The sequence below is a fragment of the Lactobacillus sp. C449L genome, assembly GCF_059900815.1.
In genome coordinates this window covers 402,741-518,083 of sequence record NZ_JBWXGA010000001.1, presented here as the reverse complement: position 1 = coordinate 518,083, position 115,343 = coordinate 402,741, and the positions used below count along the sequence as shown (strand labels likewise).

107 protein-coding genes, 2 tRNA genes, 1 other RNA gene and 1 pseudogene (2 of these 111 cut by a window edge) are annotated in these 115,343 nt (G+C 36.2%); 85 read left to right on the top strand and 26 right to left on the bottom strand.

Annotated elements, in window-relative coordinates:
- A protein-coding gene (locus tag AC2JF9_RS02470) for an SH3-like domain-containing protein (protein ID WP_500725388.1) crosses the window boundary here: on the top strand, positions 1 to 81 show its 3' portion. The gene continues 1,485 nt to the left of window position 1, outside the view; the window shows 81 of its 1,566 coding nt (coding positions 1,486–1,566); its start codon lies off the left edge, out of view; it ends in the stop codon at positions 79 to 81.
- Between the two features lie 24 nt (positions 82 to 105).
- On the opposite strand, the gene AC2JF9_RS02465 is transcribed toward AC2JF9_RS02470, so the two are convergent.
- Complete coding sequence (locus tag AC2JF9_RS02465) at positions 106 to 558, bottom strand: Fur family transcriptional regulator (protein WP_500725172.1); 453 nt, start codon at positions 556 to 558, stop codon at positions 106 to 108.
- Between the two features lie 96 nt (positions 559 to 654).
- Positions 655 to 2,091 (bottom strand): APC family permease, encoded by a 1,437-nt coding sequence (locus tag AC2JF9_RS02460; protein WP_500725170.1) that lies wholly within the window; start codon positions 2,089 to 2,091, stop codon positions 655 to 657.
- Between the two features lie 167 nt (positions 2,092 to 2,258).
- Between AC2JF9_RS02460 and AC2JF9_RS02455 the strand changes: the two genes are divergently transcribed.
- The 6 genes from AC2JF9_RS02455 (at position 2,259) to arcC (ending at position 10,803) form a co-directional block, all read left to right on the top strand.
- On the top strand, positions 2,259 to 3,785 hold the full coding sequence (locus AC2JF9_RS02455; RefSeq protein WP_500725169.1) for an LBA0864 family S-layer associated protein: 1,527 nt from the start codon (positions 2,259 to 2,261) through the stop codon (positions 3,783 to 3,785).
- Between the two features lie 892 nt (positions 3,786 to 4,677).
- Complete coding sequence (gene argF, locus AC2JF9_RS02450) at positions 4,678 to 5,733, top strand: ornithine carbamoyltransferase (protein ID WP_500725168.1); 1,056 nt, start codon at positions 4,678 to 4,680, stop codon at positions 5,731 to 5,733.
- Between the two features lie 26 nt (positions 5,734 to 5,759).
- Entirely contained in the window at positions 5,760 to 7,112 is a 1,353-nt protein-coding gene (locus tag AC2JF9_RS02445; protein WP_500725166.1) for an MATE family efflux transporter, read from the top strand.
- On the top strand, positions 7,112 to 8,746 hold the full coding sequence (locus tag AC2JF9_RS02440) for an amidohydrolase (protein ID WP_500725165.1): 1,635 nt from the start codon (positions 7,112 to 7,114) through the stop codon (positions 8,744 to 8,746). Before AC2JF9_RS02445 ends, AC2JF9_RS02440 begins: the two co-directional genes overlap by 1 nt.
- A 3-nt stretch (positions 8,747 to 8,749) precedes the next feature.
- Positions 8,750 to 9,841, top strand: coding sequence for an agmatine deiminase (aguA, locus tag AC2JF9_RS02435; protein WP_500725163.1), 1,092 nt, complete (start codon positions 8,750 to 8,752; stop codon positions 9,839 to 9,841).
- A 14-nt stretch (positions 9,842 to 9,855) separates the two neighbouring features.
- Entirely contained in the window at positions 9,856 to 10,803 is a 948-nt protein-coding gene (gene arcC / locus AC2JF9_RS02430) for a carbamate kinase (RefSeq protein ID WP_500725161.1), read from the top strand.
- Positions 10,804 to 10,901: 98 nt separating this feature from the next.
- Here the strand turns inward: arcC and AC2JF9_RS02425 are convergent, their stop codons facing one another.
- On the bottom strand, positions 10,902 to 11,672 hold the full coding sequence (locus AC2JF9_RS02425; RefSeq protein WP_500725160.1) for a MurR/RpiR family transcriptional regulator: 771 nt from the start codon (positions 11,670 to 11,672) through the stop codon (positions 10,902 to 10,904).
- A 9-nt stretch (positions 11,673 to 11,681) separates the two neighbouring features.
- Complete coding sequence (aguA, locus tag AC2JF9_RS02420) at positions 11,682 to 12,773, bottom strand: agmatine deiminase (protein ID WP_500725159.1); 1,092 nt, start codon at positions 12,771 to 12,773, stop codon at positions 11,682 to 11,684.
- Between the two features lie 435 nt (positions 12,774 to 13,208).
- Between aguA (AC2JF9_RS02420) and AC2JF9_RS02415 the strand changes: the two genes are divergently transcribed.
- From AC2JF9_RS02415 to AC2JF9_RS02385, 7 genes are all read left to right on the top strand, one after another.
- Entirely contained in the window at positions 13,209 to 13,565 is a 357-nt protein-coding gene (locus AC2JF9_RS02415; protein WP_500725157.1) for an MmcQ/YjbR family DNA-binding protein, read from the top strand.
- Positions 13,566 to 13,818: 253 nt separating this feature from the next.
- On the top strand, positions 13,819 to 14,850 hold the full coding sequence (locus AC2JF9_RS02410; protein ID WP_500725155.1) for a sugar-binding transcriptional regulator: 1,032 nt from the start codon (positions 13,819 to 13,821) through the stop codon (positions 14,848 to 14,850).
- Positions 14,851 to 14,902: 52 nt separating this feature from the next.
- The gene (gene gap, locus AC2JF9_RS02405; protein WP_500725154.1) at positions 14,903 to 15,919 is read left to right on the top strand and encodes a type I glyceraldehyde-3-phosphate dehydrogenase; all 1,017 of its coding nucleotides are present in this window, start codon (positions 14,903 to 14,905) and stop codon (positions 15,917 to 15,919) included.
- Between the two features lie 101 nt (positions 15,920 to 16,020).
- Positions 16,021 to 17,232: a phosphoglycerate kinase gene (locus AC2JF9_RS02400; protein ID WP_500725153.1), complete on the top strand. Its 1,212-nt coding sequence runs from the start codon at positions 16,021 to 16,023 to the stop codon at positions 17,230 to 17,232.
- Positions 17,233 to 17,256: 24 nt separating this feature from the next.
- Complete coding sequence (gene tpiA, locus AC2JF9_RS02395; RefSeq protein ID WP_500725151.1) at positions 17,257 to 18,012, top strand: triose-phosphate isomerase; 756 nt, start codon at positions 17,257 to 17,259, stop codon at positions 18,010 to 18,012.
- 482 nt (positions 18,013 to 18,494) lie between these two features.
- Positions 18,495 to 19,106 (top strand): hypothetical protein, encoded by a 612-nt coding sequence (locus AC2JF9_RS02390; RefSeq protein ID WP_500725150.1) that lies wholly within the window; start codon positions 18,495 to 18,497, stop codon positions 19,104 to 19,106.
- A 333-nt stretch (positions 19,107 to 19,439) separates the two neighbouring features.
- Positions 19,440 to 21,008 (top strand): ATP-binding cassette domain-containing protein, encoded by a 1,569-nt coding sequence (locus AC2JF9_RS02385; protein WP_500725149.1) that lies wholly within the window; start codon positions 19,440 to 19,442, stop codon positions 21,006 to 21,008.
- 33 nt (positions 21,009 to 21,041) lie between these two features.
- Here AC2JF9_RS02385 and AC2JF9_RS02380 read toward each other — a convergent pair whose 3' ends face one another.
- Together AC2JF9_RS02380 and AC2JF9_RS02375 are read right to left on the bottom strand one after the other, a co-directional pair.
- Positions 21,042 to 21,563, bottom strand: coding sequence for an LURP-one-related/scramblase family protein (locus tag AC2JF9_RS02380; RefSeq protein WP_500725148.1), 522 nt, complete (start codon positions 21,561 to 21,563; stop codon positions 21,042 to 21,044).
- Positions 21,564 to 21,574: 11 nt separating this feature from the next.
- Positions 21,575 to 22,450: a Cof-type HAD-IIB family hydrolase gene (locus tag AC2JF9_RS02375; RefSeq protein ID WP_500725146.1), complete on the bottom strand. Its 876-nt coding sequence runs from the start codon at positions 22,448 to 22,450 to the stop codon at positions 21,575 to 21,577.
- A gap of 200 nt (positions 22,451 to 22,650) precedes the next feature.
- Here AC2JF9_RS02375 and AC2JF9_RS02370 point away from each other — a divergent pair, with 200 nt between their 5' ends.
- From AC2JF9_RS02370 to tsaE, 3 genes are read left to right on the top strand one after another with little or no spacing between them, the layout of a single operon-like run.
- Positions 22,651 to 23,346 carry a uracil-DNA glycosylase gene (locus AC2JF9_RS02370; RefSeq protein WP_500725144.1) on the top strand — a complete coding sequence of 232 codons (696 nt, stop codon included), beginning with the start codon at positions 22,651 to 22,653 and terminating at the stop codon, positions 23,344 to 23,346.
- A 9-nt stretch (positions 23,347 to 23,355) separates the two neighbouring features.
- The gene (gene pta / locus AC2JF9_RS02365; RefSeq protein ID WP_500725142.1) at positions 23,356 to 24,348 is read left to right on the top strand and encodes a phosphate acetyltransferase; all 993 of its coding nucleotides are present in this window, start codon (positions 23,356 to 23,358) and stop codon (positions 24,346 to 24,348) included.
- Positions 24,341 to 24,817, top strand: coding sequence for a tRNA (adenosine(37)-N6)-threonylcarbamoyltransferase complex ATPase subunit type 1 TsaE (tsaE, locus tag AC2JF9_RS02360; protein ID WP_500725141.1), 477 nt, complete (start codon positions 24,341 to 24,343; stop codon positions 24,815 to 24,817). Before pta ends, tsaE begins: the two co-directional genes overlap by 8 nt.
- Before the next feature lie 41 nt (positions 24,818 to 24,858).
- Here tsaE and AC2JF9_RS02355 read toward each other — a convergent pair whose 3' ends face one another.
- Entirely contained in the window at positions 24,859 to 25,392 is a 534-nt protein-coding gene (locus AC2JF9_RS02355) for a 3'-5' exonuclease (RefSeq protein ID WP_500725140.1), read from the bottom strand.
- Positions 25,393 to 25,490: 98 nt separating this feature from the next.
- Here AC2JF9_RS02355 and murB point away from each other — a divergent pair, with 98 nt between their 5' ends.
- The 11 genes from murB (at position 25,491) to AC2JF9_RS02300 (ending at position 37,474) form a co-directional block, all read left to right on the top strand.
- A complete protein-coding gene (gene murB, locus AC2JF9_RS02350; RefSeq protein WP_500725387.1) occupies positions 25,491 to 26,390 on the top strand; it encodes a UDP-N-acetylmuramate dehydrogenase in 900 nt (299 codons plus the stop codon).
- A 39-nt stretch (positions 26,391 to 26,429) separates the two neighbouring features.
- Entirely contained in the window at positions 26,430 to 27,275 is an 846-nt protein-coding gene (gene cdaA / locus AC2JF9_RS02345; RefSeq protein WP_500725139.1) for a diadenylate cyclase CdaA, read from the top strand.
- Positions 27,272 to 28,246 (top strand): CdaR family protein, encoded by a 975-nt coding sequence (locus tag AC2JF9_RS02340; RefSeq protein WP_500725138.1) that lies wholly within the window; start codon positions 27,272 to 27,274, stop codon positions 28,244 to 28,246. Before cdaA ends, AC2JF9_RS02340 begins: the two co-directional genes overlap by 4 nt.
- Before the next feature lie 26 nt (positions 28,247 to 28,272).
- Positions 28,273 to 29,625 carry a phosphoglucosamine mutase gene (gene glmM, locus AC2JF9_RS02335; RefSeq protein ID WP_500725136.1) on the top strand — a complete coding sequence of 451 codons (1,353 nt, stop codon included), beginning with the start codon at positions 28,273 to 28,275 and terminating at the stop codon, positions 29,623 to 29,625.
- Between the two features lie 203 nt (positions 29,626 to 29,828).
- Positions 29,829 to 31,640 carry a glutamine--fructose-6-phosphate transaminase (isomerizing) gene (gene glmS, locus AC2JF9_RS02330; protein WP_500725135.1) on the top strand — a complete coding sequence of 604 codons (1,812 nt, stop codon included), beginning with the start codon at positions 29,829 to 29,831 and terminating at the stop codon, positions 31,638 to 31,640.
- Between the two features lie 120 nt (positions 31,641 to 31,760).
- Positions 31,761 to 32,576, top strand: a complete 816-nt coding sequence (locus AC2JF9_RS02325) for a Cof-type HAD-IIB family hydrolase (RefSeq protein WP_500725134.1) — start codon at positions 31,761 to 31,763, stop codon at positions 32,574 to 32,576.
- 24 nt (positions 32,577 to 32,600) lie between these two features.
- Positions 32,601 to 33,038 carry a CopY/TcrY family copper transport repressor gene (locus tag AC2JF9_RS02320; protein WP_500725132.1) on the top strand — a complete coding sequence of 146 codons (438 nt, stop codon included), beginning with the start codon at positions 32,601 to 32,603 and terminating at the stop codon, positions 33,036 to 33,038.
- A 35-nt stretch (positions 33,039 to 33,073) separates the two neighbouring features.
- Positions 33,074 to 33,787 carry a hypothetical protein gene (locus AC2JF9_RS02315; RefSeq protein ID WP_500725131.1) on the top strand — a complete coding sequence of 238 codons (714 nt, stop codon included), beginning with the start codon at positions 33,074 to 33,076 and terminating at the stop codon, positions 33,785 to 33,787.
- Between the two features lie 205 nt (positions 33,788 to 33,992).
- Complete coding sequence (locus tag AC2JF9_RS02310) at positions 33,993 to 35,513, top strand: glycosyltransferase (protein ID WP_500725129.1); 1,521 nt, start codon at positions 33,993 to 33,995, stop codon at positions 35,511 to 35,513.
- A gap of 135 nt (positions 35,514 to 35,648) precedes the next feature.
- Entirely contained in the window at positions 35,649 to 37,046 is a 1,398-nt protein-coding gene (locus AC2JF9_RS02305; RefSeq protein WP_500725127.1) for a DHA2 family efflux MFS transporter permease subunit, read from the top strand.
- Between the two features lie 2 nt (positions 37,047 to 37,048).
- On the top strand, positions 37,049 to 37,474 hold the full coding sequence (locus AC2JF9_RS02300; RefSeq protein WP_500725126.1) for a MarR family winged helix-turn-helix transcriptional regulator: 426 nt from the start codon (positions 37,049 to 37,051) through the stop codon (positions 37,472 to 37,474).
- 52 nt (positions 37,475 to 37,526) lie between these two features.
- Here AC2JF9_RS02300 and guaB read toward each other — a convergent pair whose 3' ends face one another.
- Positions 37,527 to 38,672, bottom strand: coding sequence for an IMP dehydrogenase (guaB, locus tag AC2JF9_RS02295; RefSeq protein ID WP_500725125.1), 1,146 nt, complete (start codon positions 38,670 to 38,672; stop codon positions 37,527 to 37,529).
- Positions 38,673 to 39,022: 350 nt separating this feature from the next.
- On the opposite strand from guaB, the gene AC2JF9_RS02290 reads away from it, so the two are divergent.
- The 5 genes from AC2JF9_RS02290 to AC2JF9_RS02270 all read left to right on the top strand — a co-directional run bounded on the left by AC2JF9_RS02290 (position 39,023) and on the right by AC2JF9_RS02270 (position 44,358).
- Positions 39,023 to 40,009, top strand: a complete 987-nt coding sequence (locus tag AC2JF9_RS02290) for an ABC transporter ATP-binding protein (RefSeq protein ID WP_500725124.1) — start codon at positions 39,023 to 39,025, stop codon at positions 40,007 to 40,009.
- Positions 40,002 to 40,799, top strand: coding sequence for an ABC transporter permease (locus tag AC2JF9_RS02285; RefSeq protein WP_500725123.1), 798 nt, complete (start codon positions 40,002 to 40,004; stop codon positions 40,797 to 40,799). The genes AC2JF9_RS02290 and AC2JF9_RS02285 overlap by 8 nt, the downstream gene beginning before the upstream one ends.
- Positions 40,800 to 40,801: 2 nt before the next feature.
- Positions 40,802 to 41,584, top strand: a complete 783-nt coding sequence (locus AC2JF9_RS02280) for an ABC transporter permease (protein WP_500725122.1) — start codon at positions 40,802 to 40,804, stop codon at positions 41,582 to 41,584.
- Between the two features lie 476 nt (positions 41,585 to 42,060).
- Positions 42,061 to 42,432 carry a cupredoxin domain-containing protein gene (locus tag AC2JF9_RS02275; protein ID WP_500725120.1) on the top strand — a complete coding sequence of 124 codons (372 nt, stop codon included), beginning with the start codon at positions 42,061 to 42,063 and terminating at the stop codon, positions 42,430 to 42,432.
- Positions 42,433 to 42,453: 21 nt separating this feature from the next.
- Positions 42,454 to 44,358 carry a copper-translocating P-type ATPase gene (locus AC2JF9_RS02270; RefSeq protein WP_500725119.1) on the top strand — a complete coding sequence of 635 codons (1,905 nt, stop codon included), beginning with the start codon at positions 42,454 to 42,456 and terminating at the stop codon, positions 44,356 to 44,358.
- 65 nt (positions 44,359 to 44,423) lie between these two features.
- Here AC2JF9_RS02270 and AC2JF9_RS02265 read toward each other — a convergent pair whose 3' ends face one another.
- The 3 genes from AC2JF9_RS02265 to AC2JF9_RS02255 are packed head-to-tail and all read right to left on the bottom strand — an operon-like array spanning position 44,424 to position 46,641.
- Positions 44,424 to 45,143, bottom strand: coding sequence for an ABC transporter permease (locus AC2JF9_RS02265; RefSeq protein ID WP_500725117.1), 720 nt, complete (start codon positions 45,141 to 45,143; stop codon positions 44,424 to 44,426).
- On the bottom strand, positions 45,143 to 45,874 hold the full coding sequence (locus tag AC2JF9_RS02260) for a multidrug ABC transporter permease (RefSeq protein ID WP_500725115.1): 732 nt from the start codon (positions 45,872 to 45,874) through the stop codon (positions 45,143 to 45,145). Before AC2JF9_RS02260 ends, AC2JF9_RS02265 begins: the two co-directional genes overlap by 1 nt.
- 2 nt (positions 45,875 to 45,876) lie before the next feature.
- On the bottom strand, positions 45,877 to 46,641 hold the full coding sequence (locus AC2JF9_RS02255) for an ABC transporter ATP-binding protein (protein WP_500725114.1): 765 nt from the start codon (positions 46,639 to 46,641) through the stop codon (positions 45,877 to 45,879).
- A 291-nt stretch (positions 46,642 to 46,932) separates the two neighbouring features.
- Here AC2JF9_RS02255 and AC2JF9_RS02250 point away from each other — a divergent pair, with 291 nt between their 5' ends.
- Positions 46,933 to 47,247 (top strand): GrpB family protein, encoded by a 315-nt coding sequence (locus tag AC2JF9_RS02250; RefSeq protein WP_500725386.1) that lies wholly within the window; start codon positions 46,933 to 46,935, stop codon positions 47,245 to 47,247.
- Positions 47,248 to 47,402: 155 nt separating this feature from the next.
- Here the strand turns inward: AC2JF9_RS02250 and AC2JF9_RS02245 are convergent, their stop codons facing one another.
- The 4 genes from AC2JF9_RS02245 to AC2JF9_RS02230 all read right to left on the bottom strand — a co-directional run bounded on the left by AC2JF9_RS02245 (position 47,403) and on the right by AC2JF9_RS02230 (position 53,479).
- Positions 47,403 to 50,165: an FtsX-like permease family protein gene (locus AC2JF9_RS02245; protein WP_500725112.1), complete on the bottom strand. Its 2,763-nt coding sequence runs from the start codon at positions 50,163 to 50,165 to the stop codon at positions 47,403 to 47,405.
- Between the two features lie 9 nt (positions 50,166 to 50,174).
- Positions 50,175 to 50,876, bottom strand: a complete 702-nt coding sequence (locus AC2JF9_RS02240; RefSeq protein ID WP_500725111.1) for an ABC transporter ATP-binding protein — start codon at positions 50,874 to 50,876, stop codon at positions 50,175 to 50,177.
- A gap of 52 nt (positions 50,877 to 50,928) precedes the next feature.
- Positions 50,929 to 51,747 (bottom strand): Cof-type HAD-IIB family hydrolase, encoded by an 819-nt coding sequence (locus AC2JF9_RS02235; RefSeq protein WP_500725110.1) that lies wholly within the window; start codon positions 51,745 to 51,747, stop codon positions 50,929 to 50,931.
- 127 nt (positions 51,748 to 51,874) lie between these two features.
- Positions 51,875 to 53,479, bottom strand: a complete 1,605-nt coding sequence (locus AC2JF9_RS02230) for an APC family permease (RefSeq protein WP_500725385.1) — start codon at positions 53,477 to 53,479, stop codon at positions 51,875 to 51,877.
- A gap of 262 nt (positions 53,480 to 53,741) precedes the next feature.
- Between AC2JF9_RS02230 and AC2JF9_RS02225 the strand changes: the two genes are divergently transcribed.
- From AC2JF9_RS02225 to ssrA, 12 genes and pseudogenes are all read left to right on the top strand, one after another.
- Positions 53,742 to 54,470 carry a YebC/PmpR family DNA-binding transcriptional regulator gene (locus AC2JF9_RS02225; protein ID WP_500725109.1) on the top strand — a complete coding sequence of 243 codons (729 nt, stop codon included), beginning with the start codon at positions 53,742 to 53,744 and terminating at the stop codon, positions 54,468 to 54,470.
- Positions 54,471 to 54,594: 124 nt separating this feature from the next.
- Positions 54,595 to 55,569 carry a competence type IV pilus ATPase ComGA gene (gene comGA, locus AC2JF9_RS02220; RefSeq protein WP_500725108.1) on the top strand — a complete coding sequence of 325 codons (975 nt, stop codon included), beginning with the start codon at positions 54,595 to 54,597 and terminating at the stop codon, positions 55,567 to 55,569.
- Positions 55,535 to 56,539 (top strand): type II secretion system F family protein, encoded by a 1,005-nt coding sequence (locus AC2JF9_RS02215; protein WP_500725106.1) that lies wholly within the window; start codon positions 55,535 to 55,537, stop codon positions 56,537 to 56,539. Before comGA ends, AC2JF9_RS02215 begins: the two co-directional genes overlap by 35 nt.
- 12 nt (positions 56,540 to 56,551) lie before the next feature.
- Positions 56,552 to 56,902 (top strand): competence type IV pilus major pilin ComGC, encoded by a 351-nt coding sequence (comGC, locus tag AC2JF9_RS02210; RefSeq protein WP_500725105.1) that lies wholly within the window; start codon positions 56,552 to 56,554, stop codon positions 56,900 to 56,902.
- Positions 56,874 to 57,317 (top strand): pilus assembly FimT family protein, encoded by a 444-nt coding sequence (locus AC2JF9_RS02205; protein ID WP_500725104.1) that lies wholly within the window; start codon positions 56,874 to 56,876, stop codon positions 57,315 to 57,317. The genes comGC and AC2JF9_RS02205 overlap by 29 nt, the downstream gene beginning before the upstream one ends.
- A complete protein-coding gene (locus AC2JF9_RS02200; protein ID WP_500725103.1) occupies positions 57,304 to 57,576 on the top strand; it encodes a hypothetical protein in 273 nt (90 codons plus the stop codon). Before AC2JF9_RS02205 ends, AC2JF9_RS02200 begins: the two co-directional genes overlap by 14 nt.
- Before the next feature lie 73 nt (positions 57,577 to 57,649).
- Positions 57,650 to 58,045: a competence type IV pilus minor pilin ComGF gene (locus tag AC2JF9_RS02195; RefSeq protein WP_500725102.1), complete on the top strand. Its 396-nt coding sequence runs from the start codon at positions 57,650 to 57,652 to the stop codon at positions 58,043 to 58,045.
- A 198-nt stretch (positions 58,046 to 58,243) separates the two neighbouring features.
- Positions 58,244 to 59,245: a class I SAM-dependent methyltransferase gene (locus AC2JF9_RS02190; protein ID WP_500725100.1), complete on the top strand. Its 1,002-nt coding sequence runs from the start codon at positions 58,244 to 58,246 to the stop codon at positions 59,243 to 59,245.
- 43 nt (positions 59,246 to 59,288) lie between these two features.
- Positions 59,289 to 60,473 (top strand): acetate/propionate family kinase, encoded by a 1,185-nt coding sequence (locus AC2JF9_RS02185; RefSeq protein ID WP_500725098.1) that lies wholly within the window; start codon positions 59,289 to 59,291, stop codon positions 60,471 to 60,473.
- Positions 60,474 to 60,573: 100 nt separating this feature from the next.
- Positions 60,574 to 61,044: pseudogene (locus AC2JF9_RS02180) on the top strand (HIT family protein).
- Entirely contained in the window at positions 61,037 to 61,843 is an 807-nt protein-coding gene (locus AC2JF9_RS02175) for a Cof-type HAD-IIB family hydrolase (RefSeq protein WP_500725097.1), read from the top strand. The pseudogene AC2JF9_RS02180 and the gene AC2JF9_RS02175 overlap by 8 nt, the downstream one beginning before the upstream one ends.
- 75 nt (positions 61,844 to 61,918) lie before the next feature.
- Positions 61,919 to 62,285: a transfer-messenger RNA gene (ssrA, locus tag AC2JF9_RS02170) on the top strand.
- A 320-nt stretch (positions 62,286 to 62,605) separates the two neighbouring features.
- Here the strand turns inward: ssrA and AC2JF9_RS02165 are convergent.
- Positions 62,606 to 63,004 carry a hypothetical protein gene (locus tag AC2JF9_RS02165; protein ID WP_500725096.1) on the bottom strand — a complete coding sequence of 133 codons (399 nt, stop codon included), beginning with the start codon at positions 63,002 to 63,004 and terminating at the stop codon, positions 62,606 to 62,608.
- A 152-nt stretch (positions 63,005 to 63,156) separates the two neighbouring features.
- On the opposite strand from AC2JF9_RS02165, the gene AC2JF9_RS02160 reads away from it, so the two are divergent.
- The 3 genes from AC2JF9_RS02160 to AC2JF9_RS02150 all read left to right on the top strand — a co-directional run bounded on the left by AC2JF9_RS02160 (position 63,157) and on the right by AC2JF9_RS02150 (position 67,283).
- On the top strand, positions 63,157 to 63,930 hold the full coding sequence (locus AC2JF9_RS02160) for a MurR/RpiR family transcriptional regulator (RefSeq protein ID WP_500725095.1): 774 nt from the start codon (positions 63,157 to 63,159) through the stop codon (positions 63,928 to 63,930).
- An 82-nt stretch (positions 63,931 to 64,012) separates the two neighbouring features.
- The gene (locus AC2JF9_RS02155) at positions 64,013 to 65,461 is read left to right on the top strand and encodes a glycoside hydrolase family 1 protein (protein ID WP_500725094.1); all 1,449 of its coding nucleotides are present in this window, start codon (positions 64,013 to 64,015) and stop codon (positions 65,459 to 65,461) included.
- A complete protein-coding gene (locus AC2JF9_RS02150) occupies positions 65,454 to 67,283 on the top strand; it encodes a glucose PTS transporter subunit IIA (RefSeq protein ID WP_500725092.1) in 1,830 nt (609 codons plus the stop codon). The genes AC2JF9_RS02155 and AC2JF9_RS02150 overlap by 8 nt, the downstream gene beginning before the upstream one ends.
- Positions 67,284 to 67,413: 130 nt before the next feature.
- Here AC2JF9_RS02150 and AC2JF9_RS02145 read toward each other — a convergent pair whose 3' ends face one another.
- Positions 67,414 to 68,274, bottom strand: coding sequence for a LysR family transcriptional regulator (locus AC2JF9_RS02145; protein WP_500725091.1), 861 nt, complete (start codon positions 68,272 to 68,274; stop codon positions 67,414 to 67,416).
- 144 nt (positions 68,275 to 68,418) lie between these two features.
- On the opposite strand from AC2JF9_RS02145, the gene glpK reads away from it, so the two are divergent.
- The 6 genes from glpK to AC2JF9_RS02115 all read left to right on the top strand — a co-directional run bounded on the left by glpK (position 68,419) and on the right by AC2JF9_RS02115 (position 75,473).
- Positions 68,419 to 69,930: a glycerol kinase GlpK gene (gene glpK / locus AC2JF9_RS02140; protein ID WP_500725090.1), complete on the top strand. Its 1,512-nt coding sequence runs from the start codon at positions 68,419 to 68,421 to the stop codon at positions 69,928 to 69,930.
- 27 nt (positions 69,931 to 69,957) lie between these two features.
- Positions 69,958 to 71,697: an FAD-dependent oxidoreductase gene (locus tag AC2JF9_RS02135; protein ID WP_500725088.1), complete on the top strand. Its 1,740-nt coding sequence runs from the start codon at positions 69,958 to 69,960 to the stop codon at positions 71,695 to 71,697.
- A 211-nt stretch (positions 71,698 to 71,908) separates the two neighbouring features.
- Positions 71,909 to 72,877, top strand: coding sequence for a mannose-6-phosphate isomerase, class I (manA, locus tag AC2JF9_RS02130; protein ID WP_500725087.1), 969 nt, complete (start codon positions 71,909 to 71,911; stop codon positions 72,875 to 72,877).
- Between the two features lie 24 nt (positions 72,878 to 72,901).
- Positions 72,902 to 73,297 carry an SdpI family protein gene (locus AC2JF9_RS02125; protein ID WP_500725086.1) on the top strand — a complete coding sequence of 132 codons (396 nt, stop codon included), beginning with the start codon at positions 72,902 to 72,904 and terminating at the stop codon, positions 73,295 to 73,297.
- A complete protein-coding gene (locus tag AC2JF9_RS02120; RefSeq protein WP_500725085.1) occupies positions 73,294 to 74,025 on the top strand; it encodes a winged helix-turn-helix domain-containing protein in 732 nt (243 codons plus the stop codon). The genes AC2JF9_RS02125 and AC2JF9_RS02120 overlap by 4 nt, the downstream gene beginning before the upstream one ends.
- Positions 74,022 to 75,473, top strand: a complete 1,452-nt coding sequence (locus AC2JF9_RS02115) for a sensor histidine kinase (RefSeq protein ID WP_500725083.1) — start codon at positions 74,022 to 74,024, stop codon at positions 75,471 to 75,473. The genes AC2JF9_RS02120 and AC2JF9_RS02115 overlap by 4 nt, the downstream gene beginning before the upstream one ends.
- A gap of 44 nt (positions 75,474 to 75,517) precedes the next feature.
- On the opposite strand, the gene AC2JF9_RS02110 is transcribed toward AC2JF9_RS02115, so the two are convergent.
- Positions 75,518 to 76,384 carry an SPFH domain-containing protein gene (locus tag AC2JF9_RS02110; protein WP_500725082.1) on the bottom strand — a complete coding sequence of 289 codons (867 nt, stop codon included), beginning with the start codon at positions 76,382 to 76,384 and terminating at the stop codon, positions 75,518 to 75,520.
- 47 nt (positions 76,385 to 76,431) lie between these two features.
- Entirely contained in the window at positions 76,432 to 78,624 is a 2,193-nt protein-coding gene (locus AC2JF9_RS02105; RefSeq protein WP_500725080.1) for an LTA synthase family protein, read from the bottom strand.
- Between the two features lie 140 nt (positions 78,625 to 78,764).
- Here AC2JF9_RS02105 and AC2JF9_RS02100 point away from each other — a divergent pair, with 140 nt between their 5' ends.
- From AC2JF9_RS02100 to AC2JF9_RS02085, 4 genes are all read left to right on the top strand, one after another.
- On the top strand, positions 78,765 to 79,379 hold the full coding sequence (locus AC2JF9_RS02100; protein WP_500725078.1) for a VanZ family protein: 615 nt from the start codon (positions 78,765 to 78,767) through the stop codon (positions 79,377 to 79,379).
- Positions 79,380 to 79,469: 90 nt separating this feature from the next.
- Entirely contained in the window at positions 79,470 to 80,813 is a 1,344-nt protein-coding gene (locus AC2JF9_RS02095; protein WP_500725077.1) for a glucose-6-phosphate isomerase, read from the top strand.
- A gap of 251 nt (positions 80,814 to 81,064) precedes the next feature.
- Positions 81,065 to 82,453, top strand: coding sequence for an MFS transporter (locus AC2JF9_RS02090; RefSeq protein WP_500725075.1), 1,389 nt, complete (start codon positions 81,065 to 81,067; stop codon positions 82,451 to 82,453).
- Between the two features lie 266 nt (positions 82,454 to 82,719).
- Positions 82,720 to 83,808, top strand: a complete 1,089-nt coding sequence (locus tag AC2JF9_RS02085) for a PTS sugar transporter subunit IIC (protein WP_500725073.1) — start codon at positions 82,720 to 82,722, stop codon at positions 83,806 to 83,808.
- Positions 83,809 to 83,918: 110 nt separating this feature from the next.
- Here the strand turns inward: AC2JF9_RS02085 and pgmB are convergent, their stop codons facing one another.
- Genes pgmB through AC2JF9_RS02070 form a run of 3 tightly spaced genes read right to left on the bottom strand, consistent with a single transcriptional unit; the run spans position 83,919 to position 89,095 of the window.
- Positions 83,919 to 84,578, bottom strand: a complete 660-nt coding sequence (gene pgmB / locus AC2JF9_RS02080) for a beta-phosphoglucomutase (RefSeq protein WP_500725072.1) — start codon at positions 84,576 to 84,578, stop codon at positions 83,919 to 83,921.
- Complete coding sequence (locus AC2JF9_RS02075) at positions 84,559 to 87,378, bottom strand: alpha-L-rhamnosidase (RefSeq protein WP_500725070.1); 2,820 nt, start codon at positions 87,376 to 87,378, stop codon at positions 84,559 to 84,561. Before AC2JF9_RS02075 ends, pgmB begins: the two co-directional genes overlap by 20 nt.
- Positions 87,379 to 87,391: 13 nt before the next feature.
- Positions 87,392 to 89,095, bottom strand: coding sequence for a glycoside hydrolase family 3 protein (locus tag AC2JF9_RS02070; protein WP_500725069.1), 1,704 nt, complete (start codon positions 89,093 to 89,095; stop codon positions 87,392 to 87,394).
- Positions 89,096 to 89,287: 192 nt separating this feature from the next.
- Here AC2JF9_RS02070 and AC2JF9_RS02065 point away from each other — a divergent pair, with 192 nt between their 5' ends.
- The 5 genes from AC2JF9_RS02065 (at position 89,288) to AC2JF9_RS02045 (ending at position 94,814) form a co-directional block, all read left to right on the top strand.
- A complete protein-coding gene (locus AC2JF9_RS02065; protein WP_500725068.1) occupies positions 89,288 to 90,298 on the top strand; it encodes an AraC family transcriptional regulator in 1,011 nt (336 codons plus the stop codon).
- Between the two features lie 163 nt (positions 90,299 to 90,461).
- Positions 90,462 to 91,661, top strand: coding sequence for an MFS transporter (locus tag AC2JF9_RS02060; protein ID WP_500725067.1), 1,200 nt, complete (start codon positions 90,462 to 90,464; stop codon positions 91,659 to 91,661).
- 46 nt (positions 91,662 to 91,707) lie between these two features.
- The gene (locus tag AC2JF9_RS02055; RefSeq protein ID WP_500725064.1) at positions 91,708 to 92,688 is read left to right on the top strand and encodes an alpha/beta hydrolase; all 981 of its coding nucleotides are present in this window, start codon (positions 91,708 to 91,710) and stop codon (positions 92,686 to 92,688) included.
- A 198-nt stretch (positions 92,689 to 92,886) separates the two neighbouring features.
- Entirely contained in the window at positions 92,887 to 94,350 is a 1,464-nt protein-coding gene (locus AC2JF9_RS02050) for a GH39 family glycosyl hydrolase (protein WP_500725063.1), read from the top strand.
- A gap of 287 nt (positions 94,351 to 94,637) precedes the next feature.
- A complete protein-coding gene (locus AC2JF9_RS02045) occupies positions 94,638 to 94,814 on the top strand; it encodes a hypothetical protein (protein WP_500725062.1) in 177 nt (58 codons plus the stop codon).
- A 239-nt stretch (positions 94,815 to 95,053) separates the two neighbouring features.
- On the opposite strand, the gene AC2JF9_RS02040 is transcribed toward AC2JF9_RS02045, so the two are convergent.
- Positions 95,054 to 96,070: a serine hydrolase domain-containing protein gene (locus AC2JF9_RS02040; protein ID WP_500725061.1), complete on the bottom strand. Its 1,017-nt coding sequence runs from the start codon at positions 96,068 to 96,070 to the stop codon at positions 95,054 to 95,056.
- 211 nt (positions 96,071 to 96,281) lie between these two features.
- Between AC2JF9_RS02040 and AC2JF9_RS02035 the strand changes: the two genes are divergently transcribed.
- The 3 genes from AC2JF9_RS02035 to AC2JF9_RS02025 all read left to right on the top strand — a co-directional run bounded on the left by AC2JF9_RS02035 (position 96,282) and on the right by AC2JF9_RS02025 (position 97,334).
- A tRNA-Glu gene (locus AC2JF9_RS02035) sits at positions 96,282 to 96,353 on the top strand.
- Positions 96,354 to 96,361: 8 nt separating this feature from the next.
- Positions 96,362 to 96,433: transfer RNA gene (locus AC2JF9_RS02030), tRNA-Gln, on the top strand.
- 268 nt (positions 96,434 to 96,701) lie between these two features.
- Positions 96,702 to 97,334, top strand: a complete 633-nt coding sequence (locus AC2JF9_RS02025; protein WP_500725059.1) for a MucBP domain-containing protein — start codon at positions 96,702 to 96,704, stop codon at positions 97,332 to 97,334.
- A gap of 186 nt (positions 97,335 to 97,520) precedes the next feature.
- On the opposite strand, the gene AC2JF9_RS02020 is transcribed toward AC2JF9_RS02025, so the two are convergent.
- The gene (locus AC2JF9_RS02020) at positions 97,521 to 98,873 is read right to left on the bottom strand and encodes a MurT ligase domain-containing protein (protein ID WP_500725058.1); all 1,353 of its coding nucleotides are present in this window, start codon (positions 98,871 to 98,873) and stop codon (positions 97,521 to 97,523) included.
- 147 nt (positions 98,874 to 99,020) lie between these two features.
- Between AC2JF9_RS02020 and AC2JF9_RS02015 the strand changes: the two genes are divergently transcribed.
- From AC2JF9_RS02015 to AC2JF9_RS01930, 18 genes are all read left to right on the top strand, one after another.
- Complete coding sequence (locus AC2JF9_RS02015; protein ID WP_500725057.1) at positions 99,021 to 99,620, top strand: thymidine kinase; 600 nt, start codon at positions 99,021 to 99,023, stop codon at positions 99,618 to 99,620.
- Positions 99,621 to 99,637: 17 nt separating this feature from the next.
- Positions 99,638 to 100,726, top strand: a complete 1,089-nt coding sequence (prfA, locus tag AC2JF9_RS02010; protein WP_500725056.1) for a peptide chain release factor 1 — start codon at positions 99,638 to 99,640, stop codon at positions 100,724 to 100,726.
- Positions 100,719 to 101,567, top strand: coding sequence for a peptide chain release factor N(5)-glutamine methyltransferase (gene prmC / locus AC2JF9_RS02005; RefSeq protein WP_500725055.1), 849 nt, complete (start codon positions 100,719 to 100,721; stop codon positions 101,565 to 101,567). Before prfA ends, prmC begins: the two co-directional genes overlap by 8 nt.
- Positions 101,567 to 102,571: an L-threonylcarbamoyladenylate synthase gene (locus AC2JF9_RS02000; protein ID WP_500725053.1), complete on the top strand. Its 1,005-nt coding sequence runs from the start codon at positions 101,567 to 101,569 to the stop codon at positions 102,569 to 102,571. Before prmC ends, AC2JF9_RS02000 begins: the two co-directional genes overlap by 1 nt.
- 82 nt (positions 102,572 to 102,653) lie before the next feature.
- The gene (gene upp / locus AC2JF9_RS01995; RefSeq protein ID WP_500725052.1) at positions 102,654 to 103,283 is read left to right on the top strand and encodes a uracil phosphoribosyltransferase; all 630 of its coding nucleotides are present in this window, start codon (positions 102,654 to 102,656) and stop codon (positions 103,281 to 103,283) included.
- A 117-nt stretch (positions 103,284 to 103,400) separates the two neighbouring features.
- Positions 103,401 to 104,114 (top strand): F0F1 ATP synthase subunit A, encoded by a 714-nt coding sequence (gene atpB / locus AC2JF9_RS01990; protein ID WP_500725384.1) that lies wholly within the window; start codon positions 103,401 to 103,403, stop codon positions 104,112 to 104,114.
- Between the two features lie 18 nt (positions 104,115 to 104,132).
- Positions 104,133 to 104,357 carry a F0F1 ATP synthase subunit C gene (gene atpE / locus AC2JF9_RS01985; RefSeq protein ID WP_500725050.1) on the top strand — a complete coding sequence of 75 codons (225 nt, stop codon included), beginning with the start codon at positions 104,133 to 104,135 and terminating at the stop codon, positions 104,355 to 104,357.
- 46 nt (positions 104,358 to 104,403) lie between these two features.
- Positions 104,404 to 104,916 (top strand): F0F1 ATP synthase subunit B, encoded by a 513-nt coding sequence (gene atpF, locus AC2JF9_RS01980; protein WP_500725048.1) that lies wholly within the window; start codon positions 104,404 to 104,406, stop codon positions 104,914 to 104,916.
- Complete coding sequence (gene atpH, locus AC2JF9_RS01975) at positions 104,916 to 105,464, top strand: ATP synthase F1 subunit delta (protein WP_500725047.1); 549 nt, start codon at positions 104,916 to 104,918, stop codon at positions 105,462 to 105,464. The genes atpF and atpH overlap by 1 nt, the downstream gene beginning before the upstream one ends.
- 14 nt (positions 105,465 to 105,478) lie before the next feature.
- Positions 105,479 to 106,990 (top strand): F0F1 ATP synthase subunit alpha, encoded by a 1,512-nt coding sequence (gene atpA / locus AC2JF9_RS01970; protein ID WP_500725046.1) that lies wholly within the window; start codon positions 105,479 to 105,481, stop codon positions 106,988 to 106,990.
- Between the two features lie 10 nt (positions 106,991 to 107,000).
- Positions 107,001 to 107,963 carry a F0F1 ATP synthase subunit gamma gene (locus AC2JF9_RS01965; RefSeq protein WP_500725045.1) on the top strand — a complete coding sequence of 321 codons (963 nt, stop codon included), beginning with the start codon at positions 107,001 to 107,003 and terminating at the stop codon, positions 107,961 to 107,963.
- A 23-nt stretch (positions 107,964 to 107,986) separates the two neighbouring features.
- Entirely contained in the window at positions 107,987 to 109,426 is a 1,440-nt protein-coding gene (gene atpD / locus AC2JF9_RS01960; protein WP_500725044.1) for a F0F1 ATP synthase subunit beta, read from the top strand.
- Positions 109,427 to 109,437: 11 nt separating this feature from the next.
- Positions 109,438 to 109,875 (top strand): F0F1 ATP synthase subunit epsilon, encoded by a 438-nt coding sequence (locus tag AC2JF9_RS01955; RefSeq protein ID WP_500725043.1) that lies wholly within the window; start codon positions 109,438 to 109,440, stop codon positions 109,873 to 109,875.
- A 77-nt stretch (positions 109,876 to 109,952) separates the two neighbouring features.
- Positions 109,953 to 110,183: a DUF1146 family protein gene (locus tag AC2JF9_RS01950; RefSeq protein ID WP_500725042.1), complete on the top strand. Its 231-nt coding sequence runs from the start codon at positions 109,953 to 109,955 to the stop codon at positions 110,181 to 110,183.
- A gap of 82 nt (positions 110,184 to 110,265) precedes the next feature.
- Positions 110,266 to 111,255, top strand: a complete 990-nt coding sequence (locus tag AC2JF9_RS01945; RefSeq protein WP_500725041.1) for a rod shape-determining protein — start codon at positions 110,266 to 110,268, stop codon at positions 111,253 to 111,255.
- 18 nt (positions 111,256 to 111,273) lie between these two features.
- Entirely contained in the window at positions 111,274 to 111,567 is a 294-nt protein-coding gene (gene yidD / locus AC2JF9_RS01940) for a membrane protein insertion efficiency factor YidD (RefSeq protein WP_500725039.1), read from the top strand.
- An 8-nt stretch (positions 111,568 to 111,575) separates the two neighbouring features.
- Positions 111,576 to 111,803 (top strand): DUF2969 domain-containing protein, encoded by a 228-nt coding sequence (locus AC2JF9_RS01935; protein WP_500725038.1) that lies wholly within the window; start codon positions 111,576 to 111,578, stop codon positions 111,801 to 111,803.
- Positions 111,804 to 111,819: 16 nt separating this feature from the next.
- Positions 111,820 to 113,013 carry an FtsW/RodA/SpoVE family cell cycle protein gene (locus AC2JF9_RS01930; RefSeq protein WP_500725037.1) on the top strand — a complete coding sequence of 398 codons (1,194 nt, stop codon included), beginning with the start codon at positions 111,820 to 111,822 and terminating at the stop codon, positions 113,011 to 113,013.
- 57 nt (positions 113,014 to 113,070) lie between these two features.
- On the opposite strand, the gene AC2JF9_RS01925 is transcribed toward AC2JF9_RS01930, so the two are convergent.
- Positions 113,071 to 113,529, bottom strand: coding sequence for a universal stress protein (locus tag AC2JF9_RS01925; protein ID WP_500725036.1), 459 nt, complete (start codon positions 113,527 to 113,529; stop codon positions 113,071 to 113,073).
- 704 nt (positions 113,530 to 114,233) lie between these two features.
- Positions 114,234 to 115,343 carry the 3' portion of a replication-associated recombination protein A gene (locus AC2JF9_RS01920; protein WP_500725035.1) on the bottom strand. 207 nt of this gene lie beyond the right edge of the window, so only the last 1,110 of its 1,317 coding nucleotides appear in the window; the start codon falls outside the window, past its right edge; the stop codon is at positions 114,234 to 114,236.

Here is a 115,343-nt window from a genome sequence, read left to right as displayed (position 1 = left end):
GGTATCTCCGTAAGTAACGGTCAGCTATATGTCAATTTAGCTCAACGGGCTGAGTTATTAGTAAGTATGAGAATTGACTAATTTGAGTAAAAAAATAAGAGCCTTTCAGCTCTTATTTTTTTCGATTTTTTTTTGACAATCTGGACAAATACCGAATATTTCAAGGTGACTAGTCGAAGTAACAAAACCAGTCTGTTTTTCAGCTTCTGCGCGCATATGGTTTTCAACCGTTTCAAAATCCGGATAATAAACATCGGCAATTTTACCACATTGTTTACAAATAATGTGAAAATGCGGTTCAACAAAATAATCATAATGAAGAGAATCATCACTATTTTTAATTTCGACGACTATACCGGCGTCAACAAGTTTATTTAAAGTATTGTAAACCGTTGCCCGATAGGTTGGTTCGCTACCACTGATAGCTTCAAAAATATTGGCAGCCGTGGGATGATTATGGTTTGACATAATGTATTGTAGGATTTTCAGCCGTGGTTTTGTTACTTTCAAATTATGTTCACGCAGTAAATCTTCGGCTTTATTAAGATAGTCTGACACAGTTTTATCTCCTCATAGTTATACCCATAGTTTAGCATTAAACGGCATAAAAAAACCGTCTTTTACAAGACGGTTTTGATAACTTGGTTGATATTATTATGCTTTTGCGTCTTGATGACGTTTAATTGTTGGTAAAATCATTCCAAGTAACAGTAAAACAATTGGCGTAGCAATATTCAAGCCTAAAGTAAACGGATCGGTTGAGTACATGCCCATTAAACAACAAGCAATTGTAACAATTAAGCCCCAGACGCCAAGAGTATATGCTAAACCTTGGTGTTTGGTCATTTCGTAATTTTGGCCATTGTGGAATTTAGATGCTTGTCGACGTAAGGCGATGTAAGCAAGAAATACCCAAAGGTAACGCATTGGCATTACAATAGAATTTAATTTGATCAGCTGGGCCATAACTGCTTGAGCGTTGGGCATAACGGCTTGAAGTACAATTAAACCACCTGATAAGCAGACAACCATCCAAATACCGTTAATGTAAGCACCATGCTTGTTAACTTTTAACAACTTCTTGGGAATGTAATCCTTAGCTTCTTTACTACCTAAGAGAATTCTCAAAGGAGCATCAATACTGATTACTAAAGCAGAAAACTGACCGATTACGTTGCACCATGAGTAGATGTACATGAATAAGCCACCAACGCCATAATAGTCTCCTAATTTTCTAAAGGCCATGTATGGTCCATTAGAAATGTACTCGTTCAGGTTTGCATTAACAACCTTAGGATCAAACATTAATGCTAACGCAATTGTTCCTAAAATTGCAGAAATCATTACCATGGCAGCTAGACCAAGCATTGACTTAGGGAAGTTGCGGGAGGGATCCTTCAATTTGTTAACATATGGCGAAATTTTTTCAGCACCACCAACTGCAAACACTAAGATGGATAAAGAAGTAAAGTACTTGACATTGAAATCAGGTACAAAGTTTCTCCAATTCCAGTTAATGCTGTTAAGGCCAGCATGAGGATTAATCATTGGTGCCGCATACATCATGATGATAAACAGAATCGACATGATAAACATTGAAGATCCAGCAATTGTTGACAGAGTCTTAATAACCGGAACTCCGCGGCTAGCAACCCAACAGAAGAACAGGAATACAACCAATGTTGCTAGCTGCGTCCAAGTTGTAGGTAAGCTATCGTACCAGTTTGTGTTACCAAAGATACCCCAAGCCATACCTCTTAAGCCGCCTGTACCTTTACTTGAAATGTAAACGACGTGCACAGCCCAGAAAGTCCAACCAGCGTAATATGCCCATTTTGGACCCATAGTAGCATTGATCCATGAGGCTACACCACCTTCAGAATTCTGGAACACTGAACCAAGTTCACCGACCATTAATGCGTACGGAATGAAAAACAAAAGGAAAATAATAATCCAACTGAGAATAACTTTTGTACCATCAAAATAGATGAACCCATTGACAACATTACCAAAGCTCCAAACAATGGAGAAGGCCATAGTTGCTAGTGTGGGCCACATCATTTTTTTGGAATTTTCTTGCGATTGCTCCATAATTCTAATACTCCCTAAATTAAAAAACATAATAACCCCAACATTGTAACCCATACATTGGCAAAAAGCCATTTTTTTTAATCTAACTGACTAGAGTCGAAGAAAGTGTTGATTTAACAACTTAAAAGTGTGAAACTAGATGTGTTGCTTTGAAAGGTGGAGTTAGATTGAAGAAAACACTTAATTATAAACTGCTAATTGCTGGCTCGTTAGCTGCAATTGGCTTATTTGTCGGGGGTAATAATTCACCTGTATGCGCTAAAAACTATCGTAAAGCTGTGACTAAAATTGCTGGTGATGATAACTATGCTGTTTATCATCATGCTTCTAAGAAAGGACCATCAGGTAAATTCACTTCAACTAAGTACTTTAAACATGCTCAAATTCAATCAAAGAAATCAGTTTCTACGAAAAAAGGCACTTTTTGGAAAATTATTGTCGATGGCCGTCCGGTAGGTTGGGTAAATCAGAACTATTTTGCTAAAAATAAAATTTCTGTAGTCAACAAAGTTAGCTTAGTTCAAAACGACAGTTTTTCATTTAATACTAGAGACGCAATTAACTACGTTACTGATAGTACAGGTACTGCAGTTGATGCAAAAAAAGTCAATGTATCTCAAGTAAATATTAGTTCGGCAACTCCTGGTCAAACTACGGTAGAATACAGTTATGGTAATGCTAAAGCGAATGTTGATGTGACTGTTCGCTCTGATAAAAATGAAGGTGTAACCAGAACTATCAAGAAGCCAATGCCGGGACCAAACGAAGTGACTACCTGGAAAGGCAGCTCAAAATCAACTTCAAGAAATTGGAATGCTGCTCATAATTTTACATTTGAAACCAGACCAAATACATTTAAAGCCAACGGCCTAATTTTGAAAACTAAGTTTTTCCAGCCACGTTTTGTTAGTCTTGATTATGGCAAAGCTGCCGATAAGATGGGACAAGTCGGCGTGATTCCAGAAGGAATTACAGTTCGTGGTTCAAGTTTTACCGTTGCTGTTTTTAATTCGAGTAGTGATCAATACGGCCATCTAGTTTCTTATGACTTAGACCACCTTAATAAGTATGCCGCTCAAAATTTGCCAGGGTTAAAATGGTCAAAGTTTAAGCAATATGCAGCCCATATTAAAGTAAGTCCATATATCAAATTAGGACACGGGCAAGCAATTGGTTCATCAGCTAACTATATTTATGTAATTGCCAATGATAATTTATCTAAAAACTCAAATGCTTCTGAAGAAATTTATCAAATTCGAAAATCAGATATGATGGTTAACCAGATATGGAGTTTTAAGATTCGCAATGGTTCGTCACCGCGTTATATTCACAATGCCACTTTCCCCGATGATAACACTATGTATTGCTTATTCCATAATGGTAGAAATAATTGTTATGAATATTGGAAAGTCACTCGTGATGGTGACACTTGGACACCAGAAGAAGTTGGTGCAACCAAGGGTAACTTTGTAGGTAATCAATCTCCTGTCCAAGGTTTTACTTATGATCAAAAACATGACCAGTTTTATATTGGATTCAATGATTATATTTTTAAAGTTGCAAAAGATGGTACATATAAGAAAACCCACCGCTTTAATGTCCGCCGAGAAATTGAAGGCTTGTCAATTTCTGGTAATAAGATCTATGTAGAATTTGCTCAACGCGGAGAGCTAACTGCCGGTAAAACTAAATAAAAAAGAAAACCAGCTTGATGTGAAGCTGGTTTTTATATGGAAATGGGGTATTGGTGGATCATTAATTTTAGGTTTTTTTTGGCTCAGTTATTTCTGCATTAGCAATTACATCTTTATTCGATATTATTTGGCCAATTGTGCCATGGGCTTGTCAGGTTCGGCTTATGCTATTTTGGCAATCTGGGATTAGTAGAGAACTTCAAATTTTTCCAGCTTTTGAATATATAATTCCAGTAATTATCACAACTATATTCATTTTTTTAGCCAATAGGTACTTTAACAATTGGCAGGGTACAAAGAGTAATGAATAATACTGCTGAATTGCAATACTGTTTTGATGCCGACTAAATAATACAGTCGATTTCATAAAAAAACAAGTTATTAAACATAACTTGTTTTTTTATAAAATGCATGATGGGTCCTCTGAGAGTCGAACTCAGATTTTAAGAACCGGAATCTTACGTGCATCCACTCACAAGAGTCCAAATAACAGGTAGATTTTAGCTTAATCTAGAAAAAAGTTTTATGTGACTTTTATAAATATCAAGATAATGAGAAAAGTAATAGTTACAGAGCAAAGCCAATTAACAGCATATCAGATATTCGTAGTTAATAATAGAAAACTAAGAATCAACTCGTTCAATTTGGTTAGTTTTTATATGCTACTAAAATTATGAAACAAATAATCAAAAAAGTTTGTGGCAACTACGTTATTAATAAAATAATGCTAAAAAACAATGTTGATGCTATGTAATGTGTTTCAGAAAATGAAACACTCTTTCTTCGAAAAAATCATTAAATCATAAATACTGAATTTAGTTTCGAAAGCGCTTTTTTGAATGTATATTGGAAATGAAAAAAATAATAGAATATTCAAAAAGGAGATTCTGACATGGAAAAAAGAGATTACATTGATACCTATACATATTCAAAAAAAGAAATGCAATTTATGGTTGATTTAGGTTTGAAAATTAAAGAATCAATAGTAAATGGGTATTATCCTCAGCTCTTAAAAAATAAAAATCTAGGAATGATCTTTGAACAAACTTCGACACGTACACGTAATTCTGCTGAAGCAGCAATGTCCGAATTAGGAGGTCACGCTCTTTATTTGGCACCTGGTCAAATTCAATTGGGGGAAGATGGACATGAAACTCTGGATGATACAGGTCACGTTTTGGGTCGTTTGCTTGATATCATTGGAGCACGAGTTAATCATCACGAAGAAGTGGAAGGACTAGCAAAATACTCTAAAGTACCAGTAGTGAATTTTATGAGTGATAAGAGTCATCCGACTCAGGCTTTAGGGGACTTGATAACCATTGAAGAACATTTACCAGAAGGTAAAAACCTTGAAAATGTGAAACTGGTTTTTGTAGGTGATGCTACTCAAGTTGCGATTTCAACAATGTTTTTCTGTGCCCAGATGGGAATGGAATTTGCTCAATATGGTCCGAAGTCAAATCAAATGCCATTGGATGTATTAGAACATGCTAAAAAGATTGCTAAAGAAAATGGTGGAACAATAGAAATTTCAGACAATGAAGAAGTTCTTAAGAACGCAGATTTTATTTATACTGATGTCTGGTATGGTCTTTACGACAAAGAGCTACAAAAAGATGAGTATATGCAAGTCTTCTATCCAAAATATCAAGTTAATGACGAATTACTTGGAAAAACAGATAATCGGGATGTTAAATTTTTACATTGTCTACCAGCCAATCGAGGAGAGGAAGTTACAGATTCAGTTCTTGATGGAAAACACTCAATAGCTTGGGATCAAGCTGAAAATCGGAAAACAGCTATGCGAGCAATTTTTGTTTATTTGCTTAATCCATGTATGAAATCAGCATCAGAAGCTTTAAGCGAAAAATATGAAGGTGAAATAGATGAAATGCTTTCAAAAGAACCATATAGAAATAATGGAGAATTGGGTATTAAATACTGACTTTCAAAAGAATGTAGGTGCAAATTATGCAAACTAAAGTTTCCGAAAAGAATGAGTTCGAAACTAAAAACATTAATCGTTTATTCTTAAAATATGGTTTTGTTACGCTCGCAGGAATGTTTGCTCAGTGCATAATGGTAATACTTGAAGCGGTTATTATGGGCAACGGGCTGGGAGCAGTTGGTCTCGCAACAATTAGTATTATTATGCCTCTTGAATTAGTTAATGATGCTATTGGAACTGGACTAGGTATAGGCGTTTCTACTATAGCGGCCCAATATAAAGGACAAGGAAAAGATAAGAAGGCACGTAAGATATGGAATGACGGTTTTTGGTTTACTTTAATTTTTTCGCTTATTTTAGCTATTTCAATTGCTGCTTTCGCCAAACCTGTAGCAGTTGCTTTAGGAGCAAAAGGACCAGTTATAGAAATGGCAACGCAGTTTATACGCGTATTTATGATTAGTTACCCATTTTGTTTCGTTGGACAAATAGGCATACCAATGCTAAGAGTTGATGAAAAGCCAGGAATGGCGAGTTGGATAACTGCTATTGCAGCTGTTATAGCAATTTGTGAACTTTATTGGGGAATTTTCATTGCACATATTGGAATTATTGCCTCAGCTATCTATTACGGTTTAAGCATTGGTATCTTCTGTTTATCGTTCATTCCATTTTTTAATCAAAACAATAAATATCATTTATCGCTCGATTTTAAATTTAATTGGAAAGATTTGAAGAGAGCCATAATACTTGCAATGCCATTTATCCTAATTACTTTGTCTAGCGCTGTGTATAACTGGGTAATGAATGTAGTTTTAGGACATTTTGGAAATAACAATGATATAGCGGCATTTGGTCTCATTAATGGATATATTTTTTACGTTTTAAACATGATTACCACTAGTTTGATGCAAGGAATGCAACCCATTGCCAGTGACAATTACGGAGCTAAATTAAATTCGCGTTTAGCTCAACTACTTAAAATAAGCGTGCTTTCAAATACTATATCAGTAGGAGTTTTAACAGTAATTTTTGCTGTTTTTGCTCGGCAGATTACATCAATTTTTACTTCAAGTGCGACAATTGTTAACCTTACTGCTAGTTCAGGACTCATTGTAGTGGGGCTCACAGCTTTTGGTTCTGCAGTAAATATGATGTCCGGTTACTATGAAGCAATTGGTAAAGCTGGAATTTCAACATTTCTAGGAGTTCTAAAATTTTTGATATGCGCTAGTCCACTTGCACTGTTGCTTGCTTATACAGTTGGCGTAAAAGGAATTTGGTTTGCACAACCAATTGCCGACATTATTTCTTTCATTGTAGCAATCGGTTTTCTAATGAGAGAAATAAGGAACGACAAGAAAGAAGAACTGTAATGATTTATGCTGACAAGATTGTAAAAAGTAATCAAATCTGGACAGGCAATACTGATGAAACTATTTACGGTGGAATTGCAATTAAGAAAAACCGAATTATCTATATTGGGTTTCAAAACTTAAATGATTACATTGGTCCAGAAACAAACATTTTAGATTTTGGCGATGATTTAATAATACCTGGCATTCATGATGCTCATGTTCATATGCTGATGACTGCTTTGATGCATTCAGGAAAATGCCCTGCTCTTTATAATACTAATTCTGAAAAAGAATGTGCAGAGATTGCTTGTCAATATTATAAGCCAAAGAATCTAATTGGCGGTTGGCTTATCGGAATGGGATGGTATCAGCTATTGTGGAAGAATAAAACTTTACCTACAAAAGATAGTTTAGATGAATATTTTCCTAATACACCGGTATTTCTAATTGATTCAAATGCTCATACTGCTTGGTTAAATTCTGAAGGTCTGAAAACACTAGGATTCAATAAAGAAAATTCTGAGAACAACGAAAATATCAGAAAGTTTGAAAACGGTGAGTTAACCGGGATTATTGGCGAAGCCACGTTTATGAGAATAGCAAGTAAAATTCTTACTTCTGATGAAACAGCCACAGCTGAATTGTTTATTGATACTATGCAAGAAATGAACAAATTAGGAATTACACAAATTGATGATGTTGCAAGTAGTGCTGTAGCTGATTCAGATCAGATTGCTGATCATAGTTGGAAGAAACTTGAAAATGAAAATAAACTAACTGTCCGAGTTAATTTGTATCCAACCTTATTAGATGATTTTACGAGGATACATCAAATGACTATCGAGTGTGGTAGAGCAGAAAATGATTCAATGCTGGGAGTAGCTGGTTTTAAATCGTTTTTTGACGGAGTTTCAAGCATGCATACAGCGTTTTTATCAAAACCATATAGTGATGCAAAGTCATCAAATGATGTTGGTCATTTAACGGTCGAACCTTCTGTAATGGAAAGAAGAGCCTTAAAAGCCGCAAAAGTAGGCTATAACATCAAAATTCATGCTATAGGAGATGGCGCAGTTTCGAAAGCCTTGGACATTTATGAAAACGTTGAAAAAGAGTTAGGCGAAGGTATGCTCAAAAACGTTCAGTTTAATATTGAACATCTGGAGAATATTGAAGAAAAAGATATTGAAAGATTAAGAGATTTACATGTTATTGCATCGGTTCAACCTGCGCATACTTTAATTGACCCACGAGGAGAAGAAGCCGATCTTGGAACGCTTCGAATTAAAATGATGTGGCCTTTTAGGCATTATCTGGCAAGGGGAGTTAAAATCGCTTTTGGAACGGATTCTCCAGTAGTTGATTTTAATCCTTTTGAAAGCATTTATAATGCAGTTACCCGAAAATCGATAAACGGAGGTAATGCTTGGGAAGTCCAAAATAGCATAAGTATTTCAGAGGCATTGAAAGCTTACACTTCTGGATCAGCCAGTTGTTCAAGCCGTCAAAAAGATGTAGGAACACTTGAAGTTGGCAAATTAGCTGACTTAGCAGTATTAAATGAAAATATTTTAAAAGTAGCACCAGATTTGCTGCTCAACACTAAAGCAGTTATGACAATGGTTAACGGAAATATAGTATATAGGAGATAAAAAATGAAAACTTTAAAATCAAGTCCAAAGAGTGATGGTTATAGAATGCCGGCTGAGTTTGAATCTCATAGAGGAGTTTATATTCTTTGGCCAGAGAGACCTGATAACTGGAGAAATGGTGGAAAACCAGCTCAAAAAACGTTTGTTGATGTTGCTACCGCAATATCAAAATTTGAACATGTGACGGTAGGAGTAAATGATGATCAATACGAAAATGCCGTAACTATGCTTCCTGATAATATTGAAGTTATTGAGATGTCAAATAATGATTCATGGATACGTGATTGTGGGGCTACATTTGTTAAAAATGACAAGGGAGACATACGCGCTGTAGATTGGCATTTTAATGCCTGGGGTGGCTTAGTTGATGGCTTGTATTTCCCTTGGGACAAGGATGATCACATTGCTCAGAAAATGGCGGAGCTTGAACACGTTGATCGCTATCGTCTAGACGATTTTACCCTTGAGGGTGGTTCAATTCATACTGATGGCGAAGGAACTTTAATTACTACCGAAGAATGTCTTTTATCAAAAGGAAGAAATCCGCAGTTATCTAAGCTCCAAATTGAAAAAGTTTTGAAAGAATATTTAGATTTGGAGAAAGTGATTTGGCTTCCGAAAGGAATTTATTTAGATGAAACAAATGGTCATGTGGATAATATTGCTAACTTTGTTTCGCCTGGTCATGTTGTATTAGCTTGGACTGATGATAAGAGTGATCCGCAATATGCTGCTTCAAAGGCTGATTTGGATGTGTTAGAAAATACTACTGATGCAAAAGGGCGAAAAATAAAAGTTACAAAGTTATATTTACCTAAACCGGTTAAAATTACTAAGAAAGAATCGGAAGGAGTAGATGCTGTAGATGGAACACTTCCTAGAATTGAGGGTGATCGCCTAGCTGCTTCTTACGTTAATTACTATACAGCTAATGATGGAATTGTATTTCCGACGTTTAATGATCCAAATGATGAGAAGGCTAAGATAACTTTACAAAAATGCTATCCAGATCGCAAAGTAGTAGGAGTTCCAGCACGAGAAATTATTCTTGGGGGTGGAAATATTCACTGTATTACTCAGCAAGTACCTAGATAGGAGAAGTGGAAGATATGTCTGCTAAAATTTTAGTGGCTTTAGGTGGGAACGCAATTTTAACAAAAGATGCAAGTGCTAAAGCTCAGAGAGAAGCACTCAGAAAAACTAGTAAACAACTAATTAAGTTTGTTTTAAATGGGGATAAATTGATTATTGCACACGGAAACGGTCCCCAAGTTGGGAATCTTTTGTTGCAACAAGCTGCTGGTTCTACCAAAGAGAATCCTCCAATGCCTATTGATACAGCTGTAGCTATGACTGAAGGGAGTATTGGGTATTGGCTGCAAAATGCTCTTGATGAACAACTAGCTCAAAATCATTTATCTCAAGAGGTTGCAACAGTTGTAACGCAAGCAATAGTTGATCCTAATGACCCATCGTTTAAAAATCCTACAAAGCCAATCGGACCATTTTATACTAAAAAAGAAGCTGAAAAAGTAAAAAAAGAAAATAGCAATTTTATTTTAGTAGAGGATTCTGGAAGAGGATATAGAAGAGTTGTACCGTCTCCTATGCCTATAGTAATAAAAGAGAGTAATATTATTAAAGCAATTATTGAATCTGGAAATATTCCTGTTGCTGTGGGCGGTGGTGGCATGCCTGTGGTAAAAGAAGGATGTCGACTAGTAGGAAGGGAGGCAGTAATAGATAAAGATTTTGCTTCTGAAAAACTCGCAGAACTAACTAATGCAGATAAGTTTATCATTTTAACAGCAGTGGATAATGTTTATATAAACTATAATCAACCTAGTCAAGAAAGCCTTGGTAAAATAAAAGTTGCTAAGATAAAAGAGTACCTTAAACAAAATCAATTCGCTAAAGGATCAATGCTACCGAAAATTCAGGCAGCAATTGCCTTTGTTGAGAAAAGTAAAAATCCAAAAGCTGAAGCTGTAATTACATCTTTGGAAAATGTCGAAAACTATTTAAACTATGGCGAGGGAACTATTATAACAAAATAAAAAGCTGTATTAATACGTATTTGTTAAGCTTAAAAATTATACTAATGTATATTTATCCTAAAAAAGCATAATGTCTCACTGGCAATATGCTTTTTTATCTAGTTATTATATATATATTGGTAAAGTACTAGTTCCATAATTATAGCTACAGAAGTTCTTGAGCCAATGTCGATATCATTAATCCTTAGGCAATCTGTGAATAAATAGAAATTTATATCACTGAGATTTTGAATTGTGTTATTATCGGCTCCTGTTATAGACACAATTAATGGAGTACTATCTAATTTTATCAAATCGCTAATTAATTCAATGAATTCCTTGTTTTCACCATTAAAACTCATTATAAACACAATACTATTTTTGCTTATTTCCTTTGAAATTACCTTACGGTAATTATAGTCGGACGGAAAAAACACCCTGAACCCAGCCATAGAATAAATGAATTTAATATACTCAACCAAGTGCTTGGTTGTATCTTTGGCAAAAAAATAAATATCAGGTTTTTGCTTTAATTTGTCGGCTACTAATTTTAATTGTTTATTCTTTATAACTCGAATAGTTTCTTCAATATTTTTTAAATAACTTTCCCGATATGATAGATTCTCAGTGAAAAAAATATTTTTGTTTGGATTTTCTTTTTCAGTAATCAAAGTGAATTTGATTACTGTTGCAAATTCGCTATAACCTGAAAAACCAATTTTTCTGACGAATCTTATAAAGGTGGCTGGCGAAACATAAGCCATAGCTGCTACTACTCTAATACTTTTGCCAGTAATTTCTTCCATATTAGAGATAACAAATTCGAAAAGTTTATGCTCATTTTCAGTGAGGTCCTTTAAGTGTGAACCGACTATTTCAAAAAAATTCATTTTGACCTCCTAAAAAATGGGAATTGCTTTTATGATAGTATGAAGGCCACCTCCACCGATTAAAATTTCTCGAACCGGAAATGGAATAATCTTTCTTTCAGGGTATAAACTTTTGAGTTTTTCTTCGGCTATTTTATCTTGAGGATCACCAAACTGGGGGAAAATAATTGCACGATTCAAAGTAATATAATTAATGTATGTAGCAGTTAGAATTTGTCCAATCGTTCTGGCCATTAAACCATTAATTAAGTCGATACCTTCAGATTCTTTTGCAGTCAATTTTTGAGCTTGAGGAATTTGAAATTTATTTATTTTGAGTTTTCTTCCTTTTGCGTCGGTAGTGTGACTAAGAATATCGAAAGCTTCTTCACAAGCAGGAAAAAGTTCACTATTTTGGTCATCAGTCCATGTCATAGCTATTTCTCCTGGTTTAATAAAAGAAACCATATTATCAATATCTCCACCCGTTTCATCAAGAAAATAACCGTGCTTTAGCCAAATGATTTTTTCAGCCCCTAAATACTGTTCTAATATTGTAGATACGAACTTCTTTGATAAGCCGTTATTTCTATCTTCGGCTAAAAGAACATCTTCAGTTGTGATTACTGTTCCTTCGCCATCCGTGATTACTGAGCAGCCTTCAAGGACATGATCAATCGAATAATAATCAATGCGAAGAAGGCTGGCCACCTTAATAGCTAATTGATCATCTTTGTCCCAAGGAAAATATAAACCATCGATTAGGCCACCATACGCATTAAATTTAAAATTAACTGCTCGAATTCGTCCGTGATTATTTTTGACAAAAATTGGTAGTGTATCTTGTGCCCATGCATCATCAGATGACATTTCGAGCACTCTAGCATATTTTCCTACCTTGTTTTTTGCATTTAAATATTGATTTTCGTTAACGAGCATTGTTATAGGCTCAAATTTACTGATTATCTTGGCTAGCTTGGTAAAAGCTCTTTGAACAGGTTTAGCCCCGTTTCGCCAATTGTCAGGTCTTTCTGGCCATATCATAAAGATTTCCCTTTGAGGAGCATAATCTGGAATCATTTGATATTTATCTTTTTTTGGAGTTGATTGTCTAATTTCCATATATTTTCACATTTCCTAAACAAGTAGATATTTCTATTTTACTTCATCAATAAATAATAGAGTACTTATTTATTTTAGATATGTAAACTAAAGGAGTGGTAAATAGCTTGAAAAAGCTATTTACCACTCCTAACATTTTTATAGAAGTGGGCCCCCTGAGAGTCGAACTCAGATTTTAAGAACCGGAATCTTACGTGCGATCCATTACACTAAGGGCCCAAATAACACAACAGATAGTATACCAAAAAACTGTTAGAGTTAAAATCTTTTTGCAAAAAATAAGCTATTAGAAAGGGTAAATAGTCTTAATTCGTAGTAAAAGATATTTTTTTAATAAAAGTTGCAATATAAAATAGCTAATGAAGTTTCTGTATGGTAAATTCACTTTAGCTCAGTGCTTATTTAAAGACAATTAAAAGAAAGTAAAGGTATAAGATGGATAATTTGTTACAAGAGTTTATTCAATATGCAAAATCATTAAAAGGAGCTGATGTTTATTATCGTGATGACTGGCAGTGCTATTATTTTTCCTTGCTGGGTAAGTGTTTTGGAATGATGTTACCCGACAAAATCACTTTAAAAGGAGATCCAGATGAAAACCTTATTTTACGCAAACAATATCATGATGTTATTCCAGGATATTATGCGAATAAGGTCCATTGGAATAGTATTAAATTGGATACCGATGAGCTCACTCCAGATAATATTAAAAAAATGATTAACACTTCATATAATCTGGTGTATCAAAAACTTTCAAAAAAGGATCAAAAACAAATTGATGAAGAAAGTTGAAGACCTTACAGACAAAGACACTTATAAATGTAATTTTTAAAAAAAGTATGGATCTTTAAGTAAAATAATGTCAGTATTAAATACTTTTGTTTTACTTGAATTATTTAAATGAGGTTGATATACTATAGATGTCGATTGAGGAATGGGAGATTTTAATATAGCTAAATCTACGTTTCTCATATATTTTTAGACAATCCGGGACGTTTTTTGACAAATGATGGGTCGCAAGTGTCCCGGAAGAAAGAGAGAATAAATGTACTCGCAAATTCCAGTGCTTGAAGCTCTCGTTCCTGACATTTTAAAGGTTTTTCGCCAAAGGTATCTTATCCTTGAGCAAATTTCGCATAATGCACCAATTGGTCGTAGAAGTGTAGCTCAGTCTTTAGGACTTTCTGAAAGAAATGTACGAACTGAAACCGAGTATCTTCGTGAACTTGGTTTAATTGAAATTAAGAGTTTTGGCATGTTCATGACGGAAAAAGGACAGAAGATACTGCAAGATGCAGCTCCTCTAGTTGATCGTCTGTTTAATGCTCGCGAAACTGAAATCAATCTTGCGCAAAAATTAGGTATTGAACGGACAATTATTGTTCCTGGTGATAGTGATTTGCAAGAGTTGGTTTATGAAAGAATGGGTGAAGAGTTGAATTCAGCTTTGGACCTACTCTTACCGCTTGGGCATTCGATTATTACAGTGTTAGGCGGTGAAGCCCTTGCAAAGTCAGCTAGAAATTTGTCTAAAAGGCTAAGTAAAAATCGGCAGTTGGAATTTGTACCTGGTCGTGGGGCCCTGGGCGAAAATGTTGCTATCCAAAGCAATACAATTGTTCAGGAGATGGCGGCTGTGACTGGTGGCAGATATAAGACTTTATATTTACCAGAACAAGTTTCCACGGAAGCTTACAAGTCACTAATTCGTGAATCAACAGTAGCTGATGTACTTGAAGATATTTCAAAAACTGATGTCGTAATTCACGGAATCGGGCTAGCTCATGATATGGCACGCAGAAGAGGATATGATTCAATTCGTTTATCGGAACTGCGTGAAAAAAAAGTCGTCACCGAGTGTTTCGGGTGTTTCTTCGATGGCGAAGGTAAGATTGTCGATCGTGTGCAACAGGTTGGCTTACGGTTCGAGAATCTAAACAAAATACCTCACATATTTGCTTTTGCTTGTGGTAGCCGTAAGGCCAAAGCAATTAAAGCATATATGCCTAATGCTCCTCATCAAACCTGGTTAATAACTGATGAAGGAGCCTCAAAGATGATTTTAAAGGAGAAATAATTCTCATTTAAAATAAATAGATGTTTATAGTTCTTAAGGAGGACTTTAGAATATGACAGTTAAAATTGGTATTAACGGCTTTGGCCGTATCGGTCGTTTAGCATTTCGCCGTATTATGGACTTAGGCGAAAAGTCAAAGGATATTGAAGTTGTTGCAATCAACGACTTAACTACTCCAGCACTTTTGGCTCACTTATTAAAGTATGATTCAACTCATGGTACTTTTGACCACGAAGTTTCAGCTACTGAAGATTCAATCGTTGTAGATGGTAAAAAGTACCGTGTTTACGCAGAACCTCAAGCTCAAAACATTCCTTGGGTTAAGAACGATGGCGTTGACTTTGTTCTTGAATGTACTGGTTTCTACACTAGCAAAGCTAAGTCACAAGCTCACCTTGATGCTGGTGCAAAGAGAGTTCTTATTTCAGCACCTGCTGGTAACGACTTGAAGACTATTGTTTACTCAGTAAATGATGATACTTTAGATGCAAGCGATACAATTGTTTCAGCTGGTTCATGTACTACTAACTCTTTGGCACCAATGGTTGATGCTTTGCAAAAAGAATTTGGTGTTAAAGTAGCTACTATGACTACTATTCACGCTTACACTTCAACTCAAATGCTTTTGGACGGACCTGTTCGTGGTGGTAACATGCGTGCTGCTCGTGCTGCTGCAGTTAACATTATTCCTCACTCAACTGGTGCTGCAAAGGCTATTGGCCTTGTTGTTCCAGAATTGAATGGTAAAGTTAACGGTCACGCACAACGTGTTCCTGTTACTGATGGTTCATTAACTGAATTAGTTTCAATCCTTGACAAGAAGGTTACAGCTGATGAAGTTAACTCAGCAGTTAAGAAATATGAAAGTCCTTCATTCGCTTACAACGATGACGAAATCGTTTCAAGTGATGTTGTTGGTATGACTGCTGGTTCAATCTTTGACCCAACTCAAACTATGGTAACCACTGCTGGTGACAATCAATTAGTTAAGACTGTTGCTTGGTACGACAATGAATACTCATTCACTTGCCAAATGGTTCGTACTTTGTTGAAATTTGCTACTCTTTAATCTATAAATTGATTACTGTTAGTAGTAAAGAGAAGGCGGAGGGAGATTCTTCCTTCCGCCTTTTTTTCAAGAGAAAATAATTAAGTTATCGGAGGATATAGATGGCTAAATTAATCGTTTCAGACCTTGATGTGAAAGATAAAAAGGTTTTAGTTCGTGTTGATTTTAATGTTCCTATTAAGGATGGTGTGATTGGTGACGATAACCGTATCGTTGCGGCTCTACCAACTATTAAGTACATTATTGAAAACGGTGGTAAGGCTATTTTGCTTAGCCACTTAGGTCGGGTTAAATCAGATGCTGATAAAAAAGAGCTATCGCTTAAGCCGGTTGCTGAGCGCTTAAGTGAATTGTTGAAGAAACCTGTGACTTTTGTTCCTGCAAACGAAGGAAAAGAAGTTGAAGATGCAATCAACAAGATGCAGGACGGCGATGTTGTTGTTCTTGAAAACACACGGTTCCAAGATATTGACAATGACTTTGGTAAACGTGAAAGCAAGAACGATCCAAAATTGGGTGAGTACTGGGCATCTCTTGGTGATATGTATGTTAATGATGCGTTTGGTACTGCTCACCGGAGTCACGCTTCCAATGTTGGTATTGCTGAAGCAATGAAGAAGGCTGGTAAACCTGCAGCAGCTGGCTACTTGATGGAAAAAGAAATCAAGTTTTTAGGTGATGCTGTAGCTAACCCAGTTCACCCATTTGTTACTATCCTTGGTGGAGCTAAAGTTTCTGATAAGATTGATGTTATTACCAACCTGATTCCTAAATCAGATCACATTTTAATTGGTGGTGGTATGGCTTACACTTTCTTAGCCGCACAAGGTCACGAAATTGGTAAATCTTTGTTCGAACCTGATAAGGTAGAACTTGCTAAGCAATTGCTCAAAGAGGCTAATGGTAAGATTGTATTGCCTGTTGATAACTTGGCAGCAACTGAATTTTCAAATGATGCTGCTCGTAAAGTAGTAGAAGGTGATATTCCTGAAAACATGATGGGACTGGACATTGGTCCTAAGACTGTTGAAAAATTCAAGGATATTCTCAAGGACGCTAAGACAGTTGTTTGGAATGGGCCAATGGGTGCCTTTGAAATGTCAAACTTCGCAGAAGGTACTTTAGAAGTTGGTAAAGCTTTAGCTGAATTGAAAGATGCTACTACAATCATCGGTGGTGGTGATTCAACTGCTGCTGCTAAGCAATTAGGTATTGCTCCTAAGATTACTCATATTTCAACTGGTGGTGGAGCATCTCTTCAATACCTTGAAGGCAAGGAGTTACCTGGAATTGCCTGCATTTCAGATAAATAAGCTATAGGAAAGGACGTCGATTAAATGCGTACACCAATTATTGCTGGTAACTGGAAGCTTAATATGAATCCAGAGCAAACTGCTGAATTCGTTTCCGCTGTTAAAGGTAAGTTGCCAGCCGCAAGTGAAGTAGAATCATTGATTTGTGCACCAGCCGTTGACCTTGATGCTTTGAGAAAAGCTGCTCAAGACTCTGAATTACGTGTTGGTGCTGAAAATGCCTACTTCGAAGATGAAGGTGCTTTTACTGGTGAAACATCACCTAAAGTTCTTAATGAAATGGGTATTAACTACTGTATTATTGGTCACTCAGAGCGTCGTGGTTATTTCCACGAAACTGATGAAGACATCAATAAGAAAGCTAAGGCTTTATTGGCTAATAATGTAACCCCAATTGTTTGCTGTGGTGAGTCACTTGAAACTCGAGAAGCTAATAAGCAAGAAGAATGGGTTGTTGGTCAAATTAAGGCTGATTTAGAAGGTTTAGCAGCTGATCAAGTTTCTAAACTTGTTATTGCCTACGAACCAATTTGGGCAATTGGAACCGGTAAGACTGCTAGTTCAGATCAAGCCGAAGAAATGTGCAAGACTATCCGCGACACTGTTAAGGACTTGTACAATGAAGAAACTGCTGAAAACGTTCGTATTCAATACGGTGGTTCCGTAAATCCAGGTAACGTTAAAGAGTTAATGGCTAAGCCTGATATTGATGGCGGTTTAGTCGGTGGTGCATCACTCAAGCCAGATTCATACTTAGCTTTAGTTAATTACCAAAACTAATTTTTAACTGTACTAATAAAAAGTCTCTGCTAATTGCAGAGGCTTTTTTGATTGAAAAATAATTTATTTTTAAATAAATCTTCATTAATTGCTGGTAATTTTCAATTTAAAGAATACACTGAAATAAATGGTTTAAGAAAGAAGGCACCATTATGAAAAAAATAAAACTATTGCGTTGCTTGCAACAGCTATTACCTTATTTTCAGCTGCGAGTTATATAGTTGTCAAACCTACACAAGCAGAGGCAGTAAGTGCTAAACAAGAAGTGATGCTTAAGGCAAACCCAAACACCGGTGAAATTTATGATCAGTTCTTTAGATCAGCGGAATTGGCTCAAAAATATCACGACTATCATTTCGCGGATTTAAACTATCATTCTGTCACCGTCAATTAGAAAAATACTAATATAAGATAAAGAGTTCATTTTTGTGAGAAAACTGGTATAATACTTAATTATCTTAGGGTCACAGGAGGCCAAAAATATGAAAAGTAGAAAAATTATTACACTGCTTGCTGCCGCTGCCGTTACTTTGACTTCTGCTACAACTGTAGTAGCTAATCAACCATCGCAAGCTCAAGCTGCCAGTGTCAAGAAGAGCAAATATGGCTTTGCTAAGTCATTTACTTTCCCCACAACTTGGCGTGGCAAATGGTATAGCACTAATAACTTGACTCCAAGTCCAATGAACATTCAAAAGTCTGCTTTTGATACACCGTGGACAAATGAACATGTAAAAACTGTCAAGATTGGTAAAGTTAAGGGGACTAATAAGTACCCGTGGCAAATGTCTAAGACCTGGAAACAAAAGAATGCAGATATTTTTGCAAAATATGCTAGGGTAACGACTAAGAAGATGGACGGCAATAAGTGGACAGTTGTGAGTCCAGTCGATAAAAAGTCAACTAAAGAAGGCTATGCATTCATTGTTAAGAATGAAACTGTTGATGGAAAAAATATAGCAGTTTTATTCCAAGCAAATCCTCAAGATGGCAAAGTTAGAAACCAATTCTTCACTTCTGAAGAGTTAGCTAAAACTTACGCTACGTATGAGTTTAAGGATATGACATACAGTAAAATCAATCCTAGAGAATAGTCTATTAGTATAGAAACTGTAACTACTGTAAATGGTAGTTACAGTTTTTTTGTAAAGAAGAAAGTTGTAAAAGTATTGAAAGTACTTTTCAACCAGTTTGGTCAAAATATGAATTCGATTACCTTTGCCATTATTTTCTTGTACATGCCATAAATGTAATTTCAGTATCAAGTTAATGAGCATAAGCAGGCTACGACTTAATAGTAAAAATTACAGTAATCATAAATCATTTCTTATAATTTCATGGTTTAATCCCACATCATATAAGTTTGACATCAATTAAAAAACTTAGTAAAATTAAAATTATATTAAAATTAAAAGAAGGAGGATAAAATGAGTCGATACATAAAGAGGCATATTATTTCAGTTGCAAGTGCTTGTCTCTTGTTACTATTTAATTCCTTACTTCAAGTTTTTGCTGCCACTAAAATGGCCGAACTTGCTAATTACTTAATTGCGAAAAATGTTAAACGTTTTGGTCAAGTTCTAATATTGATATTTGTGCTTTGGTTAATTTCATTCATTATCTCTTTTCTGGAAAATTATGTACAAGAAAATGTAACGCAAGATATTCTAAGTGATATTCGCAAGGATATAGCTGCGAGTTTAATTACCATTCCGCAAAGTAAATTTAAACAAAAACCTGCAGATTACTATGAATCTTACCTTCAAAATGATGTAAATTTGATTCAAAAAGAAGGAGTAAATACTTTCTTTTTAATTATTAAATTTAGTGGTAACGCAATTTTTTCTTTAATTGCTTTGTATGTTTATAGTTATATTTTATTTATTACTGCAATTTTGTTGGTTGCTTTAATTGTAGTGGTTCCGCGATTTTTAAAAAGATATCTTACGACCGGTGTTGAAGAGATTTCTCGGGCAAACGAGAAGTTTTTAAAGTACTCCAGCAGTGGTCTTCACGGTTATGAAACGCTTTATGCCTTTAATGCTCTTAGAGAAATTAAGAAATTAGTTGAAAAGGGTTCTTCAGCATTAAAGAAAGCTAATGTTCATAACACGGTTAGACGTTCTTTTGTTGACATTATAACTGGTGTAATCAATATCGGAAGTCAATTGCTTATTCTTGGTATCACTGGCTTTCTACATTTTCAAGGTGAATTAAGTGCTGGAGCAATCCTATCAACTGCTGAACTGGCTACCAAGGTTTTTGATTCCGCGGGAATTATTAATCGATACTTTGCTCAACTACTTTCAACGTCCAGTATTTTTAAAAAATTCGCAAATCTTAGCAATCAAGCTGAAAGTGAACCAAAGCCTTTTAACCAGACAGTATTTTCAGTTTGTTTTGATTCACTTGAGTTTAAAAATGTATCGTTCACATATTCAAATACAGATAAAAAAATTCTATCTGATTTTTCCTATATTTTTACAAAAGGCAATTTATATAAACTGAATGGCGAATCGGGCCGGGGAAAATCTACGCTACTAAAGCTTGCAACACATCAACTTTTACCAGATAAGGGTACAATTTTACTTAATGGAGTAGATATTAACACAATTCCGCAACATATTATTAATTCAATCATTATTTGGGTGCCACAGGTTATTAGTATTTTTCCTCAATCAATTGACTATAATATTGCGCTTGGACGAAAAGTCGATGCCAAACAAATAATTCAAGCCAAGCAAAGTTTTGGTATAAATGACCACTGGAGCTATGATTCCCTGTCAGGTGGCGAAGAGCAGCGCGTTGCCCTAGCTAGACTTATTGACACAAAAGGTAAATTGATATTGCTTGATGAGAGTTTTTCCAGCATTGACTTGGAAACTACTCAAGAACTAATGAAAAGTCTCCTTAGTCAAGTTGACTCCTTGATTTTGATTTCCCATAGAAATGAAGAAATCTCAGGCTATTCATTTGAAAATTTATCGATGAATTAGTGTATATAAAAAGCATCCTATTGGGATGCTTTTTTAGTTAAACTTCACTTTGTAATTTTGACCAATTGGCGGAAAAGTTGGAAGCTGAAGAGGAGTAGTATGCCATTGGGTAAATAAGGTTGCGCATAACAGAATAAAGGGGACATCTTCGGGACGAACAATATCGCAAGTCAAAACTACCCCCATTTTTTTAACGTCTGTGTTGACGGTAGCAACTCGTTTAACGCCAGATAAAAACTTGTAACTACCTTGTTTAATACTTCCTGTAACAAGGTAGTTTAAGCGAGTAATATAAAAGAGATTGGAAACTTTAGTGTTGAGCCTTTTGACTTTAACTAATGAATGGTTAACGACGTCAATTGTATATGACGAAACGAATCCGTTACCATCAGAATACAGGCGGCCAATTTCAATTCCACAAGGGTCTTTTAAATAAAGGGTATGATTTGGATTGTCTAGATTCCCTTGGATAATAAATTGAACTTTGCCTTTTTCATTAACTACCGGTATTTGGCCATACTCTTGTTTTTGAGTTAATTCCAACAAATAGCGCATTTCCAGCACCTCTATTCTTTAGCATTTTCGCTAATAAATTTTCTTAATATATAAGCTACTCCATCCTCGTCGTTGGTTTTGGTTTGAACTTGGGCTAACTTCTTAATTAGTGGAATGGCATTACCCATTGCCACGCCAGTACCAGCATCTCTAATCATACTTTCGTCGTTAAGATTATCGCCTATAGCAGCAACTTCTTCACGCTTTATACCTTTCTTTTGGGCGTAATCAAGTAATGCTGGGCCTTTTTGCGCCTTAATGTCATTAATTTCAATGTTAGCAGGGGAACTAGAAGTAATAACAACATCGCCAAGAGCCATGATTTCTTTTTTAGCGTCAGAAAAAGCTTCAGGACCTTTAGCATCAAAGGCGATTATCTTCATGATTTCTATTTTTGGATTGCTAAAAAGTTCGTTAAAATCTTTCACATAAGTCATGCTAAGCATAGCATTGCTGCCAGCAGCAGTGGCCACAGCTTTTTTGAAAGACAAGCCGTGATTTAAAGCAACAAGTCCTCGGGCGAGATTAACAACCCGTTTACTGATATTCTTAGAATAAATTAGTTTCTCGGCGACAAGGTCATAATAAATGTGATGTCGATCTAAAATTTCAGCAATTTGCTGAGCTTTAGCACGAGGAAGCTCATGTTTGACTTGTAAATGCTCATTGGTATCAAAAACTAAAGCACCATTGATATTGATAAAACCAGTTTTTAAGCCATATTTTTGCATTGCATCTCGAGATTGCTGAGGTGTTCGTCCAGTCGCAACTAGAAACTCAATACCATTTTCTTGGGCTTGACGAATCGCTTTGGCATTTTCTTGTGATACAACCAAATTGGTGTTAAGTAATGTTCCATCAAGGTCACAGGCTACTAATTTAATCAAGGTGAAAACAAACCCCTTTCTCAAACTGTTTATTACTTTTCTTTACATATCATCTTAACATATAAGCCGAAAATGCAGATTGCTATTTTTAGTTTCTGTTGAATAACAGCTAAAGCAACCAGTAAATATCGCAGATTCTCTCCAAACTTAATTAATTTCATGATACCATAAAGGCTAGTGAAAGAGAGGGTGTCTAAATAATGAAAAAGTTAATTGGCAATGATTGGGATGAGGTCTTAGCTCCTGTATTTAAAAGTAATGAATATCATGAACTACATGAATTTTTAAAAAAAGAATATCAAACCAAACAAGTATTTCCCGACATGTATCATATTTTCACTGCCTTTAAACTAACTCCATTTGCCAAAACAAAAGTGGTTATTTTAGGACAAGACCCTTATCATAATCCTGGTCAAGCAACTGGAATGAGCTTTGCAGTGATGCCGGGAGTAAATTTACCCCCGTCTTTACAAAATATTTACAAAGAACTATATGATGATGTGGGTTGCGTGCCGGTAAATCATGGTTATTTAAAAAAATGGGCTGACCAGGGTGTGCTACTTTTAAATGCTGTTTTGACAGTTCCATATGGTCAAGCCAATGGGCATCAGGGTAAAGGCTGGGAGAAGGTCACTGATGCCGCTATTCAAGCATTGAGTGATCGAGGTAGAGTGGTTTTTATTTTATGGGGACGTTTTGCGCAAAACAAAATCGCTTTAATTGACCAAGATCGAAACTTTGTGATTAAATCAGCTCATCCTAGTCCTTTTTCTGCTGATCGCGGTTTTTTTGGTTCGAGGCCGTTTTCACGTTGTAATGAAGCGCTGAGAAATTCTGATGAAACACCAATAGATTGGCAATTGCCCCAAGAAGTTAGTCAATCTGATTTAGCTTAGGTGATAGATATGAGTATTTTTGAATTATTAAAAAATAAAGTGAAGAGTGCAAACAAGACTTATCGAGTTGTTTTTCCAGAAGGAAACGATGCCCGAATTTTAACAGCTGCGGCTAATTTGGTTAAGGACAAAGTCATTGAGCCGGTTCTGCTTGGTGATCAAAAAATGATTGCTGAACTTGCTAGTCAAGAACACTTGTCTTTAGCAGACGTTGAGGTAATTGATATTGCTAGCTATTCTCATACTGACGAAATGGCGAAATGTTTTCTTCAAGCTCGTGGAAAAGAAATTGCAAAATCAGAAATTGTCAAAACACTACAAAACCCCAATTATTTTGGCACTATGATGGTTAAAATGGGACAAGCTGACGGAATGGTATCCGGAGCTGCTCATTCGACCGCTGATACAGTACGTCCTGCTCTGCAACTAATCCATACTGCTAAAGGAATGAAACGCGTCTCTGGCAGTTTTATTATGGAACGAAATAATGAAAAATATGTGTTTGCCGACTGTGCGATTAATATTGATCCAGATGCTGAGACTTTAGCTGAAATTGCCTATCAATCTGTTACAACGGCTAGAATGATTGACATTGAACCTCGCGTGGCCTTTTTGAGTTTCTCAACTAAAGGTTCAGCTCAGGGTGAAATGGTCGAAAAAATTGTAAAAGCAAAAGAGATTTTTAAGCAAGAGCATCATGATATATTGGCTGATGGTGAATTACAGTTTGATGCGGCTTTTGTTCCAGATGTTGCAACCAAAAAAGCCCCAGACTCTGAAATTAAAGGTAGGGCAAATGTCTTTATTTTTCCAGAATTGCAATCGGGCAATATTGCGTACAAAATAACTCAGCGTTTAGGCAACTTTACTGCGATTGGGCCAATTCTACAAGGAATAGCTAAACCAGTTAATGATTTATCGCGTGGCGCAAGTAGTAAAGATGTCTATAATATGGCTATTTTAACAGCTGCGCAAGCTCTTTTAGAGGACAAAAATGATTAAATTGAAAGTGAATTCTTCTGACGAGATGAAAAAAGTTGGCGCTGCAATTGGATTAACAGCTAGACCACATGACTTGTTGCTGCTGAATGGTGATTTAGGAGCTGGCAAAACGACTTTGACGCAAGGGATCGGTCAATCCTTGGGCGTAAAGCGTCCAGTAAAAAGCCCGACTTTTACCATTGTTCGCGAATATCAGGAAGCCAAGTTACCAATTTATCACATGGACTTTTACCGTTTAGAAAATGATGATTTGTCTTCAATTGATCTCACCAGCTACTTAGCCCAGCCTGGATTGGTGGTAATTGAATGGCCTGAAATAATTAAGGCTGATCTTCCCGATGCATACCTACAGGTGGTAATTAGGAGAGTAGATGACAGTTGGGATTCAACTAAAAGAACGGTCGAATTTAGACCACAAGGTAAGCGTAGCGAATCATGGACAAATGAGATTTTAAATAAGTTGAAATAAAAAGGAACCGAACTAGTTCAGTTCCTTTTTTGATAGGATCCTTACACTTGATAAACCAAGTTTTTAAGTGCCTCATCGCCAAATTCTTTGTTTTGAGCAATAAGTATACCGGCACAAGCTTCACTGTCGCTTAATGCGTTGTGGTGGTGCCATAGTTCTACATTCAATGCATCAGAAACAGTGTCCAGCTTATGATTTGGTAAATCAGGTTCAAAGAGTTTACTTGATTGCAAAGTATCAATAACAAAGTAGTGCGGTTCCTGAATGTCATAGCGAGCTAAACTCTGGCGCATTACATTGGTATCAAAGCGGGCGTTATGGGCACAAACAAGCATTCCGGGCTGATACAAGGCCTTGATTTGAGGCCAAACTTCCGCCATTGTTGGCGCATCTTTTACGTCGTTTGCAGTAATATCGTGAACCTGAATATTGCGAGCATCAAAAGGCATTTGCGGATTGATTACAGTGTAAAAACGGTCAACAATTTTATTATTCCGCACCATTACCAGGGCAAGCGAACACGCGCTTTCAGGATGACGATTTGCGGTTTCAAAGTCCATTGCGATAAAGTTCATTTTTTCTCCTTTAAAACTTAATTTTAGTATAACATAGGATGAAGCAAGCAATTGAATGCGGTAAAATAAAAAGAAGATATAAAAAGGGAGTTTTAATTTTGGGGTTAATTGATCTAGCAAAAGATGGAATTGAAATTAAAAAGCAAGTACCGCTAAGCAAATATACGTTTACCAAAACTGGTGGACCTGCAGAATACCTAGCTTTTCCACGAAGTCAAGATGAACTTGAAAAGCTAGTCAAATATGCAGAAAGTAATGATATGCCTTTAACGGTAATTGGCAATGCTTCTAATCTAATTATTCGAGATGGTGGTATTCCGGGACTAGTTCTTATTCTTACCAAAATGAAAGCAATTAGAGTTAATGATAATATGGTAACAGCGCAAGCAGGAGCTAGAATCATTGATACTGCATTTACTGCAGCGAGGTATGGTTTAAGTGGAATGGAGTTTGCTGCAGGAATTCCTGGCAGTATTGGTGGTGCTGTTTTTATGAACGCGGGCGCGTATGGCGGGGAAGTTAGTCAGGTAACTAAGTCAGTTATGGTTCTAACGCGCAAAGGAGAATTTAAAGAGTACTCTAACAAAGAAATGGAGTTTTCTTACCGTCATTCTTTGGTTCAGGAAAATGATGCTATCGTAATTTCAGTCACTTTTAAATTGCAACATGGTCAAAAAAGTAAAATTCTTGCTGAAATGAACTACCTTAATGCTTTACGTCAATATAAGCAGCCTTTAGAGTATCCATCTTGTGGTAGTGTATTTAAGCGACCCGATGGGCATTTTGTTGGTCCGATGATTATAGCTGCTGGTTTGCAAGGAAAACAAATTGGCGGAGCTCAAGACTCGCTTAAGCATGCAGGCTTTATTGTTAATAAAGGCGGCGCAACCGCCACTGATTATCTCGATTTAATTCATTTAATTCAAAAGAAAATTAAAGAAAAATTCGGGTTAGATCTTCAAACTGAGGTTAGAATAATTGGAGAACATGCTGATTAAAATCAACAATTTCGCGGGTAAATATAGAGAGGAGAATCTATGGAGTCGAATTTTTCAAATCTATTCACTTGGAGCAATCTATCGACTATTCTTGACGTACTAATCATTTGGTTTTTGGTTTATCATTTGGTTATTTTAATTAGAGGGACAAAAGCAGTTCAGCTAGCCAAAGGAATAGTACTGATTTTTATCGTACGTATTATTGCTGGTTTTTTACAACTACATACGACAACTTGGTTAATTGATCAAATTGTTTCGTGGTCAGTTGTTGGAATTATCGTCATTTTTCAGCCTGAAATTAGACGTGGGTTGGAGCACTTAGGTCGGTTACCAATTTTTGGTGGTCGTGAAGACAGTGAACGAGATGAGTCAATCCGGTTCATTAAGGAACTTGATAAGGCGATTCAGTATATGTCTAAAAGAAGAATTGGTGCTTTAATTACCATTCAGCAGGAAACCGGTCTTGATGATTATATTGAAACTGGAATAAAGTTAAACGCACATGTTACCGGGGAGCTTTTAATAAACATCTTTATTCCGAATACACCACTGCATGATGGCGCCGTGATTATTAATAAAGATCATGAAATTGCAGTAGCAGCAGCTTATTTACCTTTATCAGATAGTAGTATGATTCCGAAGCGTCTAGGTACAAGGCACAGGGCAGCGGTTGGCATTTCGGAGGTTACGGATGCAATTACCATTGTTGTATCTGAAGAAACCGGTGGTGTTACAATTACGCGTAATGGTCGATTTTTATTAGATATGACTCGCGAAGAATATATGAAGTATCTAACCGCTGAACTTGTTCCTAAGAAGAATGAAAGCGAAACTTGGTATCAGAAGATTGTGCGCAAGATTTGGAAGTGGGGTGCTGACCGATGAGAGACTTTTGGAAAAGACCATGGTTTATTCGCCTTGTTTCGCTGCTGATTGCTGTTCTTTTGGTAATTTATGTTCATGACACACAAGGGGGTTTTTTAACCCAAGGACAGTCTGATCGAACTAGGCAATCCGCTAACAAGACGCAAACCATTAGCGTTCCCTTACAGGTTTCAGTTGATACTGATAAATATTATGTAGTTGGTTACCCGGAAAAAGTAAGTCTTACTCTCGAAGGCTCGAGTGCTTTAGTTACCTCAGCTGTTAATACCCAAAATTTTCGGGCATACATTGATTTAACCAGTAAAAAAGTTGGGAAGCATAATGTTAAAGTACGCGTAACGGGATTAAGTAAACAAATTTCTTATCTTATTAATCCACGAACTGTAAATGTTAATATCCAAAAAAGAAAATCGACCACTATGCCTATACAGATAGAGTATAATAAAAATGCGTTAGCTCCTGGATATAAATTAGGTCACACTAGTGTTTATCCTCAGCAAGTAGAAGTTACCGGAGCCCGCAGTGAAGTGGAACAAATTGATCAGATAGTTGCTAAGGTAGCGCTGCCTAATGGAATTGATCATAACTATGAACGCCAAGTTAGCTTAATTGCGCAAGATCGTAAAGGCAGACAGCTAAACGTTGTCATTGAACCAGCTACTGCTAAAGTATCAATTCCAGTTACGGTTGCAAAAAAGTCTGTAAAAATTGAATTAGAACCTAAACATGAAAAAACGAATAAAATATACTCTTTAACTGTAAAAAATGATTATGTTACTATATATGGATCCGAAGAGGATTTGGCAAAAATCAAGAAGCTAAAAGTTCCGGTGAATCTTAGTGACATCGTTTCTTCGACGACAAAGACTGTCAACCTGGATTTACCAAAAGGAGTAGTTAAGGCTAATCCAAATCAAATAGCAGTAGAAATTAAAGTTGAAAATTCAAATAATAAGACGGTAAAAAACTAAAAATGAAAGAGAAAGGTTGTTATTAAATGTTGAAATATTTTGGTACCGATGGAGTTCGTGGTGTGGCTAATCAAGACTTGTCACCAGAATTAGCGTTTAAATTAGGACGTGACGGCGGGTATGTTCTAACTCGTAATAAGGCTAAAGACGAACAGGCAAAAGTTCTTGTTTCTCGAGATACTCGTATTTCGGGTCAAATGCTTGAACTTTCTTTAATTTCTGGGTTGCTGTCAGTTGGAATTGAAGTATTAGAAGTAGGCGTAATTACTACACCTGGTCTTTCTTACTTAGTTCGTGCACAAGGTGCCGATGCCGGCGTGCAAATTTCGGCTTCACATAATCCTGTTGAAGACAACGGGATTAAGTTTTTCGGCAGTGACGGTTTAAAACTTTCCGACGAAATGGAGGAAGAAATTGAAAAACTGATTGATGCCAAAGAAGATACTTTACCGCGTCCATCTGCTGAAGGGCTGGGCTCGTTAACTGATTTCCATGAAGGCAGTGCTAAATACCTGCAGTTCATTGAAAACACGATTCCAGAAGATTTAGATGGCATTAAAGTGGTCATTGATGGTGCCAACGGTGCTGCCAGTAACCTAATTTCGCGTTTATTTGCTGATTGCGGCGTTGAATTTACTACAATTGCTACTCACCCAAACGGCTTGAATATCAATGACCATTGCGGTGCGACTCATACCAAAAAGTTGCAAGAAGAAGTGGTTAAACAAGGTGCGCAATTAGGTCTTGCATTTGATGGAGATGCTGATCGCTGTATTGCCGTTGACGAAAATGGTAAAGAAATTGATGGTGATCACATCATGTATGTCCTAGGAAGCTATATGGAAGCAGGCGGTCGTTTGAAAAACGACACTATAGTTACTACGGTAATGAGTAATCTTGGCTTTACTAAGGCACTTGAAAGACGAGGTATTAAGAATATTCGTACTCAAGTTGGTGATCGCTATGTTTCTGAAGAAATGCGAGCTCATGGTTATAATCTTGGTGGTGAACAATCTGGGCACGTTATCATGAGCGACTATCACAATACTGGTGATGGGATGCTAACTGGTTTGCAGTTAATGGTTGTGATGAAAAAAACTGGTAAGAGCCTTACTGAGTTGTTAGAAGATTTCAAGGATTACCCACAGTGTCTTGTTAATGTTCCGGTTACCGATAAAAAGAGTTGGAAAGAACATCAACCGATTCTTGATGTTATTAAAGAAGTTGAAGCTGATATGGCTGGTGATGGCCGGGTACTTGTTCGTCCTTCAGGAACCCAATCACTTTTGCGGGTGATGGCTGAAGGCCCAACTCAAGCAGAAACTGATGCCTATGTTAAACGCATTACTGATGTCGTAGAAAAAGAAATGGGCGCTTAAACTTAAAATTTCAAATTTAAAAGGAGCAGGAAAAAATTTCCGGCTCTTTTTTGTATGTACTAGTGGTTCGGCAATATAGTATATACCAATTTATAAAATAGTGTCTTGACCAATTATCAAAAATAAACTATCATTCCTAACATAACTTAAAAAATATAAAAGCCCAATAATTTAAAATAGGGCTATACCAAAAGGAGAAAAATATGTGCGGAATTGTCGGAATTATTGGTAAGCCAGCTAGAAACGTTGTATTAAGTGGACTTACAAACTTGGAGTATCGTGGTTACGATTCAGCAGGAATTTACTTAAATGATTTAAAAGGTAACGAATTTTTAACTAAGACGACTGGTCGCATTCAAAACTTGAAAGCCAAAATGACGCCTGATGAAGAAGGGCTAGTTGGAATTGGACATACTCGATGGGCAACGCATGGTAAACCAACTGAAACTAATGCTCATCCTCAGTTTGATGAAACCCAACGCTTTTACATGGTCCATAATGGAGTTATTGAAAATTACCAAGAAATTAAAGATAAATACCTAGAAAATGTGCCATTAAAGTCAGATACTGATACCGAGGTAATTGTACAACTCGTTAGTAAGTTGGCTCGAGAAGATAACATAGACGCTTTTTCAGCGCTTAAAAAAGCCCTATCACTGATTAAAGGATCATATGCAATTTTATTGGTTGATAACACTAAGCCTGACCATATTTTTGTAGCCAAAAATAAGTCTCCTTTGATGTTAGGTCTTGGAAATGGCTTTAATGTCGTTGCCTCCGATGCGCTTTCTGTATTAGATCAAACAAAAACTTTTGTGGATTTGCAAGATGGTGAAGTTGGGGACATTACCAAAACAAACTATGAACTTGAAAAAATAACTGGTCAAAAAGTTGGAGTAAAGCCCTATAAACTAGACATTGATTCGAACGCTGCTTCAAAGGGAACGTATGAATTTTACATGCTTAAAGAAATTTGTGAGCAGCCTAATGTATTGCGGCATTTAGATCAATATTACTTAGATAAAAATGGCGAACCAAAGGTGAATGAAGATATTATTGATGCACTTGCTAGGGCTGACCGTTTGTATATTTTTGCCGCAGGGACAAGCTATCATGCCGGCTTAGTGGGTAAGGCTCTTTTTGAAGAATTTACGGGTATTCCAACTGAAGTTGGCTTTGCCTCAGAAGCTGGCTATCATTTTCCAATGATGTCTAAAACGCCATTGTTCATTTTTCTTTCTCAGTCAGGTGAAACAGCAGATTCTCGAGTTGTTTTACAAGAAGCAATTAAACGCAAAATTCCAAGTTTGACCTTAACCAATGTACCTAATTCAACGCTCGCACGCGAAGCAAATTATGCGATGTCGCTTGAAGCCGGACCTGAAATTGCTGTTGCTTCAACTAAAGCGTACACGGCTCAAATTGCGGTAGAGGCAATTTTGGCAAAAGCGCTAGGTGAAAGGCTCGGTAAAAAAGCAGCGCTTGATTTCAAGTTAAGAGAAAATCTTGCTCTGGCTGCTGAAGGCGCCGAACAGGTGATTTCAGGCAAAGAAAAAATTGAACAGTTAGCAAGGCAGTATTTAATACCATCACGTAATGCTTTTTATATTGGACGCGGGATTGACTATCCGCTAGCATTAGAAGCTGCTCTCAAGCTTAAAGAGGTCTCTTACATTCAAACTGAAGGTTTTGCAGCTGCTGAGTTAAAGCATGGTACGATCTCATTAATTGAAAAAAATACGCCGGTAATTGGGTTAATTAATGATCCAGTAACCGCCGACTTAATGCGGGGCAACATCCAGGAAGTAATCTCACGGGGGGCAAGTGTTATTACAATTGCAAGCAAGACCTTAGCTACTTCGGGAGACGACATTATTTTGCCAGATATTAATTATTATCTAACTCCGTTAATCAGCGTAGTGGCAGCACAATTATTCGCTTATTATGCTTCAAAAGATAAGGGACTTGATGTTGATAAACCGCGAAATTTGGCTAAGAGTGTCACAGTTGAATAAATAGTTAAAAAATGGACATTGTTAATTTGTAAAACAGAATAGTTGTGAAAAAAGTCGTAAGTAATTACGACTTTTTGTATAATGAAGAAGATAATAAAAAGTCAGTGGAGGAATAGCATCTTGGCAATTAAATTAATCGCAGTTGATCTTGATGGTACATTGCTTTCTAGCACAAACCAAATTTTGCCCGAAACTGAAAAAGTTTTGAAGCAAGTGAATAATAATGGTATAAAAGTTGTTCTAGCAACTGGGCGTCCGCTTTCGGGGACAATGCCTTTTAATAAGCAATTAGGACTTTTAGGCAGTGAGCAGTATGACATTGTATTTAACGGAGCTGTAATTCAGAACTTAGCTGGAAAAGTCATGATGAATCAAGAAATGGATTATCGCGATTTTGCTAATATGCGGCGGCTTCAAAGACTTGCTCATGTCAATTTGCATTTTGAGACGCCAGAATGTTTTTGGACATGCGATCAAAACATTGGCATCAACTTATCGGTAAATTGTGCTATGACTAATAATGTGATTAAAGTACGCAAAGCTGAGGATATTTCTCAAGACTTTTCATTTAATAAAGCTGGTTTTAGTGAGACAGATAGTCTTGAAGAGGTTGAAAAGCTCTGGAATAATATTCCCGAATGGGTATTTGCTAAATACGATGTGGTACGCACTTTTTCGTCGAATGTTGAGGTTAATGTCAAAAATGCTTCAAAGGGTAATGCCTTAGTTGAACTTGCTGATCGCCTAAAGATTGCCCAAAGTCAGGTAATGGTTTTCGGTGATCAAGGCAATGATATTTCTATGTTTAGCAATCCTAGCTTTAAAAAAGTGGCAATGGGCAATGCCATTGAGATGATAAAAGAAAATGCCGATTATATAACAGATGACAACGATAATGATGGAATTGCCAAAGCAATAAAAAAATTTGTTCTGTAGTAAAATAAAGTTGAGTTGAATATTATGATAGAAAAAAGTAAAGAAAATAATATTTCTGAAGCTGAGTGGGAAGTTATGCGAATTGTATGGACACTTGGCAAAATCCATGCTGGCGATATCATTGAACAGCTGCAAGCTAAGAAGAACTGGTCGGAGTCGACGATTAAAACACTGATGGGACGACTTGTTAAAAAGGGCCTGTTACAGACTAGCAAAGACGGTCGACGATTTGTCTATACAGCTGCAGTTAGTCAGATCGAAATGATGATTCAGGTCACTAAAGAAATGCTAAATCGCATGTGTGATATGCATAAAGGCCAAGTACTTATCGAAATAGTCAAAGATATGCCATTGTCAAAAAGTGATATTTCTACGATTGAACAAGAACTTGCATATAAGAAAGAGCATGCTCCTGAAAAAATTGATTGCGACTGCTTAGCTTCAGGTGAACACGATTGCTAGAGCAATAGTTAATCTACTCTAAGGAGGTTAGTTTAATGAAAAAGTTTGCTAGTATTGCATTGCGATTGATTACAGCGGCAGCCACTTTTATTTCAGGTTTTTTATTACTAGAGAGTCCTGTCACAATTGAAGTTTCTAATGTTCAAAAAATGGCAAAAGTTGTAATTAATAAAAATGTTGATCAAACTAATGATTCTAACTTAATGGGCGCATTAAAGTTTGCTAAAGATTTTGGTATTGAGGATAAAGTTCTGCAGCAATTGCCGCAAAAGTACCATCGCGACTTATCGTATGTAAATATGTATGATTTGAGCGTGACTTATCAGGAAAACGGTGAATTATCGGCCAAAAATTTAAATTTGCCCGAAAAAAACCAAGTTCAGAAAGCTTTTAATTATATTGTCGTCAATAAGATAAATGAGAATCTTAAGCAAAACACTAAACAGGTCAATAATTTAACCAATATCTTTCATTATTTCCTTTTTGGAGCGGTTTTATTGTTCTTTCTAGCGATTTTATTAGTTCTATTTGGAAAGTACTGGGCATCAATTGCTTTATTGATTGCATCAGTTGGTTCGTTTGTAGTGATGCAATTTTATTTGAATCAAGTGGTGCAAAATTTGCAAACGGGACTATATCAAGGCATTTCACTATCTACTTCCATGGGTTTATGGATAGGCTTAGCAGTTGGAGTGATAGCTGCTGTGATTTGGCCGTTTATTTTAAAATTATTTAAAAGCAACAACTAAATTAATTTGATAGAAAAAGCGCAATTACTAAATATTGTAGTAACTGCGCTTTTTGTATGGAATTACAAGACATGCAAGTAACAAGTGCAAAAATGATTTATTATTAAGAAGCCTTATTAAAAATAGTAAATAAACCTTGATATATATGATAAAATTAGGATTAGTGATATTAATACTGAAATAAGGAAAAAGTAAGGAAAAAGTAATGTACTATTTTTTAAACAATCGCTTAGATGCAAATAGTTCTGGAATCGAACATGCGGAAGTGAAAAGATTAAAGCTGTTTAAGCAAAATGGTGTTCCCGCAAAGATTGTCATGTGTGAATTTAATCGATTCGCGCATAGAAACTTGTCACTGTATGGTTTAACTGATAATGACTATATAAATATGTTTGACTTCTTTGCCGGCACAGTGAACTATCCGGAAAAAAGTTCTTCTATTGATGATCTCGGTATTCCTGAAACTAGTCGAATTGAAGAAACAGAAAATGGTTATGAAGTTTTTTCTGAAAAACGTAAGACTATGACAATTAGCCTATTTTCAGATAAAAGTATTGATACTGTACGCTATTTAAATGGTGATGGCAATTGCACTAAGGAAGAAATATATGATACTCGTGGCTTTAAAAGTTTGACCCAAATTCATGATTCTGGTGATGGACACCTACAATACGAGTTATTCTTTCGTCCCGATGGTACAATATATTATGAAATTTCGTATGAACAACGACCTAATTTTTTACCTGCAACTAACATTCAATTGACCGATCTTGATGGCAAAGTCCATTCTTTAATGAATAATGGTCAAGCTTTCACTATTATGTTAGATCAACTTAATGAACTTGATGGTGATGAAAAGTCAACTTTTATTTCGGATCGAAGCAATCTTACTAATATGCCGATGATTTACATGAAAACGCCAGCTAGAAAGATTGAGCACTTTCATAATATTCATTTCCGAGATTACTGGGATCCTAATTCGCCTTTAACATATGACTCTATTTCTAACAATGACTTACTTGCAAAAACAGATTTAGTAGTTACTCCCGGTGAGCGGCAAGCTCAAGATATGATAAAACGTCTTAGAACGCAGGTACCGATTGTATCAATACCAGTTGGAATAGTTCCTGATGAGCAACTAAATGCTCAACCAGTACCAATGAATCAACGTACTCCTGGTAAGATTATTGCAATTGCGCGCCTTTTTTATGAAAAACGCTTGGATCACGCGATTAAGGCTTTTGCTCAGGTATATAAAAATAATCAAAATCTTAGCTTTGATATTTATGGTTATGGGGACAGTAATGACGGCTATAAAGAAGAAAACATGCTTAGAAAACTGGTTAAAGACCTTAATTTAGAAAATGCTGTTCACTTTATGGGCTACTCGCACGATATGGATACTGTTTATAATAACGCCGAGTTATTAGTGCTATCCTCCCGTTTCGAGGGTGCACCTCTTGCAATTGTTGAAGCTCAGTCTCACGGTGTACCGGTTTTTTCTTACGACATTAATTACGGCCCATCTGACTTAATCAGTAATGGTAAAAGTGGTTTGGTACTTCCTAGCGGACAAATTAACAAACTAGCTGAAGAAATTCAAACCTATTTTGAAAATGCTGACTTACGTGACCAGCTGAGCCAAGGTGCATATGAAAATGCCAAGCGTTTCTCAGGTGATAATGTCTGGAAATACTGGCAAAAGTATGTTATTGATGCCGAATAATATAGGAAAAGTAATGAAACCGTCTTCTTAGACGGTTTTTTATTTTCTTGAAAGCTATTGATTGCATTTCCAATTTATTTACGTTACTATGGTTAATTAGTTAGCTTGCTAACTAAAATTATGGGAGGAATTTGAATGGAAAGAAAACTAGATGCAAAGTTAATATGTTCAATTTTTGCAGCGGGATTGATGTCTTTTTCAGGCGTCTTGATTGAAACAGCGGGGAATGTAACATTTCCGGTATTGATGAACGAATTTCATGTAAATATGGCAATGGTTCAGTGGATGACAACAGGGTACCTATTAGTTGCTTCTATTGTTATGCCACTGTCAGCGTATTTAAAAAAGAATTTTAGTTCGCGTGCGCTGTTCATTACAGCATCTGCTTTATTTATTATTGGATTGCTGGTTGATGTTGTTGCAGGAAACTTTTCTCTTTTGGTCATCGGTCGAATCATTCAAGGTGCCGGAGCCGGAATTGCAATTCCGCTAATGTTTAACATTATTTTAGAAAGAACACCTTTAGACAAAATTGGTTTACTAATGGGAATCGGAACAATGATTACTGCCGTAGCTCCAGCTTTAGGACCAACTTTTGGTGGTCTGGTTGTTAATACCATGGGCTGGCGTTATATCTTCATTTATATTATTCCGGTTATGATTATTTCCTTAATTATGGGAATTTTTTCAATTACAAAGGAAACCAAAGAAATTAAGCGTACAAAATTGGATGTTGTTGGATTTCTTAGTATTTCTGTAACATTCATTGGCTTGATTATTGCTTTCAGTAACTTAGCAACAGTTATGGAGAAACCATTGACCTTTACTGTTTCGCTGATTATTGGAATTATCGGATTGATCATTTTTATCAGACATTCACTAAAAGTGGAAAATCCGCTAATTAATATTCGTGTGCTTAAGAAGACAAAGTTTACCTTAGGTATAAGTGCTTATTTTATTTTCCAGATTAATACATTAGGCTTGTCATTTATTTTGCCTAATTATGTTCAGATTGCCAACCATGCAACTGCAATGACAGCTGGTTTACTGCTTTTAACTGGTGGTATTATTGGTGCCATTGCTTCACCTATTGGTGGACGCTTACTTGATAATTATGGTCCTCGTAGACCAATTATGTCAGGAGCAGTTTTAGAATTGATTGGTGGCTTATTATTCTGCGTCTTTGCCTCTAACTTTACTTCAGTCGAAATTATTCTGTTTTACACGATTACGATGCTTGGAACAGGATTGGTTATGGGCGATACGATGACAGCGTCACTTAACGTTTTAGATGAAAAAGAAAATACTGATGGGAATGGCTTGTTCAATATGGCTCAGCAATTTGCCGGTGCTGTAAGTACATCAATTGTTTCCGCAATTATGCAATTTGTTCAACAGATGAGTACAAAATCAACGCCAGCAGGTAAACTGGTCGATGCCTCACAAGTTGGATTAATCTTTTTACTTATTTTGGTTGTTGGTGGTGTATACTTGCTTTATAAAGCAACAAAACCCGTTAACGCTAAGGAGTAACTATGAAACGACTTGGATTGGCTTTGCAACGTGTCCAAAATACTTTTAATCGGAATGTTGATCATTTTGCCAGAGAATTGGGATTAACCGGAACGCAAATGCTGATTATTGAATATTTGGCTTCGTTTTCTAAAAAAAGCCCAATTTACCAGAAAGATATTGAACATGAATTCAATATTAGAAAATCAACTGCAACTAATATATTGCACTTGATGGAGCAAAAGGGATTGATTACTAAAAAGATTGACAGCAAAGATACACGTTTAAAGGCTATCCAGTTGACCGATAAGGCGCTAAAGCTTGAGCAAAAGATAACTTCTTATTTTGTTGATTCTGAACACAGTACAGAAGAAATCTTAGGTTTAGAAACTAAAAAAGAATTGGTAGAGAACTTGTATAAGCTAGATCAAGCTCTATCCGATAAATAATAAAACACCAGTTGTTTGACAACTGGTGTTTTTTATATGGAGGTAATAAAAGCTATCTTTCGTAGTTAGGGGCTTTTTTCGTAATTTGCACATCGTGAGGGTGTGATTCACGTAGTCCCGCATTCGTAATTTTCACAAATTGAGCGTTTTCGCGTAACTGATCAATTTTAGAAGCTCCGACATAGCCCATTCCTGAACGTAAACCGCCAATAATCTGAAATATAATATCAGATACATCTCCTTTATATGCAACTCGTGCTTCCACACCTTCAGGAACTAGCTTGTTAGCCTCATTAACTCCGCCTTGAAAATAACGATCTGAAGATCCATGCGATTGGGCCATAGCGCCAACTGAACCCATACCGCGATAGGTTTTAAATTTCTTGCCATCACTTTCAAAAATATCTCCCGGTGCCTCAGTTGTACCTGAGAGCATACTACCAAGCATTACGGCATTGCCACCAGCTCCTAAAGCCTTCACAATGTCACCGGAATATTTTATACCTCCGTCAGCAATGATTGGCTTATGGTATTCGCGGGCTGCGGTTGCTGCATCGTAAATCGCTGTGATTTGGGGAACTCCAACTCCAGCAACCACTCTAGTGGTACAAATTGACCCAGGCCCAATTCCGACTTTAACTACGTCAACCCCGGCATCAAATAATGCTCGGGCAGCGTCTCCAGTGGCAATATTGCCAGCTATTAGTGTTACATTTGGAAAATGCTCTCGAATTTCCTTTATTTTGCGTAAAACGCCAGCTGAATGTCCATGTGCAGTATCAATTACAATGGCATCAGCGCCTTTTTCAAGAAGTGCCTCTGCTCGTTCAAAAGTGTCGCTTGTTACGCCAATTGCAGCTGCAACTAAGAGGTGATTTTGACCATCAACAGCGGCTTTTGAAACATCACTTGGAACAACAACGTTTTTAACATTTGCCACTTCACCAGCCTGAGCGTTGATAGACATGTTTTTATGAATAACTCCCAGTCCACCTTGTAATGCCATCGCAATTGCCATTGCTCCTTCAGTTACGGTATCCATTCCGGCACTAATTAACGGAATTTTAAGTTTTAAATTAGGAGCTAGTTCGGTGTGTAAATCTACTTCATTTGGTAATACATGGCTTTCAGCTGGAATTAGTAAAACGTCGTCAAATGTTAGTCCATCTTTAACAAATTTTGTTGTCCAATTAGACATTTAATGCACTCTCCTTACTTTGAAATGATGATGTTAAATTGACTTCACTTTACTAGTGATTTTAAGGTTGGTCAAGTGTGAATTATAATCAAATCAATAGTTAATAATGTGAATAAAAATAGCGCCTCAACTCAACAACTAATTTTGACAAGTAACTTTAGCAGCTTAAATATAGTAAACGATATAATTAGCCAATACTTAAATTATGCTTAAAAGTATGGTAAGATTATTATCGGTTCTGTTGTCTAAGTAAATAATTTAATATTAGGTATTTTGCAAGCGGTATTCGTCCGAACTTGCCTTTTTGTGCCTTGCCGAATAATGTTGTAATGAAAAAGGGTGGTTTTTAGATGGAAAGAAACATTGTCGAAGCGCACAATCTTTCTAAAGAATATACTGTTATAAATCGGGGAGATAGCTTAAAAGCAGCATTTAAAAATATTTTTAGACCAAGTAAGAAGATTGTTAAAGCAGTTGATTCTCTTGATTTTTCTATTAAAGAAGGAGAAACGGTAGGCTTTATTGGGCAAAATGGTGCCGGTAAAACAACGACAATTAAAATGTTGACCGGTACCTTGTTTCCTTCCACTGGACGCTGCAGAGTAAATGGGTTTGACCCAGCAAAGCGAGAAAATGAATTTAAAAAGTCTATTTCCGTAGTAATGGGCAATCGTTCGCAGCTTTTTCCCGATCTTACTCCTCGCGATTACCTGAAACTTTTACAATCTATGTATGAAATAAATGATCAAAAATTCAACCAAACCGTCGATGATTTAGCAAATATGCTGAACGTAGCTGATAAGCTGGATACTCAAACGAGAAAATTATCATTAGGCGAAAGAATGAAAATTGAGTTTTTAGCTGGCGTAGCAACTAAGCCAAAAGTTTTGTTTCTAGATGAACCAACAATTGGATTAGACTTATTAGCTAAGCGTGATATTAGAAAATTCTTGGTTCGACTAAATAAAGAAGAAAAACTGACCATTTTTCTTACTTCACATGATATGGAAGATATCGCTGCTATCTGCGATTATTTAATAATTGCAAATCAAGGAAAAATAATGTGGAAAGGAGAAAAAAAGGAATTACTAAAAAGATTTAGTAAAAGTAAATATATTAGTTTTGTAAAATCAGAAAGTTTTAATATTAAAGATATTCCTGCGAAGATAATTGATCAAGACGATTTAGCCATAACAATTAAAGTCCCAGCAGAAGATGTTAATCAAACCGTTTCAGCATTAGCTGAAAAAGAACTTGGATCAGAGTTCAAGATTAGTGATTTGAAACTTGAAGATACAATTTTAGAGTTGTTTGAGGAAGGAAAAAAGCATGGTTAGAAAGTACTTTTCCCTGATTAAGATCACTCTTAAATCAATGCTTGCTAATAAAAGTAGTATAATCATACTACTTCTTCAGGCTTTAATTCCCAGCATTGTAATGTTTTATTTGTGGTCACTTATATTGAATAAGGGGCAAACTATTGGTGGATTTAACAAAACTCAATTAATCGTTTATTACATTGGAGTTAATTTTATTAATTCTTTTGTTTGGTATGCCGTTGATTGGGAATTGAACGATGATATTCACTCGGGCGAGTTATCCAATATTATCCATCGGCCAATATCAATTCAAATGTATTACTTTTCTAAAATGCTAGGAGACAGGTTTGCAAACCTAATCTTACTGTTGCCCCTTATTATACTGGGTGGAATTTATATAGTTGCTAATGATTTATTACAGATTTCACTTGCAGTACTTGTTGAGTTTGTCGTCAGCTTAATTTTAGCTGCAATTATTTGGTTTTTATTCTCATATATAGTAGGGAGTGTTGCGTATTGGTTCGACAACCTTTTCTTTGTTTTGTTGGTCAAAGAAGTAGTAGTCAATTTGCTAGCCGGCTATTATTTTCCTCTGGAAGTGCTTCCAGAACCTTTGGAAAAAGTGCTGAAATGTCTTCCTTTTCAATATTTCAGTTCTTTTCCAATTGATACTCTCGTAAAAGGAACTACTCATACAATGTGGCTGTTTAATACGGTTATCGAACTAATTTGGATTGCCGTCTTTTATTTGATGCTCTTGTTTGTAAATAAAAAGGGTCTTCAGAGATATTCTGATGTGATGGGATAACCATGAAAAATAAACTTAAGTTAGTCAAGTCTTTAATTAAAATATCTTTTTTGGAAAGCGTCAGTTTTCAGCTAGACACACTATTTGGCATATTATCCTCTATATTATGGTTAGGAATTCCAATCGTATTTTTTAGAGTTATTTACTTAAATGTAGATACAATTGGTGGCTGGTCATTCGATGAATGTCTTTTATTGGTGGGCGTGTATACAATGCTTGATGGGATCTTAATGGCTTTTTTAGTCAGAACAATGCCAATGCTGGAAAAGGACATTCGTGAAGGAACACTTGATTCAATACTCTTAAAACCTGTGAATACGAAATTGTTTTACTTTTTCAGATCAGTTGAATTTACTCAATTTGTTAATGCTATTTTAGGATTAATAGTTGTTATATACGCCTGCCGCAACTACTCAATCGCTTTCTCTCAAATCGGCTTTTTTCTTCTCTCTTGTGTTTTGGGCTGCATACTATATTATTCGTTGTGGTATCTTTGGACAATTTCTGCTTTTTGGTTTCCAACTAATTTTGGACGAACAGATTTGTTTTTAAGTATGATACAAATGAGTAGGTACCCGTCAACGATTTTTCGTGGAATAGGAAATGTAATCTTCAATTTCATCCTGCCACTAGGGTTAATTGCTTCGCCGGCGACAATTATTTTGTTGCATCCAAATCGTTTGGGTATTTTATTGACACAAGTTATAGTAGCAATCATCTTTATCTTTTTAGATACTTTTGTTTGGAATTTAGGCATTAAAAAATATGATGGAGCAGGTAGATAAGCACCCTGAAAAATACTAATTATTCTATACAGAAATTGCAAAAAATGCGTCAAAATCCTTGCAAGCTAAATATAAAGTCCGTAGAATTATGGCTTGCAGTTTAAAATTACAAGCCTAAAGTTGTAATTATCGATATAAAAACTGCCACCTTTTCATTTAATATATATACTTGAAAAGGCAAAATATTTTTCAGACTTGGACCACTTTAAATAGCTATTTAATAATAAAGCTTGTTGAGTTATTAGGGATAGATTTACAGTTTATATTCTTGCAAGCTGAAAATGTCCAAGTTTGAATTAAATAAAAGCTCTCGTGTAGTCGAAGAGTAGATATGAAAGGAAATACCCTTGATTTTAATCAAAAGGGTATTTTTTTGTTAAAAAAAGCATTTAAGTTTACATTTGTAAACTTAAAGTGTATATTAAATATAGTTTACAAATGTAGACATAAATTCAAGGGCAAAAGGAGAAATAATCATGACTAAACTGACTGTTTTAATTGCAGGTATTGTACTGATAGCATTTATTGCTTGGTGGTTTTTTGGTAAGCACAACGTTCAGGCTGAACAATCTACTGTTGAGGCTAATAAACAAATGGTTAACATTGAAGTTAAAGGTGGTTATTCCCCAGAGAAGGTCGTTTTGAAAAAAGGTGTTCCAGCAGTTCTAAACTTTAAACGGGATGATTCTTCAACGTGCCTTGATCATGTGATTTTTTCAGATTTTGGTATTAATCAAAAACTGCCAAAAGGTGAAGTTGAACAAGTTAAAATTGACACTAATAAACCGGGTGAATATGACTGGTCATGTAGTATGAACATGTTCCACGGTAAAGTAATTGTTAAGTAACTGAACAAGGAAATACTGAATATGAAAATAACTACGCGCTTTTGGATATCTTTGGTGTTTTCTTTACCGATGTTACTGGAAATGATAATCCATCCTTTTACGGGCTGGATGCTTCCAGGCGGTTCATGGACAATGTTAGTTTTTACAACGATTATCATGCTAGTTTCCGCGGGGCCATTTGTTACGAGTGCCTGGTCAGCTTTTCTTAAACATCACTCCAATATGGACACGCTGGTTGCACTAGGAACATTAACAACATACCTATATAGTGTGTATGCAATGTTTACTGGGAAACCAGTTTTTTTTGAAACAGCAGCTTTTGTCATTACCTTTGTCCTTTTAGGACAGGTTTTAGAAGAAAGAATGCGCCATAATACCTCAAGTGCAATTAGTAAGCTAATTAATCTTGGGGCCAAGAACGCTTTAGTTAAGCGGGGAAAAGAGTTTGTTAAAGTACCAGTTGATCAAGTAATTAAAGGCGATTTGGTTCAGGTTTTACCTGGCCAGAAAATTCCAGTTGACGGAAAAGTTATTTCTGGGACTTCAACAATCGATGAGTCGATGGTTACTGGAGAAAGTATGCCCGCCAAAAAGCACTCGGGAGATCAGGTAATTGGTGCCACGATTAATCAAAATGGTTCTCTGATTTTCGAAGCAGAAAAAGTGGGTAGTGACACTATGTTGTCGCAGATTGTTAAGATTGTTAAACAAGCTCAAAATAGCCATGCTCCAATTCAAAAACTAACTGATAAGGTTGCTAATATTTTTGTACCGACAGTGTTAATTATTGCGGTAGTAACGTTCATCGTTTGGTTTGTTTTCCTTAACAAAAGTGTACCGACTGCTTTAAATTTTGCTGTAGCGGTAATGGTTATTGCATGTCCTTGCGCCCTTGGCCTTGCTACTCCAACTGCACTGATGGTTGGAACGGGCTTAGGTGCCAAACTGGGCATTTTAATTAAAAACGGTGAAATTTTAGAGGCTGCTGACGATTTAGATACAATTGTTTTCGATAAAACCGGAACAATTACCATGGGAAAACCTCAAGTAACCAATATAATTGGTGATGAAGCTAAAATATTGCAAATAGCAGCAAGCTTAGAAAGACACTCTGAGCATCCACTTGCACCAGCAATTTTAAATGCTGCTAAAAAGGCTAAAGTGTCTGAAAATAAAGTTAGCGATTTTAAGATCATCGAAGGGCAAGGAATTACCGGTAAGCTAATAGGGCAAGACGTTTTTGTAGGTAGTCCAAATTATACTAAATTTACTAATGAATCCGAATTTTCTAGTCAGATAACTGAATTGCAGAATGAAGCTAAAACAGTCGTGTTAGTGGCTTTAGCCGAAAAAATTATCGGACTAATTGCTATTCAGGACGCACCTAAGCAAAATGCAAAATTAGCAATTAGTGAATTAAAAAAGCAGGGATTACAAACGGTGATGCTAACTGGAGATAATACTTCAGTTGCTACTTCAATTGCTAAGCAAGTAGGAATTGATCGAGTAATTGCCGAAGTTTTACCAATTGACAAAGCTGAAGAAATTAAAAAACTGCAATTGCAACAAAAAGTAGCCTTTGTTGGTGACGGTATCAATGATGCCCCAGCCTTAACCCAAGCTGATGTTGGTATTGCAATGGGATCAGGAACTGATGTTGCAATAGAAGCTGGAGGAATTGTTTTAATTAAAAATGATTTAGAAGATGTGGTTCGTGCGCTTAAGTTAAGTAAAAAAACATTCAAACGAATTAAGCTTAATCTTTTTTGGGCGTTTATCTATAATGTTCTAGGTATTCCAGTTGCGGCTGGATTGTTTTCCGGATTTGGCTTAACGCTAAGTCCAGAATTTGCTGGTTTGGCAATGGCTTTTAGCTCGTTGTCAGTGGTAATTAGTTCAGTTCTATTAGGAAAAGTAAAAATTTAGTCATGAAAAAAGGGTAGCCGAATTAACGGCTATCCTTTTAATTTTTGCTTTAAAACTGTGTGAACTTAATATCGGTGTTTTCCTTTGAGCAAAACTGGTTTAATTTGCATCAGATAAGCAATCACTCCAACTATAAACCAGATTATTGAAACAATTGCCCCACTTAATAAATCGCTTGTTCCACTTTTGATATATGTAACCGGACCTGCAAATGGAAAGAGCATTGCAAAAACCCTTAGCCAATGCGGATAGGCCGTGATGACAACAAGAATTCCAGAAACAATTTGCATTAAAGCGCTAAAAATGTTCTGTAAAAAGTATGGGTCATTCATTTGCCAGGAAATTGCCCAAGCGCTAAAGCCAAGAATGATACCATACAGACACAGTAAAGGCAATAATACTAGTGCTCGGCCAATTATTTCAAAAGGAGCGCCAAGAATGAAGGCTAAAAATAGATTGATGAATGCTAGCGTGGCACCAATAATTAATGAAACTAGACATTTACTCAACCAGTACCGAATACTATATGGTCTTTTGGCAATTAATTCAAAATCAACGCGTAAATCAGAATCACCAATCATTAGCTGACTCATTGTTTGCATTGCCAAATTGGCTGCGTCGATAGCAATTGAAGCAATAGCGATTCCCCAGCTAAAGCTACCAACATATTGCATGTCGATTAAAACCAACAACATCATATCGATTAGCGGAGTAAGGAAAAAGTAGACGATTTTTGTGCGCCAATTATCTAAAAAAGGTAGTGATGAAAATTGTGTCGTAAACATTATATTATCTTCAGAGCTCCTTTCTTTCTGACTAAGTAATTAATTTTTCTGACCACAATTATAATCAAAAGAATCCAAAAACTAAGACTGCAAAGATATGCCAGCCAGTTAAAAGAAGCTTGTCTGGTTAATGTTGCAATTGGAGCCGTGATTGGGATAAACCATTGTGAAATTCTAGTTAGTGGGCGTAAAATAGTTTCATTGCCAAATAAACCTGCCAAAAGCAAGATAGGCGTGCCAATTAGAACTTCATAAATCATTGAATTTCTAGAAAGTGTCAAGAACGAAGCAATTAGAATACCCATTATTGAGCAGCCAATCCACAATAAAATGATTAAGAAAACTATTGCAAAAGTGACTTTTCCAGTGGCTACACCAAGAATTTTTGCCATGAAAAACGAAATCGGAAATGAACATAGCCCGTAGCTTGAAGCAGGCAACAGCAAGGTTATTAGGGATGCCCGTTCATCATACTGACTGTTTAGTAAATAGGGTAAAGTTCCCTTATAACTTTCAAAACTAATGCATCCTGCCACTGTAGTACAAGATGTCCAAGTACCAAAGACGCCGCTTTGAAGCCATAGCAGCGAATTATTTAAATCTTTTGCAGCATACGCGATGGTGTATTGCACTAAAAATATCGAAATTGTACTGGTAATGGTTAGCCAGACAAAGTATTGGTCTGATAAATAGTCCCGAACATGAAAGAGAAATAGCCGTATAAAACGCATGGTTAATTCCTCCTCAGTTTTGGAGCTAATGCCAAGTAGGAGTCTTCTAAATTTGTTAGTTGACTGCCAGTTTCGGTATTTGCCAATTCGACTACACCAGCCACTGTACCAGTATAAAAAACTCTACCAGCGCCTAAAATAACTACGCGATCGGCTAGTTTTTCTACCTCGGACATCGTGTGACTAGTCAGTAAAATACTGATGCCAGAATTAGCTAAATTTCTGATTGTGTCTTGAACACTTTTGGCAATTTCAATGTCCAAACCACTTGTTGGTTCGTCTAGTAGTAATAAGTTGGGATTTCCAAGTAAAGCACGAGCAATATGGAGTCTTTGGATCATACCCTTTGAAAATTCGCCCGTCTTTTTATTAGCGACATTGCCCAGTTCGACTATGCCGAGAACGCGCGCAACTTCATCTTTTTGTTTACGATAGGGAACTTTTGCCAAATCGGCAAAAAACAGTAAGTTCTGTTTGGCGGTTGCATTACGGTAAAAGCCCATTTCACCACCAAAAGAAACTCCGATACTTGGTCTTTTATTTGTGGTAGTGATATCTTGTCCGTTCATCACGACATTTCCAGAAGTTGGAATTAAATAGCCACCAATTATTGAAACTGTAGTTGTTTTTCCAGCACCGTTTGGTCCTAGAAGTGACAAAATTTCACCTTTATTTATTGTGAAAGAAACATCATTTAAGGCAGTAAAATCTTTGCCATGATCCTGATAAGTTTCTTTTAAATGTTTAACTGTTAAAATATTATTCAAAATTTTTCTCCAAAATTAATTGTAAATTCTTTATCACTAAAAAAGGAAGGAGTGACTTTTTAAGTTTTACAGGTTAATTTGAAGATCTTTTGATGTTCGACATTAAATCTATTGTTTGAATTATATCATATTTTTGTCATCTTTATTGTTATAATTACTAAATAATGTATGTTAAAAAATAAACCATGTTTAAAAGAATAACAGTTGGAAAGTTGAGCAAAATAAGTTTATTCAGCTTGTTGGTTACGATTTAAAGTAGCCTAAAATTTTTAAAAAGAAGAGCAACAAAATATTAAGCAAGCACTAGGTAAAACGGCCTTAAAAGTCGAACATGTTGGTTCAACCTCAACTCTCGGTTTGCGTGCAAAGCTAATCATTGAAATTTTATTAGTTGTATCTGCTTCTAGTAAAGACAATCGTTATTTGCTGCAATTAGAGAGCTGTGTATTCGTGAACCGGAGTTTGAAGAGCACAGGACGTTTATTGGAAAAAAGCATCAATTGTATCTGCATGTATATAAGTCTTGACAGCCAAGAAGCGCGTGACTTGATTATTTTTCGAGATTGGTTGCTAGTCAATGAGCCCGAAAGGCTAAAATATCAGTAATTAAAAAAAGCCAGCTAGCGAATGGTAAACTGCTCAAGATTATGCGGATGCAAAAGGTCTAATGATTGCTGAAATTAAGCGGCGAGCATCTGAACATTTTGAAAATTAATCTAAAAAACCACTGAATCTAAGATGAAATAGATTCAGCGGTTTTTTTAATCAACTGATTTTAGAGCTTCCAGCATGTCGAGATTCTTCAGCTTGCTATTAACAATAAAGCCAAGAATAATAGTGATGATGCCAATTACGCCTAGTGGCCACATAAAGCTTGAAGCTGAAAGTGTTGGATTAAACATCACGTTATCAGGTGGGACCACATATAAAATGTAACGGTAAAGTAAGTCACCACCTAAATAACCTATCAAAATCCCGATACCAGTTAGCAAAATTGTTTCGCGATATATATACATCGTTACTTCCTTATCATAAAAGCCCAGTACCTTGATTGTTGACAATTCCCGAATTCGTTCGGCAATATTGATATTAGTTAGATTGTACAAGATAACAATTGCCAGCAATCCGGCGACGATGATTAAAACAACCATAATCATGTTCAGGGATTGAACAACAACATCAAGCTCCTGACTGATTGCAGTGTTTTGTACTACGCCAGCCACGCTGTTAAGAGCCATGAACTGTGCTGCCACTTTTCTGGTATTTTTGCGGGAATTATTTTTCAAATTCACCAGGTAAGCAGTAGTTGAATAGGGCCGGTTAAACACTTTTCGATATTGATGCTGATTCATGAAGAGAAAGTGTCCCATGTACATTTCGGTGATGCCCGCAACCTTCATAGAACGTTGGTGATTGTCCTGATCAGTTAAGGTGATGTGATCACCTTTTTGAACATGAAGCAAATTGGCCAGACGTTCTGAAATAACTACGCCATTATTCGTTAAAGGAATAGTTTGCTTACGACGTCGATCATTTAAATGAACGTACTGATTAAGCAGATTGCTCTTTTTAGGCACAATCAAAGTAATATCTTGCGTGTCACCATTTTTACCGGCAGTTTTAGACATTGACTCATAGTAGATAGGTGTTGATGATTTGATATTTGATTTTCCTAACTTAGCTTTTAAGCCATCTTGCTGCTTAGCAGTAACGGGCTTTTTTTCTGCCACAATCATGTTGTAGTGAATCAAACCAGAAAATTGGCGATTATTCATATTGCTAATTGAGTTCTTAACAGCAAAACCGGTAAAAAGCATTGTAGCCGCTCCGCAAACGCCAAAAATGGTCATTAACATCCGTTTTTTGTAGCGAAAAATGTTTCGGGCAGTAACTTTATGTGTAAAGCTAAGGTGATTCCATATAAACGGAATGTGCTCAAGCATAATTTTTGATCCTGCTGCTGGTGGCTTGGGTAACAATAGGGAAGCTGGTTTTTCTTTGAATTCACTTTTAGCTGTTAAGTAGGCGGGTAAGACAGAACTAATCCAAGATAAAATTAAGGCAACTAAACTAATCTGCCAGTGAAAATGCTCCTCAATTGGTGGAATAGTCAGCGACTTGTAATAAGCATGATAGACAATTTGCGGCATTAATGTATGCCCAAGGTAAACGCCAATAATTGTTCCAATTGTTCCTGATAGAAAACCATAAAAGATAAATTTATTAATAATAATGTAGTCATCATAACCAAGTGCTTTTAGAGTTCCCGAATTGATTCGTTCTTCATCGATAAACCGATTCATAGTTGTAAAAGTTACAAGGGCAGCAACAAAGTAAAGAAAAATAGGAAAGACCTTGGCTAAATCTTCAACGACTCTGGCGACAATGGTATAGACAAGATTTCCTTCGCCTCCAGGAACTTCGCGTCGATTATAAACACTATAACTTGGTAGGGCGAGCTGTTTTAATCGTCTTTTAGCTTTAGAAATTTGACGTTCCCCAGTATTGATTTTAGCTGACTGCTTTTGTAGTTTCAGCTTTTGCTTTTGTAGTGTCTTATTTTTTTCAGCCAGTTCAGCTTGCGCTTTTGCAAGTTGTATCTTGGCCTGCGGTGAAGTGGCTTGAGTCGCTTGGGAAGATAAAAGTTGCTTTTGCACTATTAACTGCTGATTAGCGTTAACTAATTGCTGCTTAGCTGCTTGAATTTGGTGTTTAGCTTGAGCTATTTTTTTCTCTTTTGGCTTTAACTTATTAATAGCAGTATCGTAGATTCGTTTTTGCCGTTCACGAGCACCACTTTTGAGCATCATTTGGAGATCTTTCTTGTGGTGACTGACCTTATTGGTGTATTCTTTGCCATACGAATCTAGTCCACGCAAATCATGGTAGCGTAGGTTAGCTACAGTATAAACAGTGTAATTAAACGCTTGGGGCATAACTACAGCGTATCCTTTTAGTTCTCCTGTACCACTGTTGCTTTGTCCTAAATTGACATTCGACAAAATCTGACTGGAGCGAACAAATCCAACTATCTTGAAGTTTTTACGTTTTAATAATGTAGTACCAAGCACATTTTTCTTTTCGGTAAAATTAACTTTTTGACCAAGCTGGTACTTATTATTATAGTGATCGGCAAGGGCAATTTCATTTTTATTTTCAGGTAGCCGCCCCTTGCGAACTTCATATTGACCAATTGCTTTTGGCTTTGAGAAAACGCGGAAACTTTCCGAGGTATTCTTTAAAACCGTATCGGTCATGTAGCCAAATTCTACTTTTTCAAGCCCTTTTGCTTCTTTAATACGCTTAGTGTCTTTTTGGTCAAGGCCATAATTACAAATAACGGTTAAGTCAGCTGTATTTAACTCTTGAGCATAATGATTACCGGTATCCCGCATATCAGGTCCAGTTACAATTAACCCGACTAATGCGAAGGCACCAATCATCATTAATCCCATGATTGACAAAAATTGCCCTTTAGTGTGGCTAATTGATTGCCAAAAGTCTTTCCAAATCATTTTTTTCATTTTGAGCCTCTACCACTTAATATCGACAATATTCTCAGGCTGGGCATTTTGCTCGATTTTGGTAACTTGGCCATCATGAAAGTGAATTACTCGGTCAGCAATTGGAGCTAGAGCACTATTATGGGTAACAATCACCACGGTTGCTCCATTTTTGCGGCTCATATTGGCAATAATTTGAAGAACGCTTTTACCAGTATGGTAATCAAGAGCTCCAGTTGGTTCATCGCACAAAAGAATTTTTGGGTTTTTAGCGATGGCTCGAGCAATGGCGACCCGTTGCTGCTCACCACCGGAAAGTTCGGCCGGAAAGTTATTAATGCGATTCTTAAGACCTACATCAGTTAAAGTTTGAACTGGATCAAGTGAATCAGCAACAATTTCAGAAGCTAATTCAACATTTTCTTTTGCAGTTAGATTTTGAATCAGGTTATAAAACTGAAAAACAAAACCAATGTCGTTTCGGCGATAACTGGTAAGTTGACGCTTGTTGTAATGGGCAATATTATTACCATCAATGACAACATCTCCAGAAGTATTAGTGTCCATGCCACCAAGTATGTTTAAAATAGTTGACTTTCCGGCACCTGATGCACCTAAAATGACAGCCAATTCACCTTTTTCAACTGAAAAGCTCACATCATTGTTAGCCAAAATTTCAGTATCACCAGTACGATAGCGTTTAAAGTTGTGTTTTACTTCTATATAACTCATAAAGAATTATTCCTCTTATTCTGGTAGACAATATTTTATATTTATTTTAGACCTATTTTTGCTCTAAATAACTTTCAAGGACTTGCAAAACACCCATTTCGTTGTTAGACGGTGCTTCATATTTAGCGATTTTTTTCAGTTGCTCGTCGCCATTCTTCATAGCGTAACTGTAACCAGCTAACTCAATCATTTCTTTATCGTTCATACCATCGCCAAAGGCAATTAGTTCTTCTGGTTTAACATCGAAATAACGCAAAAAATACTTGATTCCTTGCCCCTTGTTTACGTTGTAGGGCATTACATCAATATTCTTAAAACCACTAGTTGTACAATGAATTCTTTCGGTATTTATAGTGTTGAACTTTTTTTCAATTTCATTTGCCAATTCTGATGAACATTCGAGGCTTAACTTAGTTAAACTGTCGTTGATTGGAATATCGAGTAAATTAGAAATTTCGGCAGCACCGGGATTGAAAAAGTGCATTAAATATTTAAATTTAGCAGAGGACTTTTTATCTAGATAGGCGCGGGTTAGTCCACTGGCTAAAATTTCCACATCAGGATAATTGGTTTGGATAAAGTTAATTAGTTTAATACCCGTCTGGTATGTAAAGACGTGGCTAGTTATGACTTTATTGTCTTTCGTTAAAATGGAGCCGTTATCAGCAATAATATCGATTCGATCAAGGAAGTCGTAAAAATCTTGTCGCAAGCGCGATAGCGGCCTACCACTAGAAACAATAAAGTGTATGTGATGCTTGCGTAATTCGGTTAGTACTCTCTCAAATCGTCCATGGTCGAACTTTTTTTCATCATTTTCAAAAGTTCCGTCCATATCTACGGCTACGGCTTTAAATGGAATTGATGTCATTTTGTTCTCCTTATCACTAAAACTTTACCTTTATTATATAGTAGATGAGACAATCTTTTGCTGATAAATAGTTATTTTTTGAATTAAAAAACAGACTCATAATAAATGAATCTGCTAGAAAAAATAATTAATTATTATTCATTGGCTTTCGTTTTCCGACTAACCAGCAAGCGACAAGTGCAGTAATAGTTTCAATTAGAATTAAAACAATATTCATGCCGAGCTTAACTTGACCAAGGCTGAATGTGGCACCGTTAAATAACTTGTTTTTCTCAGCTAGGTATAAATCAAAAATAATCGAGCCAATAATTAATATGCCCATAATAGTCCACTGGTTACGATTGAATGCGATACCATATTCTTCTTCACGCCGTCTGATGCTAGGGAGAATTACGCCAAGACCAATTAATACTACAATTGCAACGATATTAATGATTAACTCATACCACCAGTAGCCACTGAATTGTTGAACGTCTTGTGGTGCAATTCCTAAAATTGTTGCAACTGCGGTAACAATTAATAAAAATAAACCGGCTAAATAGCCAACTCGGTCATTTTTTAAGAAAACATAATCGGAAGGAAATTTCTGGGGATTTTTCCGTATTTGCATGAAGGAAAAGAAAATCCAGCAAGTAACACCTGGAGAAATAATTCCATTAAGATTTAGTAACCAATTGAAAATGTCGTTCATATCAGGTAAGAAAATTCCCAGTAGCATGATAAAAGCAGATAGTCCAACCGTTAAAATATAACCATTAACTGGTAAACCATTTTTATCTTTTTTCTGTAAAAAGTGGGGCATGTACTTATCGCCAGTATCCGAGATCAGCATTCTAGTCATCGCGTCTAACAAAACTGCTAAAAGTGCTGCATTGTAAAAGACGGACGTCCAAGCCCAGATGTAAAGCAAGGTTTTACCCATGCCATATTGATGGCCAACCATATCAAAAACATAATAGGCACCGTTCATCTTTAAGTCATTGGGGATGTGATAACTATCAAAGTAAATACCAAGGGCAAATGATCCAAAAACTGTTAGAAAAATAGTCATAAGGGCTAAAGCCACCATTGCTTTGGGAAAGTCAGATTTTGGCTTTTTCATTTTGGTAACATATGGCGCTACTAGTTCACATCCATTTAGGGCGTATATCAACATAGCAATAGTTGTCCAATAATGCATATCAAACTTTGGAATCAGAGTTTTCCAGGTAAATGGTTGAGTTGCCATGTGACCGCCTGATTTTGCTAGTCCCAAAAACGCCAGAAAGACAAACATTAGCGTCATGATTAACATTAAGCCACCGCCAATGGTTGAAAGTACTTCCATTGAACGAGAAAAATAATGCTCAATTACAATAAAAATAATGAACATCGCAAAAGTCATTAATGCAAAGCTAGTGTTGGAGATTTGATTTTGAAATTTTTCTGAACCAGTAATTGCCCAGCCAATATCAACAATAATTTCATTAGCTGAATCAACAGCATACGGAATAGATGCTGCCCAGTAGGTCCAGGCAGTAAAATAGCCTAAAAATTCACCGTTAGTACCACGAACCCAAGACGAAAGTCCACCGCCTTCTTGGTTAAAGACTGATCCTAATTGTCCCACCATTAGCGAATAAGGAATAACGTAGAACAGACACATAATAATCCAAGAAGTAACAACCGGCATTCCCTGATTTTGGAAATTATACATGATATCATCGAGACCAATAACGGTGCAAAATGCCATTAATGTTAAAACTGGCCACGAAATAAATTTTTTATTGGAATTTATTTCCTCCACAAGTATTTTCTCCTTTTCTAAAAAACTAACGTTTACATTTTACTAATTAAAAGTAAAGCTGACTAGAGTAAATTAAGAATTTGTTACTAGCTACTAGTAAATCAGGTTTTAAGAAAAGCTTCCTTAAATGGCTGATACTATTGAATTTTCTATGGCTGTGCGTTAAGATTATATCGTTAATATCTTAAACAGAGAAAGAAGGATTCTTATGTCAGGACATTCAAAATGGCACAATATTCAAGGCCGCAAGAATGCGCAAGACGCAAAAAGAGGTAAAATTTTTCAAAAGTTATCTCGTGAAATATACATGGCTGCAAAGAATGGTGGTCCTGATCCCTCTGGGAATCCTAACTTGCGGATGGTAATGGATAAGGCACGTGCTAATAACATGCCTAAGACTAACATTGACCGCGCGCTTAAAAAAGCTGAAGGAAATTCAGATGAACATTATGATGAGATTACATATGAAGGATATGCTCCTGGTGGTGTTGCGGTTTTCGTTGAAGCTTTAACTGATAACAAAAACCGTACTGCTTCTGCAGTACGTGTTGCATTTACTCGGAATGGCGGCTCACTTGGTGCATCTGGTTCAGTGGCTTATATGTTCAATCGCAAAGGTTATATTGTAATCGATCGTACAACAACTGATGCCGATGAAGACCAAATGTTACTTGACGTAATGGACGCGGGTGGCGATGATTTGCAGACTAGCGATGATGCTTTTGAGATCTACACAGATCCTAAACAATTTGCTCAAGTTCGAGATGCATTGGAAAAAGCTGGCTACAAACTTGCTAATGCTGAGTTGACAATGATTCCGGAAAACACTACGCCTGTTCCTGAGGATAAACAGGAACAATTTGCCAACTTGGTAGATGCACTAGAAGATGATGACGATGTTCAAAACGTATATACCGCTGCAGCAGACGAAGATTAGTAATTTTTAAATTTCAAAAAAGCAAAATCACCCAAAAATTGGGTGATTTTTTTTGCCCAATTTTTAAAACTTTTCCTTTACTTTTACGTAATAAATAATGGTGGCAAAAATGAAGGAGGTTTTTATGCGAATTAAAAAAGCGGTTGATTCATTAATCGAAGAAGCAATTAATCAGCGTGCCAGCGATATTTTCTTTTTGATCCAGGATAACAGAATGGTTATCAATTTTCGAATAATTACCGGAATTGTAAATCAAGCCAGTTATTCAATGAATGAGGGAAAAGAAATAATTAATTATTTGAAATTTGCGGCTCAAATGGATATAGCTGAACATCGACGGCCTCAGGTAGGAGCGTTTGAATACGAGTTTGAACATAAGAAGTACTATTTAAGACTCTCCAGCATAGGTAATTACTTAGATTACGAATCATTAGTCATGAGAGTTATTTATCAAATTAGTGAAGGAAATTACTTTTTTGATGAACAAGTTCAATTGTTGAAAAAATTGACCCAAAAACGAGGTCTAATTTTAACCAGTGGACCAACTGGATCAGGAAAAACTACTACAATGTACATGCTTGCAAAGTATGTAGGACAAAACAAAATGGTAATGACCATTGAGGATCCAGTGGAAATTCATGAGTCCAGTTTTTTACAAACTCAGGTTAATTTAGAAGCAGGTATTACTTATTTAAGTTTGCTTGAAGCTGCATTACGTCACCGTCCTGACATTTTAATCATTGGAGAAATCAGAAATACTCCCACTGCTCGTTTAGCAGTTAATGCAGCCTTAAGCGGACACTTAGTATTTGCGACTGTCCACGCTAAAAGTACTTTGCAAACAATTTCTCGATTAGAAAACTTGCAAGTTAACTCCACTGAAATAAATAACTGTCTCACTGCTGTTTGTTACCAGCGCCTATTGCCAACCAAAGATGGGTTTTCATGCCTAATGGATATTGCCAGTGATACCTTTTTACAAGAAATAATTAAACATGAAAATCACGGTAGCTATGTTAACTGGTGTGAGAACTTAGTTAGATTGAAAAAAGGAGAGCAAATTAGTGCACAAGTATTTGAACAGTTCAAGGAGGGATAAGCTAACTAGTATTGAGCGCCTTATTTTTCTTGATTATTTACAAAATAGTTTAGCAAATGGTTTTTCTCTTAATGCAAGCTTAGAGATAATGCCTATTTTATGGCCGAAACGCGAAAAAAAGATCAAGACTTTAAGAAAAAATATTCAAGCAGGTTCAAAATTGAGTAATGAAATGCGCATTTTAGGTTTTCCGAAAACAGTTGCTGTTCAAATTGACTTAGCAATGGAGCAAGGTAGTCTAGTTGAATGCCTGAATCAGCTTGCAAAATTAGATCGACTAAAAAATGCTCAAATTAAGAAGTTGAAAACAGAGATATCATATCCCTTTGTTTTGGCTATTATGATGATTATCCTGTTAATTTTTATGCAGACTTTTGTTTCTAGTCAATTTACTGAGTCAGGGGAACATACTGGCGATATAATGCTGTTCGGTTTGCTGTTAATGAGTTTCGCTTTTATATATTATTTGATGCGAGTTATCTCATTACTTAAAAAACAAGATTATCATTCATTAAAACGACTTGTGCATTATCCTATTGTTGGCGAGTTGGTTGAAATTTATGTCAAGTATTTATTGGTTTATGATATTGGGCTACTACTTGCAAATGGTTTTTCTCTACAGAAAATGTGTGCATATGCTTCTAAGCAAGAAAAGGGTTCATTGCAGCAATTTATAGGCCAAAGGCTGGGAGATCAGCTATTAAAGGGAAAAAGTTTATCAGAAATCGTAAAAAAAGAACCATTTCTGCCCGATGAAATATTGCTACTCTTACAAACTGGTTCTAGAAAAGCTGAATTGAGTAAACGTTGTCTCCTTTTAGGGCAAACTTTGTTTACTGATCTTGCAAATAAAATCGAAAAATTAATTGTTAATGTTCAGCCGTTTTGTTTTATTTTAATTGGATTATGCATTATTGGAATGTACCTAAAATTATTGCTGCCAATGTACGCCATGATGCAAAGTATTTGAGGAGTATATGAAGTGAAAAGCAAAATAAAAAAATATATTTTAAATATTTTAAAAAAAGGCAGAAAAGCGCAGGGGTTTACTTTAATTGAAATGGTAGTAGTTGTAGCAATTATTGTAATGCTCTTAATAATCATTGCGCCAAATCTGACCAAACAAAAGCAACACGCGAGTGAGAAAACTAACGATGCATTTAAGTCTACCTTGCAGACACAAGCAAACTTATATGAAGATGATAAAGATCGAGATGGTAAAGAAATTAGCTTTAAAAATATGTTTGATGACGGGTACTTGACTAAGAAACAATTTGAAAAGTCTCAAAATTATACGGTAGTTGATGGTGTGGTTGCAAAGAGTACCAATTAAGTTAAAGCAGTCTGGATTTTCAATCGTCGAAATGGTCATTGTTTTAGGAATTTCAATTGGTTTAGTTACACTAGAATCAATTAACCTGAATACATATACTGAAGAATTAGTTTTAAGAAATACTACTAGAGAGATAAAAAGTGCGATTGAGCAGGCTGCCAGAGTTTCTGTAATAAACCATTCAGCAACTTTGATTAGATATCAGCCAGTATCGAAAAAAATTACTATTTTTAGTCACAATTATTCGCGGATAATAAAAGTTGATTCCAAGATTGAAATTTATAATCTTTCAAATTTGAAGATTTCATCTAATGGTACTATGCCGCCACATAAAATTGTGATTACTAACCACAAAAAATCCACTAATCTTATTCTTCAAATGACTTGGGGGAAAATAATCAGTGAATCATCATAATTTCAAAGCATTTTTAATGATTGAAAGTATAACCGCGTTAATTTTAGCAATATTTGGTGTTAGTTCTGTAGCTTTAATAGTTGGCGAAAGCAGAGCGTGTGAGCGCAATATTGAATTAAAAGCAGATCGAACTTATGCTTGGCATGTATTAAAGAAAAATAAGCTGAATCAGGTACGAGTTCACGATCACATATACCAAAATACAAATGAGGGTGTGTATGATACAACCGAAAAAAAGAAATATATTGTCAAAAAATGACGGCTTTTTATTAGCCGAAGCTGTGTTTTCGGTGTTTGTAACATTATTAGTTGTTCTTATTTTGCAGGACTTAATGAAAAGTATAACAATTGCGAATCGAGCGGGGCATCGAACTGACGACATTGTTTTTGCTTATGTTCAATTTAATCGCTTTTTAAAAGCAGATAGTACCAAAGTAGCATATACTGATCCAGATTCATCTAATCATCAAAAAGCAGTGCTAGTTAAGGTTGACAGTAATAATCAAAAAAATGTTTATGCTTTGACACATTATAAACGAATGATTCGTGTAACAACTCCTGAGGGAGGCCATATGCCTCTTTTGCTAAATGTTAGAAAAGCAATTTTTGCCACTAAAGATCGTCAAATTAGAATTAATGTTACTGAAAAAGATGGTCGCTCTTCAGAAATTTATTTCAAACTTGATCCTAAGCTAAAAAAGAAGAAAGAAAATGAATCAAAAAAATAAAACTCTAACAGCTAGTGCTTTGTTAAGCAGTATTTTAGTTTTAACAACTTGTCTATTATTTTTACATTTTTACCAAGAAATCTATCGCAATAATATGCAAAATAGCTTCTTGCTTATTGAGTATCTGATTAATGACGGATGTGCTTGCTTATTACCTTATTTCTATTAAAATATTTAAGAGATATAGGAGTGTATGTAATGGATAAAATTGAAGAATTATATAAGAAGTTTTTGGATAGTGTTATATGTTTGCAAGATGCTTTAAATGTTTCGTTTGGTGAAGCACTAACTGAAACATTTGACAATTTGGAAAATAATAAAATCAAAGTTGAATTGGGAGCACCGGATAAGGAAACAGTTACCAGGCTTAGTGAAAAATATACTGCCTTACATTACAACGAACTGTCTCAAAAGGTAAAGGTACAAATTTTCACTTATTTAGTTCTTAAGTCGGTTAGTGAAGATAAACTAGATGCTAATCAAATGCCAACGCCGATTACGATTTCAACAGTCATTGCGATGTTTATGAAAAAACTGTTACCAGATAAAAAACTATCAATCGTGGATCCAGCAATTGGTACAGGAAATCTCTTATTTTCAGTTGTTAATCAGATAAAAGGAGCAAATCATTCAAAAGCCAACTTCGTTTTATCTGGAATTGACAATGATGAAGATATGCTTAATTTTGCTGATATTAATGCCCACTTGAATAATATTCAGGTTGATCTATTTTGCCAAGATGCGTTAACACCTTGGTTAGTTGCTAAACCTGATGTGGTTGTCAGTGATATACCAATTGGCTATTATCCAGTTGACGAAAATGCCGAGAACTTTTCTACTAAAGCAGAAAAAGGACATTCATTTGCACATTTTCTCTTTATTGAGCAAATTGTTAAAAGCCTAAAATCAAGTGGCTATGCCTTTTTATTGGTGCCTAATGCAATTTTATCTGGAAAAGATGGCAGCAGTTTTATGCCCTGGCTATCTGAAAAAGTAATCATAAAAGCAATTGTTGAACTTCCTGATAATTTTTTCCAAAATAAATTTAATCAAAAATCAATTTTGGTATTTCAAAATCATGGCGAAAATTTAGAAAGAGGAGAAGTATTTCTCACAAAGTTAGACTCTTTCAAAAAGGAAGAAGACCTAATAAAGCTTAATGTCAAACTAAATGAGTGGTATACTAAAAATAATCATTAATTTGTGAAAAAGTCAAAATTACGTGTACGGAGGGATCTCATTTATGAAAAAAGTTTTAGCAATTAACTCAGGTAGTTCTTCTTTTAAATACAAATTATTTGCCATACCAGAAGAAAAAGTTCTGGCAGAAGGAATTGCTGATCGAGTTGGAATTGAAGGATCTTCTTTTGAAATAAAATTAGCTAACGGCGAAAAACACTCCGAAAAAGTTGCTATTCCAAATCAAGAAACTGCTGTTAATCTGTTGCTGAAGGCCTTAAAAAAATATAATGTAGTTACAGATTTAAGTGAAATAGTTGGTGTAGGTCATCGAATTGTTGCTGGTGGTGAAGATTTCACTGATTCGGCAATAATTGATAAAGAAAAATTACAGAAAATATATAATTTAAAAGAATATGCTCCTCTGCATAATCCAGCTGAAGGCAAAGGTATTGAAGCATTTATGAAAGTTCTACCAGATGTCCCAGAAGTTGGCGTATTTGATACTTCTTTTCACCAAACTTTAGATGCTGAGCACTATATGTATTCAATTCCTTATAAGTATTATGAGAAATACGGTATTCGTAAATATGGCGCTCATGGCACATCTGTACGTTACATTGTTGGTCGTGCATCAGAAATGCTCGGTAAAGCTGCAAAGGACTTAAAACTAATCGTATGTCATCTTGGCTCCGGTGCTTCTGTTACTGCTGTGAAGAATGGCAAATCATATGATACTTCAATGGGATTTACGCCGCTTGCTGGAATTACTATGGGTACTCGTTCAGGGGATGTTGATCCTTCAGTATTGCAATATATTATGAACAAGGATCATATTGACATCAACCAAATGATTGATATTTTAAACGACGATTCCGGGTTGTTAGGTATTTCCGGCATTTCCTCAGACATGCGGGATTTGGAAAATAATTCCGATGAAAAGGCTGCTCTTGCTCGTAAAATATTCGTTAATCGCGTAAGACAGTATGTTGGTTCCTATATTGTTGAGTTAAAGGGTGTTGATGCAATTATATTTACAGCTGGCGTTGGGGAACATGACGCTGGTATCCGTGAAGAAATTATGAAATCGTTTGAATTTATGGGCTTAGAACCGGATTACGAAAGTAATAAATCTAATGGTGAAAAAGTTATAACGAGACCAAGTTCTAAATTTAAGGCTATAATCATTCCAACTGATGAAGAGCTGATGATTGAACGTGATGTTGTCCGTTTGGCACATTTGAACTAATTTTAAACTTAATAATTTAGTAGTGAACCGCTAAGAAAAATCTTAGCGGTTTTTTTTATTTGAATTTTGTTATGATAGTAAGTAGGCTAATAGGAGATATATGATGGATTGGCATAAAGATCGAATCGGTTCAGCAATAAATGGTACTAATCCAATGGTAATGGCGGAACTAACTGGAAGTTTCGTAGCTTTTGGAGATACACAGTTTTTACCAGGTTATTGCGCTATATTACCTAAAAGAAAAGTACCTTCTTTGAATGATTTAGAAATTAATGAAAGAGCATCATTTTTGTGTGACATGAATTTGGTAGGGGATGTCCTATTAAAAGTATGCTCATGTCAAAAGGTTAACTATGATATTTTAGGAAATACTGATAATTTTTTGCATGCACATGTATTCCCACAATACTTAACAGAAAATTCTAATAGGTTGGCAAAGTCTGTTTAGCTATATGATTCGCGTTTTTGGACTGATTCAAAATATCAGTATGATGCAAATAAACATGGAAAAATAAGACAAGCTATAACTGAAGAATTAAAGAAAATAACGCAAGGAGAAATAAATGATTAAATTGGTAGCAATCGATGTTGATGACACTTTATTGAATAGCAGTGGAAAACTACTCGAATCAACAATTAAAACTATTAAAAAAGCAGTAAGTAATAATGTTAAAGTAGTACTTTGCTCTGGTCGTCCACTAGCTGGTGTTAAGCAATTTTTAAACGATATGGATATTACTGCGAATGATCAGTATGTCATCACTTTTAATGGGGCAGCGATTGAATCGGTTACTGGGAAATTATTGAAAAAATCTGGCTTAGATTTTGCCACTTATCAAAAAATTGATCAATATTCATATGCTCATGATGTGCCCTACAATATTGTTGACGCTAACAGTAATATTATTACTAGCAATTTAGATGTTAGCTGGATTACGGTTGTACAAGCTTGGGAAAATAGTGCCGGTATCCTAGTAAGAAAACCTGAAGAATTGTCTAAAAACTGCCAAGTTATTAAGGCCGTTTTTTGTGATGAAGCAAAGAAATTAGACGCTATTGAAGCTGACGTAGTTAAGGAATTTGGACAAGATAATTATGTAGTGCGGGCTCATGATTACTTTTTAGAAGTAATGCATAAGAATGTCAATAAAGGTGTAGCCCTTAAGTTTTTAGCCGAAAAATTGGGCATTAAAACTGATGAAATTTTAGCAATCGGTGACGAACGAAACGATATTCCAATGTTTAAAGTAGCCGGTGCCGCTGTTGTGATGGCTAATGGATCAGATTCTGCCAAAGAGCATGCTGATTATATAACCTTATCTAATGATGAAAATGGTATTGAACAGGCATTTAATAAGTTTGTTTTTTAGTATGACTATTGTACAGATTAGCTTTGGCTGGTAGCAAAAAATGGCTGTATATGCTATAATTGTTCTACCCAAAGCGGGGGTGTTTTGGGATTCGACAGGCGTAGATCCGCATTAACTGCGGTTCGTAGGTCACGTCTACGTAAAAACGTCACAGTTTTTCTAACTGCAAATAAAGAAAATTCATACGCATTAGCTGCTTAATTTAAGCGCATGTGTTGCTTGTTACTGAATCACTCACGTTCGGTTTCAAGTATCAACTTAGTGAGTTACGTTTAACTACCTCATCTGAATAGTTAAAAAGAGTCATTCCAGGTTAGCTAGCTCATTCTAGCCCTGTTATATGGCGTTTTGAGCTAGTGAAGTTCAAATAATATAACTATGATCGTAGATGTTAGTGACGGAATGCGTTTGGACAGGGGTTCAATTCCCCTCACCTCCATATTTACATTAATAAAACCCTGCAATAACAAGCTTGCAGGGTTTTATTTTGTGTTTCGCACGGCATAAAGCGAAAAAGAGCTGCTATTTTACTAAATATCAAATTATTAAATAGATTTAGCAGTATTTTCTCGGTTTTTCATTAAAGTATCAAGAGTTATTTTCTCCAAAGAATATTTAAAAAACTATAAGAGCTTTTCTTATAAGTTTTTGGTTAATTTTGAATTTATTATTTAGAAATAGTGTATGCGAAAGTAAAGCGCTGGACATACAATTAAGCGATCAAACTTTTTTAAAAAGAAATTCACTTATTGCTGGATCTTTTTAAATTGCCACTACGTCGTATTGAAGAAGAGGTAAGTCTGGCAAGTACGTTAGACTATCTTCGTATTCTTTGGGAATCGGCATTTCTTTGGGATAAATTGCCATACCATGACCTAAAACAACATTTGCAAGTGCAGCGTCAAAGCTATCAAGATAAATGATTTTGTTGTATTCAATTTTCATTTTAGCTAAAATATTGCGAATTTTCGTTTGAACATCGTTGTCATCAATAGCCGACCACTCTTGCAGAAAAAGTGATTGCTTTTTTACTTGCTTTTTCATAAGGCGGTCGTGGTCATCAAGATAGTTATGACTAATAATAATGCCAAAATTTGCAGTTCCAATATTTTGCGAATGAATATTCTTAATTTTGCTAACAGCGGTTGAAAAGCCAATCAATACATCATAATCATTAGCATCTAATTTGGTAATATTAAACTAGCTAAATCAGCTATAACTGTATTTTAATTATTCAATAAATGTGTAGAAAAAATGGTGCCATTGTGGGATCATTTAGATAATTATACGCAATGAACTTAGGAAGCATTAAAATGGATTCTACACAAGCAAGTATTTTAGGGAAACTAGTAAAAACTTTGGGAACTAGCACAAATGATATAGACAATACTTTAAATAAATATTTTATTGAACATTATTATGAGGCTAAAAATTATAATATTTACGCAATTGCTGAAGAGTGCAATGTGTCTCGGTCAAGTATTCGTAGATTTTGTCAGAAGATAGGCTTTGAGAATTTTTCTGCTATGAAAACGGCAATGAAGCAACATAATTCAAAAGGTGAAGTTATAAGTGATACAGCTTATCGAAAAAATCTAACTTCACAAATTCTCACAATTATTCATGAACTTGATTCGCGTATGGATACTGATGAGGTTGGGATAATTAGTCAACGTATTAAAGAAGCAGAAAATTTTTATTTACTCACTGAAAATACAGAAAATTATGTTAGTACAGAATTTCAAGTTCAGCTGGCTAGATATGGCAAAGTTGTTTGGCCGATAACAACCAAAAACCAATTTTTAATTATGAAAAATCAGTTCAAAACAAATGATTTAATTTTTTCTATTTCTGTTTCTGGTAAATATGCTCAAAATATTGAAAGCAATTTAAAAAATTGTTCGTCTAAGTCCATACTGATTACAGCAAATCGTCTTTATGATTTTACTAAAACTTTTAGTTTTGTTTATTATATGAGTCATATTGATAAAACGTCAGAAGCACAAATCTATCGAGAATTTGGTGTACCATATATTCTTGAAATCATTGCAAATAATTATAAGAGTCATATTTTGAACCCTAGATAAATATAGGGGTCAAAAATTGAAGCGTCTTAATTCCTAGTACTCAATATAATTTAATTATAGTTAGGAAGAAAGGACGAATTGTATGACTAAATTTATTGAAAAGCCTAAATTTCCTCAAAATTTTCTCTGGGGAGGTTCTTCTTCATCTTGGCAAATTGAAGGTGCAGTCGAAGAAGATGGAAAAACACTAACGTTGATGGATTTAAATACAAGAAAGAAAAAGCCTTATGCCGATGATACATATGCTTCTGATCATTACCATCACTATAAAGAAGATGTCAAGTTAATGGCCGAAGCGGGGTTGTCATCTTATCGGTTTTCAATTTCTTGGGCAAGAATATATCCAACTAAAGATGGAGGTGTGAATCAGAAAGGAATAGAGTTCTATAACAATTTAATAAATGAATTACTAAGATATAATATAACCCCAATAATTACTGTATATCATTATGATATGCCGTTATGGGTTGATAAAGAATATGATGGCTGGTATGGAAGAGGCATCATTAAAGAATTTGACCGATATGCTAGAACAATTTTTAAAGCGTTTGGCGATAGAGTAAAGTTATGGTTATCTATCAATGAGCAAAACATGCAAATATGCTATGGAGACTGGTTGGGAATCGATAAACATCCAGAGACTTGGTTTAAAGATAAGTGGAATGTGAACCACATAATGAATCTATGTCACGCTAAAGCTGTAATTGCATGTCATGAACTAGTTCCTGATGGCAAAATTGGTCCTGTTCCAGGTTATGTTCCAATTTATCCTTATTCATGTGATCCTAAAGATCAAATTGCTGCAATGAATGCTGAAGAAATGACGGAGAAAATCTGGAATGATTTATATGCTCATCGTGAGTACAATGGCTTTATCAAAAATTATTGGCAGCAATATAATATAAAACCAGATATTCAACCAGGAGATATGGAATTAATTCATAAAGCAAAAATAGACTTTTTTGGATTAAATTGTTATCGTTCAAATACTGCAAAATATTGCTCAGTAAATGAGAAAGAACAATCGTATGAATTAAATAAATCAGGAAAGAAGGGGGAGCTTATTTTTCCGAAAGTGCCTGGCTTATATCAACTGGTTAAAAATCCATTTGTTGAATATACTGACTGGGATTGGGAGAAGGACCCGGTAGCAATGAGATACATGCTAAGATATGTATGGGACCATTATCAATTGCCAATGATTATTACTGAGAATGGCTATGGGGAACATGAAAAAGTTTCTAAAGATGGAAAAGTACATGATTTTGATAGAATAGCGTTTCTTCGTGAACAAATAAAGCAAGTTGGTTTAGCAATCCATGACGGCTGTGAAGTATTTGGATACAACCCTTGGACATTTTTGGATGTGTTAAGTACTGGTAACGGAATGTCAAAGCGTTATGGTTTTGTTTACGTAAACACAACTGACGAAGAAAAATTGAATTTTAATAGAATTCCAAAAGATTCATATTACTGGTACTCAAAATTAGTAAAATCGAATGGCTCAGATTGGGGTGAATATAATGACTAATTATCAAGCTATTGCCCAAAAAATTTACGATGATGTTGGGGGATCCGGTAATATTGTAAATATAAATCATTGTGCAACGAGATTAAGATTACGAGTTATCGATGTCAATAAAATAAATGATGATGAAATTAATAAGCTTGATGGCGTTGCTGGAACCGTTAAACACGATCAAGAATACCAAATTGTGATAGGTACCGACGTTGCAAAAGTATACAACGAATTTACTAAATTTGTCGATAATAAAAAAGAAAATACCAAGAAGTCCCAAAAAACTAAGCTTTCTTGGTCTAATTTAGGACACACAATTATTGACTTCATTTCTGGAACCTTTGTGCCAATCCTAGGAGTTTTAGTTGCTGCAGGATTGGTCTCTGCCGTTTTAAATATAGCTACATCTTTTTTTGGTTTAAATACAAAAAGTGGGACTTATACGGTACTATATGCAATATATCAAGCCGGGTACTATTTTTTACCTCTTTATCTTGGTTATAGCGCAGCACGTAAGCTAAATATGAATCCCATGATGGGAGGTTTCTTAGGAGCAGTTTTAGTCTATCAAACGATTGATTCTGCAAAAGGATTAGATTTTTTAGGATTGGCAATACCTCAAATCCAGTACAATACTTCTGTAATTCCTATATTATTAGGTGTCTTGTTTATGAAGCTAATTGATTTAGGACTCGAAAAATTAACACCTAAAAGTATTAAATTTTTTGTAAATCCTTTGTTAACGATGTTGATTGTAGTTCCAGTAACTTTGCTTTGGCTTGGACCTTTGGGATTTAAAATAGGCTCTCTTATTGCTGGTGGATTAGAATTTATCAACTTAAAACTCGGCTGGCTCTCTGTTGGTATCATCGCGGCGATAACTCCATTACTTGTGATGACAGGTACTAATCAAGCGCTTTTTCCAATTTGCATTGCTGCTGTATCTTCGGTGGGGTATGATGCTTTCGTCCTGCCAGGAATGCTAGCTGCAAATGTCGCTGTTGGAGCTTCTGCTCTTGCTGTAGCTACGTATAGTAAAAATAGTAAAGAGCGACAACTTGGATTATCATCGGGGATTACTGGATTAATGGGGATTACGGAACCAGCTTTATTTGGCATTTTAATTAAAAATAAAATCGCCTTATTTAGTACCATGGTTGCTGCAGGTATTGCCGGTTTTGTTGCAGGGTTGGCAAATCTGAAGCAGTTTGCAATAGTTTCTCCCGGTATTGCAGCCTTGCCAACATTTATTCATACGAAGAATGGGAAAATGGATAATAACTTTATTGTTGCCATTTCAGTTCTTTGCTTGTCTGTTCTGCTTTCATACTGCTTAACATTTTATTTTGGACGAAGAAAGCAAAATGTGGAAGAAAGAATAGTTAATAATGATATATATCTTCCCGCGGAAGGCAAAGTTATACCTTTAGATAAAGTAAAGGATGATGTTTTTTCGAAAGGACTAGTTGGAAATGGCTTTGCTATAATACCAAGTAATGAAAAAGTAATTAGTCCTGTTGACGGAACAATTACAATGGTTACTCAAACTAAGCATGCTGTCGGCATTAAAACAGATAGTGGCTCTGAGGTTTTAATTCATTTAGGAATTGACACTGTTAAAATGAATGGCTTAGCATTTGAATTAAGTGTTAAAGAAGGCCAAAAGGTTAAACATGGAGATCTTTTAGGGAAAATGGACTTAAATTTAATAAAATCTGAAGAAAAAGACCCAACTGTGATAATTGTCTTTCCACAGAGCGACCGAGAGCTTCTAAGAAGTACTTCTGGCAAAGAAAAAATAGGAGAAAAAATAGGGACTCTTATTTTAACGTAAGCTATTTATTTTTTAAAAAGATTTAAACTAAAAGAGGAATGGATATTCCTCTTTTTTCTATAATATAATTTTTAATGATAAAAAGTCAGAAAATGAAAAACTATATAGGATTGCTGTCTTCTAACATACTTTAGCATAAGACATTTCTAACCGCAGGATCTTTATAGATTGCCACTACATCGTATTGAAGAAGAGGTAAGTCCGGCAAGTACGTTAGATTATCTTCGTACTCTTTGGGGATTGGCATTTCTTTGGGATAAATTGCCATACCATGACCTAAAACAACATTTGCAAGTGCAGCGTCAAAGCTATCAAGATAAATGATTTTGTTGTATTCAATTTTCATTTTAGCTAAAATATTGCGAATTTTCGTTTGAACATCGTTGTCATCAGTAGCCGACCACTTTTGCAGAAAAAGTGGTCGCTTTTTTACTTGCTTTTTCATAAGGCAGCCGTGTTCATCAAGGTAGTTATGACTAATAATAATGCCAAAATTTGCAGTTCCAATATTTTGCGAATGAATATTCTTAATTTTGCTAACAGCGGTTGAAAAACCAATCAATACATCATAATCATTAGCATCTAATTTGGTAATACTATCTGAAAAATTTTCGGTATCAAGTTGTATAGATAGCTGTTGGTTTTTTTGTTTTAAAGTCTGAGCAAGTTTAATCGTCCAATAGCTAAATCCACGCAGATAGTGGATGCGCAAAGTATGGTAAGTGTTGTTTAACTGAAAAGCTTTTTCTCCAAACTCATAGTAGGTTTTCATTAAGGGCACGGCATAGTTATATAAACTAATTCCTGCAAAAGTGACTTTGAAGTGCGAAGTTGAACGATCAATCAGTTGAACATTTAACTCTTTTTCCAAATTTTTAATAGCGTTACTGATAGCAGTCTGAGAAACAAAGTTTCTTTTTGCTGCCGGTGTAAATCCTTGTGTTTCAACGACATCAATAAAGTACTTAATTGATAATAAACTATATTTCATCGTGTTTTTCTTTCTCTTATAACTTTAACTAATAAGTTATTACCATTATATGTTAGCGCTTTCTAAAAAGCGAGGGTAAAATTCAAAGTGTAACAGATGTTACTTTATTCGCTGTCTAAATACTATCAAAAAGGAGAAGCAGAAATGGCTGAGAAATATATTTTAGCGATTGATGAAGGTACTACTAGTACGCGCGCAATCATCTTTGACCATTCCGGAAAAAAAGTAATTGATTCGCGTAAAGAGTTTCACCAATACTTTCCTAAACCTGGTTGGGTAGAACATGATGCCAATGAAATTTGGAATTCGGTACTGTCCACGATTGCTAACTCATTTATTAATTCTGACATTAAGCCGAATCAAATTGCTGCGATTGGAATTACAAATCAGCGGGAAACCACAGTTATTTGGGACAAAAAGACCGGTTTGCCAGTTTATCATGCAATTGTTTGGCAATCTAGACAAACTTCTGATATTGCTGACAAAATTATCACTGATGGCTATCAAGACATGATTCATGAAAAAACCGGTTTGATTCCAGACGCATATTTCTCGGCAACCAAGATTCGCTGGATTCTTGACCATGTTCCAGGTGCTCAAGAGCGTGCTGAAAAAGGCGAGTTGCTTTTTGGAACAATTGATTCTTGGCTTGTTTGGAAGTTGACAGGCGGCAAAGTACATGTGACAGACTATACCAACGCCAGCAGAACCATGTTGTTTAATATTACTGAGTTGGATTGGGATGATGACATTTTAAAAATGTTAAACATTCCGCGGAAAATGTTACCTGAAATCAAATCCAATTCAGAAATTTATGGTAAAACGGCGGAATATCACTTCTATGGCAGTAAAGTGCCAATTGCTGGAATGGCTGGAGACCAACAAGCAGCATTGTTTGGTCAGCTCGCTTTTGAACCTGGTATGGTCAAGAATACTTATGGTACAGGAGCTTTTACTGTAATGAATACAGGAGAAAAACCAAAGTTCTCTGCTAATAATTTACTAACTACGGTTGCTTACGGTGTCAATGGCAAAGTAAATTATGCTCTTGAGGGCAGTATTTACGTTGCCGGTTCAGCAATTCAATGGCTACGCGATCAGCTTGGAATTATTGATGATGCGCCGCAGTCAGAAGCAGCGGCTCTAAGATCAAAAGACAACAATGAAGTTTTTGTTGTTCCAGCATTTACTGGCTTAGGAGCACCGTATTGGGACTCAAATGTTCGCGGTGCTGTTTTTGGATTAACTCGTGGTACAACAAGTGATGACTTTACTAAAGCCACTTTACAGTCTTTGGGTTATCAGAGTCGTGATGTTATTGACACGATGCACGAAGACACCAAAATTAAAATTCCTAAACTGAAAGTTGATGGTGGCGCTGCTAACAATGACTATTTAATGCAGTTTCAAGCCGATATTTTAGGAATTGAAATTGAACGGGCAGCAAATTTGGAAACCACCGCATTAGGAGCTGCTTTTTTAGCAGGATTAGCCATTGGCTTTTGGAGTGATTTTGATGACATTAAGAAAATTCAAAAAGACGGCAAAATCTTCAAACCTCAAATGGGTCCTAAGGAACGAGAACACTTATATACTGGTTGGAAATCCGCTGTTAAGGCCGCTCAGAGCTTTTCATATACTCCTTATCAAAAGTAAGTATTTAATTTTAAAAGGAGAGAAACAATGGCTTTTTCAATTACAACAAGAAAAGATGAGATTAAACGTCTAAAAAATGAAAAACTAGATTTGTTAATTATTGGTGGTGGAATTACTGGTGCTGGCGTTGCTCTTCAAGCAAGTGCTGCCAAAATGAAAACGGGCTTGATTGATATGCAAGATTTTGGTGGCGGCACTTCATCTCGATCAACTCGGCTTGTTCACGGCGGTATTCGCTATCTTAAAACTTTTGATGTTCAGGTGGTTTCTGACACGGTTAAAGAACGGGCGATAATTCAACACATCGCTCCACATATGACACAACCAGATCCAATGATTTTACCAATATATAATGAGCCGGGTACAACTTTCACAATGTTTTCTGTAAAAGTGGCGATGGACTTATATGACCACTTGGCTGGAATAGAGGGCGATTCACCATTGATGAAGTACTCCAATTATGCAATTGATCGTGCTGAGACATTAAGGAGAGAACCGCAACTGAATGCTAAAAACTTAGAAGGTGCAGGAGTTTACCTTGATTATCAAAATAACGATTCAAGATTAGTCATAGAAAACGTCAAAAAAGCTCATGACCTTGGTTGTTTAGCGGTTAGTCGTCTAAAAAGTATCAAAATTTTACATAATGAAGATAAACAGGTTAATGGTGTCCGTGTTCACGACAACTTGACCAATGAGGAATTTAATATTTATGCTGACCTTGTCATTAACACCTCTGGTCCGTGGTCTGACTTGGTTCGTGAAGAAGACGAACTGATTTATAAAAAGCCACGTTTACGTCCGACTAAAGGCGTTCACCTTGTAGTTGATCAATCGCGCTTAAAAGTACCACAACCAACATATTTTGGTTCTGGTACGGCTGATGGCAGAATGATATTTACGATTCCAAGAGAAGGTAAAACTTATTTTGGAACAACTGACACTGACTTTACAGGAGATTATGCTCATCCAACAGTTGAACGCAGTGATGTTGATTATTTGCTTAATATCATTAATAGAAAATATCCAAGTGCTCACCTTACAATTGATGATATTGAAGCCAGCTGGGCTGGTGTACGACCGCTGATTGAAGTTGAAGAAGAAGAAAATATCGCCGCCGCTGCTGATGCTTCCACTGGAGCAAGTGTTTCTGATAGTACTTCAGCTCCGTCAGCTGTATCTCGTGGTAGTTCACTAACTGAGGCTGATGATGGTCTTATTACTCTTGCTGGTGGTAAGTTAACTGATTATCGTCTCATGGCAAATGGTGCAATGGAGAAAATTAGGAAAGACTTTCACGATAAGTTTGGTAAAGATTTTGTTTTACAAGATTCAGCCAAAATTAAAGTTGCTGGCGGTGATTTTGATGCCGATAATGCGGAAGAGGAACTAGCAGCTATTGCCAAACGTGGAACTGCAGTTGGAATTGATATTGATGATGCAAAAGAAATTGCTAATTTGTTTGGTTCAGATGCTGAGCAAATTTATAACCACGCTAAGGAAATCAAACCAGCAGATGGCCTTAGCTTAGGGGAAACTGCAGCACTTGACTATTCACTTGCTGAAGAAATGACCCTAACCCCAGTGGATTACCTTTTGCGCCGAACATACCATATTTTGTTTAAAAACGACACTTTAGATCAAATCAAAACTGGCGTTGTCAAACATATGGCGGATTTCTATAGCTGGGATAAGGCGCAAGAAGAAAAATATGTCCAAGATTTGAATAAAGAGATTTCAGAGTCTCGATTGGAGGGAATTAAGTAAGAAAAGTAAATTTTATTAAAAGATAGTAAATTACCCCTGAAAAAACCTATTAGATTTTATTCTAATAGGCTTTTTTGATGTCAGAAATAAATGACAAGTTATTGTATTTTACTTTAAAACAGGTAAAATAAAAAAATCAAAATTTTTTATATTTGAAAAATGGTTTTAAATCGAGAGAGCAAAAGTTTAAACTTATTATGAGGTGTTATATATGGAACCAATTTTTTTAACGCCATACTTTAGACCAAAAATTTGGGGTGGTCGAAAATTAAAAACAATCTTTAACTACGATATTCCGGACGGCCAGGTCGGTGAGGCTTGGGTTATCTCGGGATATAAGGATGATGCTTCTACTGTAACAGATGGTGATTTTAAAGGACAGTCTTTGCGAACCCTTTATCGCAATCATCATGAGCTATTTGGTTATCCTAAAAGTAAAGAATTTCCTTTATTAGTGAAATTCCTTGATGCTAACGATAATTTGTCTGTGCAAGTTCATCCTGATGATGATTATGCTCGAAAGGTGGAACATGATCGCGGTAAAACCGAAAGTTGGTATGTCCTGCAAGCGGATCCCGGATCATATTTAATTTATGGGCATACTGCTAAAACACGTGAAGAACTGGCAGACATGATTAAAAAAGGCAAATGGGATAAATTATTGCGTAAAGTGCCAGTTAAAACGGGTGACTTTTTCTATGTACCTGCCGGAACTATTCATGCCTTGACTAAAGGAATCTTGGTAATCGAAACACAGCAATCCAGTGATGTTACATATCGCTTGTATGATTATGATCGTGTCGATAATCAAACAGGTAAAAAGCGCGAGCTGCATACCCAAAAATCAATTGATGTTACCACTGTGCCGCATGTTGATCCTCAACTTGATATTCAAGTAAAAGAAGATCAAGATGCTGAGATTAAGACTTTAGTTCAACCACCGGTTTCGCCGCACTTTTACTTATGGCAAGTTGATTTAGCTGGTAAATGGGAAACCGGACTTAATGGTCATCCGTATAAGTTAGTTACGGTGATTGAAGGATCAGGGCAGTTAGAGCTAGGTTCAAAAACATACAATTTAGCAAGAGGAATGAACTTGATTATTCCTAATCAAATGAAGAACTTTACTCTTACTGGTAAAATGAAACTGGTTATTTCTGCTCCTGGAAATGAAGAATAATCAACTATTTAGAGGAGAATAAGTATGATTTATATCGCTTTTGGATCGATTATTATGGTTGTTGGGTTAATATGGTTAATTAGCCCGTCCAAGAAGCCTAATCCATTATACGGCTACTATTCATACTTAGCTCAAGTTAATAAATCAAGTTTTCAATTTGCGCAAAAAAGAGCGAGTCTGTACTTTCTTTTATTTGGAGGAATCCAAATCTTGATTGGATTGCTGATTCACTTTTTAAAATGGGACCGCTACTTTATTTTCTGGCTTCTCACTTTTTATCTTTTTCTGGTGTTTTCAATTATGGCTACAGAAAAAGACTTAAAAAAGTTTTTAATTGACCGTCACGAGTTACCTGGAGATTATATCGATCCTGATAAAGTAAAACATGAAAGAACTAAAGGATTTAGGGACAAAAAATGAAACTAAATATTTTAATGGTAGAAGATGATAAATCAGTTGCTGAAATGATGAGCATGTTTTTTAAAAAAGAAGGCTGGACCAGTGACATTGCGGAAGATGGTGTGCAAGCTGTAGAGAAATTTGCTCAAAACCCCCGCCAATATGACTTAATTACCTTAGATTTAAATTTGCCCAAAAAAGATGGTATTCAAGTAGCCAAAGAAGTGTGTGCAATTTCGCCGACTATTCCGATTATCATGATTACTGCTAGAAGTAGTGAAGCGGAGCAAATTTTAGGACTGGGTGTTGGGGCTGATGATTACATATCAAAACCATTTAGTCCACTGGCTTTAATTGCAAGAATCAAAGCGTTGCAACGACGGATTTCTATTGAAGATAAACAAAAAGACGCGGCAGCAGATGAAAATTCGGAGTCTTTTGACGTTGTTACTGATCATATGAAAATCTCGAAAACCAGGCGAGAGGTCTTCTTTGGCGGTAAAGCCGTAGATAATATTACTCCTAAAGAATTTGATTTGTTATACACGATGGCGCAAAAACCTAAACAAGTATTTTCACGTGAGCAGCTGCTTGAGTCCGTTTGGGGCTATGACTATTTTGGTGAAGAAAGAACAGTTGATGCTCATATCAAGAAATTAAGACAAAAGCTTGAAAAAGTTGGTGCAGATGTTATTCAAACGGTCTGGGGCATCGGCTATAAATTTGATGATTCGCAGGTTAGAAAATGAAGTTAATTTTTCAACATATGCTTAGCTTCTTGCTAATCATTTTAACTACTGTGGCAATTATTGGCTATTCGGAGATTGCTTATGTAACTAACCAATCATATACGCAGAATTACGAGCGCATGCAAGACTATGCTTCTTCGCTTGGAAGTCTTGCGGCTACTGATAAAAAGAATGGAACGTTTTTGCTTAATTCAGCTTTTTTGTCCCAGTTGGAATTTGTACTGCATGGTGATGATATCTTTTTACGGGTTTACGATTCAGAAGGAAGACAGATTTATCCCTCAACTTCTGAAGATTTGCGCTTAGCTTCGGACGTTTTTGGCATTCTAAAGCAGGGTCAAGAAATTCAAATCAAGAATAACAATAATTCTCATACATACTTGGGACATACTAAAGACTCATTTACTGGAGTGTTAGTGCCTTGGATGCTAGATAATAAACTAATTGGTGCTGTTTGGATGGGTGCAAAGGTTAAAAGTGTTGAGCGGCCAATTGAGATGGCCAAACAGAACTTGATTAACGCTTTTATTACCGTTTTGATTGTTGGTATAATACTAAGCCTAGCTTTGTCATACTATACGACAAGTAAAATTAAACGATTGACTGTAGCGACTCAAAAAGTAGCTAAGGGTAATTTTGATGTGCAACTTGACTATAGGGGCCATGATGAAATTGACCAACTAGCAGCAAACTTTAACCAGATGGTGCGCACCCTTAAAAAGTCAGATGATGAAGTTAAAAGCCAAGAAAAAAGACGAGATCAGTTTCTCGCTGACGCTGCACATGAAATGAGGACGCCTTTGACAACAATCAACGGAATCTTGGAAGGACTACAGTATGATGCTATTCCAGAAGAATCCAAGCCAAAGTCAATTGCATTAATGAAGCGGGAAACTAAAAGACTGATTCGTTTGGTCAACGAGAATCTTGATTTTGAAAAAATCCGCAATAATCAAATTAATTTAATTAAGACAACTTTTAATGCTCGGAAAGTTCTAGACGATGTATATACCCAGCTTTCTCAAAATGCTGAAAAAGCTAATGATAAAATAGAAGTACAAGCTCCAACTGAATTACCGATTTATGCTGACCGTGATCGTTTCACACAAATAGTGGTTAACCTAGTCCAGAATGCAATTCAGTTTACGCAAGCGGGAAATATTAAGATTTCTGGGCGTCGTGTTGCCAACGGTACTGAAATCTCCGTTAGTGATAACGGTATGGGCATGAATGAAGACCAGATGAAATATATTTTCGAAAGGTTCTTTAAGGCTGACCCTTCAAGAGCGCGAACGGGTACCGGAGAATCAGGCCTTGGGTTATCAATCGTTTCTTCATTAGTTAAACAGCATGGCGGAGAAATTAGCGTAGAGTCACATCCAAATGAAGGCTCAAACTTTAAAATTACAATTTTTGATCAAGGTCATGAGCAATATATTGCAAAATAAAAAACACTTCTATAAACAGAAGTGTTTTTTATTTATGAAAAGAATTACTTTTCTTTATCGGTTGTATCTTGCCAGATTTTCGCTGCTGCAGGTATTTTTCCTAAGTCAGTCATATTGTCCTTATCGACAACAATTAAGTTATTAGGGCCCGAAGCCAGTTTATTAAAGCTGTCTAAACTCTGGTTTCTGAAGTAACCCTCACTGGCCGCAGCCAAACTAGATTGTAGTTGACTGATGCGATACGCCTCAGCATCAGCTTCAGTTTTTACGGCTTCTGCTTTGGCTTTGGCTGTGGCAATTAAAGCTTCATTTTTGGCTTTAGTAGTAAGCTCAATGTTCTTGGCTTCTCCTTCAGCTTTTTCTATTGCAGCAATCTTTTCACGATCTGCTGTTAATTGCTTGTCCATGGCTTTTTGAATTTCTACACTAGGTAGTAATTCGTCAATGTTAACCCGGACAACCCGAATACCATATAAATCTGTTAAGTCACCAATTGCATCAGCCAATTGCGTGTTGATTTTACTGGTAGAACCAAGGGCATCATTTAAGTCCATTCGACCGATAATATCTCTTAAGTGACCTCTAATTAGCTCAACCATTGATTTTACAGAATCGGTATTGTTATAAAAATACTTATATGAATCCGTGACTAAGTAATTTAAGGTCAAGCTAGTCGTGATTTCGGCATTATCTTTAGTAATAATAGAGTACTTAGATATTTCTGCAGGAAACATTGCCAAAGATACCCGACGCAATTTTTGAATAACCGGAATAATTAGGACCAAACCGGCTTTAACCGTCCGTGAGTATTTACCTAAGGTCTCGATTAGACCTTCATTATTTTGTGGTACCACACGGCAGCAAGATAATAGTAGCAGAATAATGACAACAATTAAGATTGCAATTTTCATTTAAAAGTACTCCTAAGTAGATATAAAAATATTAATAGGTTTGTTTTCTAATTATAAGACTTTTTCTTATTTTTACTAGACTTATTTTTCTTTTCCTCTAAATGGTTCTCAGAAACAGAATCTGGTATTTCAGTAATTTCTGTTTGTCTGCCTGACAGTTCGGGGGCATCAGTTTTATACAAATTGGTAGTGGATTTATGCCGTTTAGAAATCAGTGCAGTTGATTTATTCTTTAGCTTTGCCCTGAGATTTTCCATTTGCTGGAAGTTAGTTAAGTAATCATACTGATCAGGGTTAACTGGTTTAAATCCCTCAGGAGTGTAAAACCGAAGGAGGTTGTGATTATTCAACAGATCAGAGTACTTAAGCGAAATTCTTCCTTTCTTTGCTAAAGCAGCAATTTCAGTCTCTTCTTGTTTAGTATAGTTAATAATTTCCTTACCAGTTTTACGGTCATAAACCACACCTTTTTTCCCCTTACCACCAATTATGACATATTTTTGGCTAACGATTGTGCCATTTCGGAATACAACCCAGGGCTGATATTTAGGTGATAAAAGGTCATTACCGAATTGAATATACTTACGGTTTGAAATACCTAAGAGATGTAAAAGTGTTGGTAAAACATCGATCTCGCCAGCAACCTCATGTTTGATGTTGCCCTTCAAATTAGGAGAATAAATCATGAAAGGTACACGCTGCATCTGTACATTGTTATAGCTATTCCAAGTATCGGAACTTTCACCAACAATTGGAGCTAAAGTTTCATTTTCCGAATTGCTTAAGCCATAGTGGTCACCATAAATGACGACCATAGTATTTTTAATTAAGCCAGATTTATTCAGATAATTAAAAAATTCGCGAATAGACTGGTCGAGATAGTGAGCGGTCTGAAAGTAGTTGTTAATTGACTTGTCAGTTGTATCAGCTGTTTTAAAACTGGGATCAAGATCTTCTTCATCCATATCAAACGGAGTATGGTTAGTTACGGTAATAAACTTGGTGTAAAAAGGTTGTTGCATTCGTTCAAGATACTTGATACTTTCGGCAAACATAACTTTGTCCTTTATTCCGTAGCCAATGCGATCGCTGCGGTCAAAGCTGAAATAATTTTGATCAAAGAAGTAATTGTAGCCCATGTTTTTATATACGTCATCACGGTTCCAAAATGATCCAACATTACCATGGAAAACAGCCGAAGTATAGTTACCATTTTCCCGCAAAATTTGAGGTGCAGCTTGAAAAGTATTAGAACTCCCTAGCGCGGTAAACAAAGAGCCATCCGAGATACCAAATGTTCCTGTTTCTAGCATGTTTTCCGCATCACTAGTACGCCCAATACCAACCTGATGATAGAAGTTTGAAAAGCTCAGCGAGTGCTTATTATGGTAAATTGAATTAAGAAATGGCGTGACTTCTTTGCCGTTAATTTTCAAGTCAATTAAAAACTGCTGAAAACTTTCAAGGTGAATAACAATTACATTCTTGCCTTTTTCAACGCCGTAATATTCGGGATTAACCGGTAATTTGTTTTTACGCGTATAAGACAAAATTTTGTTGAGGTCTGCAGTATTAGCATTTCGATTAACTTGTTCCGTTTGTTCATTTTTGATGCCATCGTAAATAGTATAAGTGTCAATTCCTAAGTACTTAACAATATAGGAACGATCAAAAGTAGTCCCTAGAAGGCGAGGTCTAGATGATTCAGCTAAAAAAATGTTCAAGCTCAAGACCAATGCGCCAAAAGAGGTTATTGCAAATGGCGTGAGAAGCCCATACGACTTTTGTTCGATTTTAATTTTACGTGCAATTAAAAGACCGATAATAACGATAAGATCCAACCAAAGCAGCAAATCAGTAGGGTGAAGTAAGGCGACTGCACTTTTTCCTAATCCGGGAGCCACTTTGCCAGCATTAACAATTGTTTTAACTGTAATAAAGTCTGAGAACTGGCGGTAATTTAAAATATTAGCGAAAAGCAGGCCAGTATTGGCAAAGTCCATAAATAGCATGACACAATAGGAAACGATTGGCTTTGGAAAATAAAAACCAATACTAAATAACAGAATTGCCGTTCCAATTGGACTAATCCACATAATAATGTGCTGATATGGATCTGAAATGCCTAAGTTAAAGTCGTAATATGCCGCAAAAATATACTTTAGGGTAAATAAAACAACTAAAAGGCAAAAAAAGCCTGTACGAGTTTGAATAAAATTAATCAGATTTTTTTTCTTCAAAATGAACTCTCCTTATCTGATTATTTTAAAATTTTCATTCCTTTTAGACAATCTTTTCTTGATTGTTAGTCTTTTTTTAAGAAATAATTGTTCTAGATTGAGTATAATTTAAATGAACTCTATTTTAGGAACAAGAAAACATGATTTTTTTAGGACCACTTTATAACCTAATTGCCCGTTTGTATGCTACTCAAATAAATCATTTTGCTTTAATTAAGTTAGTTATGTTGGCGTTTGATAAGACTATTTTTTATTTTTTAGTCTTTATGGTACTCCGGTTAGTATGGTTAATGACAATTCATCGTCGCCGCACAATTAAATCTGAAGCAATGGTGTGGTTATTTGCCTTTTATATAATTTTATTGTTAATGCTAACTACGTTTCGAGATACATATTTCCCATGGCAACTTTCTCTGAACTTTCATCGACCGTTAAGCGAAATCAACTTAGTGTTTATGAAAGAAACTTGGAAAATGTTTTATGCGGAAAGTCGCCTTGATTTTGTTTATAACTCTTTTGGAAACATTATCTGCTTTTTGCCTTTTGGTTTTTTAGCACCAATTGTTTTTTCCAAAAAACAAACTTTTTTGCGAGTTTTGTTTGCCGGTATAGTTTTTTCAGTCTTTATTGAAGCAATGCAATTTCTATTAGCTACTGGAATCAGCGATATTGATGATGTTTTCTTCAATAGTTGTGGAGCAGTGGTGGGATACCTACTTTATGCAGTGTTTAAGCAAGCTAGGCGAAAGTCTTAAAACTATGCAAAAAGCTCTGGTATTTGTAAAATAAGATTGCTAAAATGTTCATGTGAAATAGATATTTAATTCAATAGGGGAGCGTATTATATGAGCTTAATTAAATTCGATAGTACTAAATTAACACCATTTGTTCATGAAAATGAACTTAGTGAAATGCAAGCAATGGTTGACGCCGCAACAAAGGAATTAAAAGAAGGTACCGGAGCAGGTAGCGACTTCCTTGGCTGGGTTGATTTACCAGTTGACTACGATAAAGCCGAATTTGACCGTATTAAAAAGGCAGCTAAGAAAATTCAAGCTGATTCGAAAGTTCTAATTTGTATCGGTATTGGTGGTTCTTATCTTGGTGCTCAAGCAGCTATTGAATTTTTAAACAGTGCTTTTTATGGTAAAGGTAAAGATAAGTATCCGACAGTTGTTTTCTGTGGTAATTCTCTTTCGGGCTCATATCTTCACGATTTAATTGAGTGGCTTGGCGACAAAGATTTCAGTATTAACGTTATTTCTAAATCTGGTACTACTACTGAACCAGCAGTTGCATTTCGTGTTTTTAAAGAAAAGCTAATTGAAAAATATGGCGTGGAAGAAGCGCAAAAACGGATTTTTGCGACAACTGATCGTGCTAAAGGTGCCCTTAAGACCGAAGCAGATGCTGAAGGTTACGAAGAATTTGTTGTACCAGATGACATTGGTGGACGTTTCAGTGTCCTTTCGGCTGTTGGGCTTTTACCAATCGCGGTTTCCGGTGCTGACATTGATCAATTAATGAAGGGTGCAGCGGATGCGCGTAGTGAGTATAAAGATACTGATTTATCAAAGGCTACACCATATCAATATGCTGCTTTACGCAATATTCTTTACCGCAAAGGTTATACTACTGAAATTGTAGAAAACTATGAACCAACTCTGAGAATGTTTAGTGAATGGTGCAAACAATTAATGGGAGAATCAGAAGGTAAGGACAATAAGGGAATTTGGCCAGCAAGTGCCAATTTTACAACTGATCTTCATTCCCTTGGACAGTACATTCAAGAAGGTCTGCGCAATTTGTTTGAAACTGTAATCAGAGTTGAAAACCCGGCAAATGATGTAGTTATTCCTTCAGACGATCGTAATCTTGATCAGCTAAACTTTTTGGCCGGCAAGAGCTTGAGCTATGTTAATGATCGCGCATATGAAGGTGTTGTCTTAGCCCATACTGATGGTGGTGTCCCAGTAATGACTGTAACTATTCCTGATCAGACTGAACACACTTTGGGTTACCTAATTTACTTCTTTGAATTGGCAATTTCGGTTTCAGGTTACTTAAATGGCACTAATCCATTTAATCAACCTGGTGTTGAAGAATACAAACGTAACATGTTTGGTCTTTTGAATAAGCCAGGTTATGAAGAACTGCATGATGACTTGGTATCTCGTTTTGAAAAATAACTAGAAGTAGTTTTAGTGTTGAATCAGATTGATTTTTTCGAATTGAAATACTAAGATAGTAGTGTTTGCTTAAAGAGCATCTGGATTGATTTCCGGTAATCAGTGAGATCGGATCCTTGAGCGGAATAAGATAGATAAAATAATTTAGTATAGTTCATCCTGTACATTTTTAAATTATTGATATTCAATCAATTATGGAAAGGGTAAAAGTCTATGACTTTTTACTCTTTTTTATTATTAGGAGATCTCTTATGCAAGAAAAAGAAGAAACAAAAAAACACGTTTTATCAATTATTAGCTGTGCTTTGATGGCTTTTGTCTCAATTTTGACGGAAACTAGTTTAAATGTTACATTTCCGACCCTGATGAAACAATTTCATATTAGCCTTGGATTGGTACAATGGACAACCACGGGCTACTTATTGATGATTGCGGTTATTATGGTGTCTAGTTCGTATTTAAATGAGCGTTTTTCGGCTCGGCAATTGTTTTTAACTGCTGCAATTGCTTTTATTAGCGGTTCAATAGTAGCTGGTTTTGCTCATAGCTTTTGGGTTTTGCTAGTAGGGCGACTCATTTCTTCAATTGGTGCCGGCCTATCAATACCGTTAATGTTCAACTTGGTTGTCGAATTAATGCCTCAGGAGAAATGGGGTTTTTATATGGGATTGACTGGTCTAGTTGTCATTTTGGCTCCATCTTTAGGGCCAACTTTTGGTGGAACGGTCGTATATTATTTTGGCTGGCCGTTGATTTTCCACATTGTTGCTGGAATAGCCGTGTTGGTTTTAATTATGGGATTTTTTAATGTTGAACAGTACCATGAGAAAAAACACTCTAGTTTTGACTGGTTACGTTATGCTATTATTGCGATTGCAATGGTAATCTTCAATTTAGGTTTTAATCGCATTAGTAATGGTTTAACAGATACTGGCTTTTGGCTGAGTATGATTATAGTTGCACTTTTAGTATTTATCTTTATTAGGTTATCTAAGACCAGTGAAAAGAAATTGATTAACTTAACTGTTTTTAAAAATAAGCCATTTGTTTTTGCGTTAATTTCATACTTATTGCTGCAGTTTATTAACATCGGCACCAGTTTCGTTTTGCCTAATTATGTCCAGATTGTCAATCATGCTAGCTCACTAATTGGCGGTTTAGTTTTACTTCCTGGCTGTATTTTAAGTGGTATTCTCAATCCTTGGTTTGGTCATATATATGATCAAAAAGGGCCCAAAGCTCCTTTTTTAATTGGTACTATTTTTTGCTTTACGGCTAGTGTATTGTTTACTGTTTTTGGTTTGAAAATCCCAACTGTAATGGTTGGAATCTTCTACGGCATCATGATTATTGGTCGGCAAATGGCCTTTAACAATACGATGGCCGAAGCATCAAAATTGCAGCCTCAAGAGTTGCATACAGACGCAACGGCTGTTTTTCAAACTGGTCAGCAATATGCAGGCTCAATGGGAACCACAGTGATGGCCGCAATTATCTCTGCTTGGCAAAAAAGGTCTGGCAACTACGCCGTTTTAACCGCCCAAGGAAGTCAAGTGGCATTTTTAGTTATGGCAATACTCTGCGTCGTCATTTTCTTTAGCTATCTAAACTTATTTAGACTAGAGAAAAAAACAAATTAATTTCATATATTATTAAAAGGGAGTCAAAAGACAATCATGTAATTTGACTCCCTTTTTTGTTGATCAAAAAAATGTAATGCTATTAAAATTAAAATATTTTTAATTAAATTATGGACTTTTTAAATAAAAATGATAAAATACTAAAATAATTGATTTTTAGGAGGAAAATAAAATGCAACGAATTACAAGCTTGCCAAACTTATCAAAGATAATTTTGAAAGGTAACGTACACTTAAAATTTAATGTAATGAAAGAGGAGTATTCTAATGGCTGGTACAACCGAAAACAATAAATTAACTGTAAAAACATTTTTTAATAACATCTTAGCGGGTACGGCAACTGGCATCATTGTCGGGCTAATCCCAAATGCTGTAGTTAGTGCTGTTTTGAAGCTTTTTGGGGTCAATTCAGTAACTGCCGGAATTAGTCAAGCTTTGCTTATTTTTCAATGTGCGACTCCGTTGTTAATTGGAGCATTGATTGCAATTCAATTTAAAATGGCGCCCTTGGATGTTGCAATAGTCGCTGCTGCTGCTTATGTGGGCTCTGGCGTAACTAAGTTTGTTCCGCAGATTGTTAATCCCGCTACTAAAGCACAAGGTGTTTTTGTTTCGGCTGGAACAGGGGACTTAATCAACACGATGATTACTTCTGGATTGGCTGTTGGTTTATTGTTATTAGTTGGTGATCATTTAGGTTCAGTTAAAATTGTGGCCGCTCCGATTTTAGTCGGTGGTGGAGTAGGCTGGATTGGGATGCTGATTTTACCTTATGTCAGCAAAATCACCACGTGGTTAGGAAATGTTATTAACTCCTTTACTAATTTACAACCAATTTTAATGTGTATATTAATTTCTTGTATGTTCTCTGTGTTGATTATTTCTCCTATTTCAACAGTGGCAATTGGTATGGCAATTCAATTAAATGGACTTTCAGCTGGTGCTGCAGCTATGGGCGTAGCGGCAACTACGATAGTTTTAGTTGTACATTCTTGGCGTACTAATAAATCGGGTGTGACCATTGCAATTGCTTTAGGTGCTATGAAGATGATGATGCCAAACTTATTCCGTCACCCAATTATTTTACTGCCAACACTAATCACAGCAGTTGTTTCCGCAATTCCAGTGGCATTATTACGGGTTAGTGGAACGCCAGCCTCAGCAGGTTTTGGCTTAGTAGGTTTAGTTGGACCATTGGCTTCTATGGATGCGGGAAGTGCTAGCATTAGTGTTGTAGTAGCACTACTTGTTTGGATCGTAATCCCTGGCGTTGTTGCGTTTATATGTCGTTTTGTTTTTGAAAAAGTACTTCATGTATACGATGAAAAAGTTGTATTTGCTTACTTGGGCGAATAAACAATAAAAGAATAGCAAAAAGTCAACTTCTCAAAGTTATGAGAGGTTGACTTTTTAGTTTGATTTTTTTCAATTTGTTTTTTCTAGTTTCAAAGAAGTTGTATTTGAAGTTAATTTAGCTTTTTCCAAGCACTTTCAATTTGTTCATAATTTAAAGCAGAGGTTTCAGAAAATAATAGTTTAGCTTCACCAAGTTCTGATTTAGAACCGATGCCTACGGAGAGTGCACCTGAACGATTAATCGCCGTAATTCCAGCAACCGAATCTTCAATTCCGACACAGTCTTTTGGTTTTAAGCCAATCGCGTCAGCTGCAGCAATGAAAATGTCTGGTGCTGGTTTTCCAGCAGCCACTTTACTTGGATCGGCAATTGCATCGAAAGTATTCATTAATCCTAATTTATCTAAAATATATGGTCCATTCAAACTGGCAGAAGCAAGGGATAATTTAGTGTCATGCTTTTGGAACTCGGTAATCAATTCTGAGATTCCGGGCAAAATATTATTTGGAGTTAGGCTTGCAAGTAATTCACGAAAGACAGAATTTTTTTCAGCAGTCATTTCATTAAATTCTTGTTCACTGACCTTTATATTTAAGTAATTTAAAATGGCGGTCAATGAATCGGCTCTGCTTACACCTTTAGTTTGCACTTCTAATTCATCGGGTAGGTCACGATTAAAGTGGTCTTTGATTAACTTGCGCCAAGCTTGAAAATGGTAAACAGAAGTATCCGCAATTACACCATCAAGATCAAACAGTACGCCTTTCATTGATAAACTTCCTTTCGCTGGCTAAAGGTGTTTTAGCCATAATAGATTTAATTTCAGCAAAATCATCATCTGAAATATTGATAAACGGTAACATTATGTTCATTTCTTTTAGTGAACTTGAGCCAAAAGTTGCTAAATTCTTAGGATCTTTTAGAAATTCGAATACACTATTAATTGAATGCAATTTTTCAACTAATTCTTCGTCAGACATAATCTGCTTTGCTGGCATGTTTAAATCATAGTATTCAATGTAGCCAGATTCAGGTTGATAAGTAATAGTATAATTTCCGCCAGATAAAGTTAGAGGTAATTTTTCAGCAACGCCATTTACAACGACGCTTTCATTAGTACGCGGCAACGTTACAGATACTTCTTGTCCAAAGGGTACATCTAAGTTGATTTCAATTGTATGATTATTATCTTTTTCTAACTGATATTCAATCTTTAAGTCGCCATACGAACTTTCGTAATGACCTTTAACATGCTTCAGGCGATAGTCAAATTGTGGAGCAAATAAAACTTTTTGGTAACCCTTAGATTGATTTTTAATTCCTAAGACTTGTTGATAAGCCCATTGCATAATTGCACCAATTGAATAGTGATTTAACGAATTCATTCCTTCAGGATTCATTGAACCATCAGGTAAAACGGAGTTCCAACGCTCCCAAATTGTCGTTGCTCCAAGGTTAACTGCATATAACCAACTAGGAAAGTCTTCATTTAAAAAGATCTGGGTAGCAAGTTTATGCTTACCATTTTCAGATAGAACTTGACAAATTATTGGTGTTCCAACAAAGCCAGTCTTTAAGTGGTTGTTGTCTTTTCCAAGTCTAGTTACTAAATCATTAACAACTCGTTGCTTTTGACTTTCAGGAATTAAGTCAAACCGAAGGGCTAGGGCATAAGCAGTTTGTGTATCGATTGCTAAACGACCGTTTTCAGTAATGTATTCGTGCGCTATGGCCTGCTTGATTTTTTGGGCTTGCTCATTATAAATCTTAGCGTCCTGTTGCTTACCAACTACTGTGGCAGCACTAGCAACAATTGAACTTGAGTAGTAATAGTAAACTGAAGCAATAAAGTCTTCATCAGTTTTACCAGTAGGCATCGCAGGATTTTCTCCATCTAATGAAAGCCAATCGCCGAACTGAAAACAGCCGGTCCAAAGGTATTTGGTACTGGTGTTTTTACTAATCCAATCAACCCAAGATTTCATACTCGAGTAGTTTTGACGTAAAATTGCTGGATCACCATACGCCTGGTATACAACCCAAGGAATAACGGTTGCAGCATCACCCCAAATTGCAGCACCGCCACTGTCGTTACCCATTGCCGGAGCATACATAGTGAGCATTCCATCATGAGCTTTTTGCTCAATTTGCATGTCACGCGCATATTTTTTAAAGAAGGCATACGTATCCATGTTTAAAACAGCGGTGCTTGAGAAAATATCGGCATCTCCGGACCAGCCGAGCCGTTCATCACGTTGAGGGCAGTCAGTTGGAACATCAAAGAAATTACTCTTCTGACTCCATAAAACGTTTTGTAAAAGACGATTTACTTTGGAATTATCAGTTGCAATTCCACCCGTAGTTTTCATATCAGAGTAAATAACAGCGGCTCTAAAGTCTTCTTTCTTCAAAGGCTTATGATTGCCAGTTACTTTGACATAACGATAACCATAGTAAGTAAAGTGGGGACGTATCCATTTTTCTTTCCCATTTGAAATATAGTGAAAAGCAGCACGTGCTTCACGCAAGTTGTCACGGTAAAAATTGCCATTTTGCAATATTTCACCAACTTGCAATTGCATTTCGGTTCCCGCTTTTTCATGATTGAAAAATTCTGGCCAGCCAGCTTGATTTTGTCCAAAGTCTAAAACTGTTTCACCAGCAGGGGTTTGAATAATGTCTTTTACAGGAAGATATTCTTTAACTTTTAGTGGTAGGCTTAATCGATCATGCAAAATGTTTTTTGGATGGTCAATGACGGTTGCCGCCTTCCAGTCAGTAATTTTACGGGTAGCATCATAATCTTCTCCGTAGTAAATTGCTGACTTAGTAATCCTGCCAGATGTGGTTTGCCAAGAATTATCACTATTGATAATTTCTTCACTACCATCTTCATACTTGATGTGTAATTCAGCAATTGCCATTTGTTGGTCACCATATATATTGTCTTGACCACCATCAAAGCCAAAATTACCTTTATACCAGCCATCACCAAGAGAAATTAGTAGTTCGTGTTGGGTTGATTGTTGTAAAAGATGACTAACATCATAAGTTTGCACCTGAATCAGCTGGTTATAAGCTGTAACTCCCGGTGCCAGCAACTCATTACCAATTTTTTCATCATTCAAGTATGCTTCGTAAACGCCAAGACCTGACATGTAAAGACGAGCACTTACGATGTTTTGTTTACTGGTAAAGCTTTTTTTAAGCAGGGTGTTTTGAAGATCTTTATCAGAATTTCCAATCCAGTCTGCTTTAAATGGCTCATTTATTTTACCGGTTTCGAAAAAACTATCCTTGCTGGTTTCATTGGCTTCGCTTCTGAGCGAGACAGTTACTTTATAACTTGTTCGGGGTTGAAGCTCAAGCTCAAAGTCAAAAAAGTTATTGTCATAGTCTTGCCAATCGGAATCATAAACTATGTCATCACTTGTTACTACAACTTTTTTCTTCGTGTCTTGAATAGGAAATGAACTATTAGCACTAAACTCTACTCGCACGCGATTATCTAGGTCGAATCCAAGCGGCTCGGAAAGATGATTAATTGAGATTTGATTAATTTCGAACATCAATTTGCTCCTTTTATAAGCGGGTATCAAACTGACCACAGAATGGATCTACGGGGTTTTTACCCAAGAATTCACCTTGGCCCATCATTTTCTTAAGTAGGGCATCAATTGTTACATCATTGCCAGTATAAGCATTGATGTATGTTGAAACCATTGGGATATCAAAAAGATGATATGGGTTGCAAGTTGAAACGAAGACAGTCGGAATGTCCTTCATAAACCAAGGAGCATCAGCTGCCATTAAGTGAATCCAGTCAAGTCTAGTTGTAGTTTGGTTGCTGGCAGTTTCTACATTAGCAACGTAGAAAGCCAAATCAAACTGATCTTTTTCGTATTGCACGCCGCCTTCAAAAACTTCTCGGAAATCAAGGTTTTTGCGATCAAATACAGTAACTTGGAAACCTTTTTCTTCCAATTTTTGCTTGAATTTAGCTGTAACTTTACCGCCTTCTTTGAAGCCGCCGTCATCGCTATCGCCTAAAACTACTAAACGAACTCGTGGGTACTTCTTTGGTGTAATTGGAAGAAGTTGATCACGATCTTTAACAAGAGTGATTGATTCATTCGCCACTGTTGCAGCCAACTTTTCATGATCGGCTAATTTTAAGTCAAATTTGCTTGTTGAAGGTTCACACAGGTTGTTATCAATGTCCATGACTCCTTGAGCCACCTTGGTAGCAATGATTCTGGTTACTGCTTCATTAAGTCGTTCTTCGGAGATTGTACCATCATTGACTGCGTCAGTGATAAACTTATAATCTTCATCAATGTCTTTATTGAAAAGTATCATGTCGACCCCTGCATTGATAGTTGCTGGGAGTGCTTCTGAACGTTTCAAGATTGCATTATAGCCAATCATTGGAGTGGCATCAGTGATAGTTAAACCATTGAAGTTTAATTCTTTGCGAAGTAAACCATCGATTAACAGTTTTGAAGTTGTAGCAGGGCGTAAATCCTTATCTTCAATTCCGGGTTGCAATTTTCTTTCCCATGCAGGTTGCATAATATGAGCAATCATAATGCTTGGCAGGCCATTTTCGATTAAGTGGTGGTATATTTGACCATATGATTCCATCCATTCATCTGCTGATAATGAATTAATTGAGCTTAAAAGGTGTTGGTCGCGTTCGTCGACACCGTCACCAGGGAAATGCTTGGCAACTGGAATTACATGGTTATCATTGAGTCCGGCAATTTGAGCATCGGACATCTTGATTACTCGGTCTTTATCACTTCCGTAAGTACGTACATTCATAATTGGATTATGGAAGTTTTTATCAATATCAACAATTGGTGCAAACGACATGTTTCCACCAACCTGCTTTGCTTCGTAACCCGAAACAGCTCCTAGGTTATAAGCGTTTTTTGTATTATCAGTTGCCGCAATTTGAAGTGGGCGTCCAAACCAAGTACCTTCGTTAACTAGGCCGTTGCCACCAGCTTCAAGGTTTGCAGCAATTAAAAGGGGAATATCACTTGCTTCTTGTGACGTAGAAATTTCGTGTTGTAATTTCTTGGCATTATCTGGGCGATACATAATCCCACCCGGTTGATACTTATCAACAAATTCTGTTAAATTAGTGTTATCTTCGTCTGAACCGATGACAAAGAAAAGTTGTCCGATTTTGGCATCTTTTGACATACTTTTAACTTTTTTATTAACAAAGTCGATTTGAGAAGCTGATAAGTTATATGGCTTCTGAGTTAAATCTGTCATTTTTTTCCTCCGTGTGCTATAAATATAATTTGATTTCAATTTCAATTTTAATCTAGAGCTGATGTTATCGCTATTGTCAAAAGTCATAAAAATTGTGTTCATTTCACAGTTTTTCAATTAAAGAAATAACTAGCTTAATTTTTGATCAATGTAAGTGTTACTAACTAAAGAAAGTAAAGAAGGTCAATTTTCTTGAAAGAACAAACCCTTAAACTCCTTAGAAAAAACAATTCACCTAGAGACTGGTCTGACGTTTTAGAAACAGTTAAAAAAAGTGGTAATTTAACCAAAAAAATTGGCAAAGTAAATAATGAACCTGTATATCGTTTTTTTGATACATATTCCGATAATTTAACTTTAAATAGTAGTTCGATTTCAATTGCCGTTCAACCTACTGAATCGTTTATTCCATATCATGTTCACGATTATGTTGAAATTATGATTCCGTTAGTAGAAGATTGTACTGTAGTAATGGAACATTCCGAAGTTCAGGTAAAACAAGATAACCTCATTTTTATGGGTAATAGAACTATCCATAAGGTTAAGCCGATTAGTGAAAATGGCATTGTCGTTAATATTGCACTGCGCGGTTCAGCATTTTCGCTGAATGAACTTGATTATTTGAACAATAAAGAGAAAGGCTCGAATATTTCGAATATTTTATTTTCGCTTTTGTCTAATGAAGAATTTGGTGAGGGAAGATACAGCCTATTTGATATTAATCATAATCCTAAAATTAAGGAACTAATCTATGATGTTATTTCAGAGTATTATCATCCAGACATTCAATCTGACCAATTAATTCGATTAGAGATGCTAATTTTATTTACTCGTTTAATTCGCCAAGCGGCAAAAGCTGAAATTAAAGTTAAAGATTATCGAAAGCAAAAAACTAATCTATTGTCCTTACTTTTATATATTGAGAAACATTATCAAGATATTACATTACAAAAAATGGCTAAACATTTTGGCTTTAATCCTAATTACTTATCTGACTATCTTAAGAAGCAAACTGGTAAAACATTTATCAATTTGGTTCACTTACAGCGGATAAATGTTGCAGCGGAATATTTAACTTACTCAACTGCTCCAATTGAACGAATTGCTAACAGAGTAGGCTACGAAAATCCCTCATATTTTTATAAAATCTTCAAAAAGTATTTCGGTATTTCGCCCGCAGAATATCGCAAAAAAAATAGTTAAATAGCTAAAACTGGCATAATAATTAGCCAGTTTTTTTTGACTTTTAAGAGTAGTAAATCTGTGAAATGGATATAGATTCTCTGTTTTTTGGATATGGTCAGGGCAGATTTTGACTAATATACTTTACTTAAAATTTGAAAGCGAATCCAAGAAGGAGAAAAAAATGAACAGAAAACAAATAACCACAGCAATAGGTATTCTAAGCATGAACCTGTTGCTTATGTTGTCAACTGCTGTAACCTCTGCGATTGCGGCAATTGCTAAGTCCTTTCCTAAGGAGCCAATTTCTAAAGTACAATTGATTGGTTCGATTCCACAATTAGGTCAGATTATTGCGACTGCATTATTTGCTTATTTAACTTTTAGAATGACTAGAAAGAACTTAGGCTTGCTAGCTATTGCAGTTGTTGGAATTAGTGGCTTAATTCCAGCGATATACAGCAGTAGCTTGAATTTGATATTAGCGTGCATGGTATTAGTAGGTTTTGGTACAGGAACTATTACTAATGTTGTACCGGTATTATTGCAAGAGAACTTTGAAGGTGAAGCTAGAGCAACTGCCATGGGTTGGGCATCTGGTGTTACTAATGTTGGAATGATGATCTTTACCGCTCTAGGTGGTGTCTTAGGTAGTACAGATTGGAGAAATCTATTTTGGGTATACGGACTTGCACTGATTGTCTTTATATTAGCACTGATGTTGATTCCACAAGACCAAAAATTAGGTAATTCTGAAAAAGAAAATGGAAACAAAAAGAAGACCAGTTTCTGGACCTTATTAAAACAATTAAATGGTCTTGTTTATGTATTGTATTTAGTCAACTTTATGCTTTCATTAGCAATGATGACATTTTTATCTAACCAGTCAATTGTGTTATCTGCACAAGGAAAAGGTACTGCTTATGTTGCAATGGTAACTGCACTAGGTAATGTAGGTGGAATAATTACTGCAACTTTCCTAACTTATATCAGGAAGTTTACAAGAAACGATACAATTGCTTGGGGCTTTATTGCGTTTGCATTATCATTTGTCTGCATTGTATTCTCGTCTAATGTGGTATTACACATTATTGGAAATGCGTTTTCTGGCATGGGAATTGTTTTGGTTAATGCTACAGCACCATATGAAATGTCAATTTTAACTAACCAAGAGCAATTTCCAATTGCTATTTCAATCAACACTTTACTCGGCTCTATTGCAGGAATGATTGTTCCAATGTTACTAGCAGCAGTTGGTATTGCTCCAGGGCGCGATTCATACATTGCGGGAATTGCAATTTCAGTTGTTACTGCTGTACTTTTGTTTGTAACCAGATATGGGTCAAGAGTTGAAAAAGCGCATGGTAATGCAGAAGCAAATTAGGTAAATTTTTTAAGTAATTGTTCTTTAGTATAATTGGAGAAGAAATATGAAAATTGAGAAAGTACAATTAGATAAAGAAAATCCGCTTGTTACTTTAACTACTTATGTTTTAGATGATTCGTCGGAAATGCTTAATGGTGCTCCAAGACCAGCAGTTATTATCTGTCCAGGAGGTGGCTTTTTCAGTTGCTCTGATCGAGAGGCGGAGCCAGTTGCTATGTATTTTGCTGCACAAGGTTATCATAGTTTCGTTTTACGCTACGCTACTTATTTTAGTGGCGGTTTAGAAATGCCAGATTTGTCAAAGCCCCTGCCGCTGAAGGAAGAATCTACTTACCCAAGACAAATACGCCAACTAGGAAAAGCAATGCTTTACATAAAAGAAAAAGCAAAAGAATGGCATGTTGATCCTGAAAAAATCGGAGTATGTGGTTTTTCCGCTGGTGGACATGTTGCAGCGCTTTATGCAACTTGCTACAATGAATCTGTTTTAACGGATTACTTAAAAGTTAGCGCAAAAGACTTAAAACCAGCTTTTGCTATTGCAGGCTATGCGCTAACGGATTATCATTTTTTGGATGAAGAATTAAAGTCTAAACAAGATTCCCCTGGAGAGTCTGCGTTTATGAAAGCTTCAAATGTCGCATATACAGGGGTTGAAGTCCCTGATAATGAACTTGAAAGCAAGATTAGTGTTGTTGACCATGTAGATAGTGAAACTCCGCCATTCTTTATTTGGACAACAACAACTGATCCTTTGGTATCACCTGTGCATTCCCTAAAGCTTGCATTAGCTTTAGCAAAAAAGAAGGTTCCCTATGAAATTCATATGTTTGGTGAGGGTACACATGGTTTAAGCCTTGGTACACAAGCCGTAGCAGATTCTAAAACGCAAGTTGAACCAAATGTCGCTCAATGGACTACTTTATGTACGAAATGGCTTGAAAAACGTTTTGCTCTAAATTTACCCGATAAAAGTCCATTTGAAGAAATGAAAGAAAAAGAAGAAAGCAACGCTAAGAAATAAAGCAATAAAAGGTCAGTCAATCAAAAGGGCTGACTTTTTTTGCTGTTTAATATATTGCATTTAGCTAAAAGCTTTGTGTGAAAGTAAATCTGGAAAAGCAACATCTTTTTTCTGGCTTTTGAATATGGTTTTAAATAAAGCTAGCTAATATACTAATCCATGATAGTGTAAGCGGTTCAAAGAGAAAGAGAGAAAACAATGCTAAAATTTGAAATTAATAATAGAAAAACTGACTTTCCTCATTATTGGGAGATATGTGTTGGAAGCTGTCATGCATATACAGCCTTAAGAGCAGATTATCGTCAGCAGTTAAAAAAAGTGCATGATGAACTTGGTTTTAAATACGTTCGTTTTCATGGTCTATTTGATGACGATATGAGTGTATGTATTGAGAACTTTGATTTCTCAGGAAAATCGTTAGGTATTACTTATAATTTTGTTAATATTGATAATGTGATTGACTTTTTACTGAGTATTGACATGAAGCCATTTTTAGAGCTAGGCTTTATGCCTAGCTGTCTGGCTTCTGGAGATGGAAGAGTCTTTGCATATGGCGGTAATAATTCAATGCCGAAGTCTGATAAAGCATGGGAAGAGTTAATTAGTCGCTTTGTTGAGCATATTATTGACCGTTATGGTAAAACTGAAGTTGAATCATGGTTCTTTGAGGTTTGGAACGAGCCGAATTTACCATTGTTCTTTTCTGGAACACAAGAAGACTATTTCCATTTATATCAGATAACAACAGAAACAGCCAAGAAAATTGATCAAAACCTTAAGTTTGGTGGTCCTTCAACCTCATTCAATTCTTGGATACCAGAAATGGTTGAATTTTGCGAAAGCAACAACGTTCCGTTAGATTTTCTTTCAACGCATCATTACCCAACTGATGACCCATTATGGCAAAGTGGTTTAGATATTGATGAGTTCTTTAAAAAGACCGGGGGTAAAGAAACGGTTTACCATCGTGGAATTCTAAAAGAAATGACCAGCAGGACTAAGAAACAAGCCCAAGGCTACCCGTTATATTACACGGAGTGGAATGTTTCCGCGATGCTTGGGGATAAGATTCATGATGAACCGTACGCTGCTGCAATGGTGGCAAAGACTTTAGCAGATAATGATGGTTTGGTTGATGGTTATTCATTTTGGACATTTAGTGACATCTTTGAAGAACAGTCTCAAAAACCAGGTGTATTTCATGGTGGCTTTGGGTTGCAAACAGTTGATGGAATTGAAAAACCAGTTTATCGAATCTTTGAAATTTTCCATGAATTAGGCTCTAAGAGAATTGAAGTTCAAGGAAACGACCAAGGTACTGCTGAGGTATTGGCAGTGCAAAAAGATCTTGATTTACAAATTCTTGCGTATAATCATAATGTGCCTAGTGAAGAAATTAAGACCGAAGAAATTGAAGTTGATCTTGAAGCCAATAAATCATTTGAAGCCAAGATTGAACGAATTGATGAAAATCATGCAAACCCAATTAAAAAGTGGAATGAAATGGGCAAACCAGTATACATTAAACAGCCTGAAATTGCTGAATTAAGAAAATCATCCAAGCTTAAAGATGAAAAACTAAATATCAAAGATGGCAAACTAAGTTTGGAAATGCCACCACACTCATGTGCATTTGTTACAATTAAAAACTACTTTGATTAAATAGCTAAATAAACCACCTAATATATTACTATTGGGTGTTTTATTTTATATAAATTTATTAATTAAATTACATAATTAGAAAATTTAATTAAAAAGACACTTTGGCAATATATCAGAGAAAAAAAGTTTCTTAATGCCTACGATTGTAAACATTTTGCAACGATAACATGTTTTAATAATAATTTTAAAAAAGATCACTTGTAAGCGATTAAATAACTTCTAAAACCCCCTTTTTTAGTGCAAAAAAAGGTATAATTTGTAAAGAAAATGAAGGGGGTTAAGAATCTATGATGTGTGATAATTTGTTTTTTAAAATATTATGGGTAATTGTATACGGCATTACTGCTTACTTTACTTTTACTGACAAGATGATGATGGCAATGTACTGGATGGCTGGAGGCATGTTTGCTCAAGCTGTTGTTGACCTTGTTTATCACTTTTGGCCAAAGAGCAAAAAATGCTAATTATTTAATATTTGTACCTCAATTATCAATAGTAAAATTATTTAGTGAATTAATAAAAAGCAGCTACACAATTTGTGTAGCTGCTTTTTAGTGGTTAGACTAATAAGTTTAAGTAACGATAACATCCAAGCACGTATCGATTAAGTCAGATTTAACTATGAGTAGGGAAAGGTGAACTGTTTAACCCAATCCGCTTTGTCGTGATTCATCATGGAAATACGACTAGTATCAGAGTATAGCTACCTTTGTTGATCATTTTCTTTTAAAAAACTTTCGATAATTTTTTCACGCATTGTAAGAAAAATTTGGTTATGACCAGTAGGGTGTATGCGATTAGTCAGTAAGATTAAACCGGTTTGCTTAATCCGATCAAGTAAAATCAAGACACCAGTGAAGCCGGTGTGTAAAATTAGTGGGTAATGGAGTTCAGGATCAAAACGCAAATCCCAGCCCCAGGAACGGGGCTGAAGGTTCGTCGCATTTTTGTTATCAAAAAGCTTGGCTACCACATCTTGGTCATAGGGTAGAATGTCACGATCAAGGCCAATATAGCCTTTAGATATACGAATCAAATCACGCATTGAAGAAAAGAGACCAGCTGATCCACAATCACTACCAAGTTGACGCGCTTTAGGGTCATGAGGAACGCCCTGTAGCATTTCGCTACCTAACATACCAGTAGGAACACAATTGCTTTTTTTAGGAAAAAAGGTTGTGTCTTGTAAGTTCATTGGCTCGATAATTTCGCTCAGTCCAACTTCCTGGACTGAGCGATCATATATATTTTTAATTGCTAAACCAAGCAGGATGAAATTCGTATCGGCGTAGCGCATTTTATGCTCAAATTCATCTGTTACAGGTAAATTGATAATTGCCTTGATTAATTCGTCATGGCTCAGTGTGTCGCGGTTTTTAATCCAACCGCGAATTCCGCTAGTATGTGTTAGTAGGTGAAAAAGACGAATACGTTCATCTTTAAATTCGGGCAGAAATTTTTGCAGTGGTTCAGTAAAGTTGATTTTTCCTTCCTGATACAGCTTTAGTAGGATATTCTCCGTGATTAATACTTTGGTTAAACTGGCTACATCGTATTGGGCAAAAGGACTCAGCTGAGTTACTTTTGGATAAGTGCTGGCAAAACCAACCGTAGAAGTGAAAATTTGCTCTTTTTTAATAAAAGCATAGTTTACTCCCGGAACAATACGCTCAGAAACCATCGATTCAATTAAGTTCTGGGTGGCGGAATAGTCAATCATAAAATTTGGTCCTCATATAAGTTTCTCTATCTATTATATACAATAAAAAAGTAATTTTGAGGAATAAAACTAATAACCATATACTTAATTGCATTAGCAATAATTTTATTTCAACTAAAAAAGTTGACGTAATTAGTTTTAATGTCTTGTTTATCGATAAAAATTCCTTGACAACATTACCGTCATACCGCATAATAATTACTGTTGATTTTGCCCGTTGGTCAAATGGTTAAGACGCCACCCTCTCAAGGTGGAGTTACGAGTTCAATTCTCGTACGGGTGATTTAACACTGGGATATAGCCAAATGGTAAGGCACAGGTTTCTGGTTCCTGCATGTTTCGGTTCGAGCCCGGATATCCCAATATTTGTAATTTGTCTTAGTATCAACTAGCGTCGAGCATTGATACTAAGGCATTTTTGTTTTAAACGATTGTAGAGTGTTTGTTGATTTTTTCTTACTGTAAAAAATAGAAACAAGATATATCGTTTAAGCAAAACGTGATATAATGTTACTTGTTTATAAACTAGTAAAACCACATTAGAAAATCGTTTTAGTTGTTAGACGTAAATAAAGCTAAATGGTTCTAATGATATTATTAAGAATATTGAAATGAAGACTTGGAGATTTTTATGAAAAAACTAAGTGTTAATGCAAAAGCAAAATCATTGTTATTTACTGGCTTTTCCGCAGCCGTTCTTGCATTTGGAGGCGTCAGTGCTAATAGCGTTGTTCAAGCTGCCGATGTTCCTGGTGAAGGGACTGTTGATGGTCGCATTTCAACTGTGACTGTTCATTACCAAGATGAAGCTGGTAACAAAATTGCTGATGATCAAGTTTTTGATGGTCATGTAAATATTGGATATGGTAGTATCCGTAAGGCTATTAAAGGATATACTTTAAAGGACTGGCAAGGTCCAACTGAAGGTTTCTTCAGTGATCAGCCTCAAACTGTGACTTATATCTATTCAAAAGGTAGTACGCCGACTGAAAATGAAACTCCGGTGAACTCTGGTCAAACTGATAAAAAACCAGAATCTAGCAATCAAGATTCTAAGGATAAATCAAATGCTAACAAGAAGCCAGTTGCGACGGAAAATACGAATAATAAAAAAGATCCAGTCGTTGATCCTTCAAATACCGAAACTACATTGCCTCAAACTGGCACTGACAAGCTAGCTTCATTTAGCATGATGTTTGCAGGTCTTTCTGCTCTAGCAGTATCATTCATAGGAATGGTTGGACTTCGTAGAAAACAAAACTAATTAGTTTTGGTTGAATAAAATAGAAAAGCAGCAGGTTTTAACTTGGTGCTTTTTCTTTGCTTTATGTTTTTTACTGACAAATAATTACTAGCAGCTTTGCAAAAAAAGCATATGATATAAAAATTTTTAATCTAGCGAAAAATCAAAAAACTCGCAAGCTATTAAAACTTGCGAGTTTTTCTATAGTTACATTCCAGCCTTAATAATTTTCTTTTCAGCCATTGTTTTACGTAACGAAAGTAGGGCAGTATATGTAGATAAAATGTAAACTTTTTCCGTAGGCAATTTAGCGATTTCGTTAATGACCGCTTCATTGTCAGGACAAGTGGTCATTTGAGCTGGGTCAAACCCAGCAACTTCTAGTCTAAAACTCATATCTTGCCAGCGCTCACCACCAACTAAAATTTTCTTAATTTGCTTATGGTTTAGTTCTTCAAACTGACCATCCCAAATCCATGAGGTATCAATCCCGTCAGCGTGATTTGCATTAAGCAGGGTTACCAGCGAATAATCTTCTTTTTCCGTATTTAGCATATGAAGAACTTCATCTAAACCAACGGGATTTTTGACTAAAATCAAATTAATTTTCTTATCAGCGTAACTAATTAATTCTTGTCGACCAAAAACCCGTTTGTTTTTAGCAAAAGCGTTGGCAACTTCATCATCACTTAAGCCAAAGTACCTAGCAACGGAATAGGCAGTTAATGCATTATATATGTTGTAAGTTCCACCTACATTGATGCTATAATCTTTGGTGCCCATCTGAAATTTTAGTTGATTTGGACTTTGCTCAATTATTTTGGTAACTGAATATGTTAAATGAGGCCGGTGATAATCACAATTGGGGCAGAAAAAGTCGCCTAAATTGGCATAGATGCGGTCATGGTAGTGGAGAATATGATCACATTTTGGACACAAAACACCATCGGTATTAACGGGTGCTTTAATGTCATTTTGCGGCTGATCATTTGGGCGCTTAAAACCATAAAAAATCTTGGGATTTGGTAAATCAACTGATGAGAAGATACTTGCATCTCCATTAGCGATAATTGTAGCATCAGGAGCTAGCTTAATTCCTTCAACGATCTTTTCATAAGTGGTATAAATTTCTCCGTACCGATCCATTTGATCACGAAAAATATTAGTTAAAACAAAAACACTTGGTTGCACTAACTTAGTTACCATTTTAACGTTAGCTTCGTCCACTTCAAGCACAGCAATTCGTCGTTTTGAACTGCTACTTTTATGTGCTAAAAAAGCAGTTACGATTCCCTGCTGCATATTAGAACCTGACGGATTAGTTAAAACATCGCCGTATTTTTCTTGCAATGCTTCAACAATTAGAGCTGTAGTCATGGTTTTACCGTTCGTACCAGTGACAATTATTGTTTCGTAGTCATTAGCCAGTGCGTTCAGAATGTTGGGATCAAGTTTCATTGCTAATTTCCCTGGGAAACTGGTGCCGCCTTTTAAGACGTTATGGAGAAACCAATAACTCGATTTTCCAGCCAATTTGGCAATTCCAGATTTTAGTTTCATATTTTATCCCTCGCTTTAAAATCATTATCAACTATAGCATAGCGAGCAATTGAAAACGAGTTTTTAGTGACAATTTAACTGCACAGATTTTAATTTTCATCTATACTAGATAAGTTAGATAAATTCTATTTGAACAAAGGAGCTAAAATGGCACAATTATTTTTTCACTACGGAACAATGAGTAGTGGCAAAACACTTGAGATTCTCAAGGATGCGCATAACTATGAGGCTCAGGGCCGTAAAATTGTTTTAATGACCAGTAGTATTGATGATCGAAGTGGAGTAGGTACGATTGCTTCGCGAATAGGTCTTCATCGAGAAGCAGTCCCAATTGCACATGATATGGACGTTTTTGCTTACATTCAAAAAATTAATACCCAAGAAGAAAAAAACGGTGATGGCTCGATTGCTTGCGTGTTTGTTGATGAAGCACAGTTTTTGGAGCGACATCACGTTTTTGAATGTGCCAAAATAGTTGATGAATTAGGCATTCCGGTAATGGCCTTTGGGCTAAAAAATGATTTCCAAAATAATTTATTTGAAGGTTCAAAGAACTTACTAATTGTTGCTGACAAAATTACTGAAATCAAAACCATTTGTCACTACTGTGGACGTAAGGCTACAATGAACTTACGTATTCATAATGGAAAACCGGTTTATGAAGGTGAACAAGTTCAAATAGGTGGCGACGAGAGTTACTATCCGGTATGCCGCTTTCATTACTTTCGCCCAAGTGAGCACAGATAGAGAGGAACTGAAAAAACATGGATAAAATTATGGCGCAGCTTGAAAGTCTTGTAGCTCATTATGACGAGTTGCAAGAAATGATGGCCGATCCAGAAGTTATCAATGATACTAAGCGCTACATGGAAGTTTCTAAGGAAGCATCTGATTTGCGCGAAGTTGTTGAAAAATATCAAAAGTATAAGTCAGATAAAAAAGACATCGCTGACAATAAAGAGATTATTTCAGGTGAAAGTGATTCTGATTTAGTTGAAATGGCTAAAGAGGAAAATGCCGATTTAGAACAAGAGATAGTTGATTTAGAAGATCAAATCAAAATATTGATGTTACCAAAAGATCCTAATGATGATAAAGATATTATTATGGAAATTCGTGGTGCAGCAGGTGGTGATGAAGCCTCCTTATTTGCTGGTGATCTTTTGCGAATGTATGAAAAATATGCTGAACGGCAAAATTGGCAGGTTTCTATTGTTGATAGTGAACCAACCGAAGTTGGGGGCTATAAACGTATCGCAATTATGATTACTGGTGAAAAAGTCTACTCTAAACTTAAATATGAAAACGGAGCACACCGCGTGCAGCGTATTCCTGTAACTGAATCTCAGGGACGGGTTCATACTTCAACTGCGACAGTTGCCGTAATGCCAGAATATGAACAAGTTGACCTTGAATTAGATCCTAAAGACATAAGAGTTGATGTTTATCGTTCTAGCGGTGCAGGTGGTCAGCACATCAACAAGACATCAAGTGCTGTTCGAATGACTCACCTGCCAACTGGTATTGCGGTTGCAATGCAGGACCAGCGTAGCCAGCAACAGAACCGTGAAAAAGCGTTGCAAATTCTAACTTCGCGGGTATATGACTATTACGAAAGTCAAAATCGTGATCAATATGATGCGGAGAGAAAAAGTGCCGTGGGTACAGGAGATCGTTCTGAGCGAATCAGAACGTACAATTATCCTCAAAATCGAGTAACCGATCACCGAATTGGACTTACGCTCAATAAACTAGATCGTATTATGAATGGTGAGTTAGATGAAGTAATTGATGCGCTAACACTATATAATCAAACTAAGCAGTTAGAGGAGCTAGCTGATCAAAATGTCTAAAATTGCCACATTAAGAGACTTGCAAATTTGGTCTTCTGAAGTTGCACCAGAGGAGCGGCAGGAAGATATTGCTTTTTTGATTACTGAACGATTAGGATTGAATTTGAGTGAATATCAATTGAAGCAAGATATGCGCTTAACTGATGATCAAGTAGAACAAGCTAAAAAAGATATTAAGCAACTTGTCAAGGGAGTTTCTCCGCAGTATGTTCTTGGTTACTCTTGGTTTTATGGCTATAAGATCTTACTTCAGCGTGGTGTCTTAATTCCTCGCTTTGAAACTGAAGAGTTAGTTGCTTGGGCTTTGAAAAGTCTAAAGAATGAGGATAAAGTCTTGGACCTTGGAACTGGCTCAGGTTGCATTACGGTTGCTTTAGCCAAAGAAGCTGAAAAAAAAGGCTTAACTAGTTTAACTCTATATGCCTCAGATGTAACTGATGCCGCCTTAAGGACAAGTGAAGAGAACTTTCTAATTCATAATGTTGATGTGACTGTTCGCAAAGCAAATATCCTAATTGGTTTGGAAAAGTTCGATAAAATCATTTCAAACCCGCCATATATTAAAGAGTCTGAAAAAGATATTATGGATCAAAATGTTCTTCAAAATGAACCTAAAGAAGCATTATTTGGTGGTGAAGATGGTATTGGTTTCTATCGTAAATTTGCCAAGCAAGTTCGCCAGCATTTAAATCCAAAGGGTGAATTTTACTTAGAATATGGTTTTAGTGAAAAAAAACAGCTTCAAGAATTATTTGCCAAGGAACTCCCTGATTTTACGATAGAATTTAAAAATGATTTGGCAGGTAAACCCCGTATGGTAAATGGAAAGTGGAAAAGATAATGGAAACGAAGATTTTTTTGCCAGGAGAAATCGACGCTGCAGTCAAGTTATTATCTAAAGGAGAATTAGTTGCCTTTCCAACGGAAACGGTGTATGGCCTTGGGGCGCTTGCTACCAATGAAAACGCAGTCAAAAATGTTTATCTAGCTAAAGGACGTCCAAGTGACAACCCGTTAATTGTGACGGTTTCTGATGAAGTGATGATGACTAGATTTGCCAATGAAGTACCTAATAGTGCTAAAAAGTTGATTAAGCAATTTTGGCCGGGTCCTTTGACAATTTTACTTAAGGTTAAGCCTAAAAGTTTGCCGGAAGTAGTAACTGGGGGATTGGATACGGTGGCATTTCGCTGTCCCGATGATCAGCTAACTCATGAACTAATTACCAAATTAGGTGCTCCTATTGTTGGACCGTCTGCTAATACTTCTACCAAGCCTAGTCCCACGACAGCACAACATGTCTATCATGATATGGAAGGTAAAATTGCTGGAATAATCGACGGTGGAGCCACTAGATTTGGACTGGAATCAACGATTATTGATTTATCGGTTAAAAATCCTATTGTATTACGTCCCGGTGCAATTACTCCAGAAGAACTAAGCACCGTTTTAGGTAAAAAAGTACTAATCAATACTGGTAAAGTTGCCGATAAAGATATTCCTAAAGCACCGGGAATGAAGTATCGCCACTATGCCCCTAGTGCTTCTGTTATTATTGTTGATTGTGCTAGCGATTTTACGAAAATTAACTTTACTAGTGAAACTGGTGTAATGGCACTTGAAAAAGAGCTCGAAAAAATAGATTTGCCAAAGCAAAATAAGTTTAGTTTGGGTTCAAGCTTGACTGAAGCTGATCATAATTTGTTTGGCGGCTTGCGTTATTTTGATGATCAAAAAACTATTAAACAAATTTATGTTCAAGGATTTAGTGGTAGTGAAGCAACTTTTGCATATATGAACCGTTTAAACAAAGCGGCGGCTGGTCATCATTACGCAACAAAATAAAAAATTGGAGGCAAAGGACTTTAAACCCTTTGCTTTTTTGATTAAAATAACTTTAAGCACATTTTGTTACAGGAGGAAAAAGATGGGCAAATTTACTGTTTTAGATCATCCGTTAATTCAGCACAAATTAACAATTATTAGACGTAAGGAAACAAGTTCCAATGAATTTCGGCAAATAGTTGGTGAAATCGGAGGGCTCATGACTTATGAAATTACTCGTGATTTACCACTTAAGGATGTGGAAATTGAAACACCAATAGGTAAAACTACGCAAAAAGAAATCGCGGGCAAGAAAATGACTATTGTGCCAATTTTACGTGCAGGAATAGGTATGCTTAATGGTGTGATGGAGATGATTCCGTCTGCAAAAGTTGGCGTAATCGGTATGTATCGTGATGAAGAGACTTTAAAACCGCATGAGTACTTTTGTAAAATGCCTAAGGACATTGCAGAAAGAGCATGCTTAGTTGTTGATCCAATGTTAGCTACTGGTGGCTCCGCGAACATGGCAATTGGTGCACTTAAAAAACGTGGTGTTAAAGTAATTAAGTTAGCAGTTTTAGTTGCTGCTCCTGAAGGTGTTAAGGCAATCCAGGAAGAAAATCCAGATGTTGACATTTATGCCGCTGCTGAGGATGAAAAGCTCTTACCGAATGGATATATAACACCAGGACTAGGAGATGCTGGTGATCGGTTATTTGGTACCAAATAAACTTTTTAACAAATAAGTTAATGAAAATCGCTTACAAGTTTTCACAAAACTAGTGAATGGTGTTAATATTGTATGAGTGTTCAAAAATCTGGGCACGAGAAGGGAGGTCACGAAGAAATGGAGCAACCATTTGTTTTTAAATTTTTGGGCTTAAGCTTTGATTTATCAGGGATTATAGGCTCAACTTTAATGGCAGCTGTGGTGTTATTTGTTTGTATTTGGCTCTCTCGAAAAGTTGAAATGAAACCCAACAAAAAGCAGAATATAATTGAGTTCCTGCTAGATTTCACTGATAATATTGTTAAAGACAATGTCAGCGATGTTGATGCTCGTAAACATGTTTCGTTATACGCTTTTGTTTTGTTTTTGTATATTTGGTGTATGAACCAGTTAGGTCTTTTCTTAGAGGTCAAGGTTGGCGAAAGTGTATTTGTCAAATCCCCAACTGCTGATCCAGTAACGACAATGTCGTTTGCAATGATGACCATGCTTCTATCATTTACATTTGGTATGCAAAAATTTGGGACTGCTGGCTACTGGCGTAATTATGCGGAACCAGTTAGTTTTCTTTTTCCAATTAACATGATTGAAGAGGTTACTAACTTCCTTACGCTGTCTTTACGTCTGTATGGTAATATCTACGCAGGTGAAGTTTTATTAACACTGATTGGTAATAGCTTTGCACCAAGTTTTGGAGCTATTACTTTGGTCTTAGCAGCACCGCTTGCTATGATCTGGCAAGGTTTCTCTGTCTTCATTGGCTCTATTCAAGCATATGTTTTCGTAACTTTATCGATGGTTTATATTGGTAAAAAGGTTACAAAAGAATAATTTTCGGAGGTTTTAAATATGTTACAAGCATTTAAGTATATTTCTGCAGCAGTTGTAGCTAGTGTCGCTGCATTAGCTGCTTCATGGGGTAATGGTAAGGTTATCACTAAGACGGTCGAAAGCATGGCGCGTCAACCTGAAAGTGCCGGTAATTTAAGATCAACTATGTTTATCGGTGTTGGTTTGATTGAAGCCGTTCCTATTTTGGCCATTGTTGTTGCTTTCCTAATCCTCTTCGTTTAATTTTTACTAGAAAGTATTTAAGTTAAAAAAGAGAGAAGGGCAGTAAATGACATTTCATACTTTATTTGCAGCCTCAGCAGGTTTTACCTATTTAGGTAATACGTTATGGTACATAATTGTTTTTGCAATTTTACTTGTCTTGGTGAAGCATTATGCTTGGGGACCAGTCTCCGAGATGATGGAAAAAAGACGGCAAAAAGTAATCAATGACTTGGATTCGGCTGCGGATAACCGCAAAAAAGCCGAAATCTTGGCTAATGAACGTGAAGCTGCCTTGAAAAATTCAAGACAAGAAGCAACACAAATTCTCTCTGACGCAAAGGCAAATGCTCAGAAAGCAAGTAGCCAGATTGTAGCTGAAGCTAACGATGATGCGGCCTCAATCCATGAAAAGGCCAAGGCAGATGCCGCTCAGGCTAAAGCTGAAGCTTTGGATGAGGCGCGTACACAAGTTGCTGATATTTCGGTTACAATTGCTGAGAAAGTAATTGCCAAGAACTTATCTGCAGATGACCAGAAAGATTTAGTCGATCAGTTTATTAAGGGGCTGAATGAATAATGTCCTTGACAAAAGAACAAATTACTGCGCGTTATGGCACTGCACTATTTGATTACGCTCAGGACATGAATGCTTTGGATAAAGTTCATGCGGACTTACAGGAATTACGTAAGGCTATCTTGAATAATCCTAGGATATTGAGTGTTTTTAGTGATCCTATTTTTAATAGCGATGAAAAGAAAAAGTCATTAACAGTGATTGAACAAGGCTTTACTATAGAAGTTCAGACTTTTTTGAATTTGCTATTAGACTATAATCATTTTCAAGATCTTGTTGCAATTATAGATTGTTTTAATGAACTATATAATAGTAATAAGAAAGTAATGGTTGGTACTGCAATTACAGCAGTCAAGTTAGATGATGCGCAACTCAGAGCTTTAGGAGATAGTTATGCCAAAAGATTCCATTTAAGCGCTGTTCACCTTGAAAATGAGGTTGACGAAAGTGTAATTGGCGGTGTAATTCTAAAAGTTGGCGATTGCGTAATCGATGGTTCAGTTAAGAATAAGCTGAAAAAGATTCGTGCGCAGTTAATTAATAAAAATTAAAAGAGGTGAAACCATTGAGCATAAAAGCAGAAGAGATAAGCTCTTTAATCAAGCAACAGCTTGAACACTATGATGACAAACTCGACATCAATGAAGTTGGGGTTGTGACATACATAGGTGATGGTATCGCCCGGGCTCACGGATTGAACAATGTTCTTGCTAATGAACTATTGGAATTTGACAATGGTTCTTATGGTATTGCCCAAAACCTTGAATCAAATGATGTTGGTATCATTATTTTGGGTAACTTTGATGATATTCGTGAAGGTGACCAAGTCAAACGAACCGGTGAAATTATGCGTGTTCCGGTCGGAGATGAATTAATTGGTCGTGTTGTTAACCCTTTAGGGCAACCAGTTGATGGCTTAGGTGACATTAAAACTACCAAGACTCGTCCAATCGAGGCTTCAGCGCCGGGTGTTATGCAACGACAGTCAGTTAATCAGCCGCTGCAAACTGGAATTAAAGCAATTGATGCTCTGGTTCCAATCGGCCGCGGTCAACGTGAATTAATCATTGGTGACCGTAAAACCGGTAAAACTAGTTTAGCAGTTGATACTATTTTGAATCAAAAGGGACAAGACGTAATTTGTATTTATGTCTTTATTGGACAAAAAGAATCAACGGTTAGAACACAAGTAGAAACGTTAAAGCGCTTTGGAGCAATGGATTATACGATTGTTGTCGAAGCAGGACCAAGTGAACCAGCACCGATGCTTTATATTGCACCTTATGCTGGAACGGCAATGGGCGAAGAGTTTATGTACAATGGTAAGGATGTATTGGTGATCTTTGATGATCTATCCAAGCAAGCAGTTGCTTACCGTGAACTTTCTTTGCTTCTTCGTCGTCCGCCTGGTCGTGAAGCATATCCTGGTGACGTTTTCTACCTGCATTCACGTCTGTTGGAGCGTAGTGCTAAGTTGAGTGATAAACTTGGCGGTGGTTCAATGACTGCCATTCCGTTTATTCAAACTGAAGCTGGCGATATTTCAGCCTATATTCCAACCAACGTAATTTCAATTACGGATGGACAGATTTTCTTGCAAAGTGATTTGTTCTTTGCTGGAACCCGTCCAGCTATTGATGCTGGTAACTCTGTTTCCCGTGTTGGTGGTAGTGCTCAGATTAAAGCGATGAAAAAGGTCGCTGGTACTTTACGTACTGATTTAGCGGCATACCATGAGTTGGAAAGTTTCGCTCAATTTGGCAGTGATTTGGATCAGGCAACCCAGGCTAAATTAAACCGTGGTCGAAGAGTTGTTGAAGTTTTGAAGCAACCTTTGCATGACCCAATTCCGGTTGAAAAACAAGTTTTATTGCTGTATGCATTGACTCATGGCTACATTGATGCTGTTCCGGTTGAAGACATTGCTCGTTTTGAAAAAGAACTTTACGACAATTTTGACAATGAACATGCTGATTTATTAAGCCATATTCGGGAGACTGGTGATTTACCGGATGAAAGTGAGTTGAAATCTGCAATTTCAAAATTCACTGATAGTTTTTCGCCAAGTAATAAATAGGAGGTAGTTTATGCCTGCATCTTTACTTGAGTTGAAGAAGAAAATTGCTTCAGTTAAACAAACTGGTAAAATTACAGAAGCAATGAGAATGGTATCCGCGTCAAAACTGAATCAAACCCAAAAACGAGATGAGGGGTATACAGTCTATAATGATCATGTACGTCAAACATTATCTCGTCTAATGAGTGCTGAAGTTGTTGGACACTTGCAAAAAGAGAATGTTAGAGTTGACAATGAAAGCATTGGTAAGATTGATTATGAGAGAGTTTTTGGCTTAGGAATTGTATCTGACATGGTTCAGGCCCGTAAAGAGGTTAAGTCAACTGGTTATTTAGTTATTACTGGTGACCGTGGCTTGGTTGGATCATATAATAGTGCTGTCATAAAAAATATGATGGGCTTAGCCGAAGATGCTAAAGCTGAAAACAAAGAAATTAAGATCTTAGCGGTGGGCTCAGTTGGTGCTGAATTTTTTAAGAAAAACAATTTAAATGTTGTTTACGAAAATGATGCAATATCTGATGTGCCAACTTTTGATGAAGTATTACCAATTGTTTCAACTGCAATTAAAATGTACTTGAATGGAGTTTATGATCAGCTGTATGTTTGTTATACACACTTCATTAATTCCTTGTCATCTGCATTTCGTGTTGAAAAAATGCTTCCGGTAGTTGATATTGATATCGGTATTGAAGAAGCTGAAGCACATAAAGATTTAGAATATGATATTGAACCTGACGTTAATGCTGTTCTAACTACTCTGATTCCGCAGTATGCTCGTTCTACAATTTACGGAGCAATTTTAGACGCTAAGACTGCTGAACATGCTAGTTCGATGACTGCTATGCAGAGTGCTACTGACAATGTTAATGATTTGGTATCAAGTTTAACTACTAAATTAAATCGTGCCAGACAGGCAGAAATCACCACTGAAATTACTGAAATTGTCAGTGGTGCCAATGCTTTGAAATAATTAGAGAAAAGGAGGTAGATGTTTTGAGTGAAGGTGAAGTTGTTCAAGTAATCGGCCCAGTTGTTGATGTTAAATTTCCACTTGATAAGAACCTACCCGATATTGATAATGCTCTACGTGTGATTATCTCAGATGATGAATCAATCGTCCTCGAAGTTACACTTGAGCTTGGTGATGGTGTCTTAAGAACTATTGCTATGGAATCTACCAATGGTCTTCGGCGAGGAATGAAAGTCGAAGATACTGGTAATCCAATCTCCGTACCTGTTGGTAATGATACCTTAGGTCGTGTTTTTAACGTTTTAGGTGACCCAATTGATAATGGTCCTAAATTTGATGAAAAGCATGCACGCAATAGTATTCACAGGAATGCGCCAAAATATGACGAATTAACGACTAGTCAAGAAATACTTGAAACTGGAATTAAGGTTATTGACTTGCTTGAGCCATACGTCCGAGGCGGTAAAGTCGGCTTGTTTGGTGGTGCTGGTGTTGGTAAGACAACGATTATTCAAGAGTTGATTCATAACATCGCCCAAGAACATGGAGGCATTTCTGTTTTTACGGGTGTTGGTGAACGAACCCGTGAAGGTAATGACCTCTACTTTGAAATGAAAGCCTCTGGTGTTTTAAGTAAAACCGCAATGGTTTTCGGTCAAATGAATGAACCGCCTGGTGCTAGAATGCGGGTTGCTTTGACTGGATTAACTTTAGCTGAGTATTTTAGAGATGTTGAAGGTCAAGATGTTTTACTATTTATCGATAACATCTTCCGGTTTACTCAGGCGGGTTCTGAAGTTTCGGCCTTACTTGGTCGTATGCCAAGTGCCGTTGGTTATCAGCCAACCTTAGCTACAGAAATGGGTCAATTGCAAGAAAGAATCACTTCGACTAAGAAGGGATCTATTACTTCAATTCAAGCCGTTTATGTTCCAGCCGATGATTATACTGACCCTGCGCCGGCAACTACTTTTGCTCACCTTGATGCTACGACTAATTTGGAACGTAGTCTGGTTGAGCAAGGGATTTACCCGGCAGTAGATCCGTTAGAGTCCACTTCAAGTGCTTTGGATCCTGAAATTGTTGGTCAAGAGCACTACGAAGTTGCTACTCGGGTGCAGCATATTTTACAGCGTTACCATGAACTGCAAGACATTATTTCAGTACTTGGTATGGACGAGTTATCCGACGAAGAAAAGGTAATCGTCAGCCGAGCACGTAAAATTCAGTTCTTTTTGTCTCAGAACTTTTTTGTTGCAGAACAATTTACTGGTGTTCCAGGATCATATGTCCCAATTAAAGACACAATTAAAGGCTTTAAAATGATTTTGGATGGTCACTTGGATGATCTTCCTGAAGATGCTTTCCGTAGTGTTGGCCCAATCGAAGAAGTCTTGAAGAAGGCGCAAAAAATGGGTGTAACTGCTAGTGACTCAGAAGCTAAAGCACTGTTAGAAAAGTAGGGTGATGTCAAATGGCTGAACCGGAAAAACTTTTTATGGTAAATGTTGTAACTCCTGATGGCTTAGTTTTTTCCCATCATTGTAGTATTGTTGAGATGAGAGCAATTGATGGGCAACGTGCAGTCATGTATAACCACTTGCCGATTCTGACACCATTAGCAATTGGTGAAGTAAGAGTAAAACGAAGCCGAGAAATGAATAATGAGGTCAATCACTTAGCTGTAAGTGGTGGATACTTTGAATTTTCCAATAACGTTGCAACGATCATTGCTGATAGTGCTGAACGTTCTGGCAGTATTGATGTTTCTCGTGCTGAAGCTGCTAGAAAGCGTGCTGAAAGTGCGTTAGCTGAAGCAAAGGCTTCACATGACCAGCGTTCACTAGAAAGAGCCCAAGTTGCTTTGAGAAGAGCAGTGAACAGAATCAGTGTTTACAATTCGGATAAATAATTTTAGAGTTTTAGGCGGATGCATGAAAACAAAAACATGTGTCCGTTTTTATTTGACAAAAGAAAAGCGAGAAATATATGTTTCAACTTGGCGTTCGTGCCCTCATTAGCATTGTTACCTATCTGATTACAATTGGTTTGTCATTTCAAATAATGAAAAGTGTTCGGGTAGAAAAGATAATTAGAAAAAATAGAACATTTGAAGCGCAACTTTTGTTGATTTTTGCAGCAATTGCGCTTGGGTTTTTAGTTGGCAACTTTTTCATTACTCTTATGGATACCTCTTTACAACTAAGTAATTTCTTTTAAGACTTAGTAAAACGTTGGAAGTCAAAAGCAAAGTTGGTTTCTTTATGGTAAAATGGACAAGGAATATTTAGGGAGGACTATTGTGGCAAGAGATATAGGAATTGATTTAGGGACAGCCAATGTGCTCATCAACGTCTCCGGCAAAGGAATTGTTTTAAATGAACCTTCAGTAGTTGCTGTCAATACCGCTTCAAATAAAGTGGTGGCAGTAGGAACTGAAGCTTACAAAATGGTTGGACGAACCCCTGGAAATATTCGGGTAATTCGTCCGCTGAAAAACGGAGTAATTGCTGACTTTGATATTACAGAAGCAATGCTGTCATACTTTATTGAAAAGCTAAACGTTAAAGGATTTATGTCTAAGCCTAATATTTTGATTTGTGCACCAACAGGTGTAACTTCAATTGAACAAAAGGCAATTATTCAGGCAGCAGAAAAATCTGGTGGCGGTAAAGTCTATTTGGATTTTGAGCCAAAAGTTGCTGCAGTTGGTGCCGGACTTGACATTTTTAAACCGCAAGGCAACATTGTAATCGATATTGGTGGTGGAACTACTGATATTGCTGTCTTATCAATGGGAGAGATTGTTACTAGTCAATCGCTGCGCTATGCTGGTGACCATATGAATCAGGCAGTTATTTCATACATTAAAAATAAGCACAACTTACTAATTGGTTCTCGTACTGCTGAACAAATTAAAATTGAGATTGGTAGTGCATTTGAGCCCGATGAAGAAGCCACAATTACAGTTCGTGGTCGAGATGTGGTCGATGGCTTGCCAAAACAAGCTACGGTTTCGGCTCCTGAGATTCAAGAAGCGCTCCATGATGGCTTAATGACTATTATTGCGGCAACAAAAGATGTACTTGAAAAAACACCACCTGAACTTTCAGCTGATATTATTGATCGTGGAATCATGCTAACTGGTGGAGGTGCACTTTTAAAGAACCTCGACAAACTAATTTCGTACCACTTAAAAGTACCTGTTTTAACTGCAGATCATCCGCTCGAAGCTGTTGCTCTTGGTACGGGTATTTTACTTAAGAATATAGAAAAGCATCAACGTCATTAACCTATTAAGGAGATCGACTTGCGTAAGATTTTGATTTTTTTAGTTAGAGTTTATCAAAGGTTTATTTCTCCGGTTTTTCCACCGAGTTGTCGATACTATCCAACATGCTCAACATACATGATTGATGCCTTAAAGAAGTTTGGGCCTCTTTTAGGTTTGATTATGGGGATTAGCCGGATTTTGCGATGCAATCCTTTTGTGCGTGGTGGTGTTGACCCCGTACCTGATAACTTCACTATTTTTCGTAATCCTCACCCCGAGGACTATGAGGATGAGATAATTGCTAAAAAATTTCATTCATCTGCGAAATAGGAGATATTATGTCAAAAAAACCAGAAAATATTAATGTTGAAATTAACGAACTGAAAGAAAAAGAAAATCCAACCTGGGAAGTTGTTATTCCAAATAAAAAATCAATTGGTCTGATTGAAAAAATATCAGGTCGTTACCGAGCAACTACAGATAAGACTAGTAGTGTTTTATATGCTAAGAGCTTGGAAAGCAGTATTAATGACTTACTTTCTTACTATACTTTGCATGAAAAATAACAGGTAGTGAAGACTAATGGCGAAAGTACAAAATGAGACAAATTTATTTGATCGAATTGCTTGGAATATTGTAATACCAGTTTTACTGCTTGCAGCAATAGGGCTGTATTCAATTTATTTTGCAGCAATTGATGATCCTAGTCATATGGGTAGCCCAATTAGGGCTACTTTAATGCAGGGTCTGTGGTATGTTATTTCTTTTATAGTTGTTGTTTTTGTAATTCAGTTTGATGCTGACCAGCTCTTTCGCATTGCACCTTATGTTTATGGCTTTGGGATTTTTTTGCTGATTGCGGTTCTTTTTTTCTATGATCGCAGTATAGCAGCCGATGTAGAAGCTAAAAGCTGGTTTAAGCTCGGTCCAATTTCATTTCAGCCTTCTGAGGTAATGAAACCAGCATTTATTCTAATGCTGGCACGGGTTGTTCGCGATCACAATCAAAAATTTGCTCATACGATTAGAAATGATTGGGTGTTAATTGGAAAAATTGTTGCTTGGATTTTGCCAATTGCAGTTTTGCTAAGATTACAAAATGACTTTGGGACAATGCTAGTATTTATTGCCATTGCCGGTGGAGTTATTTTGGTTTCTGGAATTTCCTGGAAATTAATTACTCCTGTGTTTGTTGCCGCTTTTATTTTTGGTGTCATTGTTATATTTATGGTTACAACCCCTGGTGGTCAATCATTCTTGAGTCATTTCTTTCAGCCTTATCAATTTAGACGAATTATTTCGTGGCTTAATCCGTCGACTGATACCTCAAAAGGTGCGTATCAATTATGGCAGAGCATGCAGGCAATTGGCTCAGGGCAAATTTTTGGTAATGGATTTGGAAACTTGAGCGTGTATGTTCCTGTTCGCGGCTCTGATATGGTTTATTCTGTTATTGGTGAGTCTTTTGGCTTTGTTGGCAGTGTTGCGGTAATCTTGCTGTATTTATATTTAATTGTTCAAATGGTACGTATTACTTTTGACACTAAAAATGCTTTTTATTCCTATGTTTCAACGGGCGTGATTATGATGATTCTATTCCATGTCTTTGAGAATATTGGAATGAGTATTGATTTATTACCTTTAACTGGTATTCCTCTACCGTTTATTTCCCAAGGGGGATCGGCTTTAATAGGTAATATGATTGGCATTGGTATGATTTTGTCAATGAAATTTCACAATAAAGATTACATGTTTAGTCAAGCTGGCGACTTTTAAATTAAAAGTTGAGCGCAAAAAAAACACTTCAATTTTAAATTGAAGTGTTTTTTGGTTTTAAATTATATCTGTATTTTCCTGAGAACGACATACTAGTACATCACAATCAGCAGTTCTAGTAACGTATTCAGTTACACTACCGATTAAAATACGTTCAACCGCATTAAGTCCGGTAGCACCAACTATAATTAAATCGATTTGATGCTTTTTAGGAAATTCATGGGCAATAATTGATTTTGGCGAACCAAACTCTATCGAGAAGTGTACATCCTGTACACCAGCCTTTTTTGCCTCATCATAATATTTTTGCAATTTTTCCTTTGCATCATTAGATACCTGTTCAACCATTTCAGAGTCAAAACTTGAAACATTTTGAAATGAACGGGTATCAATGACATGTAAAATCTCCAGTACAGCTCCGTTACGTTTAGCTGCCGCAACAGCTTTTTTAAAAGCCAAATCTGCTTCTTTAGAACCATCCACGGCTACTTGAATACGGTGATATTGTTTTATCATTTTAAACACCTCACTTACTATTATTTTACCAAACTTTCGAAGAATTATTCACTCTTTCGATTAATTAAAAGACTAAAAATCAAAATTGTGAGCGAACTGAAAACTAATGTTAGCAAGTTAAGATACTTATTATTCTGCAAAAGTATTACTAATCCAATTATGCATTCTATAAATAAGACAATCGCTGTACCAGACATTATTGCTTTAAAATTAGAAGTGGTTTTTCCATTAAAAATTAGAAAATGAGAATTGCGATTATGCCATAAATAATAAGCAGTAATTAGCAAAACTATCAAATAAAAGGCAATGATAACTTTAAGTACCATGAAAATCTCCAAACAAAAAACGGTCACATTGACCGCTTTCTAAATTTCTAAAAGAAATCCGAGTCGACTAGACTAGCAAAACGATGCTTGTTGAACCCGTAGTGTCCAAAAAAATGAGAAGTATCGCAACGAATGTGGATCCTATGCATAATTGATAGTATTCCGATTCTGATGTTATTTACAATCTCGCACGTCTTATGTTTGACCGGTCAACTTTAATACAATTAAGCTATTCGATCAACTCAGATCAGTTATTATACTACTCAATGTAAGCGCAATTGTCAAGATATTAAGTGGGGTTAACCGGTGTTTCTTAAAAGCACAAAAACAAGGTAAGTAAATTTTACGTGCTATTGAAGAATTAGTTAAAGCTCACAATTATTTTTGTTTATTTTTCTTTAGACCGTCTCGTTGTAGTTCACGCAAACTAGCATATTGTTTTTTAAATCCTGCTTCAATCTTAGAATTACCTTTTGGATCAAAGTAATGTTTCTCTAGCAACTTATCGGGCAAATACTGCTGTGCAACCCAATCACCTGGATACGAATGTGGATATATGTAGCCAGTTCCATGGCCCATTTTTTGGGCACCGGAATAATGGGTATCTTTTAAATCACTTGGAATTGAACCGATATCTTGGTTACGAACATCACTTAGGGCCTGGTCAATAGCGCTAATAGCACTATTACTTTTTGGGGAAAGCGCAAGCTCAATCACTGCATTAGCAAGCGGAATCCTCGCTTCAGGGAAGCCTAAACTTTGAGCTGCTTGAATAGCAATAAAAGCATGCTGAGCAGCAGCCGGATTTGCCAGGCCAATATCTTCATAGGCGATCACACTTAACCGGCGACAGATTGCAATTAAATCACCAGATTCAACTAACCGAGCTAAATAGTGCAGGGCAGCATCAGTATCAGAACCACGGATGGATTTTTGAAAAGCGGAAATCAAATCGTAGTGGCCATCACCATTAGCGTCAAAGTTTTGAGCACGCATTTGTATTGAATTAGCCATTTCTTCTTGATCAACGGTAAAACCATTTTCAGTATCTTTTCCAGCCATTATCAATTCTTGTTTTGTAGAACGAACAGCAAGTTCTAAGCCGTTTAATGTTGCACGTAAGTCGCCATTTCCTTTTTGAATTAAGAGCTTTTTAGCATTCTCGGTAATTTTAGCGTGATATTCGCCTAGACCATTAGTTTTATCAGCTAATGCGTTATCAATTGCCTTTGCAACGTCATTAGCTTCTAAAGGCTTTAGTTCAAATATTTGGCATCGGGAGCGAATAGCGGGAGAAATTGAAATATACGGATTTTCGGTTGTTGCACCAATCAAAATTACCTGTCCTGATTCAAGAAGAGGTAGAAGAAAATCCTGTTTAGTCTTATCCAAGCGGTGGATTTCGTCAAGTAAAAGGACTACTGTTCCGCTCATTTTTCCTTCAATTGCCACTTGCTCAAGCTGCTTTTTGCTGTCTGTTGCGGCATT

Excerpts from the sequence above, each read along its gene's own strand:
- AC2JF9_RS02460 (WP_500725170.1), bottom strand. The coding sequence starts at position 2,091 with ATGGAGCAATCGCAAGAAAATTCCAAAAAAATGATGTGGCCCACACTA.
- argF (WP_500725168.1), top strand. The coding sequence starts at position 4,678 with ATGGAAAAAAGAGATTACATTGATACCTATACATATTCAAAAAAAGAA.
- AC2JF9_RS02445 (WP_500725166.1), top strand. The coding sequence starts at position 5,760 with ATGCAAACTAAAGTTTCCGAAAAGAATGAGTTCGAAACTAAAAACATT.
- AC2JF9_RS02440 (WP_500725165.1), top strand. The coding sequence starts at position 7,112 with ATGATTTATGCTGACAAGATTGTAAAAAGTAATCAAATCTGGACAGGC.
- aguA (WP_500725163.1), top strand. The coding sequence starts at position 8,750 with ATGAAAACTTTAAAATCAAGTCCAAAGAGTGATGGTTATAGAATGCCG.
- arcC (WP_500725161.1), top strand. The coding sequence starts at position 9,856 with ATGTCTGCTAAAATTTTAGTGGCTTTAGGTGGGAACGCAATTTTAACA.
- AC2JF9_RS02425 (WP_500725160.1), bottom strand. The coding sequence starts at position 11,672 with ATGAATTTTTTTGAAATAGTCGGTTCACACTTAAAGGACCTCACTGAA.
- aguA (WP_500725159.1), bottom strand. The coding sequence starts at position 12,773 with ATGGAAATTAGACAATCAACTCCAAAAAAAGATAAATATCAAATGATT.
- AC2JF9_RS02415 (WP_500725157.1), top strand. The coding sequence starts at position 13,209 with ATGGATAATTTGTTACAAGAGTTTATTCAATATGCAAAATCATTAAAA.
- AC2JF9_RS02410 (WP_500725155.1), top strand. The coding sequence starts at position 13,819 with ATGTACTCGCAAATTCCAGTGCTTGAAGCTCTCGTTCCTGACATTTTA.
- gap (WP_500725154.1), top strand. The coding sequence starts at position 14,903 with ATGACAGTTAAAATTGGTATTAACGGCTTTGGCCGTATCGGTCGTTTA.
- AC2JF9_RS02400 (WP_500725153.1), top strand. The coding sequence starts at position 16,021 with ATGGCTAAATTAATCGTTTCAGACCTTGATGTGAAAGATAAAAAGGTT.
- tpiA (WP_500725151.1), top strand. The coding sequence starts at position 17,257 with ATGCGTACACCAATTATTGCTGGTAACTGGAAGCTTAATATGAATCCA.
- AC2JF9_RS02390 (WP_500725150.1), top strand. The coding sequence starts at position 18,495 with ATGAAAAGTAGAAAAATTATTACACTGCTTGCTGCCGCTGCCGTTACT.
- AC2JF9_RS02385 (WP_500725149.1), top strand. The coding sequence starts at position 19,440 with ATGAGTCGATACATAAAGAGGCATATTATTTCAGTTGCAAGTGCTTGT.
- AC2JF9_RS02380 (WP_500725148.1), bottom strand. The coding sequence starts at position 21,563 with ATGCGCTATTTGTTGGAATTAACTCAAAAACAAGAGTATGGCCAAATA.
- AC2JF9_RS02370 (WP_500725144.1), top strand. The coding sequence starts at position 22,651 with ATGAAAAAGTTAATTGGCAATGATTGGGATGAGGTCTTAGCTCCTGTA.
- pta (WP_500725142.1), top strand. The coding sequence starts at position 23,356 with ATGAGTATTTTTGAATTATTAAAAAATAAAGTGAAGAGTGCAAACAAG.
- tsaE (WP_500725141.1), top strand. The coding sequence starts at position 24,341 with ATGATTAAATTGAAAGTGAATTCTTCTGACGAGATGAAAAAAGTTGGC.
- AC2JF9_RS02355 (WP_500725140.1), bottom strand. The coding sequence starts at position 25,392 with ATGAACTTTATCGCAATGGACTTTGAAACCGCAAATCGTCATCCTGAA.
- cdaA (WP_500725139.1), top strand. The coding sequence starts at position 26,430 with ATGGAGTCGAATTTTTCAAATCTATTCACTTGGAGCAATCTATCGACT.
- AC2JF9_RS02340 (WP_500725138.1), top strand. The coding sequence starts at position 27,272 with ATGAGAGACTTTTGGAAAAGACCATGGTTTATTCGCCTTGTTTCGCTG.
- glmM (WP_500725136.1), top strand. The coding sequence starts at position 28,273 with ATGTTGAAATATTTTGGTACCGATGGAGTTCGTGGTGTGGCTAATCAA.
- glmS (WP_500725135.1), top strand. The coding sequence starts at position 29,829 with ATGTGCGGAATTGTCGGAATTATTGGTAAGCCAGCTAGAAACGTTGTA.
- AC2JF9_RS02320 (WP_500725132.1), top strand. The coding sequence starts at position 32,601 with ATGATAGAAAAAAGTAAAGAAAATAATATTTCTGAAGCTGAGTGGGAA.
- AC2JF9_RS02315 (WP_500725131.1), top strand. The coding sequence starts at position 33,074 with ATGAAAAAGTTTGCTAGTATTGCATTGCGATTGATTACAGCGGCAGCC.
- AC2JF9_RS02310 (WP_500725129.1), top strand. The coding sequence starts at position 33,993 with ATGTACTATTTTTTAAACAATCGCTTAGATGCAAATAGTTCTGGAATC.
- AC2JF9_RS02305 (WP_500725127.1), top strand. The coding sequence starts at position 35,649 with ATGGAAAGAAAACTAGATGCAAAGTTAATATGTTCAATTTTTGCAGCG.
- AC2JF9_RS02300 (WP_500725126.1), top strand. The coding sequence starts at position 37,049 with ATGAAACGACTTGGATTGGCTTTGCAACGTGTCCAAAATACTTTTAAT.
- guaB (WP_500725125.1), bottom strand. The coding sequence starts at position 38,672 with ATGTCTAATTGGACAACAAAATTTGTTAAAGATGGACTAACATTTGAC.
- AC2JF9_RS02290 (WP_500725124.1), top strand. The coding sequence starts at position 39,023 with ATGGAAAGAAACATTGTCGAAGCGCACAATCTTTCTAAAGAATATACT.
- AC2JF9_RS02285 (WP_500725123.1), top strand. The coding sequence starts at position 40,002 with ATGGTTAGAAAGTACTTTTCCCTGATTAAGATCACTCTTAAATCAATG.
- AC2JF9_RS02280 (WP_500725122.1), top strand. The coding sequence starts at position 40,802 with ATGAAAAATAAACTTAAGTTAGTCAAGTCTTTAATTAAAATATCTTTT.
- AC2JF9_RS02275 (WP_500725120.1), top strand. The coding sequence starts at position 42,061 with ATGACTAAACTGACTGTTTTAATTGCAGGTATTGTACTGATAGCATTT.
- AC2JF9_RS02270 (WP_500725119.1), top strand. The coding sequence starts at position 42,454 with ATGAAAATAACTACGCGCTTTTGGATATCTTTGGTGTTTTCTTTACCG.
- AC2JF9_RS02265 (WP_500725117.1), bottom strand. The coding sequence starts at position 45,143 with ATGTTTACGACACAATTTTCATCACTACCTTTTTTAGATAATTGGCGC.
- AC2JF9_RS02260 (WP_500725115.1), bottom strand. The coding sequence starts at position 45,874 with ATGCGTTTTATACGGCTATTTCTCTTTCATGTTCGGGACTATTTATCA.
- AC2JF9_RS02245 (WP_500725112.1), bottom strand. The coding sequence starts at position 50,165 with ATGAAAAAAATGATTTGGAAAGACTTTTGGCAATCAATTAGCCACACT.
- AC2JF9_RS02240 (WP_500725111.1), bottom strand. The coding sequence starts at position 50,876 with ATGAGTTATATAGAAGTAAAACACAACTTTAAACGCTATCGTACTGGT.
- AC2JF9_RS02235 (WP_500725110.1), bottom strand. The coding sequence starts at position 51,747 with ATGACATCAATTCCATTTAAAGCCGTAGCCGTAGATATGGACGGAACT.
- AC2JF9_RS02230 (WP_500725385.1), bottom strand. The coding sequence starts at position 53,479 with ATGGCATTTTGCACCGTTATTGGTCTCGATGATATCATGTATAATTTC.
- AC2JF9_RS02225 (WP_500725109.1), top strand. The coding sequence starts at position 53,742 with ATGTCAGGACATTCAAAATGGCACAATATTCAAGGCCGCAAGAATGCG.
- comGA (WP_500725108.1), top strand. The coding sequence starts at position 54,595 with ATGCGAATTAAAAAAGCGGTTGATTCATTAATCGAAGAAGCAATTAAT.
- AC2JF9_RS02205 (WP_500725104.1), top strand. The coding sequence starts at position 56,874 with ATGGTGTGGTTGCAAAGAGTACCAATTAAGTTAAAGCAGTCTGGATTT.
- AC2JF9_RS02195 (WP_500725102.1), top strand. The coding sequence starts at position 57,650 with ATGAAAAGTATAACAATTGCGAATCGAGCGGGGCATCGAACTGACGAC.
- AC2JF9_RS02190 (WP_500725100.1), top strand. The coding sequence starts at position 58,244 with ATGGATAAAATTGAAGAATTATATAAGAAGTTTTTGGATAGTGTTATA.
- AC2JF9_RS02185 (WP_500725098.1), top strand. The coding sequence starts at position 59,289 with ATGAAAAAAGTTTTAGCAATTAACTCAGGTAGTTCTTCTTTTAAATAC.
- AC2JF9_RS02175 (WP_500725097.1), top strand. The coding sequence starts at position 61,037 with ATGATTAAATTGGTAGCAATCGATGTTGATGACACTTTATTGAATAGC.
- AC2JF9_RS02160 (WP_500725095.1), top strand. The coding sequence starts at position 63,157 with ATGGATTCTACACAAGCAAGTATTTTAGGGAAACTAGTAAAAACTTTG.
- AC2JF9_RS02155 (WP_500725094.1), top strand. The coding sequence starts at position 64,013 with ATGACTAAATTTATTGAAAAGCCTAAATTTCCTCAAAATTTTCTCTGG.
- AC2JF9_RS02150 (WP_500725092.1), top strand. The coding sequence starts at position 65,454 with ATGACTAATTATCAAGCTATTGCCCAAAAAATTTACGATGATGTTGGG.
- AC2JF9_RS02145 (WP_500725091.1), bottom strand. The coding sequence starts at position 68,274 with ATGAAATATAGTTTATTATCAATTAAGTACTTTATTGATGTCGTTGAA.
- glpK (WP_500725090.1), top strand. The coding sequence starts at position 68,419 with ATGGCTGAGAAATATATTTTAGCGATTGATGAAGGTACTACTAGTACG.
- AC2JF9_RS02135 (WP_500725088.1), top strand. The coding sequence starts at position 69,958 with ATGGCTTTTTCAATTACAACAAGAAAAGATGAGATTAAACGTCTAAAA.
- manA (WP_500725087.1), top strand. The coding sequence starts at position 71,909 with ATGGAACCAATTTTTTTAACGCCATACTTTAGACCAAAAATTTGGGGT.
- AC2JF9_RS02125 (WP_500725086.1), top strand. The coding sequence starts at position 72,902 with ATGATTTATATCGCTTTTGGATCGATTATTATGGTTGTTGGGTTAATA.
- AC2JF9_RS02120 (WP_500725085.1), top strand. The coding sequence starts at position 73,294 with ATGAAACTAAATATTTTAATGGTAGAAGATGATAAATCAGTTGCTGAA.
- AC2JF9_RS02115 (WP_500725083.1), top strand. The coding sequence starts at position 74,022 with ATGAAGTTAATTTTTCAACATATGCTTAGCTTCTTGCTAATCATTTTA.
- AC2JF9_RS02110 (WP_500725082.1), bottom strand. The coding sequence starts at position 76,384 with ATGAAAATTGCAATCTTAATTGTTGTCATTATTCTGCTACTATTATCT.
- AC2JF9_RS02100 (WP_500725078.1), top strand. The coding sequence starts at position 78,765 with ATGATTTTTTTAGGACCACTTTATAACCTAATTGCCCGTTTGTATGCT.
- AC2JF9_RS02095 (WP_500725077.1), top strand. The coding sequence starts at position 79,470 with ATGAGCTTAATTAAATTCGATAGTACTAAATTAACACCATTTGTTCAT.
- AC2JF9_RS02090 (WP_500725075.1), top strand. The coding sequence starts at position 81,065 with ATGCAAGAAAAAGAAGAAACAAAAAAACACGTTTTATCAATTATTAGC.
- AC2JF9_RS02085 (WP_500725073.1), top strand. The coding sequence starts at position 82,720 with ATGGCTGGTACAACCGAAAACAATAAATTAACTGTAAAAACATTTTTT.
- pgmB (WP_500725072.1), bottom strand. The coding sequence starts at position 84,578 with ATGAAAGGCGTACTGTTTGATCTTGATGGTGTAATTGCGGATACTTCT.
- AC2JF9_RS02075 (WP_500725070.1), bottom strand. The coding sequence starts at position 87,378 with ATGTTCGAAATTAATCAAATCTCAATTAATCATCTTTCCGAGCCGCTT.
- AC2JF9_RS02070 (WP_500725069.1), bottom strand. The coding sequence starts at position 89,095 with ATGACAGATTTAACTCAGAAGCCATATAACTTATCAGCTTCTCAAATC.
- AC2JF9_RS02060 (WP_500725067.1), top strand. The coding sequence starts at position 90,462 with ATGAACAGAAAACAAATAACCACAGCAATAGGTATTCTAAGCATGAAC.
- AC2JF9_RS02055 (WP_500725064.1), top strand. The coding sequence starts at position 91,708 with ATGAAAATTGAGAAAGTACAATTAGATAAAGAAAATCCGCTTGTTACT.
- AC2JF9_RS02050 (WP_500725063.1), top strand. The coding sequence starts at position 92,887 with ATGCTAAAATTTGAAATTAATAATAGAAAAACTGACTTTCCTCATTAT.
- AC2JF9_RS02045 (WP_500725062.1), top strand. The coding sequence starts at position 94,638 with ATGATGTGTGATAATTTGTTTTTTAAAATATTATGGGTAATTGTATAC.
- AC2JF9_RS02040 (WP_500725061.1), bottom strand. The coding sequence starts at position 96,070 with ATGATTGACTATTCCGCCACCCAGAACTTAATTGAATCGATGGTTTCT.
- AC2JF9_RS02025 (WP_500725059.1), top strand. The coding sequence starts at position 96,702 with ATGAAAAAACTAAGTGTTAATGCAAAAGCAAAATCATTGTTATTTACT.
- AC2JF9_RS02020 (WP_500725058.1), bottom strand. The coding sequence starts at position 98,873 with ATGAAACTAAAATCTGGAATTGCCAAATTGGCTGGAAAATCGAGTTAT.
- AC2JF9_RS02015 (WP_500725057.1), top strand. The coding sequence starts at position 99,021 with ATGGCACAATTATTTTTTCACTACGGAACAATGAGTAGTGGCAAAACA.
- prfA (WP_500725056.1), top strand. The coding sequence starts at position 99,638 with ATGGATAAAATTATGGCGCAGCTTGAAAGTCTTGTAGCTCATTATGAC.
- prmC (WP_500725055.1), top strand. The coding sequence starts at position 100,719 with ATGTCTAAAATTGCCACATTAAGAGACTTGCAAATTTGGTCTTCTGAA.
- AC2JF9_RS02000 (WP_500725053.1), top strand. The coding sequence starts at position 101,567 with ATGGAAACGAAGATTTTTTTGCCAGGAGAAATCGACGCTGCAGTCAAG.
- upp (WP_500725052.1), top strand. The coding sequence starts at position 102,654 with ATGGGCAAATTTACTGTTTTAGATCATCCGTTAATTCAGCACAAATTA.
- atpB (WP_500725384.1), top strand. The coding sequence starts at position 103,401 with ATGGAGCAACCATTTGTTTTTAAATTTTTGGGCTTAAGCTTTGATTTA.
- atpE (WP_500725050.1), top strand. The coding sequence starts at position 104,133 with ATGTTACAAGCATTTAAGTATATTTCTGCAGCAGTTGTAGCTAGTGTC.
- atpF (WP_500725048.1), top strand. The coding sequence starts at position 104,404 with ATGACATTTCATACTTTATTTGCAGCCTCAGCAGGTTTTACCTATTTA.
- atpH (WP_500725047.1), top strand. The coding sequence starts at position 104,916 with ATGTCCTTGACAAAAGAACAAATTACTGCGCGTTATGGCACTGCACTA.
- AC2JF9_RS01965 (WP_500725045.1), top strand. The coding sequence starts at position 107,001 with ATGCCTGCATCTTTACTTGAGTTGAAGAAGAAAATTGCTTCAGTTAAA.
- AC2JF9_RS01955 (WP_500725043.1), top strand. The coding sequence starts at position 109,438 with ATGGCTGAACCGGAAAAACTTTTTATGGTAAATGTTGTAACTCCTGAT.
- AC2JF9_RS01950 (WP_500725042.1), top strand. The coding sequence starts at position 109,953 with ATGTTTCAACTTGGCGTTCGTGCCCTCATTAGCATTGTTACCTATCTG.
- AC2JF9_RS01935 (WP_500725038.1), top strand. The coding sequence starts at position 111,576 with ATGTCAAAAAAACCAGAAAATATTAATGTTGAAATTAACGAACTGAAA.
- AC2JF9_RS01930 (WP_500725037.1), top strand. The coding sequence starts at position 111,820 with ATGGCGAAAGTACAAAATGAGACAAATTTATTTGATCGAATTGCTTGG.
- AC2JF9_RS01925 (WP_500725036.1), bottom strand. The coding sequence starts at position 113,529 with ATGATAAAACAATATCACCGTATTCAAGTAGCCGTGGATGGTTCTAAA.